We start from the raw sequence: 112,622 nt of genomic DNA, 5'->3' as shown, positions 1-112,622 counted from the left end.
GCTCTCTGCCGTTCCTAAGCTCGGATCCATGGGCGGGCGCGAACGGCCGATGCGTTTCCCGGTCATCGATATCAAGACCGGGGCCACGCTGGTGCCGGAGGCGGAAGCCGGAGTTCCGGAAAAGGCGAGCCAACCACTGCTGGAGGTGAAAAACCTCACCACCCGCTTCGACATCCGGTCCGGCCTGTTCGGGCGCAAGAGCGGCGCGGTGCATGCGGTCGAAAACGTCTCCTTCAGCCTCAAGCCGGGCGAGACCTTGTCCCTGGTCGGTGAATCGGGTTGCGGCAAGTCCACAACGGGCCGCTCGATCACCCGGCTGGTTGAGCCGACTTCGGGTCAGATCACGGTCGACGGTTACAATGTTGGCAGCCTCGATGAGGCTTCGCTCCGGCGTATGCGTCGCAGCATCCAGATGGTCTTCCAGGATCCCTTCGCCAGTCTCGATCCGCGCATGAGCGTAGGGCAGGCGGTGATGGAGCCTTTCGTTGAACACAAGCTCGGTTCGAAAGCCGAAGCACGCGACAAGGCGGCCGATCTTTTGGAGCGGGTGGGGCTCTCGGCCGACATGATGCCGCGTTATCCACATGAGTTCTCTGGCGGTCAGCGCCAGCGCATCGCGATTGCCCGTTCGCTGATGCTTGATCCGAAGATCATCGTCGCGGACGAAGCGGTTTCGGCGCTTGACGTCTCGATCAAGGCGCAGGTCTGCAATCTACTGCTCGATCTGCAGCAGAGCTTCAACCTCGCCTATCTCTTCATCAGCCATGATATGGCCGTCGTGGAGCGGGTCAGCCACCGGGTAGCCGTGATGTATCTCGGCGAGATCGTCGAAATCGGTCCGCGTCAGGCCGTCTTCGACAATCCGCAGCATCCCTATACCAAAAAGCTGATGGCGGCGGTGCCTGTGCCAGACCCGGCTCGACGCAAGCTCAAGCGCAATCTGTCGACCGACGAGATCAAGAGCCCGATCCGACCCGTGGGCTACCAACCACCTGCGCGCCAGTACCGGGAGGTGAGCGAGGGGCATCTCGTTCAGGTGTGAGAGACTGTTCTTGTCGGCCTTTTGCCAGCGCTTGAAAGCGGATCGTTATGGGGAAGGCGCGTTGCCGAAGCCGACAAGGGTCACGTGCGCCGTCCACTCATATTTCGTCGCATCGATGATCTGAGGACGCGGGTGGGCGAAACCGTGGATGAGCAGGGGGAAGCAGCGTGTGACGCTTTCGCCCGGCGCCAGAGCCTGATCATGGCGAAGTGTGCCGCGATAGGCGGTGCCGGCTCTCTCCGCCTGTTGTCCGATCAGGTCAAAGGCAATGCGGTTGACCATATCGCCGGAAGAATTGGTGAGAGTTGCGGCCAGCGGCAGAGCCGGATCGAGACACGTCTCGCCGTCGGCTCCGACTTCCACTGTGACGGCAGAGACAGCACTTCTCTGGCTGCGGGACTGATTGTCGCTGAAGATCCAGATCACGGTGCCGACGACAGCGATCACGCCAGTCAGCGCGATCGCCCAGGGGCGGCGCCTGAGATAAAGCTCGATCAGCAATAAAGCGACGGCGGCGGTGACGACAAAGGGCATCAAGACGGGTCGGCTTCGATTTCGTGTTTCATCCCTTCAAGATAAGGTCGAAGACCAGAAAGGCAACCAGAGTTCGTGTGCCTTGGAGTTGCCGCTTGCGTCCATTAGGCCTGCGGCTCTAACGTTTTACCTCAACCTCCGACGCAGACAGGTGCATCATGCTGATTTCGCTCTATCAAATGCAGCCGCTTTCCGGCGACGTTCCGGGCAATATCGGCAAGATTGCCCAAGCTGCGATGGCGGCGGCGGAGATGGGGGCGGAGCTTCTGGTCACCCCGGAACTCGGCACCAGTGGATATGCACTCGGTTCGCAGTTCAAAGAAGTGGCGGAAGGGCGCGACGGTTCTATCGTCGGGGCGCTCAAGGAAATTGCGGTCGATTGTGGTCTGGCGATCTGCGCGGGCTTCCCCGAGCGCGACGGCACTCATGTGTTCAATTCCTCTGTGCTGATCCGGCCGGACGGCAGCACGGAATTCTACCGCAAGAGCCATCTCTATGGCGAGGGCGAGCGCGCCGCCTTCGCGCCGGGCTCCGAGGCGCCTGTCGTCTTCGATCTCAATGGCATCAAGACCGGCATGCTGATCTGCTATGATGTCGAGTTCCCGGAAAATGTCCGTACGCTGGCGCTTGCCGGTGCCGAACTGATCCTGGTGCCGACGGCGCTTCCCGAAGGCACTATCAGCCGGCGGGTCGCCGATATGGTGGTGCCAACACGCGCCTTCGAGAATGGTGTCTTCGTCGTCTATGCCGATCTCTGCGGTGAAGAGAATGGGCTGACCTATGGCGGTCGGTCGGTGATCCTCTCTCCTGACGGGGACGAGCTGGCGCGCGCTGGCATGCGCGAAACCCTGCTTGTCGCCGAGATCGATCCCACCGCCTATGACGATGCCAGGGCGCAGAACCCCTATCTCATAGACCGTCGGCCAGGCCTTTACCGCCTGGGCTGAGATAGCGCATTGCAGCGGCAGCTTCGGCCTCCTACATCACGGCTGTTGATGAAGGAGGCCTCCGATGATCTTTGACGCTGCCATGATGTCGCTGCGCAACCTGTTTGCGCCGGAGACGCGCACGGTCTTCTGGAAGACACTCGGTCTGACGATCCTCGTTTTGATCGGTCTGTGGTTCGGGCTGCGTGAGACCTTCATCGCCTTCATCATGCCCCTCATCCAGGGCGTCGTCCCGGAACTGCCGGATTGGGCGGGCTGGCTGACCTTCATCTTCGGCATTCTGGCCAGCATCGGGCTGGCACTTGGTCTTGCGCTGTTACTGTCGCCGGTGACCGCGATCATCGCAGGCCTGTTTCTCGACGATGTCGCAGAAGTCGTCGAGAAGCGCGACTACCCCAGCGATCCGTCCGGCACGGCGATGCCGATGGGCCAGGCGATCGTCGCCTCGATCAAGTTCTTCGGCGTGGTCATCGTCGGCAATCTCTTCGCGCTGATGCTGCTCTTCATCCCGGGCATCAACATCATAGCCTTCTTCCTGGTGAACGGCTATCTGCTCGGTCGTGAATTCTTCGAGTTCGCTGCCATGCGCTTCCGGAGTGTCGAAGAGGCGAAGCTCTTGCGTTCGCGGCATTCCGGCACGGTGTTCATGGCGGGCCTCGTGATCGCGCTTTTCCTGGCCGTGCCGATCGTCAACCTACTCACGCCTTTGTTCGCCGCCGGTCTGATGGTGCATCTGCACAAGGCGCTCGCCGCGCGGGATGGCGCTCGCTCGGTGAGCGCTACTCCTCGGCCGCGTTGAAGACCTGCGGCGGCAGTTCGACCAGCGGCGCTGGCACGTCACAGGTCTTTTCCGGCGACTTGCAGATATCGGCGATCACGCATTTTTCACATTCGGGGCGCCGTGCCTTACAGCAGTAGCGCCCGTGCAGGATCAGCCAGTGATGGGCGTGGAAGAGGTATTCTTCGGGGATGATCCGCATCAGGATCTCCTCGATCTCGTCCGGAGTCTTGCCGGGCGCGAGCTTGATGCGGTTGCCGATCCTGAGAATATGCGTATCGACGGCCATGGTCGGGATGCCGAAGGCCATGGACATCACGACGTTCGCCGTCTTTCGCCCGACCCCGGGCAGCGTCACCAGTTCCTCGCGTGTGCGTGGCACTTCGCTTCCGAAGTCGTCCACCAGCTTTTGCGAAAGTGCGATGACGTTCTTTGCCTTGTTGCGGAAAAGCCCGATGGTCTTAATGTATTCGCGGACCTTTTCCTCGCCCAAAGCCAGCATCTTTTCCGGCGTGTCGGCCACCTTGAAGAGGGCGCGGGTCGCCTTATTTACGCCAGCGTCGGTCGCCTGAGCGGACAGTGCCACGGCAACGACCAGCGTGAACGGGTTGACGTGTTCCAGCTCGCCCTTTGGCTCCGGCCTCTGGATCGAGAAGCGGCGAAAGATCTCCTCCAGTTCGGCCCGCGAATAGGCTGTGCGACGGCGTGTCGCCGGCTTGCGACGGGTCGCAGGATTTGACTTTTTCAAAGTTTGGGTGCTGGATTTCGGCTTCGCTTCAGTCATGGAAAACCTATAGTCGGGCGCGGTGATGGAAGGCAATCTCGAGCAGGCGGCAGATCAGCCGATTTTCGCAGCGGAACTGACACCCTACCGGTCGCTTGGCCGCAAGGGGTATCGCATCCTCTTCGCCGTCACCGGAACCGTGTGCCTCCTCCACGCGGTCTTCTTCATGGCGACCGGGGCATGGCCAATCGGATTGTTCTTCGGGCTCGACTTCCTGCTGCTCTATGGTGCCTTCTGGCTGAACTACCGTGCGGCCCGAGCCCGTGAAGAGGTGACGGTGTCTCGCACCAACCTGTCGATCCGCAAATTCACGCCGGCGGGCCGGATGACCGAACACACCTTCAAGACGCTCTGGGCGCGGTTTTTCGTGCACCGCCATGATGAGTTTGGCATCACATCAATGGTGGTGAGCGGCGAGGGCCGAGGTACTGATGTCGGCTCCTTCCTCAACCCGGATGATCGCGAAAGCTTTGCCAAGGCCCTCACTGGGGCACTTGCGACGGCCAAGCAGCGGATCTGAGTGCCTGACATCGGCGCAAGAAACGGGTGGCGCTCAAGGCTTGCCCGTGATGAAGTCCTGCTCAGATTGAGGATTTCGCCATGACGCTTGCGCAACAGATCGACCTTTCCGGCTCTACCGACATCACGCCTGATGGCTCTGACTATGAGACCGTGCGGCGGGTGATCGAGATGCTGACGCTCGACTATCAGAGCCAGCCATCGCTGGAGGTCATCGCCGAGCGGCTCGGCCAGTCCCCGACACAATTGCAGAAGACGTTTACGCGCTGGGCGGGGCTTAGCCCCAAAGCCTTCCTGCAGGCCGTGACGCTCGACCATGCCAAGCGGCTGCTGGGGCGCGAGGAACTGCCGCTTCTCGAGACCTCTCTTGAACTCGGCCTCTCCGGCCCCGGTCGTCTCCATGATCTGTTCGTCACGCATGAGGCCATGAGCCCTGGCGAATGGAAGGCGCGTGGGGCAGGTCTCACCATCCGCTATGGCTACCACCCGTCGCCCTTCGGACTGGCGCTTGTCATGATCACCGAGCGCGGGCTGGCTGGGCTCGCCTTTGCTGATGAGGGCGGCGAGGTCGTCTGTTTCGACGACATGGCACAGCGCTGGCCAAATGCGCACTATGTCGAGGATATCGAGGCTACGGCGCCTTATGCCGCCCGTGTCTTCCATCCCGAGCGCTGGTCGGCGGAGGAACCCTTGCGCGTCGTGCTGATCGGCTCCGACTTCCAGATCCGTGTGTGGGAAAGCCTTCTGCAGATCCCGCTCGGCAAGGCCGTCACCTATTCCGACATCGCCCAGAAAATCGGCCAGCCGACGGCCAGCCGCGCCGTGGGTGCGGCCGTCGCACGCAATCCGATCTCGTTCGTCGTGCCGTGTCACCGGGCGCTCGGCAAGAGCGGAGCCCTGACCGGTTATCACTGGGGGCTGACCCGCAAGCGGGCCATGCTCGGCTGGGAGGCGGGGAAGGGGTGACTGTGACGCTTTTCGAAATTGCGCTTCTGTGAGAGGATGGATCATGCGCAATACGGTTCAACTCCCTGACGACATCAGCCGCCGGATCGACAGCCTCGTCGAGCGGAGCAATCTGTCTCGCGATCAGATCGTCGAGGATGCGCTCTCCCAGGGCCGCTCGCTCGCCTGGCAGGAGCAGTGGGTTTCCGGCGTGCTCGAAGGCCTGTCGGAGGCCGATCGCGGCGAATTTGCCAGCGAGACCGAGATTGAAGCCGTGTTGAACAAGTACGGCTCTTCCTGAAACCATGCGTATCGTCTGGACGCGGCGTTATGTTCGAGAACTCGCCGCCATTGGCGATTACCTCTTTGAGCGCAACCCTGCTGCGGCGGCCCGTATCGTCCGATCCATTCACTCAAGGACACAGCGCCTGTTGACGCAGAATGCTTTCCTCGGACGACGCGGCGAGATCGAGGGCACACGCGAACTGGTGCTGGCTGATCTTGGATACATCGTCGCCTACCGAGTGCGGGAAGATCATGTCCAAGTTCTCTTCGTTCAGCATGGCGCCCGAGCTTGGCCGGAGCAGCTCTAGCCCGCCAGCGCCAACAACTCCCGCGCCGCCGCCTCGTCGGTAATCAGCGTATTGCACCCGATCCGCCGGATCGTTGCCCTGATGGCCTTGGCGCGATGCGCACCGCCTGAAGACAACACAATGTGTTTCGCCTTCTTCAGCGTGTCCAAATCGACAGACATCACCCGCTCGTTGATCGGGTGGGCGACGGAGTCTCCGTGGGCATCGAGGAAGTTGAACATGGTGTCGCAGACGCAGCCCGCGTCGACCAGCTCCATCAGGGTCTGCTGGCTGATGAAGCCTTCGGAGAGCGAGGTGGAATGCGGGCCGATGTCGCCGCAGGAGACGATAGCGAGGTCGAGGTTCTCGGCAAGGTCGTAGATCGCCTTCAACCCACAGTCCTCGATCAGCGCGCGCTTGGTCGCAACGGAATCGACGAGCAGCGGCGCGAGAAACATGTAGCATTCGGCGCCGAGCTGGCTTGCCAGCCGCCAGGTGTAGTCGATCGGATTGGTCTGTCGCACGGCGACGATGCCGCCGAGCAGTGAGATTACCTTGCAGTTCTCACGGCCGGGTGAGCGGAAACCACCGAGCGACGCCGTCATGGTGCGGCCCCAGCCGACGCCGATCGTCATGTCGTTGGTGATGGCTTCGGTCAGAAACTGCCCGAGGGCAAGGCCGACCGCCTTGGCGATCAAGGCTGCATCCTGGCTGTCGGGCGAGGGGACGACGACCGCTTCGTCGAGCCCATAGGCCTTCTCCAGCCGCACGGCGAGATCAACGCAGTCGGCCACCCCGTCGCTGATCCAGATCTGCACTTCAGCCCGCTTTCGGGCTTCCTCCAGCATGCGGATGACGGTCGAGCGGCTGATGCCGAGACGGTCGGCCACGTCCTTCTGCGTCAGGCCCTCGTTGTAATAAAGCCAGGCGGCACGGATGCGCAGCGCGGCTGCGTCCGAAAGGGTGGTGTGGGTCTCGCGTCGGAGCTTGGCCAAGATCTCTCTCGAATGGGGAACTTCCAGCGGGCACTATCCGTTCTTGTGGTACTTATGTCAAATTCAAAGGACATATGTCTTGACTTTGCCGTCTGCCGATGGCGATAGTCCAGACAACGAGACCGGCGTTTCGATGCCGGTCGCCAACGCTTTTCGCGCAGCCGAAGGATGACCCGATGACCTCGAAACTCGAACAGCTTCGTTCCATGACGACCGTCGTCGCCGATACCGGTGACATCGAGGCCGTCCGCCGCTTGAAGCCGGTCGATTGCACCACCAATCCGTCGATCGTTCTGAAGGCGCTCGGCACCGACGCGTTCAAGGATGCGTTTCAGGAAGCCATCACCTGGGGCAAGGCCAAGGGTGGCCAGGATGATGCCGTTATCGGCGCGATTGCCGACCGCATGGCAATCTCCGTCGGTGCTGCCTTGGCCGAACTGGTTCCGGGCCGCGTGTCGACCGAAGTCGACGCCGACCTCTCCTTCGACACCAAGGCATCGATCGACAAGGCCCACCAGATCATCGCCGGCTATAAGGAACGCGGCATCGAGAAGGATCGCATCCTGATCAAGCTCGCCTCGACCTGGGAAGGCATTCGCGCTGCCGAAGTGTTGCAGAAGGAAGGCATCGACTGCAATCTGACGCTGCTCTTCTCCAAGGCCCAGGCAATTGCCTGCGCCGAAGCCAAGGTCTTCCTGATTTCGCCCTTCGTCGGTCGTATCCTTGACTGGTACAAGAAGTCGACCGGCGAGGACTACACTTCCGAAACAGATCCGGGCGTCGTCTCTGTCCGATCGATCTACAATTACTACAAGGCAAACGGCATCGGCACCATCGTCATGGGCGCCTCGTTCCGCAATGCCGGCGAAATCGAAGCCTTGGCCGGTTGCGACCGCCTGACCATCAGCCCGCAGCTGCTCGACGAACTGAATGCGGACCAGGGCACGCTTGCCAGGGCGCTGTCGCCCGACACGGTCAAGGCTGAGCCGCATGTCTCGCTCGATGAAAAGGCCTTCCGCTGGGCGATGAACCAGGACGCGATGGCGACCGAGAAGTTGGCCGAAGGCATTCGCGGGTTTGCCAAGGATATGGATACGCTGCGCGGCCAGATCGCCAAGGCGCTTGCCGCCTGACCCGGGAAACCGATCCGGCAGTCCAGAGTTCGGAAATGGCCGTAGCGAAAGCTGCGGCCATTTTTCGTTTGTGCCAGAGTGGTGGCAATCTTGAAGGGAGGACGGATATGGCGATCCTGACGGGCGGCTGCGCCTGCGGCAAGGTGCGGTTCGAGGCTAAAGGCGATCCCGACCGGGTCGGCATCTGTCATTGCCTCGATTGCCGGAAATATCACGGCGCGCTTTTTTATGCGGCGGCGATCTATGCGGACAATCAAGTGGAGGTCACCGGCGAGCCGCAGATGTATGACGCTCGCTGCTTCTGCCCGACCTGCGGATCGCGCGTCTTCAATCGAAGCGGCGACGAGGTCGAACTCAATATCGGCTCCTTCGACGACACAAACCTCTTCCAGCCGAGCTACGAGCTCTGGACAATCCGACGGGAGCGCTGGCTGCCGGGGTTTCCGGTGGAGCATCGGTACGAGCGGGACCGTCCCGGCGAGGGGCGGGGCGAGTGAGGCGTGTCTTCTCGTTCAGGGCCGCCTGGGTCTCGCGAAGGGATCGATGAGGATTTCAGGCTCGAAGGAGGGATTGCGCACGTCGTCAGGCGGCGCGAAACCGGGTTCCTCGAGCAGGAAGCGGCCGTCGACCCAGCCGGATATGCGGACGCGGTCGACGGTGGCGACACGGCACCAATAGCCGCCGCGGCTGTCGCGGCAGGAAAGACGTTCGATCGGCGTGCCCTCGTCGAGGGCATGGATAATCCGGAAATTGGGACCGGCGCCGGAGTATACGGGAAGGCGCTGGCCGGGTGGCAGGCCGCGGACATGCCAGAGATAGGTGTCTGTCATCAAGCCGCCGCCGCCGCCGAGATCGGGCGCGGGAATGACTTGGGGCTGCTGCGCAGCCGACGGGGTGGCAAAGAGTGGCGCGACACACAGAAGGACCGCGACCGCGATGAGGGTCTTGCGGCTCCGGTGTCTGATCTCTTTCCGATGGCGGCGCATGTGGCTCTCCTGATTCCGCTCCATGATACGAAGGAGAGCGCCGGGCTGCCACCGGTTTGGTCTGTCAGGGTAAACAGGCGGTCAGGTATTTGCCAGGCGAGGCCCGCGGCCCGCCTGGCATTCTCCTTGCGAGAGCCCTCAGCTCAATGCGCGATCATCACATGGCGGACGGTCGTGTAGTCCTCCAGCGCATACATCGACATGTCCTTGCCATAGCCCGACTGCTTCATGCCGCCATGGGGCATTTCATTGCAGAGCATGAAGTGGGTGTTGATCCAGGTGCAGCCGTAGCGCAGCTTGGCGGCGGTCTGCATGGCGCGGGAGATATCCTTGGTCCAGACGGAAGAAGCAAGGCCGTAGTCGCTGTCATTGGCCCAGGCGACGGCCTGTTCGGCTTCGGTGAAGCGGGTGACGGAGACGACGGGGCCAAAGACTTCGCGGCGGACGATCTCGTCGTCTTGCGTCGCGCCGGCGATGACGGTGGGCGTGTAGAAGAAGCCCTTGTCGGAGCCGAGCTTGCCGCCGGTCACGACTTCCATGTGCTTGTGTTCGGCAGCTCGCGTCACGAAGCTTTCGACGCGGTCGCGCTGGCGCTTGGAGATCAGCGGGCCGATCTCGTTTTCGGCGTCGTCGGCCTGGTTGAACTTGATGGTCGAGACGGCGCTGGCGAGGTCGGCGACGAAGCGGTCATAGATCTTGTCGCTCGCGTAGATGCGGCAGGCGGCGGTGCAGTCCTGGCCGGCATTGTAATAGCCGAAGGTGCGGATTGCCGAGACGACGGCGTCGATATCGGCATCGTCATGCACGATGACCGGGGCCTTGCCGCCGAGTTCGAGATGGGTGCGCTTCACGGTCTTGGCTGCCGCCGTCAGGACCTTCTTACCCGTTGCGATATCGCCTGTGATCGAGACCATCGCGATCTTCGGGTGGTTGATCAGCGCATTGCCGACGCTTTCGCCGCGTCCGAGCACGACATTGACCACGCCCTCGGGCAGGATGTCCGCCATGACCTTGGCGAGCTTCAGCGCCGTCAGCGGCGTCTGTTCCGAGGGCTTGAAGACCACGGTGTTGCCGCCGGCGAGTGCCGGCGCGAGCTTCCAGGCCATCATCATCAGCGGGTAGTTCCAGGGCGCGATCGAGCCGATGACGCCGACGGCATCGCGGCGGATCATCGAGGTGAAGCCCGGCAGATATTCGCCCGAGACCGGCGCCTGAAGCGTCCGGATCGCGCCGGCGAAGAAGCGGTAGCAGTCGACGATCGCCGGGATTTCATCGTTGAGCACGGCGTTGATCGGCTTGCCGCAGTTGAGGCTTTCAAGGGCGGCAAACGCGGCGGCGTCCTTCTCGATCGCGTCGGCGATCGCCAGCAGATAGCCGGCGCGCTGGCCGGGGGTCGTCTGCGACCAGGAGACGAAGGCGCCTTCGGCAGCGTCCACGGCTTCCTCGACCTGGGCGAGCGAGGCCTCGGGGAGATCGACGATGACATCGCCGGTTTTGGGGTTCAGAATCTTTTCGTCCGTCTCTGTGCCGGCTTCGAACTTGGCGCCGATCAGCATCTGGGTGTCCATGTCGTTCTCCCTTTTATCAGACTTCAATTGCGGCATTGCCCTTGAACAAGAGGCGTCGCCGGTGGTTCATCATTTGCCGCTGCCGGCGATCTGGTCGGTGTCGCGGGTCAGATAGTAGGCTGCCAGGATCGGCAGGAACGTGACGATCACGACGATCATCGCGACCACATTGGTGACCGGACGTTGGCGCGGGCGGATCAGTTCTTCCAGCATCCAGATCGGCAGGGTCGACTGCTGGCCGGCGGTAAATGTGGTGACGATGACCTCGTCGAAGGACAGCGCGAAGGCAAGCATGCCGCCGGCCAGCAGGGCGGTTGCGATGTTCGGCAGGATCACATGGCGGAAGGTCTGGAAGCCATCGGCGCCGAGATCCATCGAGGCCTCGATCAGCGAGCCGGAGGTGCGGCGGAAGCGGGCGACGGCGTTATTGTAAACGACGACGACGCAGAAGGTCGCGTGGCCGAGGATGATCGTCCAGAAGGAGAAGGGAATCTCCGCCAGCGAAAAGGCCGAGCGCAGCGCAATGCCGGTGATGATGCCGGGCAGCGCGATCGGCAGGATGACCAGCAGCGAAATGACTTCCCGGCCGAAGAATTTCGTGCGGGCGACGGCGGCGGCTGCGAGCGTGCCGAGAACGAGCGCAATCACGGTGGCGATGCTCGCCACCTTCACCGAGAGCGTCAGGGCTTGCCAGATGTCTGGGCGGTTCCAGGCGACGGCGAACCATTTTGTGGTGAAGCCCGGTGGCGGCCACTGAAAACTTTTTTCCTCCGTGGTGAAAGCATAGACGAAGATCAGCAGGATCGGCAGATGCAGGAAGGCAAGGCCTGCAGCGGCGGCCATCTTCAAGGACAGACCGGCGGACTGGGAGCGATCAGAGCGCATCGAAAGCCCCCATGCGTTTGGCGATGGTGAGGTAGATGCCCATGATGACGATCGGGACGACCGAGAAGGCGGCCGCGAGCGGAATGTTGCCCGCCGTGCCCTGCTGGGCATAGACGGCCTGGCCGATGAAGAGGCGCGAGGTGCCGACGATCTGTGGAATGATGTAATCGCCCATGGTCAGCGAAAAGGTGAAGATCGAGCCGGCGACAATGCCGGGCAGCGCCAAGGGAAAGAGCACATGGCGAAAGGTCTGGCGGCTATCCGCGCCGAGATCGCCCGAAGCTTCGATCAGGTTGCCGGGTACGCGTTCCAGGGCCGCCTGGGTGGGCAGGATCATGAAGGGCAGCCAGACATAGACGAAGACGATGAAGGTGCCGAGATAGCTGATCGACAGGGAGTTGCCGCCGATGACGGGTATGGCGAGCAAGCCTTCGAGAAGCCAGGTCAGATGCAGCTTGGCGAAGATCCAGGTGAGGATGCCTTCCTTGGCGAGGATCAGCTTCCAGGCATAGACCTTGACGAGATAACTCGACCAGAGCGGCAGCATGATGCCGAGATAGAAGACGGCTTTCCAGCGCCCCCGGGCATAGCGCGCGGCGTAGTAGGCGATCGGGAAAGCGATGACGGCAGAGGCGAGGGTGACGGCGGCCGACATCAGCAGCGTGCGCAGGATGATGTCGAAATTGGCTGGTCGGAAGAGTTCTCCATAGGTCGCGAGCGTGAATTCGTAATTGATCAGGCCGGAGAACTCGTCGATCGAGAAGAAACTCTGCAGGAGGAGTGCGATCAGCGAGCCGACATAGATGATGCCGAGCCAGAGCAGGGGCGGCACCAGCATCAGTACCAGCAGCAGGTTGGGCCGCCGCCAGAACAGATCCGAGAGCCGCCCCATCAGGCCCTGACGGCCAGGGGTAATGGCGGGCGCGGAGATCGTCGTCATGCGCCGGCCTCCATGTAATGCGGGTCTGATGGAGACCAGGATATGCGGATGCTTTCGCAGGCTTGCGGTGCGGCCTGGCCAGCGGGCAGCGAGACGGTGAGAGCGGTCACTGCCGTCTCGACGAAGATCTTCGTCGAGGCGCCGAGGAAGCTGGTCGAGCGCACGGTCGCCTCGATGCCGCCTTCCGAGACGATGCGGATGGCTTCGGGGCGCAGGCTCGTCCAGCGGGCTTCGCCGCCGAGCGCCTTCATCGCTTCCGGTGCAATCACATTCGACGAGCCGACGAAATCGGCAACGAAGCGGGTACGGGGGCGGTTGTAGATCTCGTGCGGCGTGCCGGCCTGAACGATCTTGCCGTCATTGAAGACAGCGACGCGGTCGGCCATCGAGAGCGCTTCGCCCTGGTCGTGGGTGACGAAGACGAAGGTGATGCCGAGCGAACGCTGCAGGCTTTTCAGCTCTTCCTGCATCTGTTCGCGCAGCTTCAGATCCAGTGCGCCGAGCGGCTCGTCGAGCAGCAGGACCTTGGGCTTGTTGACCAGCGCCCGGGCGAGGGCCACGCGCTGGCGCTGGCCGCCGGAGAGTTGGCCGGGCTTGCGGGCGCCGTAGTCGGGGAGCTTCACCATTTCGAGCGCCTGTTCGGCCTCGCGGTGGCGCTCCGCTTTCCCGACGCCTTTGACCATCAGGCCATAGGCGACATTGTCGAGAATGTTCAAGTGCGGGAAGAGGGCGTAGTCCTGGAACACCGTGTTGACGTTGCGGCGATAGGGCGGCACGCCTTCTGCGGTTTCACCGAAGATCTCGATATGGCCTGAAGTCGGCTGTTCGAAGCCGGCAATCAGGCGCAGGCAGGTCGTCTTGCCGGAACCTGATGGACCGAGCATGGCGAAGAATTCGCCTGGCTCGACCGTCAGGTCGACGGCATCGACGGCTTTGACGCTGCCGAAATGGCGCGAGACCTTCGAGAAGGAGACGGCTGCGGTCATGGTGGCTCCAGAATTTCAGTAGGGTGCCGGCAGAAGGCCAGCGGGGGTCTACACCCTCCCCTTGAGGGGGAGGGTCGGACCGAAGGTCCGGGGTGGGGTGACCATCAGAGTTCAGTTGAACCGTAGATCACCCCCACCCGCGCGTTCCGCGCGACCTCCCCCCTCAAGGGGGAGGTGGGATGTTAACGTCCGCCGATCACGCCGATGTAGTCGGAAACCCAGCGGTGGTAGGGGACGCATTCGCCCTGGCTTTCGCACTTGGAGACCGGGGTCTTCCAGAACTTGATCTGTTCGAAGTTCTCGTAGCCGTTGTTCTTGCAGCCTTCGTCGGTCAGGAGCGCATTGCCCTTGCAGGCGGCGGGGACGGAGGGAACCGTGCCGAACCAGGCGGAAACATCACCCTGAACCTTGGGCGACAGCGAATGCTCCATCCACATATAGGCGCAGTTCGGGTGTTCGCTCTCGGCATGCAGCATGGTCGTGTCGGCCCAGCCGGTGACGCCCTCCTTCGGGAAGACCGAGGCGATCGGCTGGTCGGCCTTCAGCAGGTTGACCTGGAAGGGCCAGGATCCTGAGGCGACCACGCCTTCGTTCTTGAAATCGTCGATCTGGATGAAGGCGTCGTGCCAGTAGCGGCTGACTAGCGTGCGCTGGACACGCAGGAGATCAAGGGCTGCCTTGTACTGGTCTTCGTTCAGTTCGAAGGGGTCCTTGATGCCGAGTTCCGGCTTGTGGAACATCAGGTAGTTGGCCGCGTCAGCCACATGGATCGGGCCGTCATAGGCCTGGACGCGGCCCTTGTTGGACTTGCCGTCGGCAAGCGTCATCTCTTCGAAGACGACGTTCCAGCTGTCGGGCGCTTTGTCGCCGAAGGCCTGGGTGTTATACATCAGGACATTCGGCCCCCAGACATAAGGCGTGCCGTAATGGACACCGTCCTTGGTGTGCCAGGGGGCGTTCTGCAGGCGCTCGTCGATGGTGCTCCAGGAGGGGATGAGGGCCGTGTTAATCGGCTGGACGCGCTTGCCGGCAACGAGGCGCAGCGACGCATCGCCAGAGGCGGTGACGAGGTCGAAGCCGCCTTCGTTCATCAGGGCGACCATTTCATCCGAGGTGGCGGCGGTCTTGACCGAGACCATGCAGCCGGTCTTTTTCTCGAATTCGGTGACCCAGTCGAAATTCTTGTCGGTTTCGCCGCGCTCGATATAGCCGGCCCAGGCGACGATGGAGAGGGCGCCTTCGCCGGCTCCGAGTGCCTGCAAAGGCTCCTGGGCGACAGCGGCGGTGGTCATACTCAGTACAGAGGCGAGGACAGTGCAAGACTTCAGAAGAGATTTCATCGCGAGGTCTCCCGGTTGTGAGGGCCGCGTTTTGCGGCTTTATGTTCCCGGAAAGAAAGTTGCCGCGAATAAACCGCATTCGCAAATTCATTCGTCAGAATGCCGATATCGGTTTTTCCGATAGTAAGGGTGGTTTCGGCGGATGTTGCTGGTTGCCCCTCATCCGGCTGCCGCCACCTTCTCCCCGTGAACGGGGAGAAGGCCGATGTGGCCGCCGTCTCCGCCTTCTCCCCGCTTGCGGGGAGAAGGTCCCGGCAGGGGGATGAGGGGCAGTTGCTGCGGGTGATTACCTTACCCGTCCACTGCGGCTCGCCTCGGCAATGCCGACGAAGTCCCGCGCCGATTGCGGCAAGCTGGAGCCCTTGCGCCAGACCATGCCGACCTGCACCACCGGCAGCGCGCCGGAGACGTCGCGGCTTTCGATGCGGTCGCCTTCGAGCGACCAGGGGCGGTAGACGAGATCGGGCAGAAGCGCCACGCCGGCGCCGGTCGCGACGAGACTACGGACGGCCTCCACCGAACGGGTGCGGAAGGCGACATGGGGGCGGGCGCCGAGAGCCGATAGGAGCTTGCCGGTATTCTCTTCGATTTCGTCCACCGTCAGCATGATCAGCGGTTCGCGGGCAATGTCCTGGACCGAGATGATATCCGCCGAAACCAGCGGGTGGCCGATGGGGAGCCAGAGGCGGTAGGGCGAGGTTTCGAGGATCTCGGCCTGCAACGCCATGCGGTCGCGCAGGTTGGAGATAACCATAACGGCGACATCCAGTTCGCCGCCGATCAGCAGGTGTTCGAGATAGGAGCCGTTGTCCTCGATGGCGGAGACTTCGACGCCGGGGCAGGCGCGGCGATAGCGGGCGAGCAGATCAGAGAGGACGTAGCCTGCGACGAGGGAGGTCACACCGATGTTCAGCGTGCCGCCGGTGCTGTTCTGGGTCTCGGTGAAAACGTTGCGGGCGTCCGAGACATCGGCCAAAATCTTCGTTGCGTGGCGGAGAAACTGGTGGCCGTTATAGGTGATCGTCAGGCCGCGTGGGTGGCGCTCGAAGAGTTCGACGCCGAGATCGCCCTCGAGTTCCTTGATTGCCTCGGTGACGGATGACTGGGAGATCAACAGGTTTTGGGCGGCGCGCGTCACCGACCCCTGTTCGGCAACGGCGACGAAATACTGCAACTGACGGAGGGTGAAGGCCATGGCCTTATGAAGCACGGCGCCCGGTCCGAGGCAAGCTGATCGACCTTTATCAGGCGATAGGTTGTCAGGTTACATGGCAGCTTTGCAAAACTGCACTAGGCAAGACGTGGTCAAGGTGTAGGATCAGCATGCCCGCGCCGTTGGTTCGCCCACGGATCCCTCCTCGTGCAAAGCATTTTCGTCCCATGAAATCGACGCCGCTCGGCTATCTCTTCACCTTTCTCGCCTTTTCCGTCTTCGCCATTCAGGACGGTCTTTCGAAGCACCTCGGCGAGACCCATTCGCCGGTGCAGGTGGCGATGGTGCGCTACTGGGCTTTCGTCGCCTTTGCACTGGTACTCGCCATGCGCTCGTCCGGCGGGCTGCGAGCGGCGGTGAATACCCAGCGGCCTGTCCTGCAACTGCTGCGCGGTCTCATCCTGTTTTCACAGATCCTGATCTCGATCGTCGCCTTCACCCAGGTCGGGCTGGCGCAGAGCCAGGCGATCTTCGCAGCCGGCCCGATCTTCGTCGCGCTTCTTTCCATGCCGATCCTTGGCGAAAAGGTCGGCTGGCGGCGCTGGACCGCGATCCTCTTCGGCCTCGTCGGGGTCGTCATCATGCTTGCGCCTGATGGAGACGGGTTCAATTCTTATATCTGGCTGCCGCTGATCTGCGCGGTGCTCGGCGCGGTCTATGGCATCGTCACCCGCCTTGTCAGCCGCGACGACCAGCCGTCGACCAGCTTCTTCTATCTCGCGATCGTCGGCTTCATCGGCTCGAACCTGCTCGGTCCTTTCTTCTGGACGCCGTTCACGCCGGTGGGATGGGGCCTGATGATCGGCCTCTGCTGCACGGGGATCATCGGGCATCTTGCGCTGATCAAGGCCTATGAAAACCTCGATGCGGTCATCGTCCAGCCGATCTCCTATTGGCAGCTGGTGCTGGGCGCGATGATCGCCGTCACCGTCTTTGGCGAAGTGTTGCGCTGGAACACGGTGGTGGGCGCCGTCATCGTCGTCGGTGCCGGGCTTTTCACCGTCTGGCGGGAATGGGTGGTGTCGCGTCGTGCGCGCCGGGCCGAGGAAGTGGGACGGGTTTAGACGCTTGCCTCGGTGGTCCGGCTGCGGATCTGGCCGATTACGAACGTGACGATGAAGACGCCGCTCATGATCAGGACGATGGTCGGGGCGGGTGCGCTGTCGATGAAGAAGCTCAGATAGATGCCCGCCAGCGAAGAAGAGACTGCAACGACCACAGCTGTCACCAGCATCGTGGCATAGCGCTTGGTGAGCAGGAAGGCGATGGCGCCGGGGGCAACGAGCATGGCGACCGAAAGGATGATGCCAACGGCCTTCAAGGCGCCGACGACGACCAGCGAAAGCACGGCAAGCTGCCCGTAATGGAGCAGGCGCACAGAAAGGCCGATTGCCTGGGCATGTTGCGGGTCGAAGGCATGCGCCAGCAGATCCTTGCGCAAGACGACAAGGAATGCGGTGGCGAAGAGGGCGATCAGGCCGGTTTCCACGAGGTCTGAGGTCAGGATGCCCAGCATGTCGCCGAAGAGGATGTGGTCGAGATGCACAGCGCTTTCGACCTGGACATACACCACCAGGCCGAGGCCGAACATGCCGGAGAAGACGATGCCAAGCACCGTGTCCTCCTTGATGCGGCTGTTCTCCTTGATGAAGCCTGTGAGGAGTGCACAGACGAGGCCGGCGATGAAGGCGCCGATGGCAAGCGGAATGCCGGCGATATAGGCGACCACGACTCCGGGCAGCACGGCATGGGAGACAGCGTCGCCCATCAGCGACCAGCCTTTGAGCACCAGCAGGCAGGAGAGAAGCGCCATCGGAATGGCAATCATCACCGTGACCAGGAAAGCAGTCTGCATGAAGGGCAGCTGGAAGGGGAGGATGGCGAGTTCGAGGGTTTCGCTCATGCAGGGTGCTCCTCGGCTAAACGATGCGGCTCTGCCGTCGATGCGGGAGGCAAGGGCTCCAACGCTTCACGGGCGCGGCTGCGGGCGGCGAGAACGCCGTGCTTGGGCGCAAACAGGAACGCCAGCAGGAAGATCACCGTCTGCAGGACGACGATGATGCCGCCGGTCGCACCGTCGAGGAAGTAGCTGGCATAGGCGCCAATGAAGCTGGTGCCGGCACCGATTCCGAGCGCCAGCAGGATCAGGCGCTGGAAGCGGTCGGTGAGCAGATAGGCGGTGGCGCCGGGGGTCACGACCATGGCGATGACGAGAAAGGCGCCAACGGTCTGCATAGCGGCGACGGTGGAGGCGGCCAGCAAAGTGAAGAACATCACCTTGAGGCGTTCGGGTTTAAGACCGATCGAGCGGGCGTGATTCTCGTCGAAGAAGGTGACCATCAGGTCCTTCCATTTCAGCGCCAATACGATGAGGCTTACGCCGCCGATCAGGATCAGCTGCAGCGTGTCGGCTGGCGTGATCGCGAGGATATTGCCGAGCACAATAGTCTTGATGTCGATCGAGACGGGTGAGATCGACACCATGAAGAGGCCGAGGCCGAAGAATGAGGTGAAGATCAGGCCGATGATCGCGTCTTCCTTGAGCTTTGTGCGCTGGTTGAGGAAGAGGATGGCCATCGCTGCCAGTCCGCCCGACATGAAAGCTCCGAACGCAAAAGGCAGACCCAGCATATAGGCTCCGGCAACGCCGGGCACGATGGCATGGGAGAGTGCATCGCCGATCAGAGACCAGCCCTTCAGCATCAGATAGGCCGAGAGGAAGCCGCAGACGCCACCGACGAGTGCGCTCACCAGAATGGCGTTGCGCATGTAGTCGTAGGTGAAGGGCTCAACCAGGGTCGCGAGCATCTGATGCTCCTGGTTTCGGCTGCCCATAGATCACGAAGGGGCGTTCGTCGTCGGTGATGACGGTGACCTCGCGGCCATCATCGTCGTCGTGCAGGTCGCGGCCAGCCAGCACGAAATGGCGCAGTGCGCCGCCAAAGGCCGTCTTCAGATTGTCCTCGGTGAAGGTGTCCTCGGTCTCGCCGGAGGCGATGACCGTGCCCTTCACAAAGATCGTCCGGTCGCAGAAATCCGGCACGCTGCCGAGATTGTGGGTCGAAACCAGCATCACCCGGCCTTCGTCGCGCAGATCCTTCATCAGGCCGATGATCTGTTCTTCGGTGGTGACGTCGACGCCGGTGAAGGGTTCGTCGAGCAGGATCACCTGGCCTTCCTGGGCGAGTGCCCTTGCTAGGAAGACGCGCTTGCGCTGGCCGCCGGAGAGCTCGCCGATCTGGCGTTTGCGGTAATCGCCCATACCGACGCGGGAAAGCGCTTCATCAACCAGCTGGTGATCGCGTTTCGAGGGGATGCGGAGGAAGTTCATGTGGCCGTAGCGGCCCATCATCACGACGTCTTCGACGAGGACGGGGAAGTTCCAGTCGACTTCTTCCGCCTGGGGGACGTAGGCGACCAAGTTCTTCTTCAGGGCTTCGCGCACGCTCATGCCGAGCACGCGGATTTCGCCTGAGGCAACCGGCACGAAGCCCATGATCGCCTTGAAAAGCGTTGACTTGCCGGCGCCGTTGACGCCGACAAGAGCGGTGATGGTTCCGGGCGGGATGGCAAAGCTCGCGTGGCGCAGGGCGGTGTGACCATTGCGATAGGTCACCGTCACATCCTCTGCGGCGATCCCTTCGCGGCTGCGTCTCGTGCCCGATCCCATGATCATCCGGCAAAACCCTTCACGATGGTCGAAACCGTCACCTTCAAGAGATCCAGATAGGTCGGGACAGGGCCGTCGGGCTCACTCAGGGAGTCCACGTAAAGAATGCCCCCGTAGCGTGCCCCGGTTTCGGCTGCGACCTGTTGGGCCGGCTTGTCGGATACGGTGCTCTCGGAGAATACGACGGGGATCTTGTTTTCGATCACCTGGTCGACGACAGCCTTGACTTGCTGGGGTGTGCCCTGGCTATCGGCATTGATTGGCCAGAGATAGAGTTCCTTCATGCCGAGATCGCGAGCCAGGTAAGAGAAGGCGCCTTCGCTTGTCACAAGGAAGCGCTCGTTCTCGGGAATCTTGGCGATTTCCGCCTGCATTGGCTCGATTTCCGCTCGGATCTTGTCCGAATAGGTGCGGGCATTGGCCTCGTAGATCGCGGCATTCGCCGGGTCGATGTCGGTCAGCGCCTTGCGGATGTTCTCGACATAGATGAGTGCATTTTCGGGCGACATCCAGGCATGTGGATTCGGCTTTCCGTCATAGGCGCCGCCGGCAATGCCAATCGGCTCGATGCCATCGCTGACGGTAACAGCTGGCACATCGCCGAGATTGGCGAGGAATTTCTCGAACCAGGCTTCGAGGTTCAGACCGTTGCGCAGCACGAGGTCGGCGTCGCGGGCCTTCAGGATGTCACGCGGGGTCGGCTGGTAGCCGTGGATTTCTGCGCCGGGCTTGGTGATGCTTTCCACGGTTGCCGCGTCGCCTGCAACATTCTGAGCGATATCGGCAATCACGGTGAAGGTGGTGACGACCTTCGGCTTATCGTTGGCAAACGCCGCCCCCGGCAGCATCAGCGCAAGGGCGAAAAGACGGCAGGCAAGCTTTGAGACCATGGTCCATTCCTGTTCTTGCAAGTCATTCGCATTAAAATCTATCGCGCTCCAAGCCGATGTCAATGCTTTTGCAAATCATTCGCAAAAAGAGCCGCGCACGAACTGTGCCGGAAGTGGAAAGGCTGGGTTAAAGGTTCTGCAAGGAGAGGCGCGTATGATGGTTTCCAGTATTGCGTAAACAGTCGGGACAGTGTCATGGCGGAGTTCCAAGCGTGAAGGTGCCCAAGATCCACCTTTCACGAAAGCTCATGCTGATTTTGGGCGGGGTCCTCGTGACCCTCGGCGGCACCGGTGCCGCTGCCGTCTATATCGGTGCCGACAAGCTACTCGGGCCCTCCTATGCGGAGTTGAATGGCCTCGAATGCACCGAGGTGAAGACCGTCGAGATCCACAAAAAGGATCGCTTCTGGGTCCGCAAATTCATTACCACAGATGAGCCCGGCGACGGACTTGCCCGCGTCAAGACCGCGCTTCGCGTGGCGAAGACCCTGCAGGAAACGAAGAAGGCCGACCTGGTACAGGTGGTCGTGCTCGACGTCAGCGGTCCGAAGGATCGCTCGGGCATGCGCGGTCGTGCCGTTGGAGCCGATGTCATTTATGTGCCCGATCCGAGCCATGTGCCGGAGGATGTCAGCGCACGGATGCTGACGGCGCGGTATGTCGATGGATCAGCCGCGCCCAATGGCGAGTTCTTCGGCGAGCGTATCGATATGCTGGAAGAGGATATTCAGGCGCTCGTCGCCAAGCTCAGCGACCAGACGGATTGCGGGAAGCCCGAGAGCCTGTTGCCGGAGACCGAAGGCCACGGGGCGAATGCCGACGGTCATGGTGACAAGGCCGCTCACGGCGCCGACGATGCCCATGGCGAAAAGCCGGCCGATGGTCACGGCGTCGCAGAAGGGCACGGCGAAGCCGAGGGCCATGGTGATGAACCAGTCGGCGAACATGGCGAGGAAACTCCGGTTGCCGAACATGGTGGCGAAGAAAGCAAGGGCTGGATGGCCTCGCTCATGGGCATGGTCGGTCTCGGTGGAGACGAGACCCCTGCCGAAGGACATGCAGTACCGGAGGATGGTCATGCGGCGCCCGCTGATGACCATGGCGCGGTGGCCGAGGGTCACGAGGCGCCGGCTGAGGATCATGCGGAACCGGCTGATGTCGCGCATGGGGAGGAGTCGGCTACAGATGCGGCTCATGCGCCGCCGCCCGAGCATGCCGCAGAACAGGTCGCGCATACCGAAGCGAGGCCTGCCGCTGAGGCGCCGGTTGCCGAAGAGGCGCCCGCCGAAGGTGAGGGCTGGTTCGCATCAATCAAGAGCATGGTCGGTCTTGGTGGCGCCGAAGAAGAACTTCCAGTCGAGGATGCGGCCGCGAAGGTCGAGCCGGCCGGTGGTTCAGACGCTGCTGCGACCACTGATCATGGCGCCGCCTGGCTCGAAAAGATGCGCGCCCAGCCGATCACGCCTGACGGTGCGGCGCCGGCCGCCAAGCCTGAAGAGCATGGGGCTGCGGCCGATGGTCATGCTGCAACCGAAGAGCACGCCGCAAAGCCGGGCGACAGCCATAAATCGGATGGTCATGGCGCTCCCGCCGAAGACGAGGCGATCCTGCCGCCGAAGTCGAAGGACAAGGCCGACGAGCATGCCAAGGTCGATCACTGATCGGTGACATTGCCTGGGCCGGCGCGACCTCCAACCGCAGTCAAGAAACACAAAAGCCCCGGTCCTCAGGACCGGGGCTTCTGTTTTTGAAGTTGATATGCCGCTCAGTCGTTGCGGTTGCGCCGCGCCGGGAAGAGGATGACGTCGCGGATCGACGGGGCGTTGGTGAGCAGCATGATCAAGCGGTCGACGCCGATGCCGAGGCCGCCTGCGGGCGGCATGCCCTGGTCGATGGCGTCGAGGAATTCGTCGTCCAACTGCTTGTCCTTTTCGCCGCGCGAATGGGCCTGTTCGAGCTGCTCGACCATGCGCTTGCGCTGCTCTTCCGGGTCGTTCAGTTCAGAGAAGGCGTTGCCGACTTCCCAGGCGTTGCAATAGGTTTCAAAACGCTCGACGAGGCGCGGTTCGCCCGGCACTTCCTTGGCGAAGGGCGAGATGTCCTTCGGGAAATGGGTGACGTGGCTCGGCTGGATCAGCGTGCCCTCCACCTTTTCCTCGAAGATGAAGGCGAGGCATTCGCCCCAGGTCCAGTCCTTCTCGACCTCAAAGCCGGCGGCCTTGGCGGCCGTGCGTGCTTCCTCGTCGGTTTTCATCGCGAGGAAATCGATGCCGGTTGCTTCCTTGACGGCGTCGGGCATGGGCACGCGCTTGAACGGGCCCTTGAAGGAGAGCTGCTTGTCACCGAAGGTGAGGTCGGTCGTGCCGTGGATGCCGATGGCGAGCGTCTCGAACATGCGCTCGACGAGGCCCATCATGTCCTCATAGTCAGCATAGGCCCAGTAGCATTCCATCATGGTGAATTCGGGATTGTGGCGGGTCGACACACCTTCGTTGCGGAAGTTGCGGTTGACCTCGAACACCTTGTCGGCAAGGCCCGACACCAGGGTGCGCTTGAGAAACAGTTCCGGCGCGATGCGCAGGAACATGTCCATCTTCAGCGTGTTGTGGTGCGTCTTGAAGGGCTCGGCCGTTGCGCCGCCATAGACGGTCTGCAGCATCGGCGTCTCGACTTCGAGGAAGCCTTCGCCCTCAAGGAAGCGGCGGATGCCGGAGACGATCTTCGAGCGCTGCTGGAAGCGGAGCTTGGATTCCTCATTGGTGAGGATGTCGAGGTGGCGCTTGCGGTAGCGCAGCTCGATGTCGGCGAGGCCGTGATACTTCTCCGGCATGGGGAGGAGCGTCTTGGTCAGCATGGTGATTTCATGGGCGTTGATCGTCAGCTCGCCACGCTTGGTCCGGCGGACCTGACCCTTCACGCCGATGATGTCGCCGAGGTCGATCATCGGCAGAAGCGCGCGGGCTTCTTCCGGCGTCGTATCCTTGTGGGAGAAGATCTGGATCTTGCCCGAGGCGTCATGGATATCCATGAACATGCCGGAATTGCGCGAGGAATAGACGCGGCCGGCGACCGTGATGATATCCTCAGAGGTTTCGTCCAGCTCGAGGCTCGCGTATTTCTCGGCAAATTCCGCATTGGTCATCGTGCGGTGGAAATGCGCCGGATAGACGTCGCCGACCTGTTCGCGCAACAGCGCAAGCTTCTGGCGGCGGACTTCCGTCGGGTCTGAGGAAAGGGCGGTTTCGGTGGTCTGTTCGGTCATCGGGTATCGCCTCGGATCGGCCTGGAGTGTATTTCACCCCCCCTCTGTCACTTCGTGACATCTCCCCCACAAGGGGGGAGACTGTGGTCTCCGCCGTATCGGGCTTGCCCGCTCTCCCCCCGTGTGGGGGAGATGCCCGGCAGGGCAGAGGGGGGTCGTTTCTGCACCGCCCCTTGAGGCGGCACTCAGTCGTTAGTTCTGTGCACCCGCCATCGCGGTCAGCACCTGGATCGCCACCTTCAAACGCTGGCGCACGACCGAGCGGCCGAGCAGCGCCATACTGTCAAACAGCGGCAGCGAGCGCTGGCTGCCGGAGACGGCGACGAAGAGGGGCGGGGTGACGACGCGGAGTTTCTTGCCCATGCGGTCGGAGATCGCACGCAGTTCTTCCTCGATGGTCGTCACATTCCATTCGAGGATCTTTTCGAGATCCGCCTGAACGGTGGTGACGATTTCGAGCGTCTCGGCCGGGCTGGTCTTCAGGCCGCCGAAGGAGGCGGGCGTCAGGCCGACGTCGTTTGCGAGCAGGAAGCCGGCGAGCGGCGGCAGTTCGCCGAGCTTGGTGACGCGGCTCTGGGCAAGCTTCAGGCCTTCGACGAGCCGGTCGTTTTCCTGTGCCCAGTCGAGCACGCGGGCAACAAACTCTTCCGGCGTCAGCTTCTCGCGCAGCCAGCGGCCGTTCAGCCAGTCGAGCTTCTGGATGTCGAAGATCGCGCCGGCCTTGGAGAGGTTGTCCGGATCGAACTTCTCGATCAGCTCTTCCATGGTCAGAAGCTCTTCGCCTTCGGCGATCTGGATGAAGAACAGGCCGAGGAAGTTCATCAGCGCTTCCGGCAGGTAGCCGAGCGCCGAGTAGTAGGAGATCGAGGTCGGGTTCTTACGCTTCGACAGTTTCGACTTGTCGTGATTGCGCATCAGCGACAGGTGCATGAAGACCGGCGGCTCAAGGCCAAGATGCTTGTAGATCAAGATGTGCTTCGGCACGGATGCCAGCCACTCTTCGCCACGCGCGACGTGGGTGATTTTCATCATGTGGTCGTCGACGACGTTTGCCATGTGATAGGTCGGCATGCCGTCGGCCTTCAGGAGCACCTGCATGTCGACGCTTTCCCAGGGGATCGAGACGTCGCCATAGACGCCGTCGTGGAAATCGCAAGAGCCTTCGGTCGGTACCTTCAGGCGCACGACATGCGGCTCACCTGCGGCAACGCGGCTCGTGACTTCCTCGGCCTTCAGGTGAAGGCAGTGGCCGTCGTAACCCGGCGGCTTGCCGGCGGCGCGCTGGGCTTCGCGCATGCTCTCCAGCCGTTCCGGTGTGCAGAAACAATGGAAGGCGCCGCCATTGTCGAGCATCTTGTCGACGAAGGGGCGGTAAAGGTCCTTGCGCTCGGACTGGCGATAGGGGCCGTAGGGGCCGCCGACATCAGGGCCTTCCGACCAGGTGAGGCCGGTCCACTTCAAGGCGTCCAGCACCTTCTGCTCGAATTCGGCTGTCGAACGCGTCGCATCGGTGTCCTCGATGCGCAGGATGAATTCACCGCCGAATTTCTTGGCGAAGAGGTAGTTGAACAGCGCGATATACGCGGTGCCGACATGGGGTTCGCCGGTCGGGGAGGGTGCGATGCGGACGCGGACGCCTGATGTGGTCATGAAATTCAGCTCGTGGTGCGTGCGGGGGACCTGGCGCCTTGGCGCTGGATCGAAAAATTGTGAGACTGCCGATGATGGCCTGCGAGGGACAGGGTAGGGCCCAGAGGCCGCCTGTTCCACCGCGAGGCCTTAAGGCCATATTCATGGCCGTGCGTCAAGAAAAACCACGGAAACAGGCGCTTCGGAGGCCGTTGCGGAAAATTTCGAAATTTTTCTGCAAAGCGCGGAACCGGACGTCATATGCCGCGTTCTTATGGCAGAGCGCAGGCCGTGCCAACCGGACGCGACGGGATATGGGGAACAGGGAGGTTTTTCCGGTTTCTCTCCCTGGCCAACGAATTGGCAGACGAGCCCCTTAACCGTCCGGCCTGCGCTCTCCCCAAGTCCCCGCCCCCAAGGAAAACCTGCGTCCCGCCGACGCAGGTTTTTCTTTGCGCGGTTTTCAGGCGTTGCTGCTGCCGGTGGGGCTCATGCTGCCATGTACGCAGGAGGTGGTCCGGTCGAGTATATCGGCGCAGGGAAAGAAGGCCCATCTCACGACAGGTCTTCTTATCAATTCAGCGACAGCTCAGTGCGAAACCGCCTTGGCCAACTTGTCCCGCTCGCGCTTGCGCCTCGCAAACATGTTCAGCACCTCGACGAGTGCCGAGAAAGCCATGGCAGCATAGACATAACCCTTGGGCACATGGAAACCCATGCCCTCTGCGATCAAGGTCATGCCGATCATCATCAGGAAGGCGAGCGCCAGCATGACGATGGTCGGGTTCTTCTCGATGAAGTTGGCAAGCGGGGTCGCGGCAACCAGCATGACGGTCACAGCCGCAACCACTGCGACGACCATGATCGGGACATGCGGCGTCATGCCGACGGCAGTAATAATACTGTCGATCGAGAAGACGAGGTCGAGCAGCAGGATCTGGCCGATGGCGCTGGTGAAGGTCGTCGCTGCGGTAGAGGCGATGAAGTCCTCTTCCTTGTCAACCGGGTCTACGGCATGGTGGATTTCCTTCGTTGCCTTCCAGACGAGGAAGAGGCCACCGGCTATCAGGATCATATCCTTCCAAGAGAAGCCTTGGCCGAAGAGCTCGAAGACGGGGGTGGTCAACTGAACGATCCAGGCGACCGTGCCGAGCAAGGCCAGTCGCATGACCAGCGCAAGCCCGATCCCGATGCGCCGCGCGCTCTCACGCATTTCCGTCGGCAGCTTGTTGGTCAAGATCGAGATGAAGATGAGGTTGTCGATGCCGAGCACGATCTCCATGACGACGAGCGTCACGAGTGCGACCCAGGCTGCGGGGTCCTGGAGGAGTGCGCTGATATTGTCCATGAGTGTCTTCCGTGCTGATCAAACGGATTGTGATCCCCAGGACATGAGACATGTCTCTGGGCTTGGCAAGCAGCCGACTAAAGTCCGTGCGCGGAAAAAAAGTTCCGTCGCAGATCAGCTTTGGGACTCGGGCCTTTTGGGGCCGTAGAAGTTCATGAACATACGAAGGCCTGATTCCACCACGCGTTCGATCTCCTTGTCGTCCGGTCGCACGGGGAGGTCATTGAACAGCCGCTTCTTGAAATAGCCTGCCGTTGACATGTCGATGAACTGGCGCGCGGCCAGATCGCTGTCCTCGACCGAGAGTTCGCCCTTGTCGTTGGCTGCAGCAATATAGTCCTGCAACAGCACCTTGATATTGGTGGGCGACGAAGCAAAGAAGCGCTGACAGAGCGTCGGCATTCGGTCGAGCACACCCATCAGGATGCGCATTGTCGGGATCATCTCCGTGTCGAGAATGAAATACGCGTGGGCGAGCGCATAGCGCCGCAGACCTTCCTCGACATGGGAGCTTTCTTCGAGGATCTGTCGGATCGCGGCATCGAAGGCGCTTTTCTCACGCTCGACCAAGGCGCCGAACAGATCTTCCTTGCTTTGGAAATAGACGTATATGGTGCCCTTCGAGACGCCTGCCTCGCGGGTAACGTCATTCATGCTTGCAGCATCGTAGCCAAGCTTCATAAAGACCCGCTTGGCCCCATCCAGGATCTGTCCCCGCTTGACCGGATCCGCGCCCGCTGCAAAGCGACCCACCCCGGCGACGGGATAGGAGGGCGGCGTCATGGAGATTTCCTGGTCTCGTTTCGACATTTCCTGTCCGACAAAAATTAACTGCGTTGCGTGGCCTCGTCTCCAAGGCCCGTTTCTGCCTCTTGATATGGGGCAAAAAAGGCTCTATGTCAATCGAACCGAACGGTTCAGTTCGAGCAAGTTCAACCCATCCCCGGTCCTTATCATGTCAGCGACGCCAAGATCCACCGCCCTTCGTTCCACTTCCACTCCAGTCGACCGGAATGAGGCTGCGCCCCTGACGGAAACGGATGCAGGGGAGCCCCACCCGCCGCAGGAAGCGGTTGTCTCCAAGCCGAAACGCCGCAGCCCTGTGCTGCCGGTCATCCTCGCTGCACTGCTCGCAGGCGGAGCCTGGTATGGCTATACCTGGTGGACCGATGGTCGCTTCATGGTGTCGACTGAAGACGCCTATATCGAAGGTGACATCGCGATCATCTCGCCGAAGGTTTCCGGTTATGTCGAGAAGGTCAACGTTGCCAGTAACCAGGTCGTCCGCGCTGGCGATCCGCTGGTGACCCTCGATGGCGGCGACTATCAGATCGCCTATGATCAGGCCGTGGCCGGCAAGCAAAGCTCCGAGCTCGCGATCGCCCGCATCGATGCGCAGATCGTCGGCGGCCAGGCGAGCGTTGCGCAGGCTCAGGCGCAGCTCGGCTCGCTAGAGGCTGCCGTCCGGGGCGCCGAAATCACCGAAAAGCGTGCGAGCGAGCTTGCCGCAAAGAGCGTCGGCACCGCCGCGGACCTCGACAATGCCAAGGTGGCGCTCGACCAGGCCCGCGCCAATCTGGTGGCGGGTCAGGCCGCAGTCGCTTCGGCGGAAGCCAATCTTTCGATCCTCAAGGCGCAGCGCAATGAAGCGGTGAATGCCGTGAAGGTCCAGGATCAGGTGGTGGCAAAAGCCAAGCGTGACCTCGATTTTACCGTGCTGAAGGCACCCTATGACGGTGTGATCGGCAATCTCTCGGTTCAATCAGGAGATCTCGTCTCCGCAGGCAAGCGTCTGGCGGCCCTGGTGCCAACCAGCGAGCTCTATATCGAGGCGAACTTCAAGGAAACGCAGATCGCGCATCTGGTGCCGGGTTCCAAGGTCTCGATTCATGTCGATGCCTATGGCGACGATGCGCTCGAAGGCATGGTGACGTCGATCGCTCCGGCCTCCGGCGCCATCTTCTCGATGCTGCCGGCGGAAAACGCCACCGGCAACTTCACCAAGGTTGTCCAGCGCGTGCCGGTCAGGGTCGCGCTGCCCAAGGAAGCGCTTGCCGGCGGCCATCTGCGTGCCGGCCTCAGCGTCATCGTCGACGTCGACACCCGCACGGCCCCAGAGGGCCAGGCGCTTGCCGCGAAGTAACACCACCGGCTGACGTTATCGAAAGGGCCGTGTCATGGCCGCAATCACCTCAACAGCCATCGCGCCCTCGGCACCTGCCGAGGAGCGGATGGATCCGAAACGCGTCTTCGCCTTCCTGGCGATGGTGTTCGGCATGTTCATGTCGATCCTCGACATCCAGATCGTCTCGGCCTCGCTTGCCGAAATCCAGGCAGGTCTCGGTGCCGGATCAGATGAAGTCGCCTGGGTGCAGACCTCCTATCTGATCGCCGAAGTGATCATGATCCCGCTCTCTGGTGTACTGGCCCGGATCGTCTCCACTAGGGTGCTCTTCACGTTCTGCGCGGCGGGATTCACGCTCGCCAGTGCGCTCTGCGCGACGGCCACCAATATCGAGCAGATGATCGTCTACCGCGCGATCCAGGGCTTTATCGGCGGCGGCATGATCCCGTCCGTCTTCGCGGCTGCCTTCACCATCTTCCCGCCGTCCAAGCGCAACATCGTCTCGCCGATGGTCGGTCTCGTCGCGACGCTGGCGCCCACTATCGGCCCGACGATCGGCGGCTATATCAGCCATGCGATGTCGTGGCACTGGCTGTTCCTCATCAATGTGATCCCGGGGATCCTGGTAGCTGCTGCCGCCTGGAGCCTGATCGATTTCGACAAGCCGGACCTCAAGCTTCTGAAGAAGTTCGACTGGTGGGGACTGGCCTCAATGGCCGTCTTCCTCGGCACGATGGAATTCGTGCTGGAAGAGGGCAACAACAAGGACTGGTTCAACGACCACCACATCGTGCTCGGGACCGTTGCGATGGTCATCGGTGGGGCGATCTTCTTCTGGCGCGTGTTCAAGGTCGAATTGCCGGTCGTGGACCTCAGGGCCTTTTCCAACGTCAATTTCGCCTTCGGCTCGCTGTTCTCCTTTGTCATGGGTGTCGGCCTCTATGGTCTTACCTATCTCTATCCCCTCTATCTCGGGCGTATCAGAGGTTACGACTCGCTGATGATCGGGGAGACCATGTTCGTCTCGGGCGCTGCGATGTTCCTCACCGCGCCGGTGGCGGGTGCGCTGTCGAACAAGCTCGATCCGCGCGTGATGATGATGATCGGTTTTTCCGGCTTCGCGCTTGGCACCTACATGATGACCGGGATCACGGCAGACTGGGACTTCTACGAACTGCTGGTGCCGCAGATCCTGCGTGGTTGCTCGCTGATGATCTGCATGGTGCCGATCAACAACCTGGCGCTCGGCACGCTGCCGCCTGATCGTATCAAGAATGCGTCCGGCCTGTTCAATCTGACCCGCAACCTCGGCGGGGCGGTGGGGCTCGCGATCATCAACACGATGCTGACACAGCGCTCGGACGACCATTATGCGCGTCTTTCCGAGCAGCTTTCCTGGAGCAACCAGGCAGCGCTCGATTGGCTCGCCAGCGTCGGTGCTAACTACGACAGCTATGGCCTCGATGGCACGGCGGTGGCGATCAAGAAGCTCTCGGGTGTGGTGACGCAGCAGGCCTGGCTGCTGTCCTTCATGGATGTGTTCATGGGGCTGACGATACTCTTCGTTGCGCTGGTGTTCATGGTGCTGCTGCTGAAGAAGCCGAAGGGTGCGGCACCCGCTGGCGCCGGCCACTGACACCACCATGCCTGGGTAAGCTTGCGGGTCCAGGCTCTCCGTTGATCTCCAAGGCTCAGCCCGCCTCCCATGTTGAGGCGTTCTCTTTTGCAAGAAAAAGAGGTACGTACGTCAAATTCTGATTTACGTACCTCATTCGCCGGTGTAGGACAGGCGCCGGAGGAGAGAATGAAGCCGACTGTCCACGACATTGCCAGCCGCGCGGGCGTCAGCCTTGCTACGGTCGACCGGGTGTTGAACCGGCGGCCGGGGGTCAGCGCGCGCACGCGCGAGAAGGTGGATCAGGCCGTCAGCGAGCTCGGTTTCGTGCGCGACGTGGCAGCGGCGAACCTTGCCAAGGGGCGGATCTATCCGCTGACCTTCATCATTCCCTCAAACGACAATTCTTTCATGCGGGGCTTGAGGCTTGCACTCCAAGAGGCAAGCGCACGTGCCGGCGTCGAGCGGATCGCGATCCGGTTGGTTGACGTGCCGGCTTTCGATGCCGCAGCGCTTGCTGCCGCTCTCAGGCAGGCGGCAATGGAAGAGCCGGCGGGCATTGCCTTTGTCGCTGTCGATGCGCCCGAGGTGGCGGCTGCGGCTTCGGAGATCGTGTCTGCCGGCATTCCGCTGGTTACCCTCGTTTCTGATCTCTCTGGCGCAGAGCGGGATCATTATGCCGGCATCGACAATGCCGCTGCCGGGCGAACCGCAGCGAGTCTGCTCGGGCGCTTTGCGGCCGGACGTGATGGCAAAGTTGCCGTGCTCGCTGGCTCCATGCTGGTGCGCGACCATCGCGAGCGCTGCGAGGCCTTCGCTTCCGTCATGGCACAGGATTTCCCTGGGCTTGCAGTCTTGCCGGTCATCGAAGGGCGTGACGATCCCGTGGTTGTCGAGCGCAAGGTCTCCGCGCTCTTTGCGGACCGAAGTGACATTGTCGCACTCTACAGTCTCGGTGCCGGCAATCGCGGTCTCGTCCGGGCGTTGGGCCGCCTGTCGCCTGAGCGGCGTCCGGTCGTCATTGCCCATGAACTGACGGAGACGACGCGCGGGGCGCTCCAGTCAGGCCTCATCGATGCCGTGCTCAACCAGGATGCCGGCCACGAGGTGCGCAGCGCCATTCGTGTGCTGAAGGCCAAGGCCGACGGTCTGCCTGTCGTGGCCGCCCAGGAGCGCATTCGTATCGACATATTCTTGAAGGACAATCTGCCCTGAAGGCAGAGGAATGGAGGACACCCATGTATCTTGGTTTGGATCTCGGCACATCCAGCGTCAAGGCGATGCTGATCGACGGCGACCAGAAGGTGGTCGGTGTCGGCCATGCCGGTCTCACCGTGCAGCGGCCGCATCCCGGTTGGTCGGAGCAGGCGCCGGGCGACTGGCTGCGTGCGACCGAAGAGGCTGTTGCGGCGCTGAAGGCCTCGCATCCACAAGAACTTGCCGCGGTGAAGGGCATCGGCCTATCCGGCCATATGCATGGTGCAACGCTCATCGACGCCAAGGATCGGGTGCTCAGGCCCTGCATTCTCTGGAACGACACCCGAAGCCATGCGGAAGCGGCAAGCCTCGATGCCGATCCGCGCTTCCGGGCGCTCACCGGCAATATCGTCTTCCCAGGCTTTACAGCCCCGAAACTCGCCTGGGTGAAGAACAACGAACCTGAGACCTTTGCCAAGGTCGCCAAGGTTCTTCTGCCGAAGGATTACCTGCGTCTCTGGCTGACGGGGGAATATCTCTCCGACATGTCGGATTCGGCCGGCACCAGCTGGCTCGATACCGGCAAGCGTGCCTGGTCTCCGGAACTGCTGGAGGCAACGGGGTTGACCGTCGAGCAGATGCCGGGTCTCGTCGAGGGCACCGATCGCGCTGGCACATTGCGCGCCGAACTGGCTGAGAAATGGGGCCTCGGCTCTGACGTGGTTGTTGCCGGCGGGGCAGGGGACAATGCCGCCTCCGCCTGCGGCATGGGCACGGTTGCAGAAGGCCAGGCCTTTGTCTCACTCGGCACGTCTGGCGTGCTCTTTGCCGCCAACGGCTCTTACCTGCCGAAGCCGGAAAGTGCCGTGCACGCCTTCTGCCATGCGCTGCCCAAGACCTGGCACCAGATGGGCGTCATCCTGTCGGCCACCGACGCGCTCAACTGGCATTCCGGCGTGACAGGCAAGTCTGCAGGCGAGCTCACCGCCGAACTTGGCGATTCCTTGAAGGCGCCCACCGGGGTTACCTTCCTGCCTTATCTCTCCGGCGAGCGCACACCGCACAATGACGCAAAAATCCGCGGCGCATTTATCGGGCTCGGCCACGAAAGCGACCGCGTCGTGCTGACTCAGGCCGTGCTGGAAGGCGTGACCTTCGCCATCCGCGACAGCCTCGAAGCGCTGAAGTCTGCGGGCACTAAGATTTCCCGCGTGACGGCGATCGGCGGTGGCTCGCGCTCGCGCTACTGGCTGTCATCGATCTCCACGGCGCTTGATATGCCGGTCGACATTCCCGCCGACGGTGATTTCGGCGCTGCCTTCGGGGCGGCGCGGCTTGGGCTGATTGCAGCTACGGGGGCGGATCCGCTCTCGGTCTGCACGGCACCGCAGACGGCAGAGACGGTGGAGCCGACGCGTGATCTCACCTCGGCTTACGAGGCGGCTTACGGTCGCTACCGGACGCTTTATCCGGCGATCCGCGGACTTTGAAGATTTGCCCCTCACCCTGACCCTCTCCCCGCAAGCGGGGAGAGGGGACTGAAAGGGCGGCGGCGCGTCCCCTTCTCCCCGTTCACGGGGAGAAGGTGCCGGCAGGTCAGGCGCAATGCCATTGCGCCGGGGATGAGGGGCTGCACGGTAATCAACCCACCCTGGACCTTACGGTCCGACCCTCCCCCTCAAGGGGAGGTTAGAAACAACACACCAAGGAGGACTACCCATGAGCACAGGTTTCTTCGGCAACATCCAGAAGATCAAATATGAAGGCGAAGGCAGCACAAACCCGCTGGCCTTCCGCCATTACAATCCCGACGAAGTCGTTCTCGGCAAACGCATGGAAGACCATCTGCGCTTTGCGGTTGCCTATTGGCATACCTTCGTCTGGCCGGGCACCGACCCGTTCGGTGGCAACACGTTCGAGCGTCCGTGGTTCGAAGATACGATGGCTGCGGCGAAGATGAAGGCCGATGTTGCCTTCGAATTCTTCCAGCTGCTCGGCACGCCCTATTACTGCTTCCACGACGCCGATGTTCGCCCCGAAGGCAACAGCTTCGCCGAGAACACGAAGAACCTCAACGAGATCGTCGACTACTTTGCTGGGAAGCAGGAAGAGACCGGCGTCAAGCTCCTCTGGGGCACGGCGAACATGTTCTCGCATCGCCGCTACATGTCGGGCGCTGCCACCAATCCCGATCCTGACGTTTTCGCCTTTGCGGCGGCAACCGTGAAGACCTGCATGGATGCGACCCTGAAGCTCGGCGGCGAAAACTATGTGCTCTGGGGCGGCCGCGAAGGCTATGAGACGCTACTCAATACGGATCTCGGTCGCGAACTCGACCAGATGGGCCGCTTCCTCAACCTCGTCGTCGAATACAAGCACAAGATCGGCTTCAAGGGCGCGATCCTGATCGAGCCGAAGCCGCAGGAGCCGTCGAAGCACCAGTATGACTATGACGTCGCGACCGTTTATGGCTTCCTGAAGCGCTACGGTCTCGAGAACGAGGTGAAGGTGAACATCGAGCAGGGCCATGCGATCCTCGCCGGCCACTCCTTCGAGCATGAGCTGGCGCTTGCGAATGCTCTGGGGATTTTCGGCTCCATCGACATGAACCGCAACGACTACCAGTCCGGCTGGGATACCGATCAGTTCCCGAACAATGTGCCGGAAATGGCGCTGGCCTATTACCAGGTCCTGCAGGCCGGTGGCTTCACGACGGGCGGCACCAACTTCGACGCCAAGCTGCGCCGTCAGTCGCTCGACGCCGAAGACCTGCTGATCGGCCATATCGGCGGTATGGACTGCTGCGCCCGCGGCCTGAAGGCTGCTGCCAAGATGGTGGAAGACAAGGCGCTGTCCGGCCCGCTCGGCTCGCGTTATGCCGGTTGGGACAAGGCCGAGAACCAGAAGATGCTGCGTGGCGAAGAAAGCCTCGATGCCATCGCTGCCCGCGTCGAAGCCCAGAACGTCAACCCGCAGCCGGTTTCCGGCAAGCAGGAACTGCTGGAAAACGTTGTTAATCGCTACGTTTGATCTCGGGTATCTTCGATGAAAAAAAGGGCCGGGGCGCGCAAGTGTCCTGGCCTTTTGCATTTTTCAAGCGTCGTCATCCTCGGGCTCGTCCCGAGGATCTACCGAGGGTGGCTGCGGTTGGGACGGTTGCGGAGGGCGCACGTCTCCGCGCACAGTAAGCGCCGAATTCGCGGCAGGCGGCAGTAGATCCTCGGGACGAGCCCGAGGATGACGGTGGTGGGGTGCGTCGCCCGGTGTCTCTCTCACCCGATCGCGGTGATCTCCAGCTCCTGGTCGCCGACCGTCACCACATCGCCCACACTTTTTCCCATCAGCTGGCTTGCGACCGGCGAGACAAAGGAGATCGAGCCCGTCTTTGGGTCCGCCTCGTCCTCACCGACGATCCGGTATGTCTGCACGCGGCCGTCATCGCGTTCGAAGGTGACCTTGCTACCAAAGGCAACGACCGTGTTGTCGACCGGATCCGGGATCACCTGGGCGGTGTGCAGCCGCTCCGTCAGGTATTTGAGATCACGATAGGGCACGGCCGACTGGCGTCGACGCTCGTTGATGTCCTCGACCACCTGTGCCGCCAGATAGGCGGCGCGGGCCTCATCCGCCTGAGCCTGCAGGAGCTTCAGGCCTGTCGCCGTCACCAGGTTCGGATGGGGCGAGATCGGGCGGTCCGGCAGATGGGTTTCTGCGGCGGTTTCCGAACTTTCTTCCTTGGTGAAGGCGACACTCATCTGGGGTTTCCGGTTGCTGAGGCAGAGGCGGGCTTTCGAATTGCCAATATAGGGGTATGTCGGTCAACGGCCCAGACCGAAGATGGGTCCATCGGCACCAGGTGACGCGAGACGGCGAGGCTAGCGTTTGGCCGGTCCGGTCACCGAGCCGCGCACGATCAGGTCCGGCATCAGCAGGATTTCCTGGCGCTCTGTCGGTCGCTCGGCGAGTGACTTGATCAGCAGCGACATGGCCTGGCGGCCAATCGCCGTGCGGGGCTGGCGGATGGTCGTGAGCGCGGGGTTCACATAGGTCGCCTGGGGCACGTCGTCGAAGCCGATGACGGAGAAATCATGCGGCAGGTCGTAGCCGCGGGCGGTCAGGCCGTTGATCACTCCGACGGCCGTCGCATCATTGACACACATGAAGGCTGTCGGAAGCTGATCGCGCATGAAGAGCTGCTCGACGGCAAGTCGTCCGCTTTCGATCGTGCCTTCGCCTTCCAGCACGAAGCGCTGGTTCGGCGGGATGCGGGCGGCATCAAGCGCCTTGTCGAACCCCTGACGCCGACGCTGGTGGCCGAGCCTGGTCTTGCTGTCGCCGATGAAGGCAATTGCACGGTGGCCGGCCGAAAGCAGATGTTCGGCCGCTTTGCGGGCGCCGGCCACATCATCGACGCCGACATAGGAGATCTTCGAGCCGAAGACCGGCTCGAAGACGGCGACCGAAGGCGGCAGGCGCTGGCCGACCACCTGATGGCCGAAGGGTTCGTGGCCTGTGAAGAGCACGAGGCCTGTGGCCTGGCCGGAGCTCAGGAATTTCAGATACTCAAGGCCACGCTCGGGATCGTTTTGGGTGTGGCCGATCAAGACGCCGAAGCCATGGGCGCGCGCCTCGTTTTCAAGTCCGATCAGGGTCGAAGAAAAATTCGGATCGCCAATGTCGGGCGCGAGGATCAGGATCATATTCGACCGGCCCATGCGCAGCGAGCGCGCCATGGCATTGGTCGTGTAGCCGGTGATGGCAATCGCCTGGTTCACCCGCTGGCGGGTCGATTTCGCCACCTTGTCGGGGGTGTGGATCGCACGACTGACCGTCGCGATCGACACTTCCGCGATGCGCGCCACGTCCTCGATCGTCGCTGGTGCTGTGTCCGGCACGCGCCCTTATCCCCTATCCGTCTGGAATCGTTGGAGACCTTACATTCCCAGCCTCAGCTGCGAAAGCGGAAAGGGAACAAAAACTCTCCGTGATGTGATGATGTAAACCTTTACATCGGGCATGTAAAGGTTTACACAAATGGCATGGCGGTTGAGGAGCCGCTGGGGAGGATTGCATGACATTGGCTGGGGGCGAGGCGCGGACACCCGTGCTCGTGGCGGAGCGAATTTCCAAATCATTTGGCGAAGTCCAGGTGCTGTTCAGCGTGGACTTCGACGTCTTGCCGGGCGAGGTTCACGCGCTCATGGGCGAGAATGGTGCTGGCAAATCGACGCTGGTGAAAATACTCTCAGGTTTCGAGCAGGCAACTGCCGGTCGCATCCTGCTGGACGGCGAGCCCGTGACGCTGCCAGCCAATGGAGCGGCTGAGGCACTCGGCATCGTGCTCATCCACCAGGAATTCAATCTTGCCGACCATCTGACCGTCACGGAGAGCCTGTTTCTCGGTCGCGAAGTCACGCGCTTCGGTCTGCTCGACCGCGCAACAATGCGGGCGGAGGCGCGGCGTGTGCTCGACCAGCTCGGCTCCAGGATCGACGAGAATGCACTGATCAGTTCGTTGGCGGTTGCCGACAAGCAGATGGTCGAGATTGCCAAGGCGATCAGCCGCAAGGCGCGCATTGTCTTCATGGACGAGCCGACGGCCGTTCTGTCGCGTGACGAAACCGAAGTGTTGTTCGATCAGGTGCGCAAACTGCGGGCGCGTGGAACGAGCTTCGTCTTCGTTTCCCACAAGCTGGACGAAGTGATGGAGCTCACCGACAGGGTGACGGTGCTGCGCGACGGCCAGTGGGTCAAGACCGCCCCGACGTCAGCGCTCGACAGCGAGGCGATTGCCCAGCTGATGGTTGGTCGTGAATTGTCGAGCCTCTATCCGACCAAGCATGAACCCAATGTCGACGAAGAGATCGTGCTTTCCGTGCGGGATTTAACGACAGGGTTTGTGAAGAACGCCAGCTTCGAGCTGAAGCGTGGCGAAGTGCTCGGCTTTTCCGGCCTGATCGGGTCAGGCCGCACCGAGCTGATGGAGGCGGTGGCGGGTCTGCGTCCGCGTCTGTCCGGCGAGGTCAGGCTCAAGGGTGCCGTGCTTAACGCCGGTGATTTCCGCGAAGCGAACCGGCGCGGGCTCGCCTACATGACCAAAGACCGCAAGGGCAAGGGCCTGTTGCTTGGCGAGGGCATGACGGCCAACCTGACGCTGCAGTCGATGGACAATCATGTGCGCCACGGCTACCTCGATCCCGGCAGCGAGGCGAAGGCGATGGCGCGTGCAAAGCGCCGCTTCGATATCCGCGTGCGCGACGACAAGGTGAGAGTGGGGCGCATGTCAGGCGGCAACCAGCAGAAGCTGCTGCTTGCCAAGATCATGGAAGTCGAGCCCCAGATCATCATCATTGATGAGCCGACACGCGGCATCGATGTCGGCACCAAGCAGCAGATCTATCATTTCATCGCAGCGCTCGCCCGCGAGGGACGCTCGATCATCGTCATCTCGTCTGAGATGCCCGAGGTGATCGGTCTTTGCACACGGGTTGCCGTGATGCGCGAGGGCCACATGGTCGGTCTGCTCGAGGGCGAGGACATCAACGAACAAACGATCATGCGCTACGCCGCCGGCCTGAAACGGCAGATGGCGAGCTAAGTAAATACAACAGCCTGGCGGCAAGACCGGGCTTGAGAACGAAAACTTCAGGGTGCGTGACCTCAAGGCTGGGGTGCGTGGGAGGAGACGGGAAAACCATGACTGCCGAGACTGATACGACAACAACTGGCCGCCCACGCCGCACCTTTCGCGATGTGGACCTGCGTGCCGTCGCACCCTTTGCTGCGCTGCTGATCCTTCTGATCATCGGTGCGCTGGTGAACCCGAACTTCATCGGCCTCACCAATCTCGCCAATGTCGCAACCCGCTCTGCCTTCATCGCGATCATCGCCGTTGGCGCGACTTTCGTCATCTCCTCGGGCGACCTCGATCTCTCCGTCGGTTCGATGGTGGCCTTTGTCGCCAGTCTGATGATCCTGTTCATGAATTCCGGCGCGATTGCCGATCCTGGCCTCATGATTGCCGCGGCCATGGCACTTGCCATCGTCATCGGTTCGCTCTGCGGTCTCGCCAACGGGTTGATCACCACCGTCGGCAAGATCGAGCCCTTCATCGCCACACTCGGGACCATGGGCATCTATCGCGGTCTGACGACCTGGCTCTCCCAGGGCGGCGCGATCACGCTGCGCGATGCCGAGCAACAGGCGCTGTATCGACCGGTGTATTTCGGCTCGATCCTCGGCATCCCCGTGCCGATCGTCATCATTCTCGTGGTGACGGCCATTGCTGCCGTCGTTCTCTATCGCACGCGCTACGGTCGTCATGTGGTGGCCGTCGGTTCGAACCGGGATGTGGCGCGCTATTCCGGCATTGCCGTCGACCGCGTGCGCACCATCGCTTTCGTCATCCAGGGACTTTGCGTGGCAATTGCCGTGCTGCTCTACGTGCCGCGTCTTGGTTCGACCTCGGCGACGACGGGCATTCTCTGGGAGTTGCAGGCGATCACCGCGGTTGTCGTCGGCGGTACGGCGCTGAAAGGCGGGGCGGGGCGTGTCTGGGGCACGATCTGCGGCGCCTTCATACTCGAGCTTGTTGGCAACATCATGCTGCTCTCGAACTTCATCTCCGAATATCTGATCGGCGCTATCCAGGGCACGATCATCATCATCGCGATGCTCGTCCAGCGATCGCTGGCGCGCAAGGCGTAAGGAAACGGCCGGGCAGGAGGGTCGCCCGGTCCGTTCGAACTCGACCCTCGTCACTTTGGGAGGAAACCAATGCATAAGAAACTTATGGGCATGGCTGTCGCCATGACCGCGCTCGTGTCGATCTTCGGCGTGGCGCAGGCCCAGGACACCAAGACGATCGGCGTCTCGATCTCGGCTGCAACACACGGCTGGACATCGGGTGTGATCTATCATGCCGAACGTATCGCCAAGCAGCTGATGGAGCGTCATCCGGGCCTCAACGTCGTCGTCAAGACCTCTGCCGATCCGTCCAGCCAGGCGAATGCCGTGCAGGATCTTGCGACGCAGGGCATCGATGCGCTCGTCATCCTGCCGACGGATCCGGATCCGCTGGTCAACGCCATCCGGCAGATCAAGGACAGCGGCAAGTTCGTCGCGCTCGTCGACCGCGCACCGTCGGTCAACGACAACACCGTCCGCGATCTCTATGTCGCCGGCAACAACCCGGCTCTCGGTGAAGTCGCCGGCAAGTACATCGCCGAGACGACGCCGGACGCCGAAGTCGTCGTCATCCGCGGCATGCCGATCCCGATCGATCAGCAGCGCCAGGACGGTTTCGACAAGGGTATCGAAGGCTCCAACGTCAAGATCCTCGACCGCCAGTTCGGCAACTGGAACCGCGACGACGCCTTCAAGGTCATGCAGGACTACCTCACCAAGTATCCGAAGATCGATGTGGTCTGGTGCCAGGACGACGACATGGCAGTCGGCGTGCTGCAGGCCATCGAACAGGCCGGCCGTACCGACATCCAGTACATCATCGGCGGTGCCGGTTCGAAGGACATGATCAAGAAGGTCATGGACGGCGACAAGATGGTGCCGGTCAACGTTCTCTATCCGCCGTCGATGGTCGGCACGGCGATGGAACTGACGGCTGCTGCCCTCTACGACAGCGTTCCGGTGCATGGCACCTACACGCTGGACGCGACACTGATCACGCCTGAGAACGCGGAAGGCTACTACTTCCCGGATTCGCCGTTCTGATCTCCAGGACTGCGACGCCATTGTCTGCCCGGGTTTTTCCCGGGCAGATTTCCGCTGTAAACATCATTGCGGTTGTGTCGAAATTCCATCTCCTGTAATCGTTCACGGAAACGTTGCAGGAATACTCAGGGAGGAGAATTCATGAAGACGATCAAGGGACCGGCGATCTTTCTCGGCCAGTTTGCGGGTGATGCCGCACCTTTCAACACCTGGGATGGGATTACCAAATGGGCGGCCGAAAAGGGTTATGAGGGCGTCCAGGTTCCGACCTGGGCCGGCCAGCTGATGGACCTGAAAAAGGCCGCAGACTCCAAGGATTATTGCGACGAACTCGCCGGCGTGGCGCGGCAGAACGGCGTTGAGATTACCGAGCTTTCCACCCACCTTCAGGGCCAGTTGGTCGCGGTTCATCCGGCCTATGACGAGGCCTTTGACGGCTTTGCGGCACCCGAAGTGCGCGGCAACCCTAAAGCGCGGCAGGAATGGGCGGTGCAACAGGTCAAATATGCGCTGAAGGCCTCGCGCAATCTCGGTATCAAGGCGCATGCGACCTTCTCGGGCGCGCTTGCCTGGCCCTATATCTATCCCTGGCCGCAGCGCCCGGCGGGTCTCGTCGAGACCGCCTTTGACGAGTTGGCGCGCCGCTGGCTGCCTATCCTCGATTATGCCGATGAGCAGGGCGTTGACGTCTGCTACGAGATCCATCCCGGCGAAGATCTGCATGACGGCGTGACCTTCGAGATGTTCCTCGAGCGGGTGAAGAACCATTCCCGCGCCAACATGCTCTACGACCCCTCGCACTATGTGCTTCAGTGCCTCGACTATCTCGACAACATCGACATCTACAAGGACCGGATCAAGATGTTCCACGTCAAGGACGCGGAGTTCAATCCGACCGGTCGACAGGGCGTCTATGGCGGCTACCAGGGCTGGGTCAACAGGGCAGGGCGCTTCCGCTCGCTCGGTGACGGTCAGGTCGATTTCGGTGCGATCTTCTCGAAGATGGCCGCGAACGATTTCGACGGCTGGGCCGTTGTCGAATGGGAATGCGCGCTGAAGCATCCGGAAGACGGCGCCCGCGAGGGTGCGGATTTCGTCCGCGCGCATATCATCCGCGTCACCGAGAAGGCCTTCGACGACTTCGCCTCCGGCGGCACGGACGATGCGGCCAACCGCCGGATGCTGGGTCTCTGAGGTTAGACCTTCTTGAGGGCGGCGATGTCGCCGCTCTCGAGGTGGGGCAGGGCGCGTTCGATCCTGTCGAGCGGCCAATCCCACCAGGCGAGCGTCAGGAGGTCAGTTATGGCTTCGTCGGAGAATCGCTGGCGGATCACGGTTGCCGGATTGCCGCCGACGATGGCGTAGGGCGGCACATCGCGGGTGACGACGGCGCGGGCGGCAATGATCGAGCCGGACCCGATCGTGACCCCCGGCATGATCGTGGCGCCATGGCCGATCCAGACGTCATGGCCAATCACGGTGTCCCGGTAGGGCAGATCCTGGTAGCCGTCGATGGTTTGAGGGCTGAAGACGCGGAAGGGATAGGTCGTAACGCCCGTCATGGCGTGGTTGGCCGAGCTGGTTATGATGATCGCTTCGCGTGCGATCTGCACGAAGCGGCCGATGATCAGTCTTTCCTGGCTGAATGGATAGAGATAGGGCGCAAGAATTTGCACCGTTTCTTCCGCTCTGCCGGAATGAGTGAAGTAACTGAAGTCGCCGACCGCCATGCGCGGATGATCGATGACGGCGGCAAGCTGGACGGTCTCGCGATAGGGCGTGCCATCGGCGAGCGTGATGGGATGGGGTTGTCTCGGGTCGAGAAAAGGCATGGTTGAGATCCTTGCAAAAGCTGGGCTTGGGCGTCGCGTCAATCGCTGACACCGGCATTCAAATGCTTTGCCTCAGAAGAGGCGGATCTCAGTTGTTCACTGTCAGGGCATCCTTCTTTACGGATGTCAGTCTAACGGATCTGGAGCGTGAACTCCAGACGCAGCTTAAAGAAGGAGGACGCATCATGGCGATCGAAGCGAGCAAGGCGGGCGAGCGGACACCGAAGATCCGGCTGGGCATGGTCGGCGGCGGGCAGGGGGCGTTTATCGGTGCGGTGCATCGCATGGCGGCCCGGTTGGACGACCACTATGATCTGGTTGCCGGCGCGCTTTCGTCGACGCCTGAGAAGTCGCTCGCGTCCGGACGTGACCTCGGCCTTGACCCGAAGCGTTGTTACGGTTCCTTCCAGGAGATGGCGGAGAAGGAAGCGGCGCGGGAAGACGGCATTCAGGCGGTGTCGATCGTGACGCCGAACCATGTGCATTTTGCTGCCGCCAAGGCCTTCCTCGAAAAGGGCATCCATGTCATCTGCGACAAGCCGCTGACCTCGAACCTCGAGGATGCCAAGGCGCTGAAAGAGGTCGCGGATAAGGCGAACGCTCTCTTCATTCTGACGCATAATTATACCGGCTATCCGATGGTCCGCCACGCCCGCGAACTCGTCGCGTCCGGCGAACTCGGTGACATTAGGCTTGTGCAGATGGAATATCCGCAGGATTGGCTGACCGAACCCGTCGAGCAGACGGGCGCGAAACAGGCTGTCTGGCGCACCGATCCGGCACAGTCCGGTGCTGGCGGTTCGACCGGGGACATCGGCACGCATGCCTACAATCTCGGCTCCTTCATCTCGGGCCTCGAACTCGACGAGCTGGCCGCCGACGTGCACACTTTCGTCGAGGGCCGACGTCTCGATGACAACGCCCATGTGATGCTGCGCTTCAAGGGTGGCGCCAAGGGCATGCTGTGGTGCAGCCAGGTCGCGACCGGCAATGAAAACGGGCTGAAGGTGCGTATCTATGGCACCAAGGCCGGCATCGAATGGACGCAGGCCGATCCGAACTATCTGTGGTTCACGCGTCTCGGCGAAGCGAAGCAGCTGATCACGCGCGGCGGGGCAGGGGCGAATGCGGCGGCGGCTCGCGTCACCCGCATCCCCTCGGGGCATCCGGAAGGCTATCTCGAAGCCTTCGCGACGATCTACACGGAAGCGGCGCACGCCATCAATGCGGCAAAGGCCGGGACTGCGGTCGATGCGGCGGTGGTCTATCCGACAGTGGATGACGGCGTGAAGGGCGTGGCGTTTGTCGAGGCCTGCATCGCGTCTTCGAAACAGAATGGCGGATGGGTGAAGGTGTAACTCCACACCTCCCTCTGGAGCGGGATGTCACACGGAACGCGCGGGTGGGGGTGAACCTGTTCAGTTGTCCCTCACCCTACCCTCTCCCCCGCAAGCGGGGAGAGGGGGCAATGTTTGGTCAGCGGCAAGGCCTTCTCCCCGCTTGCGGGGAGAAGGTGCCCGAAGGGCGGATGAGGGGCATGGTTTTCACGAGCCATGCAGAGGCTTTGCATATCCGCCCCTCACCCTGCCTCCGCTGCGCTCGGCTTCTCTCTCCCCGGGGGAGAGGAGGTCACGCGGGCTGTCACCCCACCCCGGAGCTTCGCTCCGACGCTCCCCATCAAGGGGAGGTGGATTTCCTGCAACGTTGCAGTTTTTTGTCTTCCATGTCTTCACCACGTCGTTCGATTGCTCTAAACCGCTCATCGACCGACCGCGGGCGAGTTCAAGCGCCCTGATCTGACGAAGGATGTGTGTGATGATCGATCCCAAGGCTCTCGCCTCGCGTTTTCCCGGTGATTTCCTCTTCGGTGTGGCCACCGCCTCCTTCCAGATCGAAGGGGCGTCGAAGGCGGATGGGCGCAAGCCCTCGATCTGGGATGCGTTTTCCAACATGCCGGGCCGGGTGTTCGGACGGCACAATGGCGATATGGCCTGCGATCACTACAACAGGTGGGAAAGCGATCTTGATCTGATCAAGGACATGGGCGTCACCGGCTATCGCTTCTCGATTGCCTGGCCGCGTGTCATTCCGGAGGGAACCGGTCCGATCAACGAGAAGGGACTTGATTTCTACGACAAGCTCGTCGACGGGCTGAAGGCGCGCGGCATCAAGGCCTATGCGACCCTCTACCACTGGGACCTGCCGCTCGCGCTGATGGGGGAGGGCGGCTGGACGGCGCGGTCCACGGCGCATGCTTTCCAACGCTACACCAAAGTCGTGATGGAGCGGCTTGGCGATCGGCTGGATGCGGTTGCGACCTTCAACGAACCCTGGTGCTCGGTTTGGCTCAGCCATCTCTACGGCATTCACGCCCCCGGCGAGCGCAGCATGGATGCAGCGCTGCATGCGCTGCATTACACCAATCTCGCCCATGGTCTTTCGGTGCAGGCAATCCGCGACGTCAGCCCGAAGGTGCCCGTTGGACTTGTGCTCAATGCGCATGAGACGCTGCCGGGCTCTGACCGTGCCGCCGACAAGGCCGCTGCCGAGCGGGCGCATCAGTTTCACAATGGCGTCTTCTTCGATCCGGTTTTCAAGGGTGAATATCCGGCCGACTTTCTCTCCGCACTCGGCCACCGCATGCCCAAGATCGAAGAGGGCGATCTCGCGACCATCAACCAAAAGCTCGACTGGTGGGGCCTCAACTACTACACGCCGATGCGCGTTGCCGATGATCCGACGCCGGGTGCGCAATTCCCGGCGACCGTCAATGCGGCACCCGTGTCCGATGTAAAAACGGATATCGGCTGGGAAGTCTATGCGCCGGCTCTGAAGTCGCTCGTCGAGCGGCTCTATGCCCGTTACGACCTACCGGTCTGCTACATCACCGAGAACGGCGCCTGCTACAATATGGAGGTCGAGGGTGGTGAGGTCGAAGACCAGCCGCGGCTCGATTACTACGCCGAGCATCTCGACAAGGTCGCCGATCTGATTGCCGGCGGCTATCCGATGCAAGGCTATTTCGCCTGGTCGCTGATGGACAATTTCGAATGGGCGGAGGGCTACAAGATGCGCTTCGGCCTTGTGCATGTCGACTATGACACCCAGGTCCGCACGATCAAGAAGAGCGGCAAGTGGTATCGGGATCTAGCGCTCGAGTTTCCGAAGGGAAACTTTAAGGCGGATTGACCGGGCAGGGGAATCTCTCCCCCTGCCCTTCATGTGATCAGCCCAACTTGATCAGCTTGTTGCCGAGGTCGGCTTCGTTACGACGGTCGAATTCGGCGCGGGCCGTCTGGATGCGCTCGTGATGGGTGAAAACCCAGCCGCCCAGCGCCCGGATCGGCTCGCCGAAAGAGCGGCCGAGATCGGTCAGCGCATATTCCACCTTCGGCGGCACGGTCGGGTGCACCGTGCGCTCGACGATGCCGTCCCGCTCCAAAGCGCGGAGCGTCAAGGTCAACATGCGCTGGGATATGCCGACGACGGAGCGCTTGAGATCTGAAAAGCGTTGCGGCCCGTCGCCGAGCATCATGATGACGAGAACCGTCCATTTGTCGCCCAGCCTCGCCAGCATCTCGCTGACAGTCTGGCACTTGTTCGGATCATAATTGTCGCACATGGCGGTTCCAATCGTTCCATCGGTGTAACCTGGTATCAAAAATGTGCCTTCTTGCACAAATTTTCCGGTTCCATATCTAGGCCTGGTTACGAATTTATACCGGACCCGATCGGCCGTGCCAACTCCCGTGGCGCCTTGAGGGTTAAAACAGGAGCGACACCATGTCCGAATTGATTGAAAAGCTGAACTGGCGTTACGCCACCAAGAAGATGGACCCGTCCAAGACTGTTGCCGAAGATAAGGTCGAGCGCATTCTCGAAGCGGCGCGCCTCGCTCCGACCTCTAGCGGCCTGCAGCCCTTCGAAGTCATCGTAGTGACGAACAAGGAGGTGCGCGCCAAGATCCAGGAAATCGCCTGGAACCAGGCGCAGGTGACGGAAGGTTCGCATCTGCTCGTCTTCGCCGCCTGGGACAACTACACGGTCGAGCGCATCAACCACATGTTCGACCTCACGAACGATGAGCGCGGCTTCAAGAATGAAGGTTTTGAAAACTATCGCCAGATGCTGCTCGGCATGTATCCGGGACGCGACGCGGAAGTGAATTTCGAGCATGCCGCCCGCCAGGCCTATATCGGCTTTGGCATGGCGGTTGCTGCCGCCGCCTTCGAAGGTGTCGATGCGACCCCGATGGAGGGCTTCGACGCGGCCAAGCTCGACGAAATCCTCCGCTTGCGTGAAAAGGGCCTGCGCTCGGTCACGATCCTGCCGCTCGGCTATCGTGCCGCAGAAGGCGACTGGCTTGCCGGCCTGAAGAAGGTACGCCGTCCGAAGGAAGAGTTCGTCTCCGTCGTCGCCTGACGATTTATCGATCCATGTCGGCACCTCCAGGTCGACCTCGAGGGCTCCGGGAAACCGGGGCCCTTTCTCGTCTGAATATCAAGATATTCAGGTGGTTGGTTGTTCTGCATGCCGTGCCGTGTGTTAAGTCAAATTGAACACATTTCGACGCAAGGTGTGGCTTCAGCCTTGGGTAAATCGTATGCGGCTTCACCATTTGGACAGACGGCTACGGCCACTCGCCACCCGACGGGTGGCAGTCGCAGCCTTGCTCGTCGTTTTCGCGGTCATGGCGATGATGGTGGCCTCGATCGTGATGACCGCGCTCGATCGCGTCGCAAGCTATGCCAATCATCTGGACGAGGAACGCTCGCGCGAAACGCTGGTTGGTGCCATTCAGACCTTCGAACATCAGCTAGGCGCGACACTGCTGGACTACACTGCCTGGGATGATGCCGCGACCAACGCCTATGTCACCAAGGACATGGCCTGGATGATCAGCAATTTCGGCGACATGACCTTCGACAGCGACCTGTTCGACGTCGCGATCGTGCTTGATGCCGAGGGGCGTCCGATGATGGCCTATTCCGATGGGCACCCCGTCGACGGAGATGCCAGCGGCTATCTGACGCCGGCGCTGATGGGGCTCTTCGAAAAGGTTCACTACGGTCTGAGTGGACGTGTGCCGCAGGCGCTTGGGTTCATCCGTACGCAGAAGGGCATCGGTTCGGCGGGTGTGGCGCTGATCCGGCCGAAATCCGGCGAGATCGATAGGCCTCGTGCGGACTATGTCTATCTTGCCTTCATTCGGCATTTGACACCCGCGACCGTAGAACGCCTCTCGGAGGCGTATGTGCTGCCCGGTCTTGTGCTGACGCCGCCATCCTCCGCGACCACTGCAGTCACCATCGCTGCTCCGTCCGGCGAGAACATCGCTGCGCTGGCCTGGAAGCCGCGTGCGCCGGGTGACCAGAGCCGCGAGCAGGTCGCGCCCCTGATCAAGGCGGCGCTGGTCATCGTCACCATCTATGCCGTCCTGCTCGTGATCATAGGCAATGCCGAGTTGCGCCGGGTGCGGGCCGATGAGGCGAATGCCGTCCAGCTCGCCCAGACCGACCGTCTCAGCGGACTTCTCAATCGAGCCGGCCTAACCCAATTGCTCGAGGATCAGGTGCGACGCGGGCGCGACGCCAACGAAGACGTCGTCCTGCTCTATCTCGATCTGGATGGCTTCAAGGAAGTGAACGACGCCTATGGTCATGCGACGGGCGATCGGCTTATCCGCGCGGTCGCTGCCGGCCTCTCGGTTCTCGTCGGGGATGCTTCTGCACTAGCCCGGATCGGCGGCGACGAATTCGGCATCGTTTTAACTGGAAAGGATGCGCAGGAGCGGGCCCTTGATCTTGCAAGCTCGATCATTGCCTTCTTCGACGAGCCGGTGCTTCTCGGGGAACGAACCGTGGTGGTCGGCTGCAGCATCGGCATCTGCGTATCCGAGGGCGGTCTTGTCGACGGCGGCGAGCTGACCCGGCGTGCCGACATGGCCATGTATTCGTCTAAGGATGGTGGTCGTGGCCGCTGGACGGTTTACGACCCGCGCATGGACGAGGAACGGCAGAGCCGCAATCAGATGGAAATCGATCTGCGCGAGGCGATTGCTCGCGGCGAGATCGAGGTCGTCTACCAACCGGTCGTCGATGCCAAGACCTTTGCCCTTGTCAGTGTCGAGGCGCTGGCGCGCTGGACGCGCAGGGGACATGGGCCGGTGTCGCCGGATGTTTTCATTCCGATCGCCGAGACCAGCGGCCTGATCGACCAGCTCGGCCTCTGCGTTCTCAGCCAGGCGCTGCGCCAGCTCGGCCACTGGCCGGAGCTGAAGCTCTCGGTCAACGTTTCTCCCGGCCAGTTCCGCGATCCGGCCTTTGTCGATCATGTCGCCGCGACCTTCGAGGAGGCGCGCATCGAGCCTGGTCGTGTCGTCCTGGAAATGACCGAGACCTATTTCATCCAGAGCCCCGAGCGGGCACGGCTCGCCATGGACCGGCTGCGGTCGCTCGGCCTCAGGATCGCCCTCGATGATTTCGGCGCGGGCTTCTCCAGCGTTGGCTATCTCAGGCAGTTCGGCTTCGACCGGATGAAGATCGACCGGTCGCTTGTGCAATCGCTCGATCGCGGCCATCGGGCGGTCGAAATGCTGCAGGCAACTGTGGCTCTCGCCCGCTCGCTCGGCATCCCCGTCACCGCCGAGGGGGTCGAGACCGAGCAGCAGGCCGTCATCCTTCGGATTGCTGGCTGCGACCAGTTGCAGGGTTATCTCTTCGGCCGCCCGCAGTCCCCAGAACAGATTGCTGCGCTGATGCTGAGACCGATGGAACTGCGGGCCAAGGCTGCCGAACTTGCCTTCGCCGCCGGCCGCGATGGTGGTCTGCCGGCCTGAGCATAGGAACGGGTGATCGGGAACGATTGCCGGTCTTGCGCCTTCTCCTTTCAGAAAGGAGACATTCCATGTTCACTACAGATACCTGGCTTAGAATCGTCTGCAGCATGATGATCAATGCCGTGATCTTCGGAGTAGGCGCCATCCTCGTGCTGTCGATCCCGGCTTTGGCTGCTCACGCCAAGGTCCTGCTGCCGCTGGTCGTGATCGCAGCCTTTGCCGCTGCCCCCTTCTTCGCGCTGGTGGTCGCACCGCGCATGCGGCTCCGAAACTGGGGCCGCAAAGACTGGAAGCGCGGAGATACGATCTCCGGCTGATCAGGCCAAACATTCCATCGGCGGCTTTCAGCCGCCGATGTGCTTTTCGCCACGCTTCCTGGCGAGCGCGATCTGCAATTGACGCTGACGATAGCGGTCCCGGTCGGCTTCGGTGCGCTCGGGATAGCAATGGCTGCAGGAGACGCCTTCCTCGTAATGCTGATGGGTCAGTTCCTCTGCCGTGATCGGGTTGCGGCAGGCGTGGCAGAGCCTGTGATTGCCTTCCTTCAGGCCGTGGGTCACGGAGACGCGCTCGTCGAAGACGAAGCAGGCGCCATCCCAGAGGCTCTGCTCTTCCGGCACCTCCTCCAGATATTTCAGGATCCCGCCCTTGAGGTGGTAGACCTCGTCAAAACCCTGCTGCTTCATGAAGGCCGTCGCCTTTTCGCAGCGGATGCCGCCGGTGCAATACATGGCGATCTTCGGCTTGTTGTGCAGGCCGGGATTGTTCTTCACCCAATCCGGAAACTCACGAAACGTCTTGGTATTCGGGTCGACGGCGCCGCGGAAAATGCCGATAGCGGTTTCGTAGTCGTTGCGGGTGTCGATGACGATGGTCTCCGGATCGGAGATCAGATCGTTCCAGTCTTTCGGGTCGACATAGGTGCCGACGATCTCGTTGGGGTCGATGTCCTCGACGCCCATGGTGACGATTTCCTTCTTCAGCCGAACCTTCATGCGCAGGAAGGGCATCTTGGAGGCCCGGCTTTCCTTGTGCTCCAGGTTCGAGAATTCCGGCTGGCTACGAATGTAGGCCAGCACCTTGGCGATCGCGGCATCTGTGCCGGCGATGGTGCCGTTGATGCCTTCATGGGCAATTAGCAGCGTGCCCTTGACGCCTTCTGTTTTGCAAAGGGTCTCGAGTGGCTCCTGGAAGCTTTCGAAGCGCGGGAACTTGGCAAAGTGATAGAGGGCGGCGACGCAGAAGGCACCGGTTGTCTCAGGGCGGGGGGCTGAAGTGTGTTCGGTCATGGTCTGCGAAATACCCCCTCGGCCCCTGCTGTGCAACGGATTTCCGTGCGCGCAGGCAAGTTTGAAAATCGTCAAGTCGATGCGCGATTGTGAGTTGGTGCGTTGCAGCACTGGACAGCGCGAAAAGCTTTAAGTAGAGGAGTGTAACTTTATAACATTATAGGTGATCCTAATGTTCAGGAATATCTTCGCAGCCTCACTCGCGCTTCTGCTTGCCGGTGCCGCACCCACCATGGCGGACGATGGTGTCGTCGACATCGTCGCTCCCTTCGAGATCGGGGGTCTCGATCCGTCCAAGTCAGGCGACATATTTCTGCGCATGGGGATCGTCGAAACCCTGGTCGAGGCGGACAAGGATGGCAATCCGGTTCCCGCACTCGCCAAGAGCTGGACGGTCAGCGAGGACGGCCTGACCTGGCGCTTCGAGCTGCAGTCCGGTGTCACATTTCAGGATGGCACGGCGCTGACGGCCGAAGCGGTTGTCGCAGCACTGAAGATTGCCAAGGACAAGGCCGGACTTCTGAGCAAGGCGCCGATTACCGACATCAAGGCTGAGGGGGAGGGCACGGTCGTCGTCTCGCTCTCGAAGCCTTTCGTGCCGCTGCTCGCCTTCCTCGCCGAGAACCGCGCGCAGATCCTGGCACCGGCCTCCTATGAAGGCGCTGACGTCAAGGCGATCATCGGAACGGGACCGTTCAAGCTAACGAAGATCGAGCCGCCGCAGAGCCTCGCCGTCGAGCGCTTTGCCGACTACTGGGGCAACAAGCCCGAAATCGAAAAGGCGACCTATCTTTCGGTGAGCCGCGCCGAGACCCGTGCCCTGATGGCCGAGAGCGGTGACGCCGACTATGTCTTTAACCTCGATCCCGCCAGCCGCACGCGTCTTTCCAAGAGCGACAAGGTCGTGCTGCAGTCGGTGTCGATCCCGCGCAGCGTGCTGCTCAAGGTCAATGCCGGTCATCCTTTCCTCGCGGATGTCAAGGCGCGCGAGGCGCTGAGCCTCGCCATCGACCGGGAAGGCCTTGCTGTTGCCATCCTCCGTTACCCTGCTGCAGCGACCCAGCTTTTCCCCCCGAGCCTGAAGATCTGGCACAATGCCGATTTGGCCCCGCTCGGCTATGATGTCGACAAGGCCAAGGCGCTTCTCGCCGAGCTTGGCTGGACGGCGGGTGCGGATGGGATCCTTCAAAAGGATGGCAAGCCTTTCGCATTGACGCTGACCACCTATCCCGATCGCCCCGAACTGCCGCTGATTGCCGCCGTCCTGCAGGATCAGTTGAAGGAGATCGGCGTTGCGCTCACCATCAACTCGACCAATTCCTCCGAGATCCCGGCCAAGCATCAGGATGGTTCGCTGGAACTGGCGCTGATGGCGCGCAACTTTGCCCTGGTGCCGGACCCGATCGGCACCATGCTTTCCGACTACGGTCCTAGTGGTGGTGACTGGGGTGCCATGAACTGGACGAATGCCGGCTTCGAACAGGCGCTTGATGATCTGACCCGCGTTGCGGACCCCGCTGAAGGCGAGGCGCTGCGCCATCAGGCCGTCGCTGCCATTCAGGCCGAACTGCCGGTCATTCCGCTGGCCTGGTATCAGCAGACGGTCGCCTTTTCGCCGAATCTCGAGGGGGCGGCGATCGATCCGTTCGAGCGTAGCTTCGGTCTCGAAACCATGCGGTGGGCGAAATGACGAAGGCCATTGTGAACCGCCTGATCCAGGCGGCTCTGGTGGCGTTCATGGTGGGGCTCATCTCCTTCGTGATGACACGGTCGCTTCCGGGCGACCTTGCCTACCGGATCGCCGCCGGCCGCTATGGCTATGACGTTGTCGACAGTGCGGCGGCGGCGAAAGTCGCGGCCGAACTCGACCTCGGCAAGCCGGCGATCATTGCCCTCTTCGACTGGATGGCCGACCTCTTGCGCTTCGATCTCGGGACCTCCCTGGTGACGGGTAAACCCGTCATCGAAGAGATCGGCATGCAGCTCGGTCACACGGTCCAGCTGGCCTTCGCCGCCACCGTGCTGTCGCTGTTCATCGGACCGCCACTCGGCATTCTCGCGGGTCTCAGGCTCGGCGGGGTGCTCGACCGCACACTGATGCTGGTCTCGACGGGGCTGCGTGCCCTGCCGCAGTTCGTTGTCGGCCTGGTCCTGATCATCATCTTCGGGATCACCTTCAATCTCCTGCCCGTGGCAGGCCACACCCATGGTGCGCATCTCGTGCTTCCGACGCTGACGCTGGCGCTCGGTCTTGCTGCCGTCTCCAACCGGGTGGCGCGGGATGCCATGGTCGCCGTTTCGCGCTCGCCCTACTACGCCTTCGGCCGCACGAAGGGGCTCACCGAGTGGCAGGTGTTCTCGCGGCATGGCTTGCGCAATGTCGCCGTCCCGATCGTCACCTATCTCGGTGTGCAGTTCGTCTACCTCGTCGAGGGGGTCGTCGTTGTCGAGACGCTGTTTGCCTGGCCGGGCATCGGCCATGCGCTGGTGCATGCGATCTTCGGCCGTGATGTTCCGATGATCCAGGGCGCCGCACTCGTCATGGGGCTGATGTTCGTCGCGCTCAACGCGTTGGTCGATCTCTTCTGCCATGGCATCGATCCGAGGAGGCGCAGCACATGACGACACTCGATTACGTGGCGCCGCGCCCGATGCGCTGGCCGCTGCGTCGGCTGGCTGGCGTGGCCGTTCTAGGCGGGCTCCTGGCTTTTGCCTTCCTCCCGCTTGTGATCGGCGGAGCCGATCCGCTCAAGCAGACCCTACGCTATAGCCTGCAGGGGCCAAGTGCTGCCGACTGGTTCGGCTTTGACCATCTCGGCCGCTCGATGCAGGCGCGGCTTGCGGCAGCTCTTCGCCTGTCGCTCGGGCTCGCGCTGATCTCGGTCTTCACGGCGATGATACCCGGCGTGCTGCTCGGGGTGCTGGCGGCCTGGCGCGGCGGTTTTGCCGATCGCGCCGTGGGTGCGGTGTCGGAGGCCTTCCTGGCGCTGCCCGGCCTGTTGCTGGTGCTGATGTTGACGGCGATTGTGCCTGACAATCCGGCCATGCTCTATATCGGCATTTCGCTGGTGCTCTGGGTCGAATACTTCCGTCTGACCCGCGCCTTGGCACGACCACTACTGATGTCGCCAGCGGTCGAGGCGTCACGTCTGCTCGGCTTCGGTCCCGCCTATATCCTGCGCCGGCATCTCTGGCCGGAGCTTGCGCCGATGATTTTGACGGTGGCCGCCTATGGTGCTGCGTCGGCAATCATGGCGATTGCGGCACTCGGCTTCGTCAGCGTCGGCGTCCGCCCGCCGACCCCGGAACTCGGATCGATGATGATCGAGCTTCTGCCTTATTACCAGGAGGCGCCGCATGCGCTTCTGCAGCCGATCGCCGTCATCTTCCTGATGGTGCTCGCCCTGCAATTGATTGCCGGAAAGGACAAGCCATGACCATTCTGCTTTCCGTCGATGGGGCTTCGGTCTCCGCCGCCAGCGGCGAAATCGTGGCCCCGGTTTCGTTTTCTCTCAAGGCCGGACGGCCCTTCACCATTCTCGGCGAAACCGGCTCGGGCAAGAGCCTGCTTGCCCAGGCGATCATCGGCCTCCTCCCGTCCGGACTGACCGCCACCGGCTCGCTGACCATTGATGGCGAGACGCTGCCGCTGGCCGAGCCGAAGCTCTTTCGCAAACTCTGGGGCCGGACGGTCGGCGTCCTGCCGCAGGAGCCATGGCTGGCGCTTGACCCGACCATGGTCGCGCTCGACCAGGTGGCCGAGGGGCATCGTTATCTGGGCCGTCTCGACGAAGACGAGGCCGTCTCGGCTGCTCGGACCGACCTCGAAGCGCTCGGCGTGCTCGATGCCGAGGCAAAGCTCCCGGGTCAGCTTTCCGGCGGTATGGCGCAACGTGTCGCCTTTGCAGCCGCGCGTGCCGGTGGGGCGCGCATCATCATCGCCGACGAGCCGACCAAGGGGCTCGATGTCAGCAGGCGGGACGAGGTGATCGCGCTTCTGATGCGGGAAGTGCAGGCGGGTGGCACCGTGCTCACCATCACGCATGATCTGGCGCTTGCCCGGCAAATGGGCGGTGATCTCGCCGTCATGCTGGAGGGCAGGATCGTCGAAGCGGGCGAGGCGGCGGACGTGCTGGCATCGCCCTCGCACGACTACACGCGGCGGCTGATCGCCGCCGAACCGGACAACTGGGCGCAACGGGCGTCGGCAGTTCCTGGCGATACCGACCCGATCCTGATCGCTTCCGGCCTGAAGAAGGCGCGGGGTGGCAAGCTGTTGTTTGCCGGGCAAGATCTCTCGCTTCGTCCCGGCGAGATCGTTGGGATCACCGGACCGAGCGGATCGGGCAAGAGCTCGCTCGGGGACGTGCTGCTCGGGCTGCTGACACCCGATGCGGGCGAGGTCATCCGCCTGCCGCAGGCGTCCGCCATCCGCTACCAGAAGCTCTATCAGGATCCGCCCTCGGCCTTTCCGCAGAAGATCACGCTCGGGGAGGCGATTGCCGATCTCATCCGCCTGCACAGGCTGGACGGGGGGCGTGTCGGGCCACTGATGGAGCGGTTGCGGCTATCACCCGTATTGTTGACGAGGCTGCCGACGGAGGTGTCTGGCGGAGAATTGCAGCGCTTCGCTCTTTTGCGCGTGCTGCTGCTCGATCCGGTCTTCCTGTTTGCCGACGAGCCGACCTCGCGTCTCGATCTGATCACCCAGCAGGAGACCATCGGTCTCCTGACGGAACTGGCGCGGGAGCGGAACTGCGCGGTTTTGCTTGTCAGCCACGACGCGGCCCTGATCGAGAAGACCTGCGATCGCCAGGTGCGGATCGGCAGCGCCTAGGCTGAGATGCGAATCCTCAAGCCGTTGCCCGGAGCCAGAGGGTCTCGATGACGTCGGCCTCGTCTTTGGCGGGGTCGGCGAAGACCTGACCGGCTAGCGCCACAGCTTCGCGGCGCAGGTCCTGCTGGCGGCGGATTATGATCGCCAGCAGGAAGGACTGTCCCTCGCCGTTTCCGAAGAGCTCGGGCTCATGGTCGAGCAGGGCGGTCAATACCGTGAGATCATGCTCATGGCCAAGCAGGTCGACCAGCCTCTTGGCGTCCCGGCGTTTGGCGGCAAAGGCACTCGGCCAGAGCTCGCGCAGCAGCGAGAGGTTCATCCAGTAGGCCTGGGCCGCCTTGCGCAGGTCATGATAGGCCTCGCCATGGCCTTGTCCCTCGCAGAACTCCAGTGCCTCTGCCGCACGCTGCAGCCCCTTGCGCCAGCCTTTGGCCAGAAGGCGGGCCGCATGTCCGGGTTTCGAGGGAAGTTGGAGTGAGTCAAGCGCTGCATGGGCAGCATGGCACTGGTCGATCGCGTGCCGAACCTTGTCCTCGAGATCCATTTCGGAGGAGGCGATGTCGTCGCGCCTGAGGACGAGGACGGTGCGGGCCGCATCCAGCGTCTCCGCTTCATCATCAGTCAGCGTGTGCTCTGAGAGATGGTCGACGGTTTCGATCAAGGCTGTTGCGTCGCGCACAAGGGAGAGGCCGCGGGCGGTGTCGCGAATGCGGGCATTCTCCTGGCGCCGGAACGTTTTGTCGGCGGAGGCGACGAGACGGTAAAGGTTACGAACCCGCTTGAACTTCTTGCGGGCCTCATGGATCGCTTCGTGCAAACCGTCGGGTCTGGTCTCCAGCGCCGCGATGGCGCGCTCCAGCTGTTCGCGGGCGATCCGTCTGACTTCTGTTTCCAGTCCCGCGTCCGGGCTGATCCTATAGGGCATGCACCAGCCCCGGGCGGCTCCGCTGGGTCGCAAGGGCCTGATTAGAATAGCGCTTGTCTCCTGTCACCTCACGGCCAAGCCATGCGGGCAGCTTGGGATCATCGGTTTCCGACTGCATCTCGACTTCGGCAATGACGAGGCCGCGGTGATGGCCGGCGAAGACGTCGATCTCCCAGGTGAAGCCGGCAAAATCGACCGTGTAGCGGGTCTTGTCGATCACATGGCCGTCGGCGATGCCGATCATTTCGCGGGCGTCGTCAATCGGGATGGGATATTCGAATTCGTCGCGAACCAGGAGGTTGCTGCCGAACTTCAGCGTGACCTGAGCGGTCTCGTCGTTTTTCGTCCGGATGCGCACCGAGCGGTCGCTTTCAGCGCAGATATAGGCCTGCCTGATCCGGGTCTCGGAGGTAACATTGCTCTTCCAGGCATCGTCCCGCACAAGAAACTTGCGTTCGATTTCCTTCGCCATACGCTCACGCTCCGAAAATAATTACGCCGCTGAATCATAGCGGAGGCGGCCGTGTTAGGAAACTGGAAAGATTCCCTCATTGTTCCCGGTCTCGACATTCGGGCCGGCGCGGGTTAGGGAAAGGCCGATCTAATCGTTTTAAAAAAGAGGGTTCTGCCATGGGCGATAAAACCGAAAAGCTCCTCTCCACCCTGAAACTTCAGCCGGTCGTGCCGGTTCTGATCGTCGAGGATGCCAAGACGGCGGTGCCTTTGGCGCGCGCTCTTGTCGCAGGCGGGCTGAAGGCGATCGAGATCACGCTCAGGACCGATGCAGCACTTGAAGCCGTTCGGCTCGTGGCGCAGGAAGTCGAAGGTGCAGTCGTCGGTGCCGGCACCATCCTCAACGCCGCCCATTATGCCGCAGCCGTCGATGCGGGTTCGCAGTTCATCGTCAGCCCCGGCACGACGCAGGAACTGCTGGACGTGGCGCGGAAATCCGACATTCCGCTTCTGCCCGGAGCGGCCACCGCGTCGGAAGTCATGGCGCTCCGCGAAGAGGGCTACAAGGTCCTGAAGTTCTTCCCCGCCGAGCAGGCCGGCGGTGCGGCCTATCTCAAGGCCCTGTCCTCGCCGCTCGCCGGAACGCTGTTCTGCCCGACCGGCGGCATCTCGCTGAAGAACGCCATGGACTATCTCTCGCTGCCGAACGTCGTCTGCGTTGGTGGCTCGTGGGTTGCGCCGAAGGAACTGGTTTCAGCCGGTGACTGGGCTGGCATCACCAAGCTTGCCAGCGAGGCTGCGGCGCTCAAGGGCTGACACCTGCGTCAGTAGTTTCGCACATCTCTTTGTAAAATCGCGGTCGCTTCCTATCTAGGGAGCGACCGTTTCAACAAGGAGACCGCAATGTTCGACGCCAAGAAGCTGCTGGATCAATTCCTCGGATCACAGATGCCGGGCGCATCCGGCTCGATCGGCCAGAAGGGGAACGATATCCTCGGTATGGCGAAGGCCAACCCGTGGAAGAGCGGCGCGCTTGCTGCCGTGCTGCTCGGCACGAAGACCGGTCGTTCGCTCGGTGGCAACGCCCTCAAGCTCGGCGGGCTCGCCGTGATTGCCGGTCTCGGCTATCAGGCCTACAAGAATTATCAGGCTGGCCAGAAGCCCGAGCCGACACAGGCCTTGCCAGAACTTCTGCCGCCGCCGCAGGATTCGCCCTTCAGCACCGAGCCCCAGGCCGTCTCGAATGATTTTGCGCTGTCGCTGGTGCGCGCCATGATCGCTGCCGCCAAGGCCGATGGGCACATCGATGCTGCCGAGCGGGCGCGGATCATGGACAAGGTTCACCTCTCTGGTCTCGGTACGGAAGCCGAAGCCTTCATCGAGGCCGAGCTTGCCAAGCCGATCGATCTCGATGCGCTCGTCGCCTCGGCCAAGACCGAGGAGCAGAAGGTGGAGATCTACACCGCCTCGCGTCTTACCATCGAGCCCGACACCCGCACCGAGCGGGGCTACCTCGACATGCTGGCCGGTCGTCTCGGCCTGCCGGATGCGCTGGTCGATCATATCGAGGCAACGGTCGCCTCCGCCAAGATCAGCCTCTGACCTTTGCTGCGGTATCCAGTCCGGGCTCGCGACTGCTCGGACGGTTGCCTTTGCCAGCTCTGTGCCCTAAGCCTCGGGCGATCACTTGGCCCGAGGCGTTTTCATGCGTGACCTGTCCAGTTTCAAAGGATGTCCGGCGCCCCAGCCAGTGAGGCTGGAGGGGCGCTTCGTCGTCGTCGAACCCTTCGACCGTGCCGCGCATCTCGAAGCGCTGTGGATCGGCCTTGGCGGCATGGCGATCAATTCGCTTCTCACCTATTTCACCCAGCCCGATTTCAACGGTATCGAGGATTTCGAGGCCTGGCTGGCAGTTGTCCAAAAGGGTGGCTGGGTCACCGAGGTCTTCAGGGACAAGGCGAGGGGCAAGATCGTCGGCATGGCGAATTACATGCGGCCCGATCCGGCCAATGGCGTCGTGGAAATCGGCGGTGTGGCGCATGGTCCTGCCATGAGCCGTTCGCCGCTTTCGACCGAGGCGCATTACCTGCTCGCCCGGCATGTCTTCGACGATCTCGGCTATCGCCGCTATGAATGGAAGTGCCACAACGAGAACGAACCGAGCAAGGTGACGGCGAAGCGCTACGGCTTCAGCTTCGAAGGCGTGTTCCGCCAGCACATGCTGTCGAAGGGAAAGAACCGCGACACCGCCTGGTTCTCGATGATCGACAGTGAGTGGCCATTGATCCGCGCTGCCTTCGAGGCCTGGCTTTCGCCGGAGAATTTCGACGAGGCCGGCCGCCAACGGCGGCGGCTGGAGGATCTGCGGGCCGAGCTCGCGTCCTGATACCCCTGATAGGAAAGCAAATCGTGAAGCCGAACATCTTCAGCATCATCCTTTATGTCGGCACGGCAATAACCGTTGTCGCACTTGCCTATGCGAGCTTCCAGAGCGCGACGGTCGCTTGGTCTGTCGGTATCTGCGTGGCGATCGGGGTCGTGGTCTACGCCTTCAGCAAATTGCCGGAACCGAAGAAGGTCGCGCGGTCCGAGGAAACGTCGAGCACGGCGCGCTCGCCGGCAGCGCAGGCTGCTGTCGTTGTTGCCGTGATCTTCGGCCTGATGCTGATCGTTCCGACCGTCGTGCTCTGGCTGGGTCGCTACTCGCCCGAACTCGGTGCCTTCGTGGGTGGGGTCGCCCTGATGGCGATGTTTCTGATCCTGTGGCTCCGCTCACGCTATCAGCGCAGCCGGAACGGGGACCAGGGCTGATTCTCTCAGCCGTTCAGGCTTGCTGCCAGTAGAAGGGCGCCGAGCAGGATAACGAGCAGTGCTGCGCCGACTTCGATCGAGCTCGCAACGACGCCCGCGCGGCGCGACCCAGGGCCTGAGAGTTTCAACGCAATGCCTTTGGCGCCGACCGCAAGGCTGGCGAGAATCGAAACGGTAATCGCGGTGCCGAGTGCCATGGCGAAAACCGACAGCACGCCGCCGAGTAGCAAGCCGTTCAGTAGCGAAAAGGTCATCACCAGAAGTGCGCCGGAACATGGCCGCATGCCGACCGCGATGACGGCCGACCAGGCGTCCCGCAGGCTGAAGGCGCTGCCGCCAAGGAGGCTCGGATCGGGCAGATGCGCGATACCGCATTCATGGCAGACGGAACCCGGAGCCAGCGCATCATGGTCATGGGCGACCGCCAGGGCGCGGAAGCGTGAGCCGGTTGTCTCGCCAGTCGAGGTGGTCTCAGTCGGACCGGCAAACAGCGAGGCCGTAACGCTGCCGCCGGAGGACGTGTCGGCACTCTCGAACAGGCTGCCCGTCGTTGCGGCAGCCCTGCTGGTCTGGGCAAAGGATGCCTTCAGCTTGCGCACCAGCAGCCACAGGCCGAAGGCGACGATCATCGCATAGCTGGCAATCTCCAGCGTTCGCGTCGCATCCGTCATGCTGATCGCAGTGCCACGCAGCACGACATAGGCAGTGCCGACGACCGCGATGGCGACGAGGCCCTGCAGGAATGCCGAGACGAAGGAAATCAGGATGCCGCGGCGAAGCTCGATTTCATTGGCGAGCAGGTAGGACGAGATGACCGCCTTGCCATGGCCGGGACCGGCGGCGTGAAAGACCCCGTACAGGAAGGAGAGGCCTACAAGGCTTGTCAGCGCCCACGGATCCTCGCGCATGGCTTTCAGCGCGCCGGTCAGCGATCGGTAAAAGCTCTGCTGGTGGTCGTTGATCCAGACCAGCAGTTGCGCGAAAGGGCCACCCGATGGCTGGTAACTGGGTTCTGCCGTGCCGATGCCGAGAGGGGAGGCGGCATGGGCGAGACCGGCGAGAAGCACGATCGCCAGTGTCACGGCAATGAGCCCTCCAGTGCGTGCGCGGCCGACCGTCCTCAGCATGAGACCTCCATGCGGGTGGCAAACAGCTTGCCCATGTCATTGCCGGTTGGATCGCTGAAAAAGGCCTCCGTGAGGTTGAGCTGGTTCTGGGCAATCACCTCGTCTGGATCGGGGCGGACGACCTTGTGGGTGCAGGCCGCGAAGGCCTTGCCTTCGACCAGCATGTCCTCATCCTTGGCGAAGTCGATTGCCGTGTAGAGCGTCGGATCGTAGACGCCGAAATTCATACGCCCGCCGATCGCGACCGGCGTCTTCGGTTTCGCGACGAAGAAGACGAGCAGCTGATTGTCCTTGAAGTCGACGTTGAAGACCTCTGGTTTGGCGATCTCGCTGGTCGCGCCGTCCTTGGTTATGAAGGTGAAATAGCTGTAATCGCCGAGCGAATCGCGGATCGTGTTGGCAATTTCATTGAGCTCACTGTGGTCGAGCTTCAGGTCGCTGTTCTTGTCGAAGTCCATGAGAACACTCGAGGAGAAGATGTCGTCGAAGCGCCAGACATTGCGCAGTTCCTTCAGCGTGCCGTCATCCGCCGCGACGATCTCGAGCCGTGCCTCGGCGAAGATGTGCGGATGGGAAAGTGCCGGTGTGGCAAAGGCCGTGACCATTGCGGCCGCCCAGTAACCGAGCCTCTTCAGCATGCTCTCAAAAACCCTTCCCGATTTCCCGCTTGAGGGTCCTCCCTGTCCGATGAATGGGACAAAAGTGGGACCCGATGCTGCGCTCACGGCTCAGGAGTAGCGCTTGAACCATGCGTGAAGATAGTCGACGAAGGCGCGTACCTTCGCCGGTAGATAGCGGCGGTGCGGGTAGACGGCATAGATGCCGCGGTCCTTGGCGATGAAATCGTCGAAGAGCGAGACCAGTTCGCCCGATGCCAGATAGGGGCGGGCAATGAAGTCCGGGATCATGGCGACGCCCATGCCAGCCCGCGCGGCGCGCAGGGTCGCCAGCGGGCTGTTGACTTCGATAGGGCCCGAAACGTTGACCGAGATCATGTCGCCATTCGCTTCCATGAAGCGCAGGCTGTTGTGGGAGCGAGAATTGGTATCGATCAGGAAGGGGATGCGCGAGAGTTCGCTGGGATGCGCCAGTGGACCGTTCTCTGCAATGAAGGCCGGTGTGGCGCAGGCATAGATACGGAAGTCGGAGAGCTTGCGGGCGATCATGCCGGAATCATCGAGCTTGGTGATTCGGATGCCGAGATCGAAACCCTCCTCGATCAGGTCAACAAACCTGTCTTCCGCAACGATCTCCAGAGAGATCTGTGGGTTCTCCTTGGCAAAATCGATCAGCGACTGTCCGACATCGGCATCGATGAAGGTGCGGGGAACCGTGACCTTGAGCTTGCCCTTGAGGTCGGCATTGTTCTCGCGCACGAGGTCGGCGAGGTTGTCGATCTCCTTCAGGATGTCAGCGGCGGTGCGAAAATAGGTGTGGCCGGCTTCGGTCAGCGAGAACTGCCGGGTGGTCCGATTGAGCAGGAGCGCGCCGAGTTCATCTTCCAACTCACGGACATATTTGGACAAAAGCGCCTTGGAGCGGCCCGTCTTGCGGGCGGCTGCGGAAAAACCTTCGGCTTCCACCACGTCGATGAAGGCTCTGATGCGCGTCAGCGTGTCCATTTCAGTCCCAATCCCCTCGCGAAGTTGCCGGATTGTGAACAAAGCGCCCGCTTCGTTCAATAGCTACCGCAGAAACGGCGAAAAAACTTCCGCACGGCCTCAAAAAATCTCTTGATTATGACGAGCGCATTTCTTATCTCCGGTTTGCCCAAAGTCGCACGTGCCTGTGGGTGTCCGCCGACCCTCGAACTGGGATTTATCCCTAAGGTGAGGTCATCGGTAAGGTACCTGGAACTAACCCCTCCAGTCGCTATTCCGGCCAACCGGGAAATGCGAGGACATCTTGAAGCAACGACGGTGCGGGCCTTTCTGGTTCTCTGCCGGCTTTCCATCAGCCGGGGTACTGAAGAGGCACACCATCATTGCCGGAAGTGCGGTAGGGTCTCCCTCCAATCCATGGCAGACAAAGCGGATTTATGCGCTCAGGCAAGAGTGCGTTTATCCATCGTTTCGCGCGTCGAGCGTTCGTACGGTACCGGTGTCTCCACCGACTGGTTTCGAGCGATGTCTCGCCGTCCTTTGTCCATCCGAAGCTTGGCCGCTTCGGATACGCTCGGAATTTGGAAGGTTACATCGATGACCACTGCACGCATCCTCGACTTCATCAACACCCGACGTCCCGAAGGTCCCTGCCTCGTGGTCGACCTCGACGTCGTGCGCGACAATTTCGGTGCCTTCCGTCATGCCCTGCCGGACAGCGCCATCTACTACGCAGTCAAGGCGAACCCGGCGCCGGAGATCCTCCAGCTCCTGGCCTCGCTGGGCTCGAACTTCGACTGCGCTTCCGTTGCCGAGATCCAGATGGCACTCGATGCCGGTGCAGATGCCTCGCGCATCTCCTTCGGCAACACCATCAAGAAGGAGCGTGATATTGCGCGTGCCTTCGCTCTCGGTGTCAACCTTTACGCCGTCGACAGCCATGAGGAAGTCGAGAAGATCTCGCGTGCCGCTCCTGGCTCCCGCGTGTTCTGCCGCGTCCTGACGGACGGCGAAGGCGCCGAATGGCCGCTGTCGCGCAAGTTCGGCTGCGTGCCGCAGATGGCCGTCGACGTTCTCGTCTATGCACACCAGCTCGGCCTCGAAAGCTTTGGCGTCTCGTTCCATGTCGGCTCGCAGATGACCAAGGTCGACGCCTGGGACGGCGCCCTTGCCGATGCCAAGCGCGTGTTCGCGTCGCTGGCCAAGCAGGGCATCGTCCTGAAGATGGTCAACATGGGTGGTGGTTTCCCGACCAAGTATCTGCGCGACATCCCGTCAGCAGAGGCTTATGGTCTGGCGATCAAGGCGTCGCTGCGGAAGCACTTCGGCAACAACCTGCCGCAGACCATCATCGAGCCGGGCCGCGGCATGGTCGGCAATGCCGGCGTGATCAAGGCGGAAGTCGTGTTGATCTCGAAGAAGTCGGACAATGACGAGAACCGTTGGGTGTTCCTCGACATCGGTAAGTTCGGCGGTCTCGCCGAAACCATGGACGAAGCGATCCGTTACCCGATCCGCACCGCCCATGACGCCGACGAAATGGCGCCTTGCGTGCTTGCCGGTCCGACCTGCGATTCGGCCGACGTCATGTACGAGAAGAACATGTATCCGCTGCCGATCACGCTTTCGATCGGCGATGAAGTTCTGATCGAGGGCACCGGCGCTTACACCACCACCTATTCGGCGGTGGCGTTCAACGGCTTCGACCCGCTCAAGTCCTACGTCATCTGACGTCTCCCGTGCCGGCAAACCGGCACGGACCCTCACAATTATCGTCATCGCTTGGGATGGGAGGCCAGAATGGCCGCTGTTCTGACCAGCATGCGCGCGCTGTTCGCGCCGTCGCCTGCATTTGTCATCGATCATGAAACGCCGGCCGACGTGGTCGCGCGCGAGGCGCTGCTTGACCGCACCATGGGCCGCGACCGCCGCAAGAAGTCGTCGGAGAAGATCCGCCGCGGTCGTGTTCCGGCCGAAGGGCTGGCACTCGTTGCCCGTGATGGCGCAGGCCACGTGATCGGAACCGTGCGTCTGTGGAATATCGAGGCCGGCGTCAGCCGTGCAGGCCAGGCGGTTGACGCCCTGCTGCTCGGTCCGCTCGCCGTCGACTGCGCCCATGAGGGCAAGGGAATTGGCGCGGCGCTCATGCGGGCAGCGCTTCTCGAAGCGCGCAAGCGCGGCCACGGCGCCGTGCTACTCGTCGGTGATGCCCCTTATTATGAGCGTTTCGGCTTCTTTGCCGACAAGACGCAGCATCTGGTGATGCCGGGTCCGTTTGCCCGTGACCGCTTCCTGGCGCTGGAACTTGTGCATGGCTGGCTCGAAGGAGCTGCCGGCATGGTGGTCGCGTCCGGTCGTAAGCTGTCGCAGCCGACGGACCTGCGCCGCGCAGCCTGATCGAAGGCTCCCAGATGCTCGCTGAAGGGCCCGGCCGCGATTCGCTCGCGCCGGGCCCTTTCCTTTGTCCGCGCAGCAGGCTGGGCTCATGCTGCTTTTTCAATCGTCAACTCTGGCTGTGTCGCGCCGGCCACAGCTTCATAGACGATCGTTGTTTTCCATAATCAAGTGCTAACCTATTGATCTGCCTCAAGCGGCTTTTCTCTCCGGGGCTGCTAGCTGGCGCCGGCTTCAGGCCAGTATCTGTTTCAAGGAGAGAATGATGAGCACCGTCCGGACTGCCTCAACCCGCGCTCTTGCCGCGACCGCCACTTTGCTGCTGCTGACCGCCGCAGCCCCGGCGGCCGACATGGCGCCGCTCATGGACTCGGCACCGGAAGCGGCGACCGAAGCGTTTGCCGCGCCGAGCCCTTGGCAGGTCCGCGTGCGTGGTCTGGGCGTGATCACGAATGATTCGGGGTCCGTGAACGGCGTTGCCGGATCGGATCTGTCCTACAGTGACAGCGTGATCCCCGAACTCGACATCACCTATTACCTCACCGACAATTTCGCCGCCGAACTGATCCTCGGCACGACCTATTCGAACATCTACGGGGAGGGGAGCCTGGCTGCCGTGGGCAAGGTCGGCAAGACCTGGCTTCTGCCGCCGACATTGACGTTGCAATACCACTTCACCGATTTCGGCGCGTTCAAGCCCTATGTCGGTGCCGGCGTCAACTATACCATGTTCTACAGCCAGAAGGGCGATGCGGCGAGCAGCCTTGACGTCGAGAATACCTTCGGCACGGCGCTGCAGGTGGGGGCCGACTACATGATCAACGAGCACTGGGGCGTGAACTTCGACGTCAAGAAGCTGTTCCTGAAGGCGGATTTCGATGCGACCATTGGCGGCACGAACTACTCCGGCAAGGCCAAGCTCGATCCCTGGCTGATCGGCGCGGGTATCACCTATCGGTTCTAAGGGCTTTCAGTCTAAGGCGCACGGAAGGGCAGTCGGCACATGCGATTGCCCTTCTTTCCATGTATGAAACGCATGCTGCTTCCGATCTCGGAAGCCGTGCCTGCCTTTCCTGCGAAGGACAGGCCGCGACAGTGTGTCCTTAGAACTTGACCGCCAAGCCAACGTTCACGGCGTGCTGCTTCAGGCTGACGGCTTCCGTGTCACCCGGAAATGTGACGTCACCAAAGTCGGTGTAGCGATATTCGACCCGGGTAATGATCCGGTCCGTGACGGCGTAGTCAGCGCCAGCGCCGACCGTCCAGCCATGCATGGTCTTGTCTTGCTTTGCCATGACACTGCTCTCACCATTCAGCTCGGTTACGGCGTAACCACCGGCCAGATAGAACAGAGCGCGATCTGCGCCGTAAGCCAGTCGCGCTCTCGCTGCTCCACTCAGTCCGCTCGATATCGTGAAAGTCTGGCCGGAGACGATCGACGTGTCTTGGTTCCAGTCGTATGCCAGTTCAGCTTCGGCACCGAGGAACAGGTTGTTGCCAATTTCAAAATTGTAGCCCGCAAACGCGCCAACGCGTGCACCATCGGCGCTGAGTTCCAGGTCGGACGGCTTCACGTCCGCCCATCCGTAGCCGGTCAGGATACCAGCGTAGCCACCGCTCCATGAGAACTGCGCTGGGACGATCTCCGCGGCCGGTGGTTCGGCGGGGCCACCCATCACCGCGTCTGCGGCGAATGTGGGATTTGCCACAGACATAAGAATGCTGGCGGCGATGAACGATTTTCTGACCATCATATTCCTTCTCCATAAAACAGGCGTCATTTCAGAGCCCGCCTCATAACCGCGCTCAGCCTCCACCGTCTGTGTTGCATGTCACTTTGCGATAGTACCGCAGGAGATTGCGATGTGCGGTTGCTTTTGCCCTGGTGCGCAAAGGGCTCTGCGGCAGCCGGTGTGGCAAAACTCATGCACTCCTCACGCAGTCCTGACAAGAGCTGTCCTTTTTTCCGCCACGAGCGGGAACTATCTTCGCTCTCATCGCTTCTTGGTGCGGGGTCCGGCGCGAAAAATTTCGCACGGGCGGGAACAAATACGCCGGATAGGTTTAGGTGGTTATGTTGTATAATCATCACATACATTAACCAGAGATGGCGTTATAAGCGACCTTGTAACACAGGAGTTAAAAACATGATGAAGAGCATCCTTCTCGGATCTGCCGCCGCTCTGGCGATTTCGGCCTCGGCTTTCGCGGCTGACGCCATCTACGAAGCTCCGGCTGAACCGCCGATGGCTGCCATTGAAACCGCGCCGCAGTTTTCCTGGGCAGGTGGCTATGCAGGTATCCTGACCGGCTACGGCTGGGGTGACGGCGAAACTGCAGGTATCGACGCCAGCTTCGACGGCGCTCGCTTCGGCGGCTTCGTTGGCTACAACTGGGATCTCGGCAACCAGCTCGTTGTTGGTCTCGAAGGCGACCTGAACTACGACTGGAACGACGAAACTGTCGCTACCGTTGGCGATTTCGAATCCGGTCTGAACTGGTCGGCTCGCGCCCGCATGGGTTATGCCATGGACCGCGCGCTGCTTTACGTTGCCGGTGGTTACACGGGCACGAACATCGAAGGCAACACCGCGCTCGGCAGCTTCGACGACACGCTGCATGGCTGGACCATCGGTGGTGGCGTTGACTACGCCCTGACCGACCGCATGTTCACCCGCGTCGAGTACCGCTACAACGACTTCGGCTCTGGCAACCTCGGTGGCACGGACGTCGACTTCAACCAGCACACGGTTAACGTCGGTCTCGCAGTCAAGTTCTGATCAGCCTGATCGTTCGAACGAAGCGCCCGGCCATCCATTTGGATGGCCGGGCGTTTTTTGTTGGGGTGGGACCTCGCCGGCTTACGCGGCCCGATGCTCGATCGTCCTTGGGCTTCCTTCGCGGATCTCCGATCGGCGGTTGAGTTCGAACCTGTTGACCAGGGTCGTCAACAACATCGCGCCTTCTGCCAGGGTATGACCGATGGCCGTGGTTTCCTCGACCATGGCGGCATTCTGCTGCGTCATCTGGTCGATGCTATTGATGGCTTGACTGATTTCCTGAAGACCGGTTGCTTGTTCCCGGGCTGCCGTTGCGATCGCATCGACATTGGTGTCGATCCGGCTGACGAAATCGCCGATCTGGTCGAGTGCGTGGCCGGTTTCGCCGACCAGCTCGACACCGGAAGACACTTCGACGCTCGACTTCTGGATCAGCCCCTTGATGTCGCGTGCAGCGTTTGCCGAGCGCTGCGCCAATTCCCGGACCTCCTGGGCGACGACCGCGAAGCCCTTGCCGGCTTCGCCCGCGCGGGCAGCCTCGACACCGGCGTTCAGCGCCAACAAGTTGGTCTGGAAGGCGATCTCGTCGATCACGCCGATGATCTGGCCGATCTCGGAAGACGCGGTTTCAATCCGCTCCATGGCAGACACGGCGGAGCGAACCACATCTCCCGATGCTACGGCACAGTTTTTCGCTTCTTTCACAAGCTCACGTGTATCGCTGGTGCGCTGAGCCGAAAGCCGTACGGTGGCCGTCACTTGTTCGAGGGCCGCAGACGTTTGCTCAAGCGCTGCTGCCTGCTGCTCCGTACGATTTGCGAGATTGCTGGACGCCTCCCGCATTTCCTGGCTGTTTTCCAGCAGGCGACGGGTCTCTTCCATGACTTTTTCCAGGGTCGTCTGGAAGGTTGCAATCGAATGATTGAAGTCGTGGCGCAGCGGTTCGAATCGCTTGTCGAAGGCTTCGTCCAGGGTCATGCGGATATTGCATTCGGCAAGGCGATGCAGGCCGGCACCCAAGGCTTCGATGACGAAGCGCAGAGCTTCCGCCTCGATCATCCGGTCCTCGTCGCGCAGGGCTCGTTCGTGATCCACTTCGGCGCGGGCCGTTTCGGTCTCTGACTGCAGGCGCTGATTTTCGAGGCCAGCCCGACGGAAGACCTCAACGGCTGCCGCGATGTGACCGATCTCGTCCTTGCGATGTGCATGGGGAACGCTGGCGGAGAAATCGCCGCCTGCCATATTCGTCATAAACTCGGTGATTTCGCCGAGCGGCTTCAGCGCGCGGCGGTGGATGAAGTAGACGCTGCCGAGCGCGGTCGTGATGAGCAGCAGGCCGAGCGTCAGCAGGAGAAGCTCACGGCTGGACGTTTCTGCGGCCGCATAGGATTCGCGACTGACGAGGTAATCGCTCGCCATTGTCACGAGCTGGTTTACGGAGGTCTCGTGATCGTGGAACTCGACCTTGAGTTTCGACAGGATCGGCGTGACAGCGCTGCCATCGGCAGCCGAAAGAGCGGGCTTCAGGTCGTTTTGAAGCGTGCTCCAGTAGCGATCGCCCTTGGCGATGACTTCGTCGTACAGCTTTGCGCGCAGTACGTCTGGCAGGGTGGAGTTCTTCCAGTATTCGCGTCGCTCGTCGTAGAGCGCCTTCAGCAGGTCGAAGCGTGGCACGTTGACCGCTGCAGTGTCGGGATGAACGAAGACCTCGTTGGCCAGCGCGTAGGATTCGATCAGGTACAGCGGCGGGGGAAGGATGTCGGCGATCAGGTCCTTGCCGTCGACGATCTCTTTATAGATCGGACCATTGACCTTGAGCGTCTGCAGCGTTTGTGCGCCCACTCCTGCGACGGCGACGATGCCGGCGGCAAGGGCAAGACCCGCTGCCGTCACCACGATTTTGAGGTTGAGTGTCATTTTGCGTCCGTTTGCAAATCCGCCCGCCGGACAGGCGCATGCGTCTGCGCCTCGGCAGGATGCCGTGGTTGAAGAGGAAATTGGGATGGGCTGCGGAGAATTATTGCAGTCAGACGAGACGCGGCTTTGTTGTCTCTCGCTCGTCCTCCCCGAAAATAGGGAGGCAATTACTACCGCATGGTTAAGGTAAGCGCATGGTGAACGGTATAGTGCGAATTTTCGCAAACTTTACCGCTAGGCGGGATTGTTCCCACGCATACACGCAACTAAAGCGCTTTGAGGTGTTGCATCGGCAATCAGCCGGTGATGTCGACGACGCCACAATCCCCCGCCTCGGAGGCAAAAGCGAGGAGTTTACCTGTGCTGCTCCAGGCAAGCGAGGTCACTGCACCCTTGCCGGGACGACGCAATAGCGCCTCCTTGCCATCGGCGATGCGCACGGCGAGGATCATGCCGTCGATGAACCCGATCGCCAGAACCTCTTCGATCGGGTGGAAGGCTACCTGGGTAACGAGAATGTTGGCGCGGGTGCCGAGTTCGAGCGGGGCCTTGCCCATCGGGCCGTCCTTGCCGGAGAATGGCCAGACGATCGCAGCCGGTGCGCCTGACGAGGCGAGCCACTTGCCCTTCGGGGACCATGACAAGGATTTGACCTTGGCGGGATAGCCGGTCATCCGCATATGACGGGTGTCGGCGGCCTTGCCATCGAGCTTCCAGCCATGCAGCGCCGATTCCTGCATCATGGTGACGACGAAGCGGCCATCGGGCGAGAAGGTCACGCCCGTATGCGCGCCCTTCCAGTCGAGATTGACGGGCGCGCCTGCGGTCCCGACCCAGTGCAGCGTGACGCCGTTATAGCGGGCAACAGCGATGCGCAGGCCCTTGGGCGCGAAATCCACCGCCTCGACGGTGCGTTCCTCGGTGAATTCCTTCGTCGTGCCATCGGCAAGACGCACGAAGGCCGACTTGCCATGGGCATAGGCGACGGCGCCTTGCGGACCGGGTGCGACGACCGAGATCCACTTGCGCGGCACATGGGCAAGTTCGGTGACCGTGCCGTCATGGGCGATGCGGAGCACGCGGCCGTCCTCGCCACCTGTCAGCAGGGTCTGGCTTGCCGGATCCTTGACGCAGGTCAGCAGACCGGCATTCGCCTCCGTGACCTTTTCGCCGCCATCCAGCCGGTGAATGGCACCGCTCGCAGCGGCGAAGACCGGGATGTCACCGAGAAAATGGGTCGAGACAACGTGACCTTCGATATCGAGCGGTGCGACTGTGGGCATACGGACAGGCTTTCTTTCAGGCAGAACGGTTCGGTCAGGCGGAGAAGGGCGCAAGCGCGCCCCGCTCGTTCGGTTCAGGCAGAGGCTTCGCAGGCCTTGAAGCTCGCTTCGAGCTTTTCGCGGTCGAGTTCGCGGCCGATGAAGACGAGGCGGCTTTCGCGCTTCTCGCCTTCCTTCCACGGACGCTGATGGTCGCCTTCGACGATCATGTGCACGCCCTGGACGACATAACGCTCCTCGTCGCCCTTGAAGGCGATGATGCCCTTCAGACGCAGGATGTTCGGCCCTTGCGTCTGGGTCACCTTCTGGATCCAGGGGAAGAAGCGGTCCGGGTTCATCTCGCCGCCGCGCAGCGAGACCGAGGTCACGGTCACGTCGTGGATCGCTGATGGGGCGTTGTGGTCATGGTGGTGATGGCCATGTCCATGGTCGTGATGATGGTGATCTTGTCCGTGATCATGGTCATGATGATCATGGCCGTGGTGATGGTGGTCATGGTCGCAGTCGGGACCGCAGACATGGTCCGGGTCGTCATGGTCGAGGAAATGGGGATCATTTTCGAGCGCGCGCTCAAGATTGAACGCCCCCTGGTCCAACACCTTGGCGAGGTCGACGCCGGAGCGGGTCGTCGAATAGATGCGGGCCGACGGATTGATCGCGCGGACGATATGCTCGATCTGGTGCAACTCGTCATGGCTGACGAGATCGGCCTTGTTGATGACGACCACATCGGCAAAGGCGATCTGGTCTTCGGCTTCGCGGCTGTCCTTCAGGCGCAGCGGCAGGTGCTTGGCATCGACCAGGGCGACCACGGCATCGAGCTCCGTCTTGGAGCGGACGTCGTCATCCATGAAGAAGGTCTGGGCGACCGGGACCGGGTCGGCGAGACCCGTGGTTTCGACGATGATGCCATCGAAGCGGCCGGGACGGCGCATCAGGCCTTCCACGACGCGGATCAGGTCGCCGCGCACGGTGCAGCAGACGCAGCCGTTGTTCATTTCGTAGATTTCTTCATCCGACTCGACGATGAGGTCGTTGTCGATGCCGATTTCGCCGAACTCGTTGACGATGACGGCGTATTTCTTGCCGTGGTTTTCCGACAGGATGCGGTTAAGCAGGGTGGTCTTGCCGGCGCCGAGATAGCCGGTGAGCACGGTGACGGGTGTCGGTTTTACGGATGCTTCGGTCATGAAAGCCTCTGGTGTCAGGGGGTGCCGGGCGGTGCGGCTGTAATGGTGTTACCCCCATATAGGCGTTCCGCCCTGCCAGTTCAAAGGCTTTCGTCAAGCTGTATCTAGGTCTGAGACATCGAACCTGTGCACGTCCTCCAGCAACTCCAGAAGGCCCGCGACCGCATGCGCGAGCAGCTTCTCCCCCCTCTCTGCCGTCGCTGCCGCCGCATTGCCGGCCACGCCCTCAGGGTTGAGGTCCGACATCTTCCAGCCGAAGGCATGGGGGCCGTAGGCGCGCAGGTGCTTGAAACGGGCGGCGAAGTCTGACTGGCGCGACGGGAATGCCCGCGCCTTGGCCATGTCGACCCGACCCGGCGCCAGCGCCAGCATGACGGATGTCTCGATGTCGCCGCCGTGGATGTCGATTGCCTTCGCTTCAGGCGTTATCCAGCCCTCTGGCTGGCCGAAGCGCGTCCAGCTGGTGGCGACCACCAGCATGTTGAAGCGCACTCGTGCTTCGGTTGCGACAATCGTAAGCAGCGGGGAATTGCCGCCATGGGCGTTCATCAGCACCAGCTTGCGAATGCCTTGGCGGTTCAGGTCTTCGGCGATGTCGAGCCAGCGGTTGATCGCCTCGTCGTAGGTGAGCGACCGGCTGCCGTTTACATCCATATGTTCGATCGAATAGCCTACGGGCTCTGCCGGCAGAATGGTGACGGGCAGATGGGACGGCAGCGTACCGGCGACGCGGCGCATGATGCCATCAGCAATGATCGTGTCGGTCTCGAAGGGCAAGTGCGGGCCGTGCTGCTCATGCGCGCCGAGCGGCAGGACGGCAATCCAGTCGCGCCGGTCATCGGCGCGCAGGCTGGGATCATTCTCCGCGAACGATAGGGCGGGTTTCGCCATCTGGTCTAACCTCATCATCTTCGTTATGCATGGCAGCCGTCGCGGCGGATTGCAGTGAGGGCCGCAGCGTTTGTCGACCGGGGAGAGTCATGGCGAAAAAGGACAAGGCCGACAAGGACCGCGGTGAAAAGAAGAAGGGCAAGAAGAAGGAGCCGCCGGCTTCGGGTGTGCTGAGCGGCACCGTGACCCAGGTTGCGCGTGCCTTGCGAACCCGGCTTTCCCATGGGCTTGCCGAAAGCGGGCTCTATCCGGGCCAGGATGGGGTGGTGCAGCTTCTCGCGCAGGACGATGGCCAGACGCCGGGTGCGCTGGCCCACCAGCTCGGCGTCAAGGCGCCGACCATGACCCGCACGATCGGGCGGATGGAGGCGCAGGGTTTCGTCATGCGCCGCACCGACGATCGGGACGGACGCCTGACCAAAGTCTATCTGACGGACGAGGGGCGCGGCAGCGTCGCGCGGATCGCTCAGGCGACGGCTGCCTGCGAGGCTCATGCCCTCCAGGGCCTGTCGGGCAAGGACGTGAAAATCCTGGTCAAGTTGCTGGCGGTCATCGAGGGCAATCTCTCGGGTCAGAGCGGCATGCGGTCAGCTGATCATGCGGACGACGACGGCGATTGAAATCGCCAATTAAATTGTTTAATTAAATCTTTTAAGGGCGATCGAGCGCCCACCGGCCTGCTGCGAGGGAGGAAACGTGGCACAAAAGGTAAAGCTTTCGACCATTGCGGAGACGCTTGGTCTCTCCACGGCGACCATTTCACTTGCCCTGCGTGACAGCCCGCTCGTTGCGGCCGATACCCGCGAGAAAATCAAGGAGCAGGCGCGCGCCCTCGGCTACATCTACAACCGGCGCGCCGCGAGCCTTCGGACATCTCGCTCCGGGATTATCGGTGTTGTCGTGCATGACATCATGAACCCGTTCTACGGAGAGATCCTGAAGGCGATCGAGACAGAGCTCGACCGCAGCCGCCACACGTTCATTCTATCCAATCACTACGATAGCGTCGACAAGCAGCGCATGTTCATCGAGACACTGCTGCAGCTTGGTGGCGACGGGGTGATCATGTCGCCTGCCATCGGTACGCCGCCGGAAGACGTGCTGCTGGCCGAGAACAACGGCATGCCGGCGATCTTCATCGCCCGCTCGATGGATGGGCTCGATGTGCCGATCTATCGCGGCGACGACAGCTACGGCATTTCGCTGGCGACCAACCATCTGATCGGGCTTGGCCATCGCTCGATCGCCATGATCGGCGGCACGGACCAGACATCCACCGGTCGCGACCGTTACCAGGGCTATGTCAACGCGCTGCGCAAGGCGGGTATCGAAGTCGATCCGGGCCTGCGCATTCCGGGGCCCCGCACCAAGCAGGGCGGTTTCGAGGCGGCGGTGAACTTCCTGTCGCTGCCGCAGAAGCCGACGGCTGCCGTCTGCTGGAACGATCTCGTCGCCATCGGGTTGATGAACGGCATTGCCCGTGCCGGTCTCATCCCCGGTCAGGACATCTCGGTCACCGGCTACGACGACCTCGAGGAAGCCTCGATCGCCACGCCATCCCTGACCACCGTGTGGAACGGTCAGGCAGAGGTCGGGCGGCTTGCCGCGCGGGCGCTGCTCGACAAGCTTGCCGGCAGCCACGAGCCTGACGGTATCCACCTGATCAAGCCCGAGATGCGCATTCGCCAATCGACCGGCCCGATCCGTCGGTGATCCCCGAGCCGGCTTCAAGGCCGCTCGTCCATGATCCTCGCCCTTCAAGGAGACAGCCATGTCCGATCGCCCCCTCGTGCTTATTCCAGGCCGCATTCATCCGCGCGTCCGTGACCGTCTTTCGGATCGGTTCGACCTTCTGGAAATCGCCGATGCCACTGCCGCAGATGTGGACGCGGACAGGTTGGAGCGGGTGCGCGGCGCTGCGGTCTCCGGCCGATTTCCGGCTTCGCTGATCGAGCGTTTGCCGAAACTCGAGGTGATCGGCAGCTTCGGCGTCGGCTATGACGGCGTGGATGTGAAGGCGGCCGCTGCTGCGGGGATGGTGGTCACGAATACGCCCGACGTGCTGAACAATGAGGTGGCCGATACGGCGATTGCGCTTCTCCTCAACACCATGCGCCAGTTCTATTTCGCCGAGCGCTATCTGCGTGACGGTCGCTGGGAAAAGGAGGGAGCCTTTCCGCTCTCGCCGCTCTCGCTCAAGGGGCGCAAGATCGGCCTTCATGGTCTTGGCCGGATCGGCATGGAGATTGCCAACCGTCTCCTGCCGTTCAAGGTCGAACTTGCCTATCACACGCGGCGACCCCGCACGGATGTCGATTTTGCCTATCACGACACCCTTGTGGGCCTTGCGGAAGCGGTCGATGTGCTGATCTCCATCGTCCCGTCGACGCCGGAGACCAAGGGTGCAATCAATGCCGAAGTCCTCGCCGCACTCGGACCGAATGGCGTGCTCATCAATGTCGGTCGCGGTTCGACAGTTGACGAGCCTGCGCTGATTGCCGCCCTTCAGGCTGGGACGATCGCTGCTGCAGGCCTCGATGTCTTTGCCGACGAACCTCGCGTGCCCCAGGATCTTATCGATCTGCCGAATGTCTCGTTGTTGCCGCATGTCGCGTCGGCCTCTGTCCCGACGCGTGACGCCATGGCCGATCTCGTCGTCGACAATATCGTCAGCTGGTTCGACACGGGACGGCCGCTCACACCGGTTCCGGAAACGCCGCTTCCGAAGAGCTGATTCGGCGGTCAGCCTTCCGCAAGCTTGCCGGTGCATCCTGTTCCGACATGGGGTCTCGAGCGGAAGGATGCTCCGATGAAGTCCTCTCTCGCCATCGTGGCGACAGTCCTCCTGTGTGCAGGTATCTCAGCGGTCGGGCTCAGTATCTGGGCTTTGCCGCAGCGCGCTGAGCGAATGGCCGCCGATCCGATCGTGCTCGGCACAATTCCACCTGCCAGTCATGCGCCGTCAGCCTTTGCTGCCAGGCTGCATGCGGCTTCGGTCTCACCGCCGGCCCTGTTTTCCGTGTCCAACTTCACGCGGAAAACCGTCTGTCTCGTGGAGCGCGGTGCCGCGCTCACCAGTCGCAGTCGCGACTTCTTCGCTCCACCCGATTGCGAAGAGGTCTGGCCCGGTCTGGCGCGGGCGACCACCTGGACCCAGCACCAGGATGGCAGCGTAACAATCAGCGACCCCGGTGGGGCAACCTTGCTGACACTGGTTCGAGGACGGCACTTTTCCTATGAGGTGACGGATAATCCAGGGGCGGATCTGGCGCTCCTGATGCTGCCCTGAGCGTCCGTGGAATGGCACATAGGCGTTGTGGCTTTGTGCAGTAAAGCCGCTCCGGTTGTGTTGTCTCTTTTTCGCCTTTACATGTTCGCGCTAACATAGCGGCTGCCCTCTACAGGCACGCTCAAGTGAAAGCTCTCATCCAAAAGAATAGAGTCCAAGCGCTTGAATCGCTTTAGACAAAATGGTTAGCTCGCGCATCGCTGCCGGGAGGGGCCGACGATGCCCGCCGGTGGGGCAACAACTGGGAGGTAGTTCATGGATCGTCGTTCATTTATCAAGAAGGCTGGCGTCGCCGGTGCGGGTGCTGCGGCGTCCACCGTGCTGGCAGCACCCGCCATCGCGCAGGAAAATCCGAAAATCACCTGGCGCCTGACGTCGTCGTTCCCGAAGGCACTCGACACCATTTTCGGCGCAGCCAACGACGTGGCCGAGCGAGTGAAGGCTTCTACCAACGGCAATTTCGAAATCCAGGTCTTCACGGCTGGCGAAATCGTGCCCGGTCTGCAGGCGAATGACGCTGTTGCCGCCGGCACCGTCGAAATGTCGCATACCGCCAACTACTATTACTGGGGCAAGGACCCGACCTATGCACTGGCGACGGCCGTTCCGTTCGGTCTCAACGCGCGCCTGCAGAATGCCTGGTTCTATCAGGGCGGCGGCAACGACCTCCTCAACGAATTCTTCGCGACGCAGGGTCTCTACGGTCTGCCGACCGGCAATACCGGGGCCCAGATGGGTGGCTGGTTCCGCAAGGAAATCAACACGCTCGACGACCTCAAGGGCCTGAAGATGCGTATCGGCGGTTTCGCCGGCAAGGTCATCGAGAAGCTCGGCGTCGTGCCGCAGCAGATCGCCGGCGGCGACATCTATCCGGCGCTGGAAAAGGGTACCATCGATGCCACCGAGTGGGTCGGTCCCTATGACGACCAGAAGCTCGGCTTCTTCAAGGTCGCGCAGTACTACTACTATCCTGGCTGGTGGGAAGGCGGCGCTGCGCTGCACACCATGGTCAACCTGGACAAGTGGAACAGCCTGCCGGCACACTACCAGGCCATCCTTCACGACGCTTGCGCTTTCGCCAACTCCAACATGCTGGCAAAGTACGACGTGAAGAACCCGATCTCGGTCAAGGAGCTCGTCGGTTCGGGTGCTGTCCTGCGCCCGTTCAGCCAGGAGATCCTGACAGCCTGCTACGAGGCGTCTCTCGCCACCTATGAAGAGATCAATGCTTCCAACGCCGCCTTCAAGAAGATCTATGACAGCCAGCTGGCCTTCAAGAAGGACGCCTATCTCTGGATGCAGCTGCCCGACTACACCTTCGATACCTTCATGATGATGCAGCAGCGCGCCAACAAGCTCTGATCATCCGACGCTATCGCTTGTTTAAATGCAGCCCCGGTCTCTTGGCCGGGGCTTTTTCGTGTCGGCTGCAAAACGAGAAAGACCCCGGCGGTGGCCGGGGTCTTGTTCTGTGATCAATGTGGATCAAGTGGCGAGTGACCGCTACTGGATGACAGGTGGCTGGCTCAAATCCATCGCTGGAGCCGGGGCAGGCGCCGGAGCGGCCGGCGCTGCGCCTGCCGGGGGCTGCATGGCGGGCGGCTGGCCGAGGTCGAGCGGCGGGAGGCCGAAGGAGGGCGGCTGTACGCTGCCACCTGCAGGTGCCTGACCGTCGCTCCCGAGGGGTGGAAGGCCGAAGGACGGCATGGTCGTTCCGCCATCGCCCGAGGGCTGCGGGATGGTGATCTGGATCGTGCTTGGATCCTGCACCACTGCGTCGCCCTTGTAATGCATCACCAAACCGGGGAAGGCGATGACCGTGACGATCGCCAGGAACTGTATGATGATGAAGGGCAACACCCCCTTGTAGATCTCCAGTGTCTTGATGCCGTCGCGCATCTGTCCCGTCACCTTATCCTTCCATTGCCCCTCGGGTGCGACGGATCTGAGATAGAAGAGCGAGAAGCCGAAGGGTGGCGTCAGGAAGGAGGTCTGCAGGTTGAGGCCGAGAATGATGCCGAACCAGACCAGATCGATCCCGAGGCTCTGGGCAACGGGTACGAGGAGCGGCACCATGATGAAGGCAATCTCGAAGAAGTCGAGGAAGCAGCCAAGGATGAAGATGATGATCGTGACCACGATCAGGAAGCCGTATTCGCCGCCGGGAAGGGCGAGCAGCAGGTCCTCGACCCAGACCTGGCCGTTGATGCCGTAGAAGGTCAGGCCGAAGACGCGTGCGCCGATCAGGATCATCATGACGAAGGCAGACAGGCGCGTCGTGGCGTCCAGCGCATTCTTCAGGATGGGCAGGCTCAGACGCCCCTTCACCGCTGCGATGATCAGCGCGCCTGTAGCCCCCATGGCGCCGCCTTCGGTCGGTGTCGCGATGCCGAGGAAGATCGTGCCGAGAACAAGGAAGATCAGTGCCAGCGGCGGGACGATGACGATGATGACTTCCTGTGCCAGGCGCGAGATGACATTGAGGTTCATGCCGCGATTGATCAGGGCAAAGCCATAGACGGAGACGACGGCGAAGGCGAGGGCCGCGACCAGCTGCCATTCCGCGCTGGCGATGCCAGTGAACAGCAGGTGGTATCCGAGGAAGTAGAGACCCGTGCCGATCGCAATCATGACCAGGAGGGAGGTCACGCCATCGCCCAGCGTGCGCGCTTCCTTGGGCAGGGCAGGGGCCCATTCCGGTTTGACGAGCGTCACGGCGAAGATATAGGCGCAATAGGCGGCGATGACCATCAGTGCCGGATAGAGCGCGCCGACATACATGTCGCCGACCGAGCGGCCGAGCTGGTCGGCCATGACGATCAGAACGAGCGAAGGCGGGACGATCTGGGCGAGAGTACCGGAGGCGGCAATCGTGCCGGAGGCCAGCGGGCCATTGTACTTGTAGCGCAGCATGATCGGCAGCGAGATCAGGCCCATGGCCATGACCGATGCTGCTACCACGCCCGTGGTGGCGCCGAGCAGGGCGCCCACCAGGATGACCGCGTAGGCGAGACCACCGCGGATCGGCCCGAAGAGCTGGCCGATCGTGTCGAGAAGGTCCTCGGCCATCCGCGATCGTTCGAGGATGATCCCCATCAGGGTGAAGAACGGGATCGACAGCAGCGTGTCGTTATACATGATCCCGTAGATGCGTTCCGGGTGGGACTGCAGCAGCGGCCAGAACAGGCGGATCTCGGACGAGATGTGTGAGAGTTCGACCCCGACGACGAAATAGATCAAGCCGCCGGCAGCGAGCGTGAAAGCGACCGGATAGCCGAGCAGCAGCATGGCCATGACGGTCGTGAACATGATCGGCGCGAGATTGTGGGCGATAAGGTCGATCATCTCAGGCCTCCTTGCCTTCGGGCTGCGGCGCGACCGTATGCGGGTCCTCGATCCGGCCCATCAAGACGGCGGCGCGCTTGATGATTTCGGAGAAAGCCTGTGCGGTCAGCAGGATGAAGCCGATCAGGACGACGGCCTTCGCGGGCCAGATGATCAGGCCACCAGCGCTCGACGAAACTTCGCCGGAGCGGAAGGACAGCCAGAACCAGGGCCAGGCCAGATAGGCCATTAGGAAGGAGAAGGGTACCAGGAAGATGATGTGCAGTATCAAGTCGAGCCAGTCGCGCGTGCGCTTCTTCCAGCTCCCTGACAGGATATCGATGCGGATATGCTCGTTGCGGAGCAGGGCATAGGCGGCGGCGAGCATGAAGACGGTTCCGTAAAGGTACCATTGCAGCTCAAGCCAGGCGTTCGACGAGATATCGAAGATCTTGCGAATGACGGCATTGCCGGCGCTGATCAGGACGGCGGCCAGGAGCAGCCAGGAAACCCAGCGCCCGATGGCCCCGTTGATCGCATCGATCAGCCGAGAAACAGCCAACAGGATTGTCATTGTGTTTGTTCTCCCCTTGTCTTTTCGTGCTTAGAGCAATGGCAAACCACGCGCAACTGGACTGCGTGGATCCGCCCGCGGGGGCAACGAAAGTTGAATTGTCGGAGGGATGCAGCCGGGGCTGGCGCTGGCTTTACGCCTGCGCGCGCCGCTTGTGCTCGCTTGCATTTTAACGGTTTCGATATGTCGCCTTTAAGAGGTTCTCGCTTAGTGGTTTGCGTGTCACCTCGAAGCAGTGCATTTTAGAACTTGCTTCGTTTTGCGTGTGACTGTGACGTTTTAGGACATGCTTTTCGCCGCAAAACAGGCACAAGGACTGGAAGAGACATCATTTGAAAACTGAGGTTTCGCGTCCAACCTTGCCGGGAGGGCAGATCATGAAGACCGAGAAGCGGCACGATCAGAATGTGCCCACGGATGTGTATCTGTCGTTCGTCAGCTCTCTGTTCGACAACCGTTTCACGCTGTTTACCGGCATGGTTGTCCACATCCTCACCTTCGTCACGGTCTATGTGCAGACGGGAGCGTCCTTCTACCTCTTCTTATGCGCCTGCTTCGTCGCCGTCTTCTCGTTCCGGCTCCATTCTTTCTTCGTCTTCGATCGCGAGGACAAGTCGAAGCTGACACGGCAGCAGATCGCGGCCTGGGAGCGCCGCTATGTCATCGGCGGTGCGTCAACTGCTGCAATCCTGGGCGTCGGCAGCGGCTACGCGATGCTCGCCTTTGAAGACACATTCGCGGAACTTGCCTGCATAGCCGTCACCATGGCCTCAATGGTATCCGTTGTCGGTCGCAATTATGGTTCAAGGCTTGCTGTCGATCTGCAGACTTTGGCGTGCTGTGTGCCCATGATCATTGGCAGTCTTCTTGCACAGGATCTCTTCAAGGCGCTGTTGTCGCTGATGCTCGTGCCCTTTGGCCTCACCGTGCGCTCGATGGCCAATGGTGTGCGCGACTTTCTCTATGAGAATGTCCTGGCCTCGCGCGAAATGGCAAAAATTGCCGACCGCTTCGACACGGCTCTCAGCAACATGACGCATGGTCTGTTGATGCTTGATCCGAACAATCGGATCGAGGTGGTCAATCGGAAGGCCTGCGAATTGCTCAACCTGGGGGACCGTCGCCGCCTCGTCGGCTGTGATCTCGACGTCGTTCTGCGCTATGGCGTCCGCCATACGTTTGTGGACGGGGCCATGTCGAGCCTTCTGCAAAAGCAACTCGTCCATCTCGTGCAAGGCCTCTCAAGCCGCGCGCTCATGCATTTCTCCGAGGACCTGGTGCTGGAATTCTCCGCCAAGCGGCGCGACGAAGGCGGGGTCGTGTTGATCTTCGAAGATGTCACAGCCCGGGTACATGCCGATCGCAAGATCCTTCACATGGCGCGCTACGATAGTCTGACGGGGCTGCCGCAGCGGGGATACTTCATCGATCTGGTCCGCGAGCGTCTTGAGCGCTCCGGCGAGTTCGGGAGGACTGTCGGTCTGATGATCCTCGACGTCGCCGATTTCAAGCATGTGAACGATCTCAAGGGGCATCTGACCGGCGACAAGCTGCTGGTCTCCATCGCGTCCCGCCTGACGGCGTTTGCCGCGGGCAAGGCGATTGTCGGCCGACAAGTGGGCGATCACTTCATCTGCTTCTTCCCGAACGTCGAAGATCAGGATGACCTCGAAGACGTGATGCGCGGCCTGCATGCCGCCTCCAGCGCCGAGTATGATGTCGAGGGGATGCGTATCCCGGTCGTTTTTTCTGCCGGAGCGGTGCTCGTCGAGAGTGCCGCCTTCGACATGGACGACTGGCTGGTCAAGCTAGATATCGCGCTGTTCGAATCGAAGGCGCGCAGTCGGGGCAGCTTCACGCTTTTCGTCAAGGAAATGGATGCGCGTTATCTGGAGCGGCAGCGGCTGAAAGCCGATCTCCGAGCGGCCGTCGACCAGCATGCCATTACCGTCGTCTACCAGCCCATGTTCACTCCGGATGGACGCGGTCTCGTCTGTTGCGAGGCGCTTGCCCGATGGCATCATCCGGAGAAGGGGCCGATTGCGCCGAACATCTTCATCCAGATCGCGGAAGAGATGGGCATTGTCACTGAGATCACGGAGCAGGTACTGCGCCGAGCCTGTTTTGATTGCCAGACTTGGCCGGAGGCAATCGGTGTTTCGGTTAATCTTTCCGTCCACGATCTCAGGCAGGGCGATCTCGCCGCCACGGTCGAACGGATACTTTCCGAGACTGGGCTGTCGGCAAAGCGGCTGCATCTTGAGGTCACGGAAAGCAGCCTGATCGAAGAACTCACTCCCGCGCGCGCCGTTCTGGACAGGCTACGTGGTCTCGGGATCACGATTTCCATCGACGATTTCGGCACCGGCTTCTCGAGCCTCAGCTACCTGGATACCCTGCCCGTCGATGTGGTGAAGATCGATCGCTCTTTTGTTCGCAACATCGGGCAGGACGCCCGCCGATTGAAGCTTCTGCGGGGGATCGTCAGCCTGACGCGCGGTCTCGATATCGGGATTGTGGTTGAGGGGGTAGAGACGCGCGAGCAGCTATCGCTGATCAAGAAGCACAACTGCGCCGATCTCATCCAGGGCTATGTCTTCTCGATGCCCATTGCCCCCCATGCCATCGCCGCTCTCGCAGAAGAGGCCGAAGTCAACGGGATCGCGGCCCACGTCGGCGTGGCTTGACCATCCATTCTGCTGCCTGTGTCCGTGTCCCGTCATAACAGCTGATCTTCGCCAAGGCAGTTGCGAATGCGACTGTTAACCTTAATCTATCGCATTTTAATATCTTATTAATTTTCAGGGGAGCGAGGTAAAAGGATAGGTGATACCCCATGCCATCGTTTGCAGACGGCGGGGTATCAGTATGGAACTGGAAGGCTTTTCGGAACGATTGATGCGCTACCTCGATTTCATCGAGTATCGCCGGATCGAGACGCAAGAAGATTTCGAAGATATCGAGCAGTTACGTTACAAGGCCTACAAGGCAGCGAACGTGCTGCCGGTCGCGGCGCCAAGCATGATTGACGATGCTGATTTCGACCGGCACGCCTATGTTTTCGGGATCTATTATTTCGAAGAGCTAGTCAGCACGATCAGGCTTCACCACGTGACCCCAAAACACCCTCTATCCCAGTCGGCAGGTGTCTTTCCCGACGTGATGGAAGCCTACCTGGGTGCGGGACTGACCTTGATCGACCCCGCGCGTTTCGCTGTCGATCCAGATGTGGCAAGCGAGTTGCCCATTCTCCCCTACATCACTCTTCGAACGAGCATTGTCGCTGCCGCCTATTTCAAGGCGGACCGCGTGCTGCAACACGTTCGGCCGCATCATACTGCCTTTTACAAGCGCGTCTTCTATGCGGAAACTGTCGTCGAGCGGCGGATGACCGAGATCTATGGTCTCGAGCTCACACTCATGGCCACCAATACCCACACGACGGGTGCAAAACTGCTCAAGCGCTATCCCTTCTTCGATTCCGGGGTGCACGAGCGCCGCCTGATGTTCGGACGTGGGGAGGGGCCGCTGTCGACCACGCCGCTGACGGTTCTGCCTTCGGCGCGGCTCGTGGCGGCGGGAAAGGTCACAGGCGCTGTCGCTGGTCGGGATTATTGACCACAAGCGCCGGATCCGATTGCGCTCCGCCTGCCGTTTGTGTATGCGGGGAAAAGATACATTTCTGCCCATGGTTTCGTCAGATGTGATTCCGCCGTGGTGCCGCTAGACTTAAGATTTGGGAGATCGAACATGAGCGAACATCATTCCGGTCCGGTCGAAACCGGTGCTTCTATGGACTACAAGGAGCACGAGAAGACCTATGATCTCTTCATCGCCGGCACCAAATATGGCACGGCCATCCTGGTTGCCCTGATGATCGCCATGGCCGCCGGCTTCTTCGGCGGTGCTGGCCTGCTCGGCGGGTTCTTCATCTGGATCGTGCTGTCGGTTGCCGGCGTCTTCATGATGCGCTGATCGGCGACAGAGCTTTGATTGACGCGAGGCGGTCCTGCAAAGGATCGCCTTTTTCTTTGCCATCGTCCGTCTCAATCCATCGCCATAAAAAAAACGGCGGGTCACCCCGCCGTTTTCGATGTCTTGCCTATTATTCTGGCCTCAGCTGGTCGTGCCGCGCGTGCGCGCAAGGCCCTGTTTGGCTGGCTCGTATTTGGGGTCGAGGCGCAGTGCATGGCTGTAGGACTTGGCTGCACGGGCCTTGTCGCCGCGGCGCTCATAGATCAGCGCCTGGTTGGCCCAGCTCTCGGCGATGTTGTTGTTCAGCTCGATCGCGAGGTTGAAGTCGGCGAATGCGTTGTCGTCGTCGTTCAGCGCGACATAGGAAACGCCACGGCCATTGTAGGGCTCCGGCGCGCGCGGCGAGAGCGAGATCGCCTTCGAGAAGTCGTCGATCGCCTTCGCATGGTCACCGCGCAGCTGATAGATCAGGCCGCGATTGTGGAAAGCGCGTCCGTCGGTCGTGTCGAGCTGAATGGCGCGGTTGAAGTCGCCGAAGGCCTCGTCGATCCGGCCGGCCTGACGATAGATGTTGCCGCGTCCGATATAGGCGACGTCGTAATTCGGGTTGATCTTCAGCGCCGCATTGTAGTCGGCGGCCGCTTCGACCGGCTTGCCCATGTTGCGGTAGACCAGCGCGCGGTTGGCATAGGCCTGGAAGAACTGCGGGTTCAGCTGCAGGGCGGTGTTAAAATCGTCAAGTGCCTGACGGAATTGTCCTGCGCGACCATAGGCCGAGCCGCGCACGTTGTAGCCTTCCGGATCGCGAGGATTGGACTGGATGACTGATGTCAGAGAGGCGATGTTCTCGTCAGAGCCCTGGGCTCGGTCAAGACGAATGACATCCGTGGTTTCCGTCGTGGTGGCGCAGCTTGCCAGGGTTAGCGTGGCGAGCAGGGCTGCCGCTGTGGCCAGTCGCGGCAAGCGCGAAGCCTGGGAGGCGGAGAGGAACACGGAGGTTTTCGTCATGAGGCGCATCATCCGGCGGCCGCCAGAACCCCTCGTAGGCGTCGGACAGCGCTAGTTCGTGTTGCATATCAAAAGAGCGGCGGCGATTCGTCTCGCCCCCGCCCTCATTTCATAGGAAAACGTCTAAATCTAGGCTGATCAGCGCGCGCGAGCAGGGGCCGGCAGAAGGCCTTCGCGCTGCATCTTCTTGCGGGCGAGCTTGCGGACGCGGCGAACGGCCTCGGCCTTTTCGCGTGCACGCTTCTCGGACGGCTTTTCGAAGAAATCGCGCATCTTCATTTCACGGAAAATGCCTTCGCGCTGCATTTTCTTCTTGAGAGCGCGGAGCGCCTGGTCAACGTTGTTGTCGCGGACTAGTACCTGCACGTTTATCCCGTTCCTTTGGTTTTAAGTGTTGGTCCTTCCGTCGATGGAGGTCACATCTTCGGAAACAGCGTAATGGTTCGCGCGGCCACTGAGTCCGGCGATTGGGTTGCGAGATACCAGAAGACCCAGGTGAAGTCCATATGGCGCAAGGCTTCCCGCCAATAATTTTGCGCCCTACGCTGCACTTCTTCTGGGGTGTCGAAAGACGGATGACAATGCGTCGCAAAACGGACGTCATGTCGTGGGTTGATCTGCGACCTGTATCATCCTACCCAAATGCCTGAACCACAGGAGTTTAAGGCGAATGCGCAAATATTCGGTCTTTGCCGTTGTCCGTGAGGCGATGCGTGCCCACAAGGGATGGGAGGCTCAATGGGTCTCTCCCGAGCCGCGGCAATCCTATGACGTCATCATCATCGGTGCCGGTGGCCATGGCCTGGGTGCGGCCTATTATCTGGCCAAGGAACACGGCATTACCAATGTCGCCGTGATCGAGAAGGGCTGGCTCGGCGGCGGCAATACCGGCCGTAACACGACGATCATCCGGTCCAACTATCTCTATGAAGAGAGCATGGACATCTACGAGCATTCGCTGAAGCTCTGGGAGGGGCTCAGCCAGGACCTCAACTACAATGTCATGTATTCGCCGCGCGGCGTGATGATGCTGTCGCACAATGTGCATGATCAGCAGTCGTTCAAGCGCCATGTGAATGCCAACAATCTCTACGGCATCGACAATGAGTGGCTGACGCCGGAGCAGGCCAAGGCCTTCTGCCCGCCCCTCGATATCTCGAAGAATGCCCGCTATCCGATCAATGGAGCCGCTCTCCAGCGTCGCGGCGGCACGGCGCGTCACGATGCGGTTGCCTGGGGCTACGCGCGTGCGGCATCCGATCGCGGTGTGCACATCATCCAGAATTGCGAAGTGACCGGCATCCGCCGTGGTCCGAATGGTGAAGTCACCGGCGTCGACACGACCAAGGGCTTTATCGGCGCGAAGAAGGTTGGCGTGTCCGCGGCCGGCCATTCCTCCGTCGTCATGGGCATGGCGGGCGTTCGCCTGCCCGTTCATTCGACGCCGCTCCAGGCGCTCGTCTCCGAGCCGCTGAAGCCGATCTTCCCCTGCGTGGTCATGTCGAACACCGTGCATGCCTATATCTCGCAGTCGGACAAGGGCGAGTTGGTCATCGGGGCCGGCACCGACCAGTATAATTCCTACAGCCAGACCGGCGGCATGCAGATCATCACGCATACGCTGGACGCCATCTGCGAGCTCTTCCCGATGTTCCGTCGTGTGAAGATGATGCGTCAGTGGGGCGGGATCACCGACAACACGGCCGACCGTTCGCCGATCCAGAGCATCACACCGGTTCCGAACCTCTTCGTCAATGCCGGCTGGGGGACGGGCGGCTTCAAGGCGACGCCGGGGTCTGCCAACCTCTTTGCCCATCTCATCGCCAAGGGCGAGCCGCACCGGCTGGCCCAGGGCCTGACGCTCGACCGGTTCCGCACCGGCCGCCTCATCGACGAGGCAGCCGCCGCTGCCGTGGCGCACTGAATCAGGGATCGTCCAACATGCTGGTCATCAAATGCCCCTATTGCGAAGAAGAGCGTGCCGAGCTCGAGTTTCGCGCCGCCGGTGAAGCGCATATCGCGCGCCCGGAAAACATCGCCTCGATCACCGACGAGGAATTCGCCGACTACTTCTTCCTGCGCGACAATCCGAAGGGACTGATCTTCGAACGCTGGCGCCATATCCATGGCTGCGGACGCTTCTTCAACGCGGCCCGCGACACGATCTCCGACAAGATCCTGCTGACCTACAAGGCCGGTGAGCCCATGCCCGATCCTGCAACACTGGTTGCCCCGTCTGCATCGAAGGGAGAAAAGGCATGAGCGCTGCCAATCGTATTCCCGGCAAGGGCCGCCTGACGCCGGCGCTGACCGCCCGCTTCACCATCGATGGCCGCACGCTGACCGCTTACGAGGGTGACACCGTGGCGTCTGCCATGATCGCCAACGGCATGCATCTCGCCGGTCGCTCGTTCAAGTATCACCGTCCGCGCGGCATCCTGACCGCAGGTCCGGAAGAGCCCAATGCGCTGCTTGACGTCTCGCGTGACGCTGCCCGCCGCCAGCCGAATGTGCGGGCGACCGTGCAGGAAGTCTTCGACGGGATGAAGATCGAGACGCAGAATCGCTGGCCGTCGCTGTCCCTCGATATCGGCGAGGTCAACAATCTGCTGTCGCCCTTCTTCGCTGCCGGCTTCTACTACAAGACCTTCATGTGGCCGAAGGCCGCCTGGCATCAGATCTATGAGCCCTTCATCCGTCGTGCGGCTGGTCTCGGCCATGCGCCGAAGGAAGCCGATCCGGATCATTACGCCAACCGTTATGCCCATTGCGACGTGCTTGTCATCGGTGGCGGTGCTGCCGGTCTGGCGTCTGCGCTGGCTGCCGCCCAGACGGGTGTGCGCGTGATGATCGTTGACGAGCAGCCGGAAATGGGCGGTGCCTTCCACTTCGACACCGGTGCGACCGTCGACGGCCAGAGCGGCTGGGACTGGGCGCAAGCGACCGTCGCCAAGCTCAAGGGCATGTCGAACGTCACCGTGCTCTCCCGCACGACGGCCTTCGGCTATCACAACCACAATTACGTGGCGCTGGTTGAACGCGTCACCGATCACGTCGCCAAGCCCGCCAAGAACCAGCCGCGCGAGCGTCTGTGGCAGGTGCGTGCGAAGCGCGTGATCATCGCCAGCGGTGCGATCGAACGCCATATGGTGTTCGCCAATAATGATCGCCCGGGCATCATGCTGGCAGCGGCGGGCCGCACCTATCTCAACCATTTCGGCGTGGCCGTCGGTGCCAAGGTCGGCGTCTACACGGCGCATGACTCGGCTTATGAGGCCGCGATCGATCTGAAGAAGGCAGGCGTCTCGGTGCCTGTCATCGTCGATGCGCGCGAGAAGCCGGGTGACAAGGTGCTGGCGGAAGCGCGCGCGCTCGGCATCGAGGTACTGACGGGCCATGGCGTGGTCGACACATCAGGTCGCCTTCGCGTCCGCTCGATCACCGTTCGCCGCAATGGCGGTGGTGCGAGCCGCAAGATCGAGGTCGATGCGCTCCTGATGTGCGCCGGCTGGACGCCCTCGGTACACATGTTCTCGCAGTCGCGTGGCAAGCTGAAGTTCGATGCTGCCAACCAGCGCTTCCTGCCGGATGTCTATGCCCAGGACTGCATCTGCGTGGGTGGCTGCAATGGCACCGACGACCTGCAGGCGCTGCTCGACGAGGCAACTTCTGCCGGTCTCTCCTCGGCCAAGGCTGCGGGTGCAACCGAGACGCCAGCCATCTCGCTGTCCGGCGCCAATGCATACGCCTGGACCGGCGGCATGATCGGCGCTGCCGAAGGCGCTGGCCGCGAGGACAACGTGAAGGCTTTCGTCGACTTCCAGCATGATGTCTGCGCCAAGGATATCAGGCTCGCCGTGCGCGAGGGCATGCATTCGATCGAGCATATCAAACGCTTCACGACCAACGGCATGGCGTCTGACCAGGGCAAGCTCTCCAACATGCACGGCCTTGCCATCGCGGCGGAAGTGCTGGGCAAGGAGATCCCGCAGGTCGGTCTCACCACCTTCCGCGCGCCCTATACGCCTGTGACCTTCGGCACGCTGATCAACCACTCCCGCGATGCGCTGTTTGATCCCGTGCGCAAGACGCCGATGCATGCCTATGAGGTCTCCCAGGGCGCCGTGTATGAAGATGTCGGCAACTGGAAGCGCGCCTGGTACTATCCCACGGCGGGCGAGGACATGCATGCCGCCGTCAACCGCGAATGCAAGACGGTGCGCGACGTCGCCGGCGTGTTCAACGCCTCGACCCTCGGCAAGATCGAGGTCGTGGGTCCCGATGCCGCCGCGTTCCTGAACCTCATGTACACCAATGCCTGGGACACGCTGAAGCCCGGCAAGGCGCGTTACGGCATCATGACCCGCGAAGACGGCTTCATCTATGACGATGGCGTCGTTGGACGTCTGGCCGAGGATCGCTTCCATGTGACCACCACGACGGGCGGCGCGCCGCGCGTCATGCACCACATGGAAGACTATCTGCAGACGGAATTCCCGCATCTGAAGGTCTGGCTCACCTCGACCACGGAACAATGGGCGGTCATTGCCGTCCAGGGTCCGAAGGCGCGCGACATCATCGCGCCTTTCGTCGAGGGCATCGATATCTCCAACGAAGCCTTCCCGCATATGAGCGTGGCCGAAGGCAAGTTCTGCGGCGTGCCGACGCGCCTCTTCCGCGTGTCGTTCACCGGCGAGCTTGGCTTCGAAGTCAATGTTCCCGCCGATTTCGGCGCTGATGTCTTCCGCCAGATCTGGGAGCGTGCTCAATCACTTGGTGCTTGCCTCTACGGCACCGAGACCATGCACGTGCTGCGCGCTGAGAAGGGTTACATCATCGTCGGACAGGACACCGACGGCACCCTGACGGCTGACGATGCCGGCCTCTCCTGGGCGGTGTCGAAGAAGAAGACCGACTTTGTCGGTATTCGCGGCATGAAGCGTCCGGACCTTGTCAAGGAAGGCCGCAAGCAGCTCGTCGGCATCTTCACCAAGGATCCGAACGAAGTGCTGGAAGAGGGCGCCCAGATCGTCGCCAACCCGAACCAGCCGAAGCCGATGACCATGCTGGGTCACGTGACCTCGTCCTACTGGTCGGAAAACCTGGGTCGCTCGATTGCGATTGCCATGGTGGCCGGTGGCCGCGCCCGGATGGGCGAGACGCTTTACGTGCCGATGAAGGACAAGACCATCGCGGTTGAGGTCACCGACATGGTATTCTTTGACAAGGAAGGAGGCCGCATCCATGGCTGATATGTCTGTTGCAGAGCGCAAAACCGTTCTCGCCGGCTTCCATGGCGGCAGCGCCAAGGTGCGCCTCACCCCGGCGCTTCCCGCCACCCGCGTCTCGCTGCGCGCGGGCGCCGATGCCGTCGCGGGCCTCTCCAAGGCGCTCGGTCTGACGCTTCCGACAAAGCCGAAGACGTCCGTCTCGGCCAAGGGCCGCACGGCCTTCTGGATCGGTCCGGACGAATGGTTCCTGATCGACGAGAAGGGCGCAGAGCTGATGGCCGACTGCGCCGCCTCCGGCGTCGTTCATTCGGCGACCGACATCTCCCACCGCAACACCGCGATCATCGTCTCGGGACCTGCCGCTGCCGACACTCTCAACGCGGCCTGCCCGCTCGACCTGTCGCTAGCCGCCTTCCCTGTGGGGGCGGTGACGCGCACCGTCTTCGGCAAGATCGAGATCATTCTCTATCGTGTCGAGGAGGAGACGTTCCGGGTCGAATGCTGGCGGTCCTTTGCGGAATATGCGTTTGGCATGCTCGCCGAGGGCGCGGAGGATGCTTCGCTCTGAGGGGCGGGGTGTTTCAAGGGTTTTGAGGAGGCCGGGGTGACCCGGCCTTTTTTATGAGACACGACACCCTGTCTGGTCAGGGTTGCAAAAGCCTCCTTTCTCCTCTGCACTCTGCATCGCAAAGGCTCGCAATCTCAGTCGGTCCATGATAGGTTACATGTAACTAGATTAAGGTTGTGAAACCAATGATGCGAAGCAGATGGAACCCGTCATGTCCTCTATCGCCAAACCCAAGCCGTCCCGCGTGAAGGTGAGCGAGCATCGCGCGCGCCTGCGGGCGCAAGGTTTGCGCCCGATCCAGATCTGGGTACCGGATGTCCGTGCCGCGTCATTCAAGGCGGAAGCGCACCGTCAGTCACTTGCCGTTGCAACGAGCGCTGATGCAGTGAGCGATCAGGCTTTTATCGATGCTGTCTCCGACATCGACTTCGAAGATGGTGATGACGCTTGAGACGCGGCGACATCTGGACTGTCTCGGGCGGCAAGGACTATGCGGGAAAACCTCGCCCCGTAGTCGTGGTTCAGGATGAGGTGTTTGACGCCACGGATTCCATCACCATTTGCGCCTTTACCACGGATGAAACCGACGCGCCGCTTTTTCGCCTGCCGGTGGAGCCGAATGAGCGCAATGGACTGCATTCACCGTGCCGGCTCATGGTGGACAAGATTACGACAGTGCCGAAATCCAAGATAGGAAAAAGGGTCGGACGGTTGGATGACGCCGATATCCTGCGGCTCAATCAGGCAGTTCTTGTCTTTCTGGGGCTCGCAGGTTCATCAAGGGGCAAAACCGATCAGCCAAAGAGTTCTGTATGATCCATGAGGATGGCGTATCGATCGCCATTAGCGGCACAACTCCGTTGGCCAACTCATTTCAGACGGCTGAACCTTCCCACCCCACCCATTTCACCCAGCGCCCATGAAAATCCGCCCGGCCGATCTCGCGGGTTTCGCCCGCCGGCCACAGCGTCAGCAGGAGTGCCGCACCCTCCGGCTTGCCATCGGCCTCCAGCTGCAGTCGGGCCAGCGGTGCGGCTTCCGTCGCGCGGGCACCCGCATCGGCGATCAGCGCTTCACCCTCGGCCTTCAGCGCCGGCGGCAGATATTGCCAGGCGATGGTGTGGTAGATCACGTGGGTCATGCCCGGACGCGGCGTTACCAGGCGCTTGTGCAGCCAGTCGATGGCGTCGGCCTTTTCGACCTTCATACCGCTTTCGGTGGCCATGGCAAGCGCTGCTGCCGTGCGGTCGAGGCGGTCCTGCTGATCGGCCCAGATGTAGGAGAAGAGCCGCAGGCGGTCGTCTTCTGAAGATGGGTCGAGCGGGTTGAGGTCGCAGCCGGCGCGTTCGGTGATCTGGACTGCAGCGTTTGGCGGCGGCGGGCTTTCCCAGCGTGGGGCGAGTTCGACGGCGGAGGCTTTGCCCCAGCGGAAGTCTCCCAGTTGGTAGATGTAGCAGTCCCATTGCAGGTTCAGCCCGGCGCTTGCGCCGACTTCCGAGAGGATCAGCGGTTTGCCCGTCAACGATGCGATGGTCAGGAAGCCGGGGAGCAGGGCGGAGGAGCGGCGCACCTCGTTGGTCTGCGGTGCCGACCTCAGGCGCTCCAGCATGAAGGCTTCGTCGCGGCGCAAGGCGGCTTCCACGGCGGCCCAGAGCGTGTCGTCGTCGACGGCATTTGGCGGATAGACGGCTGACAAGGCCTGATCCTGGCCGGATCGGACCAGGGCATGCAGCGTGCCGGCCAACCGGAGCGCCAGCGCGTCGCTCGTGCCGTCAGGATTGCCGGGCCAGCCGAGGATGGTCGCACCAACACGGGTCTCGTCTGTCAGCCGTTCTGCCGTCAGCGTGCAGAGGCGGGCAGTGAAGGGGGAGCCGAGATCGGCGCAGGCTTTCGTCTGGCGGCGGAAACTCTGGCGGATCTGGTCTGCCCGGTCGTCGCTCATGGTCTGAGGCGCCTTTCGTGTCAGACGCCTTCCGGGCGATCCTTCGGGTCGAACTGGGAAATGGTGATCCAGTCGGCGGTGAGAGCCGGTTTTCGCTCATCCTCGATCTCGACGGTCACATCATAGGTGTTCATCAGCATGCCCGCGCCGCGGAAGCGGGCTTCGGCGAGCTTGAAGGAGCCGCGAATGCGCTTGCCGGTGCGGACGGGTGACATGAAGCGGACTTTCTCGAAGCCGTAGTTTATGCCCATGGTCTGCTCGCGAATCTTCGGCAGGCAGTTGTAGTTCATCGCTGACAAGAGCGAGAGCGTCAGGAAGCCATGGGCAATGGTGCCGCCGAAGGGCGTTTCGGCGGCGGCGCGCACCGGGTCGGTGTGGATGAACTGGTGGTCCATGGTGGCACCGGCGAAGGCGTCGATCATGGTTTGATCGACGGTGATCCAGTCCGACACGCCCACCACGGTTCCAACGAGGCCCGGCACGTCCTTCAGCGAAATCTCTTGCGGCATGAAAATACCTGATCCTTCAATAATTCCCGCAGGCTACAGCCGCTTGATGTCATGAGGAAGAGGCTAAAGTCACTGCTGGGGAAAAACTCAGGCTTCGACCCAGAAATCGACACTGCGGGCCTTCACCGTCAGCTTGGCGGCGCTGCGCCCTGTCTCCAGGCGGCGCCATTTGCGCTTGTCGTGTGACGATGGGAGCGCGAAGTCTTTCGGTTCGGTCGATCGGTTGAAGAGCACGGCTACATTGCAGTCCTTACCCGTCTCTCGATCGATGGAGGCAAGGACCATGGCGAAGGCGCCGAGATCGGGTGTTTCCCAGTCGGCGACTGTCATGGGCAGACCGTCAGTGTTCAGCCAGCTGACATCGCCGGCACCGGTCAGGACACTGGTGTCCATGAAGCAGGAGAAGCGCTGGCGCATGGCGGCAAGCCGGGCGGTCGTTTCGATCAGTTCCTCGTCCGCCCCAGACCAGTCGAGCCAGGTGAGCGCATTGTCCTGGCAATAGGCATTGTTGTTGCCGCGTTGCGTGCGGCCGAACTCGTCGCCCGCCGTCAGCATGACGGCACCCCGGCTGGCAAACAGCGTCGAGAGCAGGGCTTCGACATCCTGCCGGCGCTTTTTCAGGATCACCTTGTCGGAGGTTTCGCCCTCGACGCCGTTGTTCCAGGAATGGTTCTCGTTGTGGCCGTCGCGGTTTTGCTCGCCATTCGCCTCGTTGTGTTTGTGCTCAAAGGACACGAGGTCGTAGAGCGAAAAGCCGTCATGGGCGGCGATGAAATTGACGCTGCGGGTCTGGCCGTGGCCGTCATGGGCGAAGAGATCGGCGGAGCCGGCGAGCGCCGTTGCAAGGTCGCCTGTCGTCCAGGCGTCGCCGCGCCAGTGGCGGCGGAAGGTGTCGCGGGCGCGGTCGTTCCATTCGAGGAAGGCGGGCGGGAAGCGGCCGAGCTGGTACCCGCCGAGCCCGATGTCCCAGGGTTCGGCGATCAGGATGCGATCCTCCAGCACTTCGTCCTCGAGGATGGCCCTGAGAGTAGGTGCGTCCTGATGGAAGCCGTCCCAGTGCCGTCCCATGATCGGTGCGAGGTCGAAGCGGAAACCGTCGATACCGGCTGACAGGACGAAGTGGCGGAGCGTATCGACGATCAGTTGACGGACGAAGGGATGGTCGCAGGCGAGCGTGTTGCCGCAGCCGGTGTCGTTGACCAGCGTACCCGGATCATCGGCCACATGGCGGAACAGCGAGCGGTTGTCGATGCCGCGTAGCGAGAGCGTGGTGCCATGCACATCGCTTTCGCCGGTGTGGTTGAAGACGAGGTCGAGGATGACGCCGATGCCTTCCGCATGAAGCGCTGCGACCGTCTCGCGCAGCTCCTTCACGCCGCCGGGCACGAGGCGCGGATCGAGCGCCATCATCGCGACGGGGTTGTAGCCCCAGCTGTTGGTGAGGCCGAGCGGGGGCAAATGCCGTTCGTCGATCCAGGCGGTGATCGGCATCAGTTCGACCATGTCGACGCCGATGCGCTTGAGATGGGCGAGGATGGTGGGATGGGCGAGGGCGGAGAGCGTGCCGCGTTGAGCGTCCGGCACCTCCGGATGCAGCATGGTGAGTGCCTTGACGTTGACCTCGTAGATGAAGCCGGTGCGCTCGCCGAGCGGCATCATGGGCTTCAGCGGCTTGTGGGCCTTCAGGATTGCCTTCGGCATCAGGGCGGCGGTATCGACCCCGAACCGTCCGAGCCTGATATCGTAGACGAAGGGGCGGTCCAGCTCGGTGGCATAAGGATCGACCAGCAGCTTGGATGGATCGTACCAATGGCCTTGAGACGGATCATAGGGGCCATGGATGCGGAAGCCATAGCGAGCGCCTTCCTTCAAACCCTCCACGAAGGCATGATGCACGTCGCCTTCGCCACGCGCCATCGAGAAGCGGGCCAGCTCGGTCTCTCCTCGCTCATCGAAGAGGCAGAGCTCTACGAGGCTTGCATGATGCGACCAAAGACGGAAATCGGCACCGGTCTTGCCGATGATGGCTCCGAGCATCGCATCCGTCATGTCTCGCCTCGTGGTCGGGTTGATTCGCTCGCCTGATGGAACAATAGCAGGCGAGCGATCTTCGGCCAGAGCCACTGCGCTCACATGGCCTTGAGGTTCACCGCTTTCACAGCCGCTTCCTTGCGTTCGCTGTAGCGATCGGTGAGGTAGTCCGAGATGTCGCGGGTGAGAAGCGTGAACTTCACCAGTTCCTCGCAGACATCGACGACGCGTTCGTAGTAGGCCGAGGGCTTCATCCGACCATCGCCGTCAAACTCCTGATATGCTTTGGCCACCGAGGACTGGTTGGGGATGGTGATCATCCGCATCCAGCGGCCGAGCAGGCGCATGGCATTGACGGCGTTGAACGACTGCGAGCCGCCGGAGACCTGCATGACAGCGAGCGTCTTGCCCTGGGTCGGGCGGACGGCGCCGACGGACAAGGGAATCCAGTCGATCTGCGCTTTCATGATGCCGGTCAGCGTGCCGTGGCGCTCTGGGCTCACCCATACCTGGCCTTCCGACCATTCGGAGAGGTCGCGCAGTTCCTGCACCTTTGGATGGCTCACCGGTGCGTCGTCGGGGAGCGGCAGGCCGGAAGGGTCGAATACCTTCACTTCTGCGCCGAAATGTTCGAGCAGGCGCTTGGCCTCCATCGCCAGAAGGCGACTGAAGGAAACCTGCCGCAGTGAGCCGTAAAGGATCAGGATCCGCGGCTTGTGGGTCGAGAAGGGGCGGCGCAGTGCCTCCAGATCCGGCATGCGCAGGTGATCGAGGTCGGCGGCGGGCAGGTCATTTTTCATATCAGACAATGCGCCTGCCCTCCGCATCGAGCACGGCCTCGCCGTCTTCCTTGACGAAGGCGGAGCTGAAGGCGTCTGGAGCCAAGATGTCGAGCACCAGCTCGGACGGGCGGCAGAGGCGGGTGCCCATGTCGGTGACGACGAGCGGGCGGTTGATCAGGATCGGCGTCGCGATCATGGCGTCGAGCAGCTGGTCGTCCGAGAGCGCGGGATCGGCGAGGCCGAGTTCCTCATAGGGCGTACCCTTTTCGCGGATTGCCTGGCGCACGGACAGGCCGGAGTCGGCGATCATCTTCGCCAGGGCTTCCTTGCTCGGCGGGGTCTTCAGATATTCGATGACATCAGGCTCGATGCCGGCATGGCGGATCAGATCCAGCGTGTTGCGCGAGGTGCCGCAAGCCGGGTTGTGATAAATGGTGACGTTCATGAAATTTCAGGCCTTTGCTTGATTGGCGGATCTGGCGGTGACGGCATGGCCGGCCTCGTACCAACCCTTGCTGCGATTGACGACGGCGACCAGTGCCAGCATCACGGGCACTTCGATCAAGACGCCGACGACGGTGGCCAAGGCGGCGCCCGAATTGAAGCCGAAGAGGCTGATGGCTGTGGCGACCGCGAGCTCGAAGAAGTTGGAGGCGCCGATCAGGGCGGAGGGGCCGGCGATGCAATGGGCTTCGCCGGTCATGCGGTTTGCCATATAGGCGAAGCCGAAGATGAAGACTGTCTGCAGGAAGATCGGCACGGCGAGGATGGCGATCACGATCGGTTGGGCGAGGATCTGGTTGCCCTGGAAAGCGAAGAGCAGGACGACAGTCAGGAGCAGGGCGCCGATCGAGAGCGGCTGTATCTGGTCCTGGAAGCGTTGCAGGGCGCGACCATCGCCGCTGCCGAGTGCTCGGCGCAGCAATTGTGCCACGATGACCGGCACGACGATGAAGAGCGCGACCGAGATCAGAAGCGTATCCCAGGGGACGATGATCGAGGAGACACCGAGCAGGATGGCGACGATCGGCGCGAAGGCCAGCACCATGACGGCATCGTTGAGTGCGACCTGGGTCAGGGTGAACGGCGCATCACCGCGGGTGAGGTTCGACCAGACGAAGACCATGGCGGTGCAAGGCGCGGCTCCCAGCAGGATGAGACCCGCGATGTAGCTGTCGATCTGATCGCTGGGCAGGAAGGGCGCAAACAGCCAGCCGATGAAGATCCAGCCAAGAACTGCCATGGAGAAGGGCTTGACTGCCCAGTTGGCAAAAAGCGTGACGCTCATGCCGCGCCAATGGGTCCCCACTTCGCGGATGGCGGCGAAGTCGATCTTCATCAACATGGGAATGATCATCAGCCAGATGAGGACGGCGACCGGCAGATTGACCTTGGCGATCTCGGCCGAGCCGATGAGCTGAAAGAGGCCGGGGAATACCGACCCGAGCGCGATGCCGGCGGCAATGGCGAGCGCGACCCAGAGGGTCAGGTAGCGTTCAAATGTGGACATGGATCAGGCGACCTCGGGATTGGCAGCATCGGCGGTCGCGCCGATCTCGGCCAGGCGCTTCTGCAGCGAGAGCTTGTCGAGGCTCGTCATCGGCAGGCTGACGAAAATGGAAATACGGTGATTGAGCATCCGGTAGGCCTCCGCAAAGGCGAAGTGCTTTTCGGAATCCGTGCCTTCAGCTGCAGCCGGATCCGGCACGCCCCAATGGGCGGTCATCGGCTGGCCGGGCCAGACGGGGCAGGCTTCGGCGGCGGCATTGTCGCAGACGGTGAAAACGAAATCGAGCTGCGGCGAGCCGGGTACTGCGAACTCGTCCCAGTTCTTCGAACGCGCGAAGCTCGTATCGTAGTTCATGCCCTTCAGCAGTTGCAGCGTGTAGGGGTGAACTTCACCCTTCGGCTGGGAGCCGGCGGAATAGGCCTTGAACTTGCCCTGGCCGAGCCGGTTCAGGATCGCTTCGGCGATGATTGAACGGGCGGAGTTGCCGGTGCAGAGGAAAAGAACATTGTAGATCTTGTCGGACATGACAGGTCTCTCAGTTAGGGCGGGTGATTTCGAGGGTAGGGGAACAGCAGGCGAGATCGTCGATCAGCGGCTGGCAGAGGCTGGCGTTGCCGCCACAGCAATCCTTGAGAAGGTAAAGCGCGACAGCGCGGAAGCGATCGAGATCGGCGCGGTAGATGATCGAGCGGCTTTGGCGCTCGCCTGAAACGAGGCCGGCCTGGGACAGTGTCGACAGATGCGCCGACATGGTGTTTTGCGGCACGCCGATCAGGCGGGCGAGTTCGCCGGCTGGTATGCCATCAGGCTCATGCGCCACCAGCAGGCGGAAGGTCTGTAGCCGGGTCGGCTGGGCCAAGGCGGCAAGCGCCGCGATCGTCGTTTTTTCATCCATAATTCCAGAATAGTGGATATATTGGGTGAGTCAATGCGTTGATAGGCCAAATACGAAAACCCCCAACCTTTGCAGGCCGGGGGCTCAAAATTCTCTCGAAGGACTTCTGCTATCAGGTGATGACCGTCGGCTCGTTCATGCCCGTATAGCGCTTGATCTCCGCCACCTCTTCTGCTGCCGCGATCAGATCGGCCAGAGCCGCCTGCGTCTCGATGCCGTGGCGGCTGGCGTCGGGCTCGTAGCGTTCGACATAGAGGCGCAAGGTCGCGCCCGAGGTGCCGGTGCCGGAGAGGCGGAAGACAATGCGGCTGCCGCCTTCGAAGAGGATGCGGATGCCCTGGTTCTTCGAGACGGAGTGGTCGATCGGGTCGTGATAGGCGAAGTCGTCGGCAGCCGTTACTGTGAGGCCGTTGATCTTGCTGCCGGGCAGGCTGTCGAGTTTGGCGCGGAGGGCTGCGACCAGCGCGTTGGCGTTCTCTGTATCAACGCCTTCGTAGTCGTGGCGGGAATAGTAGTTGCGGCCGTATTCGGCCCAGTGGCTTTCCACGATCTGCTTCACGCTCTGCTTGCGGGCGGCCACGATGTTGAGCCAGAAGAGCACGGCCCAGAGGCCGTCTTTTTCGCGCACATGGTCGGAGCCCGTGCCGAAGCTTTCCTCGCCGCAGACAGTGACTTTGCCGGCATCCATCAGGTTGCCAAAAAACTTCCAGCCGGTCGGGGTCTCATACATGCCGATGCCAAGTTTTTCGGCGACGCGGTCGGCGGCAGCACTTGTCGGCATCGAGCGGGCGATCCCGGCAATGCCTTGTCTGTAGCCGGGGGCGCAGGTGGCGTTGGCGGCGATCATCGCGAGGCTGTCGGAGGGAGTGACGAACATCCCCTTGCCGACCACCATGTTGCGGTCGCCGTCGCCATCGGAAGCCGCACCGAAGTCCGGGCCGTCGTCACTCATGACGTCGTCGTAGAGGGTCTTGGCGTGGACGAGGTTCGGGTCGGGATGGTGGTGGCCGAAGTCGGGCAGGGGGACTTCGTTGCGCACGGATCCTGCCGCTGCGCCGAGGCGCTTCTCAAGGATTTCGACCGCATAGGGGCCGGTGACGGCGCTCATCGAATCTATCACGACGCGGAAGCCGCCTGCGATCAGCGCGCGGATCGCGGGGAAATCGAAGAGGGTTTCCATCAGGTCGGCATAGTCGGCGACCGGGTCGATGACCTCGACGGTCATGCCGGCGAGATCGAAGCTGCCTGTTGTGTCGAGGTCAATGTCGGCTACATCGGCAATCTTGTAACTGTCGATGTTACGGGTGCGGGCAAAGATCGCGTCGGTGGTCTTCTCCGGTGCCGGGCCGCCATTGCCGATATTGTATTTGATACCGAAGTCCTCGGTCGGTCCGCCCGGATTGTGGCTGGCCGAGAGCACGATGCCACCGAAGGCATGGTATTTGCGGATGACATGCGAGGCGGCCGGCGTCGACAGAATGCCCCCCTTGCCAACCATGACCTTGCCGAAGCCATTGGCGGCGGCCATTTTCAGAGCGACCTGGATGACTTCGCGGTTGTAGTAGCGGCCGTCGCCGCCGATCACCAGCGTCTGGCCTTTGAAGCCCTCCAGGCTGTCGAAGATCGCCTGGATGAAGTTCTCCGCATAGTTTTCCTGCTGGAAGACCGGAACCTTCTTGCGCAGTCCCGACGTGCCGGGCTTCTGATCCGCATAGGGTTTCGTGGAGACGGTCGAGATCATCGATTACAGGCCTTTCGAGACGAGGCGTTGATAAAGGTCGGCATAGGTCGCGCCGCTCCTGTTCCAGGAGACGTCGGATTTCATGCCTTGCTTCTGCATTTGCGACCAGAGACGATGGTCACTGTAAAGCCGAAGCGTGCGGCGGATGGCGCGGCGGAGTGCATCAACGGTCACCGGCGTAAACTGAACGCCGGTCGCAACACCGGCAGCCAAGGCCGCTTCATTGGCGTCGATAATGGTATCAGCAAGGCCGCCGGTGCGCGCGACAAGTGGAACACAGCCATAGCGAAGGGCGTAGAGCTGGGTCAGGCCGCAAGGTTCGAAGCGCGAGGGCACGAGGATGATGTCGGAACCGGCCTGCATGACATGCGACAGTCCTTCGTCATAGCCGAGAACCATGCTGACGCGGCCGCGATGATGGGCAGCGGCAGCCTGGAGCGCCGCCTCGATCCCGCTTTCGCCGGAGCCGAGGATTGCGAGCCTGCCGCCGGCATTGACGATCTCGTCGATGACGTCAGGCAGCAGGTCCAGCCCCTTCTGCCAGGTGAGGCGCGAGATGACGCAAAAGATTGGCCCATCGTCTCCATCGAAGGCGAAGCGCTCGACCATGGCCGCGCGGTTGCCGGCTCGCTTCTTCAGGGCGGTGCCCGAATACTTGCTGCTCAACAAAGGGTCCGTGGAAGGGTCCCAGACATCGGCATCGATGCCGTTGACGATGCCGTAGAGGTCAGCGGCACGACTGGCGATGACGCCGTCGAGACCCATGCCGAATTCCGGCGTCAGGATTTCCTCTGCATAAGAGGGGCTGACGGTGGATAGCGCATGGGCGGTCAGAAGACCGCTCTTCAGGTAGCTGATCGTGCCGTAATATTCGAGCGCTTCGTGCCAGGCATGTCCCGGCAGGCCGAGGTAGGGGAAGAGTGTCGCGCCGAATTGCCCTTGGAAGGCGATGTTGTGGATCGTGATCAGGCTCGGAATCTCAGGCGCCTCGGCATAGCGCATGTAGACGGGAGCCAGAGCTCCCTGCCAATCATGCACATGCACGAGCTCCGGTTTGAAGCTCGGCAGAACGCCCGCCGCGATCTCGGCGCCCACCTTGGAGAGAACGGCGAAGCGCTTCCAGTTGTCGGGATAGTCCCGTCCCTGTGTGTCCAGATAGGGGCCGCCTGACCGTTCATAGAGCGGCGGGCAGTCGAGGATCAGAAGATCGAGGCCCTCGTGCCTCACCTCAAGAAGTGTGACCCTTTCATCGAGGATATCCTCGAATTCGTGGACCTTCTTCGGCTTCTTCACCGCCTTCATTACGGCTGGATAGCCGGGGATCAGCGTCTTCGTCTCGACGCCATGGGCGGCGAGCGCGATCGGCAAAGCGCCCGCGACGTCGGCGAGGCCTCCGGTCTTGATCAGCGGATAGAGTTCGGAGGCGACCGAAAGGACCTTCATGGATGCGGCTAACCCAGTTTGTCGATCATCGACTGCGTGATGAGGCAGATCCCGTTTTCGCTGCGGCGGAAGCGCTTGGCATCCATTTCCGGATCCTCGCCGACGATCAGCCCCTCAGGGATCACCACGCCATGGTCTATCACGACATTTGTGAGACGCGCATGACGGCCGATCTGCACCTTGGGCAGGACGACGGCGCCTTCGAGACGGGAATAGGAATTGGCGCGGACACCGGTGAAGAGCAGGCTCTTGTAGAGCGCCGACCCCGAGATGATGCAGTCCCCGGAGACCAGCGAGGAAATCGCCGAGCCACGGCGGCCTTCGTCGTCATGCACGAACTTGGCGGGTGGCGTGATCTCGGAATAGGTCCAGATCGGCCAGGACTTGTCGTAGAGGTCGAGCTCGGGAACGATGTCGGTCAGGTCGATATTCGCCTGCCAATAGGCGTCGATGGTGCCGACGTCGCGCCAGTAGGGCTCGCGCTCGAAGTCCGAGCGGACGCAGGACTGGGCAAAACGGTGGGCGACCGCTTTGCCGCTCTTCACCACATAGGGGATGATGTCCTTGCCGAAATCGCGGCTGGAGTCCGGGTCTGCGGCGTCGCGGCGCAGGAGTTCCATCAGGAACTTGGTGTGGAAGACATAGATGCCCATGGAGGCAAGCGCGTGGTCTTCGTTGCCGGGAATGCCTGGCGGATCGGCGGGCTTCTCGACGAAGTCGATGATCCGGTCGGTCGCATCGACATGCATGACGCCGAAGCCGGTTGCTTCCATGCGCGGCACTTCCAGGCAGCCGATGGTCACATCTGCGCCAGAGGTGACGTGCTGGCGCAGCATCAGCTCGTAATCCATCTTGTAGATGTGGTCGCCGGCGAGGATGACCATGTATTCCGGCGCGTAGGATTCGATGATGTCGGCGTTCTGGTAGACGGCGTCGGCGGTGCCTTCATACCACTGCGTCTCGGACACGCGCTGCGAGGCCGGGAGGATGTCGAAGCTCTCGTTGCGCTCGGGGCGGAAGAAGTTCCAGCCGAGTTGCAGGTGGCGGATGAGCGAATGCGCCTTGTACTGCGTGGCCACGCCGATACGGCGGATGCCGGAGTTCAGGGCGTTGGAGAGAGCAAAGTCGATGATGCGCGCCTTGCCGCCGAAATAGACGGCGGGCTTGGCGCGCCGGTCCGTCAACTCCTTCAGGCGGCTGCCGCGGCCGCCGGCCAGAACATAGGCCATGGCATCACGCGACAGGCTTCGTGCCGTTTTTTCGCTCATTTCTTTCCTCCCCTTACTGTTCCAGTTCCAGCATGATCACGGCCAGCGGCGGCAGGGTCAGCCCTGCTTTTGCCCATCCGCTTCCCGTGGCATGCGCCTCCACGCGGCCACCATTGCCCTTGCCGCTGCCACCATAGATTTCGGCATCGGTATTCAGTATCTCACGCCAACGGCCGGCCGCAGGCAAGTTCAATTCGTATCGTTCGTGATAGGTTGGCGTCAGGTTGCAAATGACGGCCACCGGCTTTTCGCCGGGCGCCTTGCGCAGCCAGGCGAGCACCGAATTCTCCTGGTCATCGGCATTGATCCATTCGAAGCCTTCGCCCTCGCAGTCACGAGCGTGCAGCGCAGGCTTCGAGCGGTAGGTGAAGTTCAGGTCGCGGATCAGTCGGCGCATGCCCTCGTGTGGGGCATAGTCGAGCAGGTTCCAATCGAGGGAACGGGCCTCCGACCACTCGCCCCACTGCGCGAACTCCTGGCCCATGAACAGCAGCTTCTTGCCGGGATGGCCCCACATGTAGCCGTAATAGGCGCGGAGATTGGCGAATTTCTGCCAGTCGTCGCCCGGCATCTTGGCAATCATAGAACCCTTGCCGTGCACCACTTCGTCGTGGCTGATCGGCAGAACGAAGTTTTCCGAGAAGGCATAGAGCAGGCCGAAGGTCAGTTCCTGGTGATGGTACTTCCTGTAGATCGGATCACGGGCAAAATAGCTCAGCGTGTCATGCATGAAGCCCATGTTCCACTTGAAGCCGAAGCCGAGGCCACCTTCATGGACGGGCTGCGAGACCTTGGGCCAGGAGGTGCTCTCCTCGGCGATGGTCATGATGCCGGGATGGCTGCCATAGACATGGTGGTTCATCTGCTGGAGGAAGCGAACCGCCTCCAGGTTCTCGCGTCCACCATACTCGTTGGGGATCCACTCGCCTTCCTTGCGGGAGTAATCGAGGTACAGCATGGAGGCGACGGCATCGACACGCAGACCGTCGAGGTGGAATTTCTCCGCCCAGTAGAGCGCGTTGTTGATCAGGTAGGACAAAACCTCCTGGCGACCGAAATTGTAGATCGCGGTGTTCCAGTCCGGGTGGAAGCCCTGGCGCGGGTCGGCATGTTCATAGAGCGCGGTGCCGTCGAAATGGCGAAGCCCGTGCGCATCGGTCGGGAAGTGCGCCGGCACCCAGTCGAGGATGACGCCGAGGCCGACCTTGTGGCAGCCGTTGACGAAACGGGCAAAACCCTCCGGCTCGCCGAAGCGGGCGCTCGGGGCGTAAAGGCCTGTCGTCTGGTAGCCCCAAGACGGGTCGTAAGGGTGCTCGGTGACCGGCATGAATTCGATATGGGTAAAGCCCATGTCGACGCAGTAGGGGATCAGCCTTGCGGCCATCTCGTCCCAGGACAGCATGGAGCCGTCATCGCGGCGCTGCCAGGATCCGGCATGGACCTCGTAGATTGAAATCGGCTGGCGGCGCTGATCGATGCTTGCCCAGTGCTTGCGATGGGCTTCGTCGTCCCAATCCTGTTCGAGCTCTGGCGTCGTCACCGAGGCGTTTTTCGGCCGCATCTCTGCGCGGCGGGCAAAGGGGTCGGCCTTCAGTGGCTGAAGCTCGCCATGCGGTCCGACGATCTCGAACTTGTAGGTGGCGCCGGCCCGGACATCGGGGGCGAAGATTTCCCAAATGCCCGTGTCACGGCGCAGGCGCATGACATGCAGACGGCCGTCCCAGTCGTTGAAGTCGCCGACGACGGAGACGCGGCGGGCATTGGGGGCCCAGACGGCGAAGTGGAAGCCGTCGACACCCTGATGCTTGATCGGGTGGGCGCCCATCTTGTCGAAAAGGCGCAGGTGCGATCCTTCCTTGATGAAGTAATCGTCCATCGGCCCGAGGATCGGCCAGAAGCTGTAGGGATCGGTGACGGTCCATTCGGCATCGCCGCGGGTAGCGCGATAGCGCACCGGCAGCACGCCATCGAGCTTTACAGGGCCGGAAAAGAAGCCGGCATCGTGATGCCGGACCAGTTCGCCGATCGGCTCTCCGGCGAGATTATGGGCAATGACGGTTTCAGCGCCGGGGATGAAGCAGCGGGCAACATGGCCAGCACCTGCCTCATGCACGCCGAGAAAGGCAAAGGGGTCGCCATGCGTCCCATGAATGATCGCTTCGATTTCTGCTGCCGACGGTGTGTCCGGCTTCGCTACGTCACCGCTCCTCTTCGGTGATTTTGCCATCAAGCTCTCCAGATATCCGCGTTGTACTGCCGGATGGTACGGTCCGATGAGAACCAACCCATACGCGCCGTGTTGCGGATGGTCTTGGAATACCAAGCGGATTTGTCGGTCCAGATGTCATCCACGTCGCGCTGCGCTTTGGCATAGGCGTCGAAATCGGCGGCAACCATGAACCAGTCGTGCTGGTAAATGCCCTGCATCAGATCGGCATAGCGGTCGCGATCGTCAGGCGAAAAGACACCCGAGGCGATCGACGAAAGCGCCTGCTGCAGTTCGCGCGAGGCATCGATCGCGGCGCGGGGATTGTGTCCCTCGGCCCGCACGCGACCCACCTCGTCGGCGGTCATTCCAAAAATCACGATGTTCTCCTCGCCCACATGATCGCGCATTTCGACATTGGCGCCGTCGAGCGTTCCAATGGTCAATGCACCGTTCAACGCGAACTTCATGTTCCCGGTTCCAGACGCTTCCATGCCGGCGGTGGAAATCTGTTCGGAAAGGTCGGCAGCGGGCACCATGACTTCGGCGAGAGATACGTTGTAGTTGGGAATGAAAACGACCTTCAGCAGACCGCGGACCGAGGGGTCGGTGTTGATAACGCGGGCGACGTCGTTCGCCAGTTTGATGATCAGCTTGGCGTTGTGGTAGCTGGGCGCTGCCTTGCCGGCGAAGAGTTTGACGCGCGGGACCCAGTCGCGTTCCGGATGAGACCGGATCTGGTCGAAGAGGGCGACGGTCTCGATGATGTTCAGAAGCTGGCGCTTGTATTCGTGGATACGCTTGATCTGGATGTCGAACATCGCATGCGGATCGAGCTTGATGCCCATGCGGCTGGCCACGAGGCTCGCGAGCTTTTGCTTGTTGGCGAACTTCACCGCCGCGAACTTCTGCTGGAAGGCCGGATCGTCGGCGAAGGCGTCGAGACCTTTAAGCTTCGTCGCGTCGTCGAGGAATTCCGGCCCGATCGCTTCCTTGATGAGGTCTGTCAGGTCCGGATTGCATTGCATCAGCCAGCGGCGTGGGGTGATGCCGTTGGTCTTGTTGTTGATGCGCGTCGGATAGAGCTTGTGAAGATCGGAGAAGACCGTTTCCTTCATCAGCTCCGTGTGCAGCGCGGAGACGCCGTTGATCGAGTGAGAGCCCATGAAGGCGAGGTTGCCCATGCGCACGCGGCGATCACCGCTTTCGTCGATCAGCGAGATCTGGCGGATCTCGTGGTCGTTGAAGCCGCGCTTCTTGCGGGCGTCGAGCAGGACCTTGGCGTTGATTGCGTAGACGAGCTGCATGTGGCGCGGCAGGAGACGCTCGAACAGCGGCACCGGCCAGCTTTCCAGCGCTTCCGGAAGCAGTGTGTGGTTGGTGTACGAGAAGGTCTTGGACGATATCTCCCAGGCCTCGTCGAAGGCCACACCGTGCACATCGACCAGCAGGCGCATCAGTTCGGCAACGGAGACGGCCGGGTGGGTGTCATTAAGCTGGATTGCCACCTTATCCGGCAACTGGGCGAGCGTATTGCCCTGCTGCAGGTGACGGCGAACTATGTCCTGCAGCGAGGCCGAACAGAAGAAGAATTCTTGGCGCAGGCGCAGTTCCTGACCGGCGGGCGTGGCGTCGGCCGGATAGAGGACGCGGGTCAGGGATTCCGCCTTGTTGCTCTCGCGCAGCGCGCCGATATGGTCGCCGGCATTGAAGGCGTCGAGCAAGATCGGGTCGATCGGCTGGGCCGACCAGAGGCGCAGCGTGTTGACGCGTTCGCCGCGCCAGCCGACGGCTGGTGTGTCATAGGCGGTGGCGATGACGCGCTCGCCCTGCTTCCAGACGTAACGCGGCTCGCCATCCGGACCATCAACGGTTTCGACTGTGCCACCAAAGCCGACTTCGTAGGAGCTTTCGCGCCGCTCGAATTCCCAGGGGTTGCCGTGGGCGAGCCAGCTTTCCGGCAGTTCCACCTGCCAGCCCTCCGCCATTTGCTGGCGGAAGAGACCGTGCACGTAGCGGATGCCATAGCCATAGGCCGGGATGTTGACGGTCGCCATACTCTCCATGAAGCAGGCGGCAAGACGACCGAGGCCGCCATTGCCGAGTGCCGCGTCGGGCTCGAGGCCCGCGATGACATCGAATTCGACCGAGAGGGATTCAAGCGCCTCGCGGATGTCATCGATCAGGCCGAGGTTCGACATGGCGTCGCGCAGGAGGCGGCCGATCAGGAATTCGAGCGATAGGTAATAAACCCGCTTGCCGTTGTTCATGTAGGTGGTGCGGGTGGATTCCATCCACGTGTCGATGATGCGGTCACGCACCACGAGGATGGTTGCGGTCAGCCAGTCATGCGGCGTTGCCACCTTGGCATCCTTGCCGATGCTGTAGGTCAGCTTGTCCATGATCTCGGCGGCCAGGGCGTCCGGATCGGAAACTCCGCGCTTGGGAAGGGGAAGGTCGACTTTGTGGGGAGTCTTGATCATCGGTCCGCCTGGCGTTGTTCGTGTCTCCGGGCGGCTTCGAAGCGATTGCCGGTGCCGGCCCCTTGGACGGCAGTTTACGCATCGAAATGAAACAGTTGCAACAGGCGGGGAGCTTCGAGGATGATTTTGTTCCGATCGGCGATTTGCCGCTCAACATCCTGTTCTAATTATATTATCTGGAAAGCGTGAACAAACGATAAGACCGCAGCCATGACAGCTGCGGTCAAATTGTGGGCAAAATCCAAAACGTTTTGGATTGTCTCAGTTGGTCAGGCGGGTAGACGCTGCGGCCGCTGCCTTGCCGATCTCACCGAAGGCCTTGACCAGACCGGCCATATCGGTCGGCTCGTAATAGTCGCTTAGTGAGGACGCGCAGGCAGACAGGAGCGTTTTGCCTCGATCGGGCGCCATGAACGCTACCGAGAAGATCTTGATCCCTTCTTTCTTCGCAGCGGTACACTCATCCAAGACCGCCTTGTCGATGGTCGGGTTCCACGCAGCGCTGTTACCGGTCATTTCGCCATCCGTCATAAACACGATGTAGCGGGTAAAGTCGGAATTGCCTTTGGTGGCGTGCGCGCTTTTCTCGGCAGTGTTGGTCTTCTTCAACGCGTTGTAGGCAATCGTCATTGCGCCGGAAGCGTCGGTGCCTCCGGTCGGCACAGATGGCAGTGCGGTGATGTAGTTTGTTGCGGTCGTGACACCCCAGGCCATGCCAGAGGCGGGCTGGGTTACCTCGTTGTAGGACACCGCGCCAACACGGATGAGGTCGGCCTTTGGATCGGCTTTCACGAGCTCGTTCATCATGATCGCCGAGGCCGTCTTCAAGGCCTGCATCTTCTTGACGTAGCACGGCTTCGTTGGGCTGATGTAGCCCGTCCTGCCTGGCTTTACATCCTTGTAAGCCCAGTTGGACGCGCTGTAGTTCACGCAGCTTGCGACCGAGGTGTCGACCGTGTCCGTGGTGAAGGACATCGAGCCGGAGCGATCCAGCACGACATACATCGAGACTGCCGCGCCGCTTTCCGGCGTGGATTGCGCCGTCGCGGTGACGCTGACGGTCACTTCCTTCCAGCCGAGCAGGGCGGTCATGCCATTGGTCGCCAAGGTGTAGCTCGGTGACAGGCTGACTTCGACGGTCTTGCCCGATGTTCCCAGCTTCCGCTCGACATTTCCGACCGCGCCAGCCAGCGGATCTTCTGCCGCTTCCTCGTCGGTCTGGTCGCTTGCGTCGCCTGGGAGAACGTTGTTCAGCTGCGCCTTCATGAACTTGCGCGCGAACTCGAGCACTTCTTCGTCGGACATTTTGTCGTTCTTCGCCAGGGCGTTCGCCGCAGACAGAACGGCCGAGTCGGCTGAGTCCTGCAATGCGCTGCGCACCTGGACCATCCGGTTCAAGTCGATTGCCACACCAGCCGTGGCGGCTGCGACGGGGAGCAGGATGGCCGTTGCCAGGCCGAAATTGCCGGCGCGATCGTGCCAGAGACGTGAGAAGAGGGATTTGCGCGGGCTGTCAGGGGTAGTCATCATGTCCATCCAAAATCAGCGTTTGGAGGGTTATAGACCGTGGCCCATTGCGATCCGTTTAATGGGATCGCTAAAATTCGATGGAAGAATGCACTATTGGCGCACCGGGATGACATCCACGGCCTGATCCGTCTGATGCGAACCATAGCTCTTCAGGACGCCGATGACGGGGGCGACATCGGCATAGTCCCGACCGTAGCCGACCACGATGTGATCGGTGCCGGCCGCGATATCGTTGGTGGGGTCTAGTTCCAGCCAACCTGTCAGCTTGCCGCACCAGATCCGCACCCAGGCATGCATGGCGTCTGCACCCTCCAGGCGTTCCTTGCCCGGAGGCGGGATGGTGCGCAGGAAGCCACTGACATAGCCGGCCGGGATGCCGAGGCTGCGCAGTGCCACGATCATCACATGGGCGAAGTCCTGGCAGACGCCGCGCTTCTTGTCGAAGGCTTCCGCCGGTGTCGTGTCAACGGTCGTGGCTTCGGCGTCGTATTTGAAGTCCTTGTGGATGCGGCTGCAAAGCGTTTCGGCGATCTGGCGCACGGTCATGCTCGGTTTCAGCATGCCGCGCACATAGGTCGCGATCGCCTTGTCCCGGGGCAACCGTGGGCTTGTGCCGAGGAAATGATGCGGCGATTCCGCATCGAGCGACCAGGTTTCGGCGATCTCCTGCGGCAGGCGGTCGAGCAACGGCGAGAAGTCGGCAGCCATAGGCTGAGCCTGAACCATCACCCGCGCCTGCATGCGGATGTCGAGCTTCTCATGCGGACCACGCAGGATGGCGTGGCTCGTCGGATGGCGGAAGAAGTCGTTGAATGTCGAGATCTCGTCCGGCTCCGGGGTCACCGTGATCGCACCGGCGACCAGCCGCTGACGGTCCGGAAGCGACAGCGGCAGAAGCCGCAGCATGTGGTGGGCGCCCGTTGCCGGAACCTCATAGCGGTAACCGATATGGAGCGAGAGGTCGTAGAGCATCGCGTCAGCTCAGATAGGTCTGGGCGAGGATATCGGAGAACTTCTCCAACTCGCGCTCCAGATTGGTGTAGACATCGGCCGACATGGCTTCCGGCGTCATGACGGCAAGCCCCGAATGCAGGCGCATCGCCTCGCGGAAGAGGCTCGACATCTGACCGTTGACCATGGCGTTCGGCAGTTGCTCTACCTCGATGCGTATCTCGTTCAGCTGGAAGAGGATCGAGCGCGGATTGAGCGGATCAAGCGCCAGAAGGTCGGTCACCGTCAGCCGTGCGGTCGAGACATTGTAGCGGCGGCGATGGGTCATGACGTTGTCGCCGATCTCAAGCAGCATGTCGAGCGAGCCGTCGGGAGCATCGGGACCGGTCATGTGACCAAGCAGGCGTGTCATGTGCAGGCCGCGCTCCAGAAGGCGACCAATGGTCAGGAAGCGCCAGCCGGTGAAGCGGTACATGTTTTCATGAACGAGACCGGCAAAGCCCGCGAGCTTGCGCAAGAGGATGGTCATGGCGTGCGCCGCGTCGTCGCCGGGCTTCACCTTCTCGTGGAAGCGCTTGGCCGTCTTCGACAGGTCGTTCAGCGCAAGCCACCCATCCGGCGAGAAGCGGTCGCGTATGTTGCTGGCAGAATAGACGGCGCTGTCGATGTTGCGCAGCAGGCTTTCCGGCACGCCGGACTTGGTGTCGACATCGATGTTCGAGAGATATTCGCTGACGAAGGCGAGCAGCGGCTGGTCCGGATTGGCGCTTTCGGCATAGCGCGCATGCCAGGCGCGCAGGATGCGCAGCACACCTTCGGCCCGCTCGATGTAGCGACCGAGCCAGAAGAGGTTGTCGGCGGCTCTGCTCGGCAGGCTGCCGGGCATGTTGCGGGTGAAGGTCTCTTCCGCCGGCAAAAGTGAGGTGCGGTCAACGGGCTTGTCGGAGACGATCCAGACATCGGCCGCACTGCCGCCGGACTGCATGGCAATCGCCGACACATCCGAACCGCTGCCGATCCGGGCAAAGCCGCCGGGCATGATCTGCCAGCCGTCTTCCGTGCGGGCGGCGAAGACGCGCAGCGACATCGGCCGCGGCGTGAGCTGGCCGTCGATCATGGCAGGCGTGGTCGAGAGCGTCACGACTTCCTGGCCAACGAGGTTGCCGGCTTCTGCCTCCAGCCATGCGGCAGTGGTTTTGCCCTGCGGGTCCTTGTAACGCGACCCCATGACAGAGCGTCCGCCATCATCGAAGAAAGGCAGGCGCGAGAAAGCCGAGCCGATCACCATGCGGTCGAGATGGGCGGCCACATGCTCGCGCTCGGCCTTCTGGCCGCACCACCAGGTGGCGATCGAGGGCAGCTTCAGCTCTTCGCCGAGTAGGTGACGCGAGAGCGTGGGCATGAAGGCGAGAAGGGCGCGGGTTTCGAGAATGCCGGACCCGAGCGCATTGACGAAGGTGACCGAGGCGTTGCGCAGGGCATCCACCATGCCGGGCGTGCCGATATAGGAGTTCTGATCGAGCTCCAGAGGATCGGCGAAGGCGGCATCGAGGCGGCGCCAGAGGACGCTGACGGGCTTCAGGCCGGCGACCGTTCGGACCATGACCTTGCCGTTGACGATGGTCAGATCCTCACCTTCGAGCAGCATGATGCCGAGATAGCGGGCGATATAGGCGTGTTCGAAATAGGTCTCGTTGGCGGGGCCCGGAGATAGAACCGCAATGCGCTCGTCCGAACCGCGGGTGCGCGCCTGCAGCGCCTTGCGGAAGGCGCCGAAGAAGGAGGCGAGGCGATGGACGTGGGTCTCGGCATAGACATCGGAGAAGGCGCGGGCGGTCGCAACACGATTTTCTAGCGCAAAGCCCGCACCCGAGGGCGCCTGGGTGCGGTCTGCAAGCACCCACCAGTTGCCGTCTGGCCCGCGGCCGATTTCGAAGGAACAGAAGTGCAGGTAATGGCCGCCGGCCGGTTTGATGCCGACGAGCGGGCGCAGGAATTCCGGGTTCGAGGCGATCAGTTGCGGCGGCAGGAAGCCTTCCTGGACCAGCCGGTTTTCCGAATAGATGTCGGCGACAACCGCTTCCAGGAGGTTTGCGCGCTGGACCAGTCCCTCGGCCAGCACCTGCCACTCGGCTTCCGATATCATCACCGGGATATGGGAGAAGGGCCAGGCCCGCTCGCTCGATCCTCCAGAACCATAAGCACGGTAGAAGACACCGGCGTCGCGCAGGTAGCGATCGGCACGGGCAAAGCGCTCGTGCAGATCGTGCTCCGGCATGGTGTCGATGGCCGAGACCAGGGCTTGCCAGACGGGCCGAACATTGCCTTGTGTGTCGATCATTTCGTCGGCAGCGCCGGCCAGCGCGCGATAGCCGGCCGTGCGGGCCTCGCTTTTCGGCGCTTCTGGCGGGGATAGCTCCGCTGCCGTCTTCTGTGCCATCAGATCAGATACCTTGCGGTCGTCTCAGGTCCAAAGTGTGCGGGAATTCCGGCGACACGGTTTCGGGCCATAGGGGATAGGAGCCGGCTGTATGGCCCCAAGGCTCGAAACGTGCAAGCCG

The 112,622-nt window shown here is 61.9% G+C and carries 106 protein-coding genes (2 of these 106 running past the window's edge); 52 read left to right on the top strand and 54 right to left on the bottom strand.

Translation table 11 applies throughout. The features are described from left to right. Positions 1-1,042, top strand: partial view of an ABC transporter ATP-binding protein gene (locus ACQKP1_RS16550; RefSeq protein ID WP_427276095.1) — the 3' portion only. The gene continues 794 nt to the left of window position 1, outside the view; only the last 1,042 of its 1,836 coding nucleotides appear in the window; its start codon lies off the left edge, out of view; the stop codon is at positions 1,040-1,042. A 45-nt stretch (positions 1,043-1,087) separates the two neighbouring features. On the opposite strand, the gene ACQKP1_RS16545 is transcribed toward ACQKP1_RS16550, so the two are convergent. Then, on the bottom strand, positions 1,088-1,576 hold the full coding sequence (locus tag ACQKP1_RS16545; protein WP_427276094.1) for a hypothetical protein: 489 nt from the start codon (positions 1,574-1,576) through the stop codon (positions 1,088-1,090). Positions 1,577-1,734: 158 nt separating this feature from the next. On the opposite strand from ACQKP1_RS16545, the gene ACQKP1_RS16540 reads away from it, so the two are divergent. Together ACQKP1_RS16540 and ACQKP1_RS16535 are read left to right on the top strand one after the other, a co-directional pair. After that, a complete protein-coding gene (locus ACQKP1_RS16540) occupies positions 1,735-2,523 on the top strand; it encodes a carbon-nitrogen hydrolase family protein (RefSeq protein WP_427276093.1) in 789 nt (262 codons plus the stop codon). Between the two features lie 64 nt (positions 2,524-2,587). Then, positions 2,588-3,322: a sulfate transporter family protein gene (locus tag ACQKP1_RS16535; RefSeq protein WP_427276092.1), complete on the top strand. Its 735-nt coding sequence runs from the start codon at positions 2,588-2,590 to the stop codon at positions 3,320-3,322. Here the strand turns inward: ACQKP1_RS16535 and nth are convergent. Continuing rightward, positions 3,303-4,085, bottom strand: coding sequence for an endonuclease III (gene nth / locus ACQKP1_RS16530; RefSeq protein WP_203017673.1), 783 nt, complete (start codon positions 4,083-4,085; stop codon positions 3,303-3,305). The two genes, ACQKP1_RS16535 and nth, sit on opposite strands and share 20 nt — an antisense overlap. 25 nt (positions 4,086-4,110) lie before the next feature. On the opposite strand from nth, the gene ACQKP1_RS16525 reads away from it, so the two are divergent. The 4 genes from ACQKP1_RS16525 to ACQKP1_RS16510 all read left to right on the top strand — a co-directional run bounded on the left by ACQKP1_RS16525 (position 4,111) and on the right by ACQKP1_RS16510 (position 6,142). After that, positions 4,111-4,605 carry a DUF2244 domain-containing protein gene (locus ACQKP1_RS16525; protein ID WP_203017671.1) on the top strand — a complete coding sequence of 165 codons (495 nt, stop codon included), beginning with the start codon at positions 4,111-4,113 and terminating at the stop codon, positions 4,603-4,605. Positions 4,606-4,685: 80 nt separating this feature from the next. Beyond that, the gene (locus ACQKP1_RS16520; RefSeq protein WP_427276091.1) at positions 4,686-5,570 is read left to right on the top strand and encodes a methylated-DNA--[protein]-cysteine S-methyltransferase; all 885 of its coding nucleotides are present in this window, start codon (positions 4,686-4,688) and stop codon (positions 5,568-5,570) included. A 43-nt stretch (positions 5,571-5,613) separates the two neighbouring features. Next, positions 5,614-5,850: a CopG family ribbon-helix-helix protein gene (locus ACQKP1_RS16515; RefSeq protein ID WP_427276090.1), complete on the top strand. Its 237-nt coding sequence runs from the start codon at positions 5,614-5,616 to the stop codon at positions 5,848-5,850. A 4-nt stretch (positions 5,851-5,854) separates the two neighbouring features. Then, entirely contained in the window at positions 5,855-6,142 is a 288-nt protein-coding gene (locus ACQKP1_RS16510; protein ID WP_427276089.1) for a type II toxin-antitoxin system RelE/ParE family toxin, read from the top strand. Here the strand turns inward: ACQKP1_RS16510 and ACQKP1_RS16505 are convergent. Further along, positions 6,139-7,116: a sugar-binding transcriptional regulator gene (locus tag ACQKP1_RS16505; RefSeq protein WP_427276088.1), complete on the bottom strand. Its 978-nt coding sequence runs from the start codon at positions 7,114-7,116 to the stop codon at positions 6,139-6,141. The two genes, ACQKP1_RS16510 and ACQKP1_RS16505, sit on opposite strands and share 4 nt — an antisense overlap. 176 nt (positions 7,117-7,292) lie before the next feature. Between ACQKP1_RS16505 and tal the strand changes: the two genes are divergently transcribed. Next, positions 7,293-8,249: a transaldolase gene (tal, locus tag ACQKP1_RS16500; RefSeq protein WP_112244052.1), complete on the top strand. Its 957-nt coding sequence runs from the start codon at positions 7,293-7,295 to the stop codon at positions 8,247-8,249. A 107-nt stretch (positions 8,250-8,356) separates the two neighbouring features. Continuing rightward, positions 8,357-8,746, top strand: a complete 390-nt coding sequence (locus ACQKP1_RS16495; RefSeq protein ID WP_427276087.1) for a GFA family protein — start codon at positions 8,357-8,359, stop codon at positions 8,744-8,746. Between the two features lie 15 nt (positions 8,747-8,761). On the opposite strand, the gene ACQKP1_RS16490 is transcribed toward ACQKP1_RS16495, so the two are convergent. The 7 genes from ACQKP1_RS16490 to ACQKP1_RS16460 all read right to left on the bottom strand — a co-directional run bounded on the left by ACQKP1_RS16490 (position 8,762) and on the right by ACQKP1_RS16460 (position 16,149). Beyond that, positions 8,762-9,235 (bottom strand): SH3 domain-containing protein, encoded by a 474-nt coding sequence (locus ACQKP1_RS16490; RefSeq protein ID WP_203017664.1) that lies wholly within the window; start codon positions 9,233-9,235, stop codon positions 8,762-8,764. 143 nt (positions 9,236-9,378) lie between these two features. Then, a complete protein-coding gene (locus ACQKP1_RS16485) occupies positions 9,379-10,803 on the bottom strand; it encodes a gamma-aminobutyraldehyde dehydrogenase (protein ID WP_427276086.1) in 1,425 nt (474 codons plus the stop codon). Positions 10,804-10,872: 69 nt separating this feature from the next. After that, a complete protein-coding gene (locus tag ACQKP1_RS16480) occupies positions 10,873-11,688 on the bottom strand; it encodes an ABC transporter permease (RefSeq protein ID WP_203017662.1) in 816 nt (271 codons plus the stop codon). Continuing rightward, positions 11,678-12,628 carry an ABC transporter permease gene (locus tag ACQKP1_RS16475; protein ID WP_427276085.1) on the bottom strand — a complete coding sequence of 317 codons (951 nt, stop codon included), beginning with the start codon at positions 12,626-12,628 and terminating at the stop codon, positions 11,678-11,680. The genes ACQKP1_RS16480 and ACQKP1_RS16475 overlap by 11 nt, the downstream gene beginning before the upstream one ends. Beyond that, complete coding sequence (locus tag ACQKP1_RS16470; RefSeq protein ID WP_427276084.1) at positions 12,625-13,614, bottom strand: ABC transporter ATP-binding protein; 990 nt, start codon at positions 13,612-13,614, stop codon at positions 12,625-12,627. The genes ACQKP1_RS16475 and ACQKP1_RS16470 overlap by 4 nt, the downstream gene beginning before the upstream one ends. Before the next feature lie 182 nt (positions 13,615-13,796). Then, positions 13,797-14,954 carry an ABC transporter substrate-binding protein gene (locus ACQKP1_RS16465; protein ID WP_427276083.1) on the bottom strand — a complete coding sequence of 386 codons (1,158 nt, stop codon included), beginning with the start codon at positions 14,952-14,954 and terminating at the stop codon, positions 13,797-13,799. Positions 14,955-15,240: 286 nt separating this feature from the next. Further along, positions 15,241-16,149: a LysR family transcriptional regulator gene (locus tag ACQKP1_RS16460; RefSeq protein WP_203019793.1), complete on the bottom strand. Its 909-nt coding sequence runs from the start codon at positions 16,147-16,149 to the stop codon at positions 15,241-15,243. Positions 16,150-16,334: 185 nt separating this feature from the next. Here ACQKP1_RS16460 and ACQKP1_RS16455 point away from each other — a divergent pair, with 185 nt between their 5' ends. After that, the gene (locus ACQKP1_RS16455) at positions 16,335-17,231 is read left to right on the top strand and encodes a DMT family transporter (protein WP_203017658.1); all 897 of its coding nucleotides are present in this window, start codon (positions 16,335-16,337) and stop codon (positions 17,229-17,231) included. Here ACQKP1_RS16455 and ACQKP1_RS16450 read toward each other — a convergent pair. The 4 genes from ACQKP1_RS16450 to ACQKP1_RS16435 are packed head-to-tail and all read right to left on the bottom strand — an operon-like array spanning position 17,228 to position 20,727. Further along, complete coding sequence (locus ACQKP1_RS16450) at positions 17,228-18,070, bottom strand: metal ABC transporter permease (protein ID WP_427276082.1); 843 nt, start codon at positions 18,068-18,070, stop codon at positions 17,228-17,230. The two genes, ACQKP1_RS16455 and ACQKP1_RS16450, sit on opposite strands and share 4 nt — an antisense overlap. Further along, the gene (locus ACQKP1_RS16445) at positions 18,067-18,975 is read right to left on the bottom strand and encodes a metal ABC transporter permease (protein WP_427276081.1); all 909 of its coding nucleotides are present in this window, start codon (positions 18,973-18,975) and stop codon (positions 18,067-18,069) included. Before ACQKP1_RS16445 ends, ACQKP1_RS16450 begins: the two co-directional genes overlap by 4 nt. Continuing rightward, positions 18,956-19,843: a manganese/iron ABC transporter ATP-binding protein gene (locus ACQKP1_RS16440; protein ID WP_427276080.1), complete on the bottom strand. Its 888-nt coding sequence runs from the start codon at positions 19,841-19,843 to the stop codon at positions 18,956-18,958. Before ACQKP1_RS16440 ends, ACQKP1_RS16445 begins: the two co-directional genes overlap by 20 nt. Continuing rightward, positions 19,840-20,727 (bottom strand): metal ABC transporter substrate-binding protein, encoded by an 888-nt coding sequence (locus ACQKP1_RS16435; protein ID WP_427276079.1) that lies wholly within the window; start codon positions 20,725-20,727, stop codon positions 19,840-19,842. The genes ACQKP1_RS16440 and ACQKP1_RS16435 overlap by 4 nt, the downstream gene beginning before the upstream one ends. Positions 20,728-20,975: 248 nt before the next feature. Between ACQKP1_RS16435 and ACQKP1_RS16430 the strand changes: the two genes are divergently transcribed. After that, positions 20,976-22,388: a hypothetical protein gene (locus ACQKP1_RS16430; RefSeq protein ID WP_427276078.1), complete on the top strand. Its 1,413-nt coding sequence runs from the start codon at positions 20,976-20,978 to the stop codon at positions 22,386-22,388. 104 nt (positions 22,389-22,492) lie between these two features. On the opposite strand, the gene lysS is transcribed toward ACQKP1_RS16430, so the two are convergent. The 4 genes from lysS to ACQKP1_RS16410 all read right to left on the bottom strand — a co-directional run bounded on the left by lysS (position 22,493) and on the right by ACQKP1_RS16410 (position 27,749). After that, the gene (gene lysS, locus ACQKP1_RS16425; protein ID WP_427276077.1) at positions 22,493-23,989 is read right to left on the bottom strand and encodes a lysine--tRNA ligase; all 1,497 of its coding nucleotides are present in this window, start codon (positions 23,987-23,989) and stop codon (positions 22,493-22,495) included. A gap of 192 nt (positions 23,990-24,181) precedes the next feature. Beyond that, positions 24,182-25,639, bottom strand: a complete 1,458-nt coding sequence (gltX, locus tag ACQKP1_RS16420; RefSeq protein WP_427276076.1) for a glutamate--tRNA ligase — start codon at positions 25,637-25,639, stop codon at positions 24,182-24,184. A 568-nt stretch (positions 25,640-26,207) separates the two neighbouring features. Then, positions 26,208-26,966 (bottom strand): TerC family protein, encoded by a 759-nt coding sequence (locus ACQKP1_RS16415; RefSeq protein WP_427276075.1) that lies wholly within the window; start codon positions 26,964-26,966, stop codon positions 26,208-26,210. A gap of 114 nt (positions 26,967-27,080) precedes the next feature. Beyond that, complete coding sequence (locus ACQKP1_RS16410; RefSeq protein ID WP_427276074.1) at positions 27,081-27,749, bottom strand: TetR/AcrR family transcriptional regulator; 669 nt, start codon at positions 27,747-27,749, stop codon at positions 27,081-27,083. Between the two features lie 172 nt (positions 27,750-27,921). Here ACQKP1_RS16410 and ACQKP1_RS16405 point away from each other — a divergent pair, with 172 nt between their 5' ends. The 5 genes from ACQKP1_RS16405 (at position 27,922) to xylA (ending at position 34,933) form a co-directional block, all read left to right on the top strand. Next, positions 27,922-29,109, top strand: coding sequence for an HlyD family secretion protein (locus tag ACQKP1_RS16405; RefSeq protein WP_427276073.1), 1,188 nt, complete (start codon positions 27,922-27,924; stop codon positions 29,107-29,109). A 34-nt stretch (positions 29,110-29,143) separates the two neighbouring features. Continuing rightward, on the top strand, positions 29,144-30,727 hold the full coding sequence (locus ACQKP1_RS16400) for a DHA2 family efflux MFS transporter permease subunit (RefSeq protein WP_203017647.1): 1,584 nt from the start codon (positions 29,144-29,146) through the stop codon (positions 30,725-30,727). Positions 30,728-30,895: 168 nt separating this feature from the next. Then, the gene (locus ACQKP1_RS16395) at positions 30,896-31,921 is read left to right on the top strand and encodes a LacI family DNA-binding transcriptional regulator (protein ID WP_427276072.1); all 1,026 of its coding nucleotides are present in this window, start codon (positions 30,896-30,898) and stop codon (positions 31,919-31,921) included. 23 nt (positions 31,922-31,944) lie between these two features. Beyond that, positions 31,945-33,393 (top strand): xylulokinase, encoded by a 1,449-nt coding sequence (gene xylB / locus ACQKP1_RS16390; RefSeq protein ID WP_427276071.1) that lies wholly within the window; start codon positions 31,945-31,947, stop codon positions 33,391-33,393. 229 nt (positions 33,394-33,622) lie between these two features. Then, a complete protein-coding gene (gene xylA, locus ACQKP1_RS16385) occupies positions 33,623-34,933 on the top strand; it encodes a xylose isomerase (protein WP_427276070.1) in 1,311 nt (436 codons plus the stop codon). Positions 34,934-35,175: 242 nt separating this feature from the next. Here xylA and greA read toward each other — a convergent pair whose 3' ends face one another. Next, positions 35,176-35,658: a transcription elongation factor GreA gene (greA, locus tag ACQKP1_RS16380; protein WP_427276069.1), complete on the bottom strand. Its 483-nt coding sequence runs from the start codon at positions 35,656-35,658 to the stop codon at positions 35,176-35,178. 120 nt (positions 35,659-35,778) lie between these two features. Continuing rightward, on the bottom strand, positions 35,779-36,798 hold the full coding sequence (locus ACQKP1_RS16375) for a LacI family DNA-binding transcriptional regulator (RefSeq protein WP_006726992.1): 1,020 nt from the start codon (positions 36,796-36,798) through the stop codon (positions 35,779-35,781). Positions 36,799-36,974: 176 nt separating this feature from the next. On the opposite strand from ACQKP1_RS16375, the gene ACQKP1_RS16370 reads away from it, so the two are divergent. The 4 genes from ACQKP1_RS16370 (at position 36,975) to ACQKP1_RS16355 (ending at position 41,827) form a co-directional block, all read left to right on the top strand. Then, positions 36,975-38,501, top strand: a complete 1,527-nt coding sequence (locus ACQKP1_RS16370) for a sugar ABC transporter ATP-binding protein (protein ID WP_203017642.1) — start codon at positions 36,975-36,977, stop codon at positions 38,499-38,501. Between the two features lie 98 nt (positions 38,502-38,599). Beyond that, positions 38,600-39,610: an ABC transporter permease gene (locus ACQKP1_RS16365; protein ID WP_427276068.1), complete on the top strand. Its 1,011-nt coding sequence runs from the start codon at positions 38,600-38,602 to the stop codon at positions 39,608-39,610. A 69-nt stretch (positions 39,611-39,679) separates the two neighbouring features. After that, positions 39,680-40,633: a substrate-binding domain-containing protein gene (locus ACQKP1_RS16360; protein ID WP_427276067.1), complete on the top strand. Its 954-nt coding sequence runs from the start codon at positions 39,680-39,682 to the stop codon at positions 40,631-40,633. 141 nt (positions 40,634-40,774) lie between these two features. Continuing rightward, on the top strand, positions 40,775-41,827 hold the full coding sequence (locus ACQKP1_RS16355; RefSeq protein WP_427276066.1) for a sugar phosphate isomerase/epimerase family protein: 1,053 nt from the start codon (positions 40,775-40,777) through the stop codon (positions 41,825-41,827). 2 nt (positions 41,828-41,829) lie between these two features. On the opposite strand, the gene ACQKP1_RS16350 is transcribed toward ACQKP1_RS16355, so the two are convergent. Then, the gene (locus ACQKP1_RS16350; RefSeq protein ID WP_427276065.1) at positions 41,830-42,465 is read right to left on the bottom strand and encodes a CatB-related O-acetyltransferase; all 636 of its coding nucleotides are present in this window, start codon (positions 42,463-42,465) and stop codon (positions 41,830-41,832) included. Positions 42,466-42,650: 185 nt separating this feature from the next. On the opposite strand from ACQKP1_RS16350, the gene ACQKP1_RS16345 reads away from it, so the two are divergent. Together ACQKP1_RS16345 and ACQKP1_RS16340 are read left to right on the top strand one after the other, a co-directional pair. Beyond that, a complete protein-coding gene (locus ACQKP1_RS16345; protein ID WP_427276064.1) occupies positions 42,651-43,823 on the top strand; it encodes a Gfo/Idh/MocA family protein in 1,173 nt (390 codons plus the stop codon). Between the two features lie 457 nt (positions 43,824-44,280). After that, positions 44,281-45,654: a GH1 family beta-glucosidase gene (locus tag ACQKP1_RS16340; RefSeq protein WP_427276063.1), complete on the top strand. Its 1,374-nt coding sequence runs from the start codon at positions 44,281-44,283 to the stop codon at positions 45,652-45,654. A gap of 37 nt (positions 45,655-45,691) precedes the next feature. Here the strand turns inward: ACQKP1_RS16340 and ACQKP1_RS16335 are convergent, their stop codons facing one another. Next, positions 45,692-46,087 carry a winged helix-turn-helix transcriptional regulator gene (locus ACQKP1_RS16335; RefSeq protein WP_427276062.1) on the bottom strand — a complete coding sequence of 132 codons (396 nt, stop codon included), beginning with the start codon at positions 46,085-46,087 and terminating at the stop codon, positions 45,692-45,694. A 161-nt stretch (positions 46,088-46,248) separates the two neighbouring features. On the opposite strand from ACQKP1_RS16335, the gene ACQKP1_RS16330 reads away from it, so the two are divergent. The 3 genes from ACQKP1_RS16330 (at position 46,249) to ACQKP1_RS16320 (ending at position 49,620) form a co-directional block, all read left to right on the top strand. Continuing rightward, positions 46,249-46,887, top strand: coding sequence for an NAD(P)H-dependent oxidoreductase (locus tag ACQKP1_RS16330; RefSeq protein ID WP_427276061.1), 639 nt, complete (start codon positions 46,249-46,251; stop codon positions 46,885-46,887). Between the two features lie 181 nt (positions 46,888-47,068). After that, positions 47,069-49,303 carry a putative bifunctional diguanylate cyclase/phosphodiesterase gene (locus tag ACQKP1_RS16325; protein WP_427276060.1) on the top strand — a complete coding sequence of 745 codons (2,235 nt, stop codon included), beginning with the start codon at positions 47,069-47,071 and terminating at the stop codon, positions 49,301-49,303. Positions 49,304-49,371: 68 nt separating this feature from the next. Continuing rightward, positions 49,372-49,620 carry a hypothetical protein gene (locus ACQKP1_RS16320; RefSeq protein WP_427276059.1) on the top strand — a complete coding sequence of 83 codons (249 nt, stop codon included), beginning with the start codon at positions 49,372-49,374 and terminating at the stop codon, positions 49,618-49,620. A gap of 27 nt (positions 49,621-49,647) precedes the next feature. Here ACQKP1_RS16320 and ACQKP1_RS16315 read toward each other — a convergent pair whose 3' ends face one another. Next, complete coding sequence (locus tag ACQKP1_RS16315; RefSeq protein WP_427276058.1) at positions 49,648-50,592, bottom strand: rhodanese-related sulfurtransferase; 945 nt, start codon at positions 50,590-50,592, stop codon at positions 49,648-49,650. A 172-nt stretch (positions 50,593-50,764) separates the two neighbouring features. Here ACQKP1_RS16315 and ACQKP1_RS16310 point away from each other — a divergent pair, with 172 nt between their 5' ends. The 4 genes from ACQKP1_RS16310 to ACQKP1_RS16295 are packed head-to-tail and all read left to right on the top strand — an operon-like array spanning position 50,765 to position 55,429. Beyond that, positions 50,765-52,282, top strand: a complete 1,518-nt coding sequence (locus tag ACQKP1_RS16310) for an ABC transporter substrate-binding protein (RefSeq protein WP_427276057.1) — start codon at positions 50,765-50,767, stop codon at positions 52,280-52,282. Next, the gene (locus ACQKP1_RS16305) at positions 52,279-53,214 is read left to right on the top strand and encodes an ABC transporter permease (protein ID WP_427276056.1); all 936 of its coding nucleotides are present in this window, start codon (positions 52,279-52,281) and stop codon (positions 53,212-53,214) included. The genes ACQKP1_RS16310 and ACQKP1_RS16305 overlap by 4 nt, the downstream gene beginning before the upstream one ends. Then, entirely contained in the window at positions 53,211-54,029 is an 819-nt protein-coding gene (locus ACQKP1_RS16300; protein ID WP_427276055.1) for an ABC transporter permease, read from the top strand. Before ACQKP1_RS16305 ends, ACQKP1_RS16300 begins: the two co-directional genes overlap by 4 nt. After that, a complete protein-coding gene (locus ACQKP1_RS16295) occupies positions 54,026-55,429 on the top strand; it encodes an ABC transporter ATP-binding protein (RefSeq protein ID WP_427276054.1) in 1,404 nt (467 codons plus the stop codon). Before ACQKP1_RS16300 ends, ACQKP1_RS16295 begins: the two co-directional genes overlap by 4 nt. Before the next feature lie 16 nt (positions 55,430-55,445). On the opposite strand, the gene ACQKP1_RS16290 is transcribed toward ACQKP1_RS16295, so the two are convergent. Beyond that, positions 55,446-56,354 (bottom strand): CHAD domain-containing protein, encoded by a 909-nt coding sequence (locus ACQKP1_RS16290; RefSeq protein WP_427276053.1) that lies wholly within the window; start codon positions 56,352-56,354, stop codon positions 55,446-55,448. Continuing rightward, entirely contained in the window at positions 56,344-56,826 is a 483-nt protein-coding gene (locus ACQKP1_RS16285) for a CYTH domain-containing protein (RefSeq protein ID WP_427276052.1), read from the bottom strand. The genes ACQKP1_RS16290 and ACQKP1_RS16285 overlap by 11 nt, the downstream gene beginning before the upstream one ends. A gap of 158 nt (positions 56,827-56,984) precedes the next feature. Here ACQKP1_RS16285 and ACQKP1_RS16280 point away from each other — a divergent pair, with 158 nt between their 5' ends. The 4 genes from ACQKP1_RS16280 to ACQKP1_RS16265 all read left to right on the top strand — a co-directional run bounded on the left by ACQKP1_RS16280 (position 56,985) and on the right by ACQKP1_RS16265 (position 59,618). Then, positions 56,985-57,623: a 2-dehydro-3-deoxy-phosphogluconate aldolase gene (locus ACQKP1_RS16280; protein WP_203017623.1), complete on the top strand. Its 639-nt coding sequence runs from the start codon at positions 56,985-56,987 to the stop codon at positions 57,621-57,623. An 87-nt stretch (positions 57,624-57,710) separates the two neighbouring features. Further along, positions 57,711-58,409, top strand: coding sequence for a tellurite resistance TerB family protein (locus ACQKP1_RS16275; RefSeq protein ID WP_427276051.1), 699 nt, complete (start codon positions 57,711-57,713; stop codon positions 58,407-58,409). Between the two features lie 103 nt (positions 58,410-58,512). Next, on the top strand, positions 58,513-59,193 hold the full coding sequence (locus ACQKP1_RS16270) for a GNAT family N-acetyltransferase (protein WP_427276050.1): 681 nt from the start codon (positions 58,513-58,515) through the stop codon (positions 59,191-59,193). Positions 59,194-59,216: 23 nt separating this feature from the next. Further along, positions 59,217-59,618, top strand: a complete 402-nt coding sequence (locus ACQKP1_RS16265; RefSeq protein ID WP_427276049.1) for a hypothetical protein — start codon at positions 59,217-59,219, stop codon at positions 59,616-59,618. 5 nt (positions 59,619-59,623) lie between these two features. Here the strand turns inward: ACQKP1_RS16265 and ACQKP1_RS16260 are convergent, their stop codons facing one another. From ACQKP1_RS16260 to ACQKP1_RS16250, 3 genes are all read right to left on the bottom strand, one after another. Beyond that, the gene (locus ACQKP1_RS16260; RefSeq protein ID WP_427276048.1) at positions 59,624-60,745 is read right to left on the bottom strand and encodes a nickel/cobalt transporter; all 1,122 of its coding nucleotides are present in this window, start codon (positions 60,743-60,745) and stop codon (positions 59,624-59,626) included. Further along, positions 60,739-61,383, bottom strand: a complete 645-nt coding sequence (locus ACQKP1_RS16255) for a DUF1007 family protein (protein WP_203017615.1) — start codon at positions 61,381-61,383, stop codon at positions 60,739-60,741. The genes ACQKP1_RS16260 and ACQKP1_RS16255 overlap by 7 nt, the downstream gene beginning before the upstream one ends. A 90-nt stretch (positions 61,384-61,473) precedes the next feature. Beyond that, on the bottom strand, positions 61,474-62,367 hold the full coding sequence (locus tag ACQKP1_RS16250) for a LysR family transcriptional regulator (protein ID WP_203017613.1): 894 nt from the start codon (positions 62,365-62,367) through the stop codon (positions 61,474-61,476). A gap of 576 nt (positions 62,368-62,943) precedes the next feature. Between ACQKP1_RS16250 and odc2 the strand changes: the two genes are divergently transcribed. From odc2 to ACQKP1_RS16235, 3 genes are all read left to right on the top strand, one after another. Continuing rightward, positions 62,944-64,077, top strand: coding sequence for an ornithine/lysine decarboxylase (odc2, locus tag ACQKP1_RS16245; RefSeq protein ID WP_203017612.1), 1,134 nt, complete (start codon positions 62,944-62,946; stop codon positions 64,075-64,077). A 69-nt stretch (positions 64,078-64,146) separates the two neighbouring features. Continuing rightward, positions 64,147-64,743 (top strand): GNAT family N-acetyltransferase, encoded by a 597-nt coding sequence (locus ACQKP1_RS16240; RefSeq protein WP_427276047.1) that lies wholly within the window; start codon positions 64,147-64,149, stop codon positions 64,741-64,743. Positions 64,744-65,005: 262 nt separating this feature from the next. Further along, positions 65,006-65,704, top strand: coding sequence for an OmpW/AlkL family protein (locus tag ACQKP1_RS16235; protein WP_427276470.1), 699 nt, complete (start codon positions 65,006-65,008; stop codon positions 65,702-65,704). 139 nt (positions 65,705-65,843) lie between these two features. Here ACQKP1_RS16235 and ACQKP1_RS16230 read toward each other — a convergent pair whose 3' ends face one another. Beyond that, the gene (locus tag ACQKP1_RS16230) at positions 65,844-66,494 is read right to left on the bottom strand and encodes an outer membrane protein (RefSeq protein ID WP_246754002.1); all 651 of its coding nucleotides are present in this window, start codon (positions 66,492-66,494) and stop codon (positions 65,844-65,846) included. Between the two features lie 393 nt (positions 66,495-66,887). Between ACQKP1_RS16230 and ACQKP1_RS16225 the strand changes: the two genes are divergently transcribed. Continuing rightward, complete coding sequence (locus tag ACQKP1_RS16225) at positions 66,888-67,520, top strand: outer membrane protein (RefSeq protein ID WP_427276046.1); 633 nt, start codon at positions 66,888-66,890, stop codon at positions 67,518-67,520. An 81-nt stretch (positions 67,521-67,601) separates the two neighbouring features. On the opposite strand, the gene ACQKP1_RS16220 is transcribed toward ACQKP1_RS16225, so the two are convergent. The 4 genes from ACQKP1_RS16220 to ACQKP1_RS16205 all read right to left on the bottom strand — a co-directional run bounded on the left by ACQKP1_RS16220 (position 67,602) and on the right by ACQKP1_RS16205 (position 72,801). Continuing rightward, complete coding sequence (locus tag ACQKP1_RS16220) at positions 67,602-69,437, bottom strand: methyl-accepting chemotaxis protein (RefSeq protein WP_427276045.1); 1,836 nt, start codon at positions 69,435-69,437, stop codon at positions 67,602-67,604. Between the two features lie 296 nt (positions 69,438-69,733). Then, on the bottom strand, positions 69,734-70,720 hold the full coding sequence (locus ACQKP1_RS16215) for a WD40 repeat domain-containing protein (protein WP_427276044.1): 987 nt from the start codon (positions 70,718-70,720) through the stop codon (positions 69,734-69,736). Between the two features lie 74 nt (positions 70,721-70,794). After that, positions 70,795-71,910 carry a CobW family GTP-binding protein gene (locus tag ACQKP1_RS16210; protein ID WP_427276043.1) on the bottom strand — a complete coding sequence of 372 codons (1,116 nt, stop codon included), beginning with the start codon at positions 71,908-71,910 and terminating at the stop codon, positions 70,795-70,797. A 93-nt stretch (positions 71,911-72,003) separates the two neighbouring features. Then, positions 72,004-72,801: a creatininase family protein gene (locus tag ACQKP1_RS16205; protein WP_427276042.1), complete on the bottom strand. Its 798-nt coding sequence runs from the start codon at positions 72,799-72,801 to the stop codon at positions 72,004-72,006. Between the two features lie 89 nt (positions 72,802-72,890). Between ACQKP1_RS16205 and ACQKP1_RS16200 the strand changes: the two genes are divergently transcribed. From ACQKP1_RS16200 to ACQKP1_RS16180, 5 genes are all read left to right on the top strand, one after another. Continuing rightward, positions 72,891-73,421, top strand: coding sequence for a MarR family winged helix-turn-helix transcriptional regulator (locus ACQKP1_RS16200; RefSeq protein WP_427276041.1), 531 nt, complete (start codon positions 72,891-72,893; stop codon positions 73,419-73,421). A 76-nt stretch (positions 73,422-73,497) separates the two neighbouring features. Further along, entirely contained in the window at positions 73,498-74,514 is a 1,017-nt protein-coding gene (locus ACQKP1_RS16195; protein WP_427276040.1) for a LacI family DNA-binding transcriptional regulator, read from the top strand. Positions 74,515-74,572: 58 nt separating this feature from the next. Then, positions 74,573-75,535 carry a 2-hydroxyacid dehydrogenase gene (locus ACQKP1_RS16190; protein WP_427276039.1) on the top strand — a complete coding sequence of 321 codons (963 nt, stop codon included), beginning with the start codon at positions 74,573-74,575 and terminating at the stop codon, positions 75,533-75,535. 75 nt (positions 75,536-75,610) lie between these two features. Then, the gene (locus ACQKP1_RS16185) at positions 75,611-76,090 is read left to right on the top strand and encodes a hypothetical protein (RefSeq protein WP_427276038.1); all 480 of its coding nucleotides are present in this window, start codon (positions 75,611-75,613) and stop codon (positions 76,088-76,090) included. A 255-nt stretch (positions 76,091-76,345) separates the two neighbouring features. After that, positions 76,346-77,452: a TRAP transporter substrate-binding protein gene (locus ACQKP1_RS16180; protein ID WP_006726951.1), complete on the top strand. Its 1,107-nt coding sequence runs from the start codon at positions 76,346-76,348 to the stop codon at positions 77,450-77,452. Between the two features lie 141 nt (positions 77,453-77,593). Here the strand turns inward: ACQKP1_RS16180 and ACQKP1_RS16175 are convergent, their stop codons facing one another. Together ACQKP1_RS16175 and ACQKP1_RS16170 are read right to left on the bottom strand one after the other, a co-directional pair. After that, entirely contained in the window at positions 77,594-79,435 is a 1,842-nt protein-coding gene (locus ACQKP1_RS16175) for a TRAP transporter large permease (protein ID WP_427276037.1), read from the bottom strand. A 1-nt stretch (position 79,436) separates the two neighbouring features. Beyond that, positions 79,437-79,988 carry a TRAP transporter small permease subunit gene (locus ACQKP1_RS16170; RefSeq protein ID WP_006726949.1) on the bottom strand — a complete coding sequence of 184 codons (552 nt, stop codon included), beginning with the start codon at positions 79,986-79,988 and terminating at the stop codon, positions 79,437-79,439. Positions 79,989-80,365: 377 nt separating this feature from the next. On the opposite strand from ACQKP1_RS16170, the gene ACQKP1_RS16165 reads away from it, so the two are divergent. From ACQKP1_RS16165 to ACQKP1_RS16155, 3 genes are all read left to right on the top strand, one after another. Further along, entirely contained in the window at positions 80,366-82,675 is a 2,310-nt protein-coding gene (locus ACQKP1_RS16165; RefSeq protein WP_427276036.1) for a putative bifunctional diguanylate cyclase/phosphodiesterase, read from the top strand. 181 nt (positions 82,676-82,856) lie between these two features. Then, a complete protein-coding gene (locus ACQKP1_RS16160; RefSeq protein WP_427276035.1) occupies positions 82,857-83,606 on the top strand; it encodes an N-acyl amino acid synthase FeeM domain-containing protein in 750 nt (249 codons plus the stop codon). Between the two features lie 132 nt (positions 83,607-83,738). Then, positions 83,739-83,963 (top strand): aa3-type cytochrome c oxidase subunit IV, encoded by a 225-nt coding sequence (locus ACQKP1_RS16155; protein WP_185808792.1) that lies wholly within the window; start codon positions 83,739-83,741, stop codon positions 83,961-83,963. Between the two features lie 141 nt (positions 83,964-84,104). Here ACQKP1_RS16155 and ACQKP1_RS16150 read toward each other — a convergent pair whose 3' ends face one another. Next, positions 84,105-84,971, bottom strand: coding sequence for a tetratricopeptide repeat protein (locus ACQKP1_RS16150; RefSeq protein WP_427276034.1), 867 nt, complete (start codon positions 84,969-84,971; stop codon positions 84,105-84,107). Between the two features lie 138 nt (positions 84,972-85,109). Continuing rightward, the gene (gene rpsU, locus ACQKP1_RS16145) at positions 85,110-85,337 is read right to left on the bottom strand and encodes a 30S ribosomal protein S21 (protein ID WP_054148188.1); all 228 of its coding nucleotides are present in this window, start codon (positions 85,335-85,337) and stop codon (positions 85,110-85,112) included. 304 nt (positions 85,338-85,641) lie between these two features. Between rpsU and ACQKP1_RS16140 the strand changes: the two genes are divergently transcribed. The 6 genes from ACQKP1_RS16140 to ACQKP1_RS16115 all read left to right on the top strand — a co-directional run bounded on the left by ACQKP1_RS16140 (position 85,642) and on the right by ACQKP1_RS16115 (position 91,586). Next, positions 85,642-86,895, top strand: coding sequence for a sarcosine oxidase subunit beta family protein (locus tag ACQKP1_RS16140; RefSeq protein ID WP_427276033.1), 1,254 nt, complete (start codon positions 85,642-85,644; stop codon positions 86,893-86,895). Between the two features lie 17 nt (positions 86,896-86,912). Then, positions 86,913-87,233, top strand: a complete 321-nt coding sequence (locus tag ACQKP1_RS16135; protein ID WP_054148190.1) for a sarcosine oxidase subunit delta — start codon at positions 86,913-86,915, stop codon at positions 87,231-87,233. Beyond that, on the top strand, positions 87,230-90,223 hold the full coding sequence (locus tag ACQKP1_RS16130) for a sarcosine oxidase subunit alpha (protein WP_427276032.1): 2,994 nt from the start codon (positions 87,230-87,232) through the stop codon (positions 90,221-90,223). Before ACQKP1_RS16135 ends, ACQKP1_RS16130 begins: the two co-directional genes overlap by 4 nt. Then, on the top strand, positions 90,216-90,770 hold the full coding sequence (locus ACQKP1_RS16125; protein WP_427276031.1) for a sarcosine oxidase subunit gamma: 555 nt from the start codon (positions 90,216-90,218) through the stop codon (positions 90,768-90,770). The genes ACQKP1_RS16130 and ACQKP1_RS16125 overlap by 8 nt, the downstream gene beginning before the upstream one ends. Positions 90,771-90,981: 211 nt before the next feature. Next, entirely contained in the window at positions 90,982-91,221 is a 240-nt protein-coding gene (locus ACQKP1_RS16120; RefSeq protein ID WP_203017587.1) for an antitoxin MazE family protein, read from the top strand. Then, a complete protein-coding gene (locus tag ACQKP1_RS16115) occupies positions 91,218-91,586 on the top strand; it encodes a type II toxin-antitoxin system PemK/MazF family toxin (RefSeq protein ID WP_203017586.1) in 369 nt (122 codons plus the stop codon). Before ACQKP1_RS16120 ends, ACQKP1_RS16115 begins: the two co-directional genes overlap by 4 nt. A 58-nt stretch (positions 91,587-91,644) precedes the next feature. Here the strand turns inward: ACQKP1_RS16115 and ACQKP1_RS16110 are convergent, their stop codons facing one another. From ACQKP1_RS16110 to ACQKP1_RS16050, 13 genes are all read right to left on the bottom strand, one after another. Next, complete coding sequence (locus ACQKP1_RS16110) at positions 91,645-92,712, bottom strand: DUF2332 domain-containing protein (protein WP_427276030.1); 1,068 nt, start codon at positions 92,710-92,712, stop codon at positions 91,645-91,647. A gap of 20 nt (positions 92,713-92,732) precedes the next feature. Beyond that, positions 92,733-93,221 carry a MaoC family dehydratase gene (locus ACQKP1_RS16105; protein WP_203017584.1) on the bottom strand — a complete coding sequence of 163 codons (489 nt, stop codon included), beginning with the start codon at positions 93,219-93,221 and terminating at the stop codon, positions 92,733-92,735. Positions 93,222-93,308: 87 nt separating this feature from the next. Next, complete coding sequence (gene glgX, locus ACQKP1_RS16100) at positions 93,309-95,270, bottom strand: glycogen debranching protein GlgX (RefSeq protein ID WP_427276029.1); 1,962 nt, start codon at positions 95,268-95,270, stop codon at positions 93,309-93,311. Between the two features lie 80 nt (positions 95,271-95,350). Next, positions 95,351-96,079 carry an arsenical resistance protein ArsH gene (gene arsH / locus ACQKP1_RS16095; protein ID WP_427276028.1) on the bottom strand — a complete coding sequence of 243 codons (729 nt, stop codon included), beginning with the start codon at positions 96,077-96,079 and terminating at the stop codon, positions 95,351-95,353. Then, positions 96,054-96,479, bottom strand: a complete 426-nt coding sequence (gene arsC, locus ACQKP1_RS16090) for an arsenate reductase (glutaredoxin) (protein WP_427276027.1) — start codon at positions 96,477-96,479, stop codon at positions 96,054-96,056. The genes arsH and arsC overlap by 26 nt, the downstream gene beginning before the upstream one ends. A 6-nt stretch (positions 96,480-96,485) precedes the next feature. Beyond that, positions 96,486-97,544: an ACR3 family arsenite efflux transporter gene (arsB, locus tag ACQKP1_RS16085; RefSeq protein ID WP_427276026.1), complete on the bottom strand. Its 1,059-nt coding sequence runs from the start codon at positions 97,542-97,544 to the stop codon at positions 96,486-96,488. A 3-nt stretch (positions 97,545-97,547) separates the two neighbouring features. Then, complete coding sequence (locus tag ACQKP1_RS16080; protein WP_427276025.1) at positions 97,548-98,069, bottom strand: arsenate reductase ArsC; 522 nt, start codon at positions 98,067-98,069, stop codon at positions 97,548-97,550. Between the two features lie 10 nt (positions 98,070-98,079). Then, complete coding sequence (locus ACQKP1_RS16075) at positions 98,080-98,439, bottom strand: ArsR/SmtB family transcription factor (protein WP_203017567.1); 360 nt, start codon at positions 98,437-98,439, stop codon at positions 98,080-98,082. A 112-nt stretch (positions 98,440-98,551) separates the two neighbouring features. After that, the gene (locus ACQKP1_RS16070) at positions 98,552-100,180 is read right to left on the bottom strand and encodes an alpha-D-glucose phosphate-specific phosphoglucomutase (RefSeq protein ID WP_427276024.1); all 1,629 of its coding nucleotides are present in this window, start codon (positions 100,178-100,180) and stop codon (positions 98,552-98,554) included. A 3-nt stretch (positions 100,181-100,183) separates the two neighbouring features. Then, positions 100,184-101,623, bottom strand: a complete 1,440-nt coding sequence (gene glgA / locus ACQKP1_RS16065) for a glycogen synthase GlgA (RefSeq protein ID WP_427276023.1) — start codon at positions 101,621-101,623, stop codon at positions 100,184-100,186. Between the two features lie 8 nt (positions 101,624-101,631). Continuing rightward, positions 101,632-102,891, bottom strand: coding sequence for a glucose-1-phosphate adenylyltransferase (glgC, locus tag ACQKP1_RS16060; RefSeq protein ID WP_203017562.1), 1,260 nt, complete (start codon positions 102,889-102,891; stop codon positions 101,632-101,634). A gap of 13 nt (positions 102,892-102,904) precedes the next feature. Next, complete coding sequence (gene glgB, locus ACQKP1_RS16055; protein WP_427276022.1) at positions 102,905-105,118, bottom strand: 1,4-alpha-glucan branching protein GlgB; 2,214 nt, start codon at positions 105,116-105,118, stop codon at positions 102,905-102,907. Beyond that, a complete protein-coding gene (locus tag ACQKP1_RS16050; protein WP_427276021.1) occupies positions 105,118-107,580 on the bottom strand; it encodes a glycogen/starch/alpha-glucan phosphorylase in 2,463 nt (820 codons plus the stop codon). The genes glgB and ACQKP1_RS16050 overlap by 1 nt, the downstream gene beginning before the upstream one ends. Positions 107,581-107,600: 20 nt before the next feature. Here ACQKP1_RS16050 and ACQKP1_RS16045 point away from each other — a divergent pair, with 20 nt between their 5' ends. Beyond that, on the top strand, positions 107,601-107,747 hold the full coding sequence (locus ACQKP1_RS16045; RefSeq protein WP_203017556.1) for a hypothetical protein: 147 nt from the start codon (positions 107,601-107,603) through the stop codon (positions 107,745-107,747). A gap of 94 nt (positions 107,748-107,841) precedes the next feature. Here ACQKP1_RS16045 and ACQKP1_RS16040 read toward each other — a convergent pair whose 3' ends face one another. From ACQKP1_RS16040 to ACQKP1_RS16025, 4 genes are all read right to left on the bottom strand, one after another. Beyond that, positions 107,842-109,110: a TadE/TadG family type IV pilus assembly protein gene (locus tag ACQKP1_RS16040; protein ID WP_203017554.1), complete on the bottom strand. Its 1,269-nt coding sequence runs from the start codon at positions 109,108-109,110 to the stop codon at positions 107,842-107,844. A gap of 90 nt (positions 109,111-109,200) precedes the next feature. Next, the gene (locus ACQKP1_RS16035) at positions 109,201-110,082 is read right to left on the bottom strand and encodes a transglutaminase family protein (RefSeq protein ID WP_427276020.1); all 882 of its coding nucleotides are present in this window, start codon (positions 110,080-110,082) and stop codon (positions 109,201-109,203) included. A gap of 4 nt (positions 110,083-110,086) precedes the next feature. Further along, positions 110,087-112,501 carry a circularly permuted type 2 ATP-grasp protein gene (locus ACQKP1_RS16030; protein ID WP_427276019.1) on the bottom strand — a complete coding sequence of 805 codons (2,415 nt, stop codon included), beginning with the start codon at positions 112,499-112,501 and terminating at the stop codon, positions 110,087-110,089. Positions 112,502-112,505: 4 nt separating this feature from the next. After that, positions 112,506-112,622, bottom strand: the 3' end of a protein-coding gene (locus tag ACQKP1_RS16025; protein ID WP_427276018.1) for a DUF2126 domain-containing protein. Its footprint extends 3,228 nt past the window's final position; the window shows 117 of its 3,345 coding nt (coding positions 3,229-3,345); its start codon lies off the right edge, out of view; the stop codon is at positions 112,506-112,508.

This window comes from Allorhizobium sp. NPDC080224, assembly GCF_050281005.1.
GTDB lineage: Bacteria > Pseudomonadota > Alphaproteobacteria > Rhizobiales > Rhizobiaceae > Allorhizobium.
Note: the sequence above shows the minus strand (reverse complement) of the source record. Positions and strands in the feature narration are given on the sequence as shown.

Coding starts and splice junctions, on each gene's coding strand:
- ACQKP1_RS16545 (WP_427276094.1), bottom strand. CDS start 1,576: ATGCCCTTTGTCGTCACCGCCGCCGTCGCTTTATTGCTGATCGAGCTT.
- ACQKP1_RS16540 (WP_427276093.1), top strand. CDS start 1,735: ATGCTGATTTCGCTCTATCAAATGCAGCCGCTTTCCGGCGACGTTCCG.
- ACQKP1_RS16535 (WP_427276092.1), top strand. CDS start 2,588: ATGATCTTTGACGCTGCCATGATGTCGCTGCGCAACCTGTTTGCGCCG.
- nth (WP_203017673.1), bottom strand. CDS start 4,085: ATGACTGAAGCGAAGCCGAAATCCAGCACCCAAACTTTGAAAAAGTCA.
- ACQKP1_RS16525 (WP_203017671.1), top strand. CDS start 4,111: ATGGAAGGCAATCTCGAGCAGGCGGCAGATCAGCCGATTTTCGCAGCG.
- ACQKP1_RS16520 (WP_427276091.1), top strand. CDS start 4,686: ATGACGCTTGCGCAACAGATCGACCTTTCCGGCTCTACCGACATCACG.
- ACQKP1_RS16515 (WP_427276090.1), top strand. CDS start 5,614: ATGCGCAATACGGTTCAACTCCCTGACGACATCAGCCGCCGGATCGAC.
- ACQKP1_RS16510 (WP_427276089.1), top strand. CDS start 5,855: ATGCGTATCGTCTGGACGCGGCGTTATGTTCGAGAACTCGCCGCCATT.
- tal (WP_112244052.1), top strand. CDS start 7,293: ATGACCTCGAAACTCGAACAGCTTCGTTCCATGACGACCGTCGTCGCC.
- ACQKP1_RS16495 (WP_427276087.1), top strand. CDS start 8,357: ATGGCGATCCTGACGGGCGGCTGCGCCTGCGGCAAGGTGCGGTTCGAG.
- ACQKP1_RS16490 (WP_203017664.1), bottom strand. CDS start 9,235: ATGCGCCGCCATCGGAAAGAGATCAGACACCGGAGCCGCAAGACCCTC.
- ACQKP1_RS16485 (WP_427276086.1), bottom strand. CDS start 10,803: ATGGACACCCAGATGCTGATCGGCGCCAAGTTCGAAGCCGGCACAGAG.
- ACQKP1_RS16480 (WP_203017662.1), bottom strand. CDS start 11,688: ATGCGCTCTGATCGCTCCCAGTCCGCCGGTCTGTCCTTGAAGATGGCC.
- ACQKP1_RS16475 (WP_427276085.1), bottom strand. CDS start 12,628: ATGACGACGATCTCCGCGCCCGCCATTACCCCTGGCCGTCAGGGCCTG.
- ACQKP1_RS16470 (WP_427276084.1), bottom strand. CDS start 13,614: ATGACCGCAGCCGTCTCCTTCTCGAAGGTCTCGCGCCATTTCGGCAGC.
- ACQKP1_RS16465 (WP_427276083.1), bottom strand. CDS start 14,954: ATGAAATCTCTTCTGAAGTCTTGCACTGTCCTCGCCTCTGTACTGAGT.
- ACQKP1_RS16460 (WP_203019793.1), bottom strand. CDS start 16,149: ATGGCCTTCACCCTCCGTCAGTTGCAGTATTTCGTCGCCGTTGCCGAA.
- ACQKP1_RS16455 (WP_203017658.1), top strand. CDS start 16,335: ATGAAATCGACGCCGCTCGGCTATCTCTTCACCTTTCTCGCCTTTTCC.
- ACQKP1_RS16450 (WP_427276082.1), bottom strand. CDS start 18,070: ATGAGCGAAACCCTCGAACTCGCCATCCTCCCCTTCCAGCTGCCCTTC.
- ACQKP1_RS16445 (WP_427276081.1), bottom strand. CDS start 18,975: ATGCTCGCGACCCTGGTTGAGCCCTTCACCTACGACTACATGCGCAAC.
- ACQKP1_RS16440 (WP_427276080.1), bottom strand. CDS start 19,843: ATGATCATGGGATCGGGCACGAGACGCAGCCGCGAAGGGATCGCCGCA.
- ACQKP1_RS16435 (WP_427276079.1), bottom strand. CDS start 20,727: ATGGTCTCAAAGCTTGCCTGCCGTCTTTTCGCCCTTGCGCTGATGCTG.
- ACQKP1_RS16430 (WP_427276078.1), top strand. CDS start 20,976: ATGCTGATTTTGGGCGGGGTCCTCGTGACCCTCGGCGGCACCGGTGCC.
- lysS (WP_427276077.1), bottom strand. CDS start 23,989: ATGACCGAACAGACCACCGAAACCGCCCTTTCCTCAGACCCGACGGAA.
- gltX (WP_427276076.1), bottom strand. CDS start 25,639: ATGACCACATCAGGCGTCCGCGTCCGCATCGCACCCTCCCCGACCGGC.
- ACQKP1_RS16415 (WP_427276075.1), bottom strand. CDS start 26,966: ATGGACAATATCAGCGCACTCCTCCAGGACCCCGCAGCCTGGGTCGCA.
- ACQKP1_RS16410 (WP_427276074.1), bottom strand. CDS start 27,749: ATGACGCCGCCCTCCTATCCCGTCGCCGGGGTGGGTCGCTTTGCAGCG.
- ACQKP1_RS16405 (WP_427276073.1), top strand. CDS start 27,922: ATGTCAGCGACGCCAAGATCCACCGCCCTTCGTTCCACTTCCACTCCA.
- ACQKP1_RS16400 (WP_203017647.1), top strand. CDS start 29,144: ATGGCCGCAATCACCTCAACAGCCATCGCGCCCTCGGCACCTGCCGAG.
- ACQKP1_RS16395 (WP_427276072.1), top strand. CDS start 30,896: ATGAAGCCGACTGTCCACGACATTGCCAGCCGCGCGGGCGTCAGCCTT.
- xylB (WP_427276071.1), top strand. CDS start 31,945: ATGTATCTTGGTTTGGATCTCGGCACATCCAGCGTCAAGGCGATGCTG.
- xylA (WP_427276070.1), top strand. CDS start 33,623: ATGAGCACAGGTTTCTTCGGCAACATCCAGAAGATCAAATATGAAGGC.
- greA (WP_427276069.1), bottom strand. CDS start 35,658: ATGAGTGTCGCCTTCACCAAGGAAGAAAGTTCGGAAACCGCCGCAGAA.
- ACQKP1_RS16370 (WP_203017642.1), top strand. CDS start 36,975: ATGACATTGGCTGGGGGCGAGGCGCGGACACCCGTGCTCGTGGCGGAG.
- ACQKP1_RS16365 (WP_427276068.1), top strand. CDS start 38,600: ATGACTGCCGAGACTGATACGACAACAACTGGCCGCCCACGCCGCACC.
- ACQKP1_RS16360 (WP_427276067.1), top strand. CDS start 39,680: ATGCATAAGAAACTTATGGGCATGGCTGTCGCCATGACCGCGCTCGTG.
- ACQKP1_RS16355 (WP_427276066.1), top strand. CDS start 40,775: ATGAAGACGATCAAGGGACCGGCGATCTTTCTCGGCCAGTTTGCGGGT.
- ACQKP1_RS16350 (WP_427276065.1), bottom strand. CDS start 42,465: ATGCCTTTTCTCGACCCGAGACAACCCCATCCCATCACGCTCGCCGAT.
- ACQKP1_RS16345 (WP_427276064.1), top strand. CDS start 42,651: ATGGCGATCGAAGCGAGCAAGGCGGGCGAGCGGACACCGAAGATCCGG.
- ACQKP1_RS16340 (WP_427276063.1), top strand. CDS start 44,281: ATGATCGATCCCAAGGCTCTCGCCTCGCGTTTTCCCGGTGATTTCCTC.
- ACQKP1_RS16335 (WP_427276062.1), bottom strand. CDS start 46,087: ATGTGCGACAATTATGATCCGAACAAGTGCCAGACTGTCAGCGAGATG.
- ACQKP1_RS16330 (WP_427276061.1), top strand. CDS start 46,249: ATGTCCGAATTGATTGAAAAGCTGAACTGGCGTTACGCCACCAAGAAG.
- ACQKP1_RS16325 (WP_427276060.1), top strand. CDS start 47,069: ATGCGGCTTCACCATTTGGACAGACGGCTACGGCCACTCGCCACCCGA.
- ACQKP1_RS16320 (WP_427276059.1), top strand. CDS start 49,372: ATGTTCACTACAGATACCTGGCTTAGAATCGTCTGCAGCATGATGATC.
- ACQKP1_RS16315 (WP_427276058.1), bottom strand. CDS start 50,592: ATGACCGAACACACTTCAGCCCCCCGCCCTGAGACAACCGGTGCCTTC.
- ACQKP1_RS16310 (WP_427276057.1), top strand. CDS start 50,765: ATGTTCAGGAATATCTTCGCAGCCTCACTCGCGCTTCTGCTTGCCGGT.
- ACQKP1_RS16305 (WP_427276056.1), top strand. CDS start 52,279: ATGACGAAGGCCATTGTGAACCGCCTGATCCAGGCGGCTCTGGTGGCG.
- ACQKP1_RS16300 (WP_427276055.1), top strand. CDS start 53,211: ATGACGACACTCGATTACGTGGCGCCGCGCCCGATGCGCTGGCCGCTG.
- ACQKP1_RS16295 (WP_427276054.1), top strand. CDS start 54,026: ATGACCATTCTGCTTTCCGTCGATGGGGCTTCGGTCTCCGCCGCCAGC.
- ACQKP1_RS16290 (WP_427276053.1), bottom strand. CDS start 56,354: ATGCCCTATAGGATCAGCCCGGACGCGGGACTGGAAACAGAAGTCAGA.
- ACQKP1_RS16285 (WP_427276052.1), bottom strand. CDS start 56,826: ATGGCGAAGGAAATCGAACGCAAGTTTCTTGTGCGGGACGATGCCTGG.
- ACQKP1_RS16280 (WP_203017623.1), top strand. CDS start 56,985: ATGGGCGATAAAACCGAAAAGCTCCTCTCCACCCTGAAACTTCAGCCG.
- ACQKP1_RS16275 (WP_427276051.1), top strand. CDS start 57,711: ATGTTCGACGCCAAGAAGCTGCTGGATCAATTCCTCGGATCACAGATG.
- ACQKP1_RS16270 (WP_427276050.1), top strand. CDS start 58,513: ATGCGTGACCTGTCCAGTTTCAAAGGATGTCCGGCGCCCCAGCCAGTG.
- ACQKP1_RS16260 (WP_427276048.1), bottom strand. CDS start 60,745: ATGCTGAGGACGGTCGGCCGCGCACGCACTGGAGGGCTCATTGCCGTG.
- ACQKP1_RS16255 (WP_203017615.1), bottom strand. CDS start 61,383: ATGCTGAAGAGGCTCGGTTACTGGGCGGCCGCAATGGTCACGGCCTTT.
- ACQKP1_RS16250 (WP_203017613.1), bottom strand. CDS start 62,367: ATGGACACGCTGACGCGCATCAGAGCCTTCATCGACGTGGTGGAAGCC.
- odc2 (WP_203017612.1), top strand. CDS start 62,944: ATGACCACTGCACGCATCCTCGACTTCATCAACACCCGACGTCCCGAA.
- ACQKP1_RS16240 (WP_427276047.1), top strand. CDS start 64,147: ATGGCCGCTGTTCTGACCAGCATGCGCGCGCTGTTCGCGCCGTCGCCT.
- ACQKP1_RS16235 (WP_427276470.1), top strand. CDS start 65,006: ATGAGCACCGTCCGGACTGCCTCAACCCGCGCTCTTGCCGCGACCGCC.
- ACQKP1_RS16230 (WP_246754002.1), bottom strand. CDS start 66,494: ATGATGGTCAGAAAATCGTTCATCGCCGCCAGCATTCTTATGTCTGTG.
- ACQKP1_RS16225 (WP_427276046.1), top strand. CDS start 66,888: ATGATGAAGAGCATCCTTCTCGGATCTGCCGCCGCTCTGGCGATTTCG.
- ACQKP1_RS16220 (WP_427276045.1), bottom strand. CDS start 69,437: ATGACACTCAACCTCAAAATCGTGGTGACGGCAGCGGGTCTTGCCCTT.
- ACQKP1_RS16215 (WP_427276044.1), bottom strand. CDS start 70,720: ATGCCCACAGTCGCACCGCTCGATATCGAAGGTCACGTTGTCTCGACC.
- ACQKP1_RS16210 (WP_427276043.1), bottom strand. CDS start 71,910: ATGACCGAAGCATCCGTAAAACCGACACCCGTCACCGTGCTCACCGGC.
- ACQKP1_RS16205 (WP_427276042.1), bottom strand. CDS start 72,801: ATGGCGAAACCCGCCCTATCGTTCGCGGAGAATGATCCCAGCCTGCGC.
- ACQKP1_RS16200 (WP_427276041.1), top strand. CDS start 72,891: ATGGCGAAAAAGGACAAGGCCGACAAGGACCGCGGTGAAAAGAAGAAG.
- ACQKP1_RS16190 (WP_427276039.1), top strand. CDS start 74,573: ATGTCCGATCGCCCCCTCGTGCTTATTCCAGGCCGCATTCATCCGCGC.
- ACQKP1_RS16185 (WP_427276038.1), top strand. CDS start 75,611: ATGAAGTCCTCTCTCGCCATCGTGGCGACAGTCCTCCTGTGTGCAGGT.
- ACQKP1_RS16180 (WP_006726951.1), top strand. CDS start 76,346: ATGGATCGTCGTTCATTTATCAAGAAGGCTGGCGTCGCCGGTGCGGGT.
- ACQKP1_RS16175 (WP_427276037.1), bottom strand. CDS start 79,435: ATGATCGACCTTATCGCCCACAATCTCGCGCCGATCATGTTCACGACC.
- ACQKP1_RS16170 (WP_006726949.1), bottom strand. CDS start 79,988: ATGACAATCCTGTTGGCTGTTTCTCGGCTGATCGATGCGATCAACGGG.
- ACQKP1_RS16165 (WP_427276036.1), top strand. CDS start 80,366: ATGAAGACCGAGAAGCGGCACGATCAGAATGTGCCCACGGATGTGTAT.
- ACQKP1_RS16160 (WP_427276035.1), top strand. CDS start 82,857: ATGGAACTGGAAGGCTTTTCGGAACGATTGATGCGCTACCTCGATTTC.
- ACQKP1_RS16155 (WP_185808792.1), top strand. CDS start 83,739: ATGAGCGAACATCATTCCGGTCCGGTCGAAACCGGTGCTTCTATGGAC.
- ACQKP1_RS16150 (WP_427276034.1), bottom strand. CDS start 84,971: ATGACGAAAACCTCCGTGTTCCTCTCCGCCTCCCAGGCTTCGCGCTTG.
- ACQKP1_RS16140 (WP_427276033.1), top strand. CDS start 85,642: ATGCGCAAATATTCGGTCTTTGCCGTTGTCCGTGAGGCGATGCGTGCC.
- ACQKP1_RS16135 (WP_054148190.1), top strand. CDS start 86,913: ATGCTGGTCATCAAATGCCCCTATTGCGAAGAAGAGCGTGCCGAGCTC.
- ACQKP1_RS16130 (WP_427276032.1), top strand. CDS start 87,230: ATGAGCGCTGCCAATCGTATTCCCGGCAAGGGCCGCCTGACGCCGGCG.
- ACQKP1_RS16125 (WP_427276031.1), top strand. CDS start 90,216: ATGGCTGATATGTCTGTTGCAGAGCGCAAAACCGTTCTCGCCGGCTTC.
- ACQKP1_RS16120 (WP_203017587.1), top strand. CDS start 90,982: ATGTCCTCTATCGCCAAACCCAAGCCGTCCCGCGTGAAGGTGAGCGAG.
- ACQKP1_RS16110 (WP_427276030.1), bottom strand. CDS start 92,712: ATGAGCGACGACCGGGCAGACCAGATCCGCCAGAGTTTCCGCCGCCAG.
- ACQKP1_RS16105 (WP_203017584.1), bottom strand. CDS start 93,221: ATGCCGCAAGAGATTTCGCTGAAGGACGTGCCGGGCCTCGTTGGAACC.
- glgX (WP_427276029.1), bottom strand. CDS start 95,270: ATGACGGATGCGATGCTCGGAGCCATCATCGGCAAGACCGGTGCCGAT.
- arsH (WP_427276028.1), bottom strand. CDS start 96,079: ATGCGGAGGGCAGGCGCATTGTCTGATATGAAAAATGACCTGCCCGCC.
- arsC (WP_427276027.1), bottom strand. CDS start 96,479: ATGAACGTCACCATTTATCACAACCCGGCTTGCGGCACCTCGCGCAAC.
- arsB (WP_427276026.1), bottom strand. CDS start 97,544: ATGTCCACATTTGAACGCTACCTGACCCTCTGGGTCGCGCTCGCCATT.
- ACQKP1_RS16080 (WP_427276025.1), bottom strand. CDS start 98,069: ATGTCCGACAAGATCTACAATGTTCTTTTCCTCTGCACCGGCAACTCC.
- ACQKP1_RS16075 (WP_203017567.1), bottom strand. CDS start 98,439: ATGGATGAAAAAACGACGATCGCGGCGCTTGCCGCCTTGGCCCAGCCG.
- ACQKP1_RS16070 (WP_427276024.1), bottom strand. CDS start 100,180: ATGATCTCGACCGTCTCCACGAAACCCTATGCGGATCAGAAGCCCGGC.
- glgA (WP_427276023.1), bottom strand. CDS start 101,623: ATGAAGGTCCTTTCGGTCGCCTCCGAACTCTATCCGCTGATCAAGACC.
- glgC (WP_203017562.1), bottom strand. CDS start 102,891: ATGAGCGAAAAAACGGCACGAAGCCTGTCGCGTGATGCCATGGCCTAT.
- glgB (WP_427276022.1), bottom strand. CDS start 105,118: ATGGCAAAATCACCGAAGAGGAGCGGTGACGTAGCGAAGCCGGACACA.
- ACQKP1_RS16050 (WP_427276021.1), bottom strand. CDS start 107,580: ATGATCAAGACTCCCCACAAAGTCGACCTTCCCCTTCCCAAGCGCGGA.
- ACQKP1_RS16040 (WP_203017554.1), bottom strand. CDS start 109,110: ATGATGACTACCCCTGACAGCCCGCGCAAATCCCTCTTCTCACGTCTC.
- ACQKP1_RS16035 (WP_427276020.1), bottom strand. CDS start 110,082: ATGCTCTACGACCTCTCGCTCCATATCGGTTACCGCTATGAGGTTCCG.
- ACQKP1_RS16030 (WP_427276019.1), bottom strand. CDS start 112,501: ATGGCACAGAAGACGGCAGCGGAGCTATCCCCGCCAGAAGCGCCGAAA.